The organism is Streptomyces sp. NPDC042346 (assembly GCF_055581845.1).
In genome coordinates, this window is sequence record NZ_JBVJEH010000002.1 from 962,565 (window position 1) to 1,073,788 (window position 111,224).

Here is a 111,224-nt window from a genome sequence, read left to right on the forward strand (position 1 = left end):
AGTAGGTGTGCAGGCCCGCGTCGGTGGCGAAGTGGATCAGGTCGCCGTGCGCGGCCAGGTTCTTGACCACCTTGCCGCTGGTGGTCGTCAGCGTGTACGAGGAGAGATCGGCCAGGTCCATGACGGCGAGCTTGGCGGGCTCGGTCGACCCCGAGGTGCTGACGGCGAGGCGGTCGCCGAAGACGGCGAGGTCGCGCAGGCTGGGGTCCTTCTCCATCTCCGGCGGCGTGACGTCGGCGAAGGTGCCCGCCGCCCGGTCGTACGCGTACAGCGAGGCCTTGCTCGCCCCGTCCCCGCCGGACAGGACGCTGCCGGCGCCGAAGAAGACGGTGGTGTCCGTGGCGGCGACGGCCCTGGCCAGGGTCGCCTTCGGGTCGGGGATGCCGAGCTTGGTCACCTTGCCGGTGCCCGGGTCGTACATCCACAGCGCGGGCGCCTTCCCGGGGATCCCGCCCACCGCGTACACGGTGCCGTCCGGGGCGACGGCGAGGTCGCGGATGTCGCGGTCCTCGGTCCGGCCGACGCCCACGGCGGGCTTGTCCGGGGTGGTCAGGTCCCAGCGGAAGATGTTCGGCTTACCCTCGTCGCCCTTGGTCAGGATGCCCGCGTACAGGTACCTGCCGGTGGGGTCCGCGGCGAGCGCCTGGATCGAGTGGCCCACGCCCAGGACGGTCTGGGACACCACCTTGCGGGTCGGCAGGTGGAAGGCGATCACCTGGGTCGGTTCGAGGTTGCGGGACCCGATGTAGACGGTGTCACCGACCTGGAGCGCGCTCATGAGCGCGAACTGCTCGATGCCGGGGCCGAGATCGGTGATGCTGGTGCAGGCTCCGCGGGAGGTGGCCTGCGCCGGTGCGGTGAGCAGCGGGGCCGCGGCCGCGGCGAGCCCGAGGGCACCGCCTGCCACGAGCAGCTGACGCCTGCCCATCGACGGAGAGTGCTGCATGGGGGGACTCCTTTGGTCGTTGTGCGGGGACACAGAGCGGGGAGGAGCGAGAGAGCCGTGGTGAGGAGCTCACGGCAGGGGTGGCCGGTCCCCGGATCGACGGAATCCGGGGACCGGACGTGTCAGGCCGATGTCGCGAGGGCGGCGTGGTGCACGCCGTGCGCGAACGGTTCTCCGGCGCAGTAGCGCTCGACCTCGTCGAGCGCGCTGCCGGTGATCCGGTGGAGTTCGCCGCCCAGTGAGCCGGCGATGTGCGGCGTGAGCAGGACGTTCGGCAGGTTGTAGAGCGGGGAGCCGGCGGGGAGGACCTCCGGTTCGGTGACGTCGATGACCGCGCGGATGCGTCCGGAGACGGCTTCCTCGGTGAGGGCCTCGGTGTCGACGAGGGACCCGCGTGCCGTGTTGATCAGCGTGGCTCCGTCGGGCATGAGGGACAGCCGGCGCGCGTCCAGCAGGTGGTGGGTCTCCGGCAGGGCCGGCGCGTGCAGCGAGACGACGTCCGAGCGGGCGACGAGTTCGTCGAGGTCGACGTGGCGGGCGCCCAGTTCCGCGGCCTGCGCGGCGTCGACGTGGGGGTCGGCGAGGAGCAGGTCGAGGTCGTAGGGCCGTAGCAGTTCGAGGACCTTGCGGCCCACGAGGGACGCGCCGACCAGGCCCACGGTCCGGCGGTAGTTGCCGAACCCGGGGAAGTGCCCGGACCAGTCGAGGGCGGCGCGGTGGCGGCGGTAGAGGTCGCCGATGTCCAGGACCCGCTTGTTGGCGAAGAGGATCGCGGCGACCGTGTACTCGGCGACGGGGACGGCGTTGGCCGCGGCGGCCGAGGAGACCGTCAGTCCGCGGTCCCAACAGGCCTGTGTGACGTGGTGCTTGACGCTGCCCGCCGCGTGGACGATGGCCTTGAGGGCCGGGGCCCGGGCCAGGACCTCCTCGTCGATGACGGGGCAGCCCCAGGACGTGATCAGGATCTCCGCGTGCTCCAGGGCCGGTTCCTCGGTGAGGTCCTCGGCGACGTGGTCCGGGTCGATGTCGACGTACGCCGTCAGACGCCGGATCTCGGCGGGTCCGAACAGCGCGTCCCGGTGGCGCCGGCCCATGGCGAACAGGGCGCGGGGGCGGGGGCGAGGGCTGGTAGTCGCGGGCAGGGTCGCGGTCCCGGTCCCGGTCCCGGTCTCGGTCTCGGTCTCGGTCTCGGTCAAGGTCGAGCGCATGGGGGAATTCCTCACGGTGGCGGCCTACTTGACGGCGCCGGCGGTCATGCCGGACTTCCAGAACCGCTGCAGCATCAGGAAGAGGACGATCAGCGGGACCACGGCCACCAGCGAGCCGACGACGGCCAACAGGTAGTCCTCGGGATGGCCCTGCGAGAGCGCGGACGAGTACCAGACGTACAGACCGAGGTTGACCGGGTACAGGTCCTGGTCGGACAGCATCACCAGGGGAAGGAAGAAGCTGTTCCAGATCTGGGTGAACTGGAAGAGGAAGATGGTCACGAAGCCGGGCGCGATCATCGGGAACGCGATGCGGCAGAAGGTCCGGAACTCGCCGGCCCCGTCCATCCGCGCCGCTTCCAGGACTTCGTCCGGCACGTAGGAGGCGCTGAAGACCCGCGCCAGGTAGACACCGAACGGGAAGACGAGTCCGGGGATGAACACGCCCCAGAAGGTGTTGACCAGGCCTGCTTTGGCGGCGAGCAGGTACAGCGGGATCGCCATCGCCGTGCCCGGCACCATCACGCCGAGCAGGACGAGCGAGAACAGCCGCTCCTTGCCGGGGAACGCGAGCTTGTCGAAGGCGTAGCCGGCGGCGACGCTGAACACCGATGCCAGGAGGGCCCCGACGCCGGCGTACAGCACCGTGTTGATCAGCCAGCGCACGTAGATGCCGTCGCCGGCCGTGAACAGGTGCCCGAGGTTGTCGGCGAGGTGGATGTCGTCGCCGAGGGCGAAGCCGTTCGTGCCGAACAGGTCCTCGCGGCTCTTGGTGGAGGACAGCAGCAACCAGGTCAGGGGCAGCAGGGTGTAGAGGGTGGCGAGGCCCAGCATCGCCGTGACCCCGGCCTTGGACAGCAGGGCGGACGGTGACTTCGCGGCGCCCTTGCGCCTTCGAGGTGCCGGCCGGCGGCCGGACGGCGGCGGCGTCTCGGCCGCGCGGGCCGGAGCGTCGAGTGTGGAGGACTTGGTCACGACGTGCTCCCGCGGCGTGAGATACGGGTGACGGCGAACGACAGCACGGCGGCGAACAGGGCGATCAGCAGCGAGGCCGCTGCGGCCAGGCCGAAGTCGTTGTTCTGGAAGGCGGCCGTCTGGACGTACATGTTGGGGGTCCAGCTGCTGCCGATGGCGCTGGACGCGTTGTAGATGACCTTCGGCTCGGTGAAGAGCTGGATCGACCCGATGACGGTGAACAGCACGGCGAGGGCGATCGCGGGGGCGATCATCGGGACCTTGATGGACAGGGCCGTGCGCACGGCGCCCGCGCCGTCGACCTTCGCGGCGTCCAGCGTCTCGCGGGGCACCGCCTGGAGGGCCGCGTAGAAGATGACCATGTTGTAGCCCGTCCATTCCCAGACGGCGATGTTGGCCGTGGAGAACACGGCGTTGTCGACCGACAGGAAGTTGATGTCGAAGCCGCCGGACTCCAGGAGGTCGATCACCGGGCTGAGGCCGGGCGTGTAGAGGTACACCCAGATCAGCGCGGCGATCAGTCCCGGCACCGCGTGCGGCAGGAAGAGCGCCAGCTGGAAGAAGGACCGGGCCTTGGCCAGACCCGAGTCGAGCATCAGGGCCAGGACCAGCGATCCGCCGATCATCACGGGGATGTAGATCGCGCAGTACGCGACGATGACGAGGAACCCGTCGCGGAACGCCTCGTCGGAAAGCGCGCGGGCGTAGTTGCCCAGCCCGCTGAAGACGTTCTCGGTGCCGCCGAACCCGAGGCCGGAGGTGCGGGTGGTGAAGAGGCTCAGCCAGGCCGCGTAGAGCAGCGGGGCGAGGGTGACGGCCGCGAACAGGCCGAAGAACGGTGTGAGGAGCAGTGCGGCGGTCCGGCGCTGACCTCGGGCGGATGGGCTTGCCATACCGGCCTTCCTTGGGTGGGGCGGGGAGAACGTGGTGCGAAGGGGGAGGGGAGGCGGAGCCGGGGTCGGCCCGCCGCGCGGGCGGGGCCGACTCTCCGGGCCGCGGGCTCGGGGCTCCGGGCTCCTACGGGGCGGTGACCGTCAGGCCGCGCTGCTTCATCTGCGCGACCGTGGCCTGCTCGGCGGTGGCGAGGACACCGGGCAGGGTCACCGTGCCGTCGGCGACCTTCGGAAGCTGGTCCACGATGGCCGTGTTGGTGGCGCCCATGACCGGGCCCCACGTCCAGCCGGGCCGGGTGGCGTCGTAGGACCGCGACATGAGGGAGTAGATGTCCTGGCCGCCGAAGTAGTCCGTCTTGAAGGCCGCCTTCGTGACCGGGACGAGCTTCGGGTCCGCGGGGAACATGCTGCTGGTGCCGGTCGAGACCCAGGCCTTCATGCCCTCGGGGTCCGTGGTGATCCACTTGATGAACTCGGCGGCGGCACCGCTGTTGTCGGATCCCTTCGGGATCACGAAGGTCGAGCCTCCGTACATGCCCGAGGCCGGCTTGCCGTCCCAGGTCGGGACCGGGGCCACGGCCCACTTGCCCTTCTGGTCCGGGACGGTGGCCTGGTGCGCCCCGGCGCACCAGCTGGCGCAGACGTAGGCGACGGTCCGGCCCTTCTGGACGCTCGTCCAGAACGGGTCCAGCTGGCTCAGCGAACGGACGAGGTCCTTGCGGGCGAGGTCGCCCCAGTAGGCGGCGACCTTCTTCGACGGGGCGTCGTCGAGAGTGACCTTCCAGGCGTCCTTCTCGGCCGAGAACCACTGACCGCCGGCCTGCCAGGAGAGCGCGCTCAGGAGCCCGGGGTTGTCGGTGTACAGGACGCCGCCGCGGGCGGCCGGGTCGGCCTTCTTCACCTGCTCGGTCATGTTCCGGTACGCGTCCCACGTGGTGGGGACGGCGATCTTGTGCTGGGTGAAGAAGTCCTTGCGGTACATCATCATCAGGGGCGCCGCGTCACGCGGGACGCCCCAGGTCCTGCCGCCGAGGTCGACCAGCTGCCGCGCCGCCTCGGGGAAGCGTTCCTTCACGACCGGTCCGAGCGAACCGCTCAGGTCCTCGATCTTCCCCTGGGCCGCGAACTCCGGCAGGTGCGGGTACTCGACCACCGCGACGTCCGGCACGGTGCCGGCCTTCACGGCGTTGGTGAGCTTGGAGTAGTACTCCTGGCCCGAGGGGACGGTCTCGAAGGTCACCTTGATGTCGGGGTGGCTGCGGTTGAACGCCTCGGCCACCTTGTCGGAGCCCTTGAGGAAGGACCAGAAGGTGACCTCGCCGGTCTTCTTCGTCGCGGTCGAGGAGGCACCCTGGTCCGCCTGTCCGCACGCGGTGGCGAGGAGGGCGAGGGCTGTGACGGAGCCGGCCAGGACAGCCGTGGTTCTGCGAAGCATGATGTGCACCGATCGTTCGCTGGGGCGTCGAACGGAATCATTCGCCAGTAAACATGCTTCGTCAATGCTTCGTTCTTCATTTGATGTGAAACGAAAGGAAGTGAAAGCTAGCCACGGCCGCCCCGACGGCTCCTACGCGCGCTTCCCGGGTGCCGGGGAGACCCGGCTGGAGGCCCGCACCCGCAGCTCGGGGCGGAGGAGCAACTCGGCGAGGGGTGCTTCCGGGTCGGCGAGGCGGCGCCGCATCAGATCGACCGCCCACGCCCCCACGGCCCTCTTGGGCGGCGCCACGGCGGTGAGCGGCACATCGCTCAGCTCGGCGACCTCGTCGTCGTACGTCACGATCGCCAGGTCCTCCGGGACGCGCAGCGCGCGGGCCCGGAGGAGGCCGACCAGGGTGACCGCGTCGAGGTCGTTGTGGACCAGGGCGGCCCGGACGTCACCCGCCTCGACCGCCCGCACCAGCTCTTCGAACCACTGCGGGGACGCCTGTCCGTCGGTCGAGGCGATGCTGTACTCCGGGCCCGCCGTCAGCCCGAGGGCCCGGCAGGCCGCGGCGTAACCCTCGCGGATCAGAGGGGTGTTGGGGCTGTCCGCCCTCGCGACCAGAGCGATCCGCTCGTGCCCCAGCTCCGCGAGGTGCCGGACGGCCAGGCCCGCGCCGTGGGCGTGGTCCGACGCGACCTGCTCCAGCCGCCCGGCCTCGGCACCGGGGCGGCGGTCCACGAGGACCACCGGCACGTCGAGGCCGGCGAGCCACTTCTCGGTACGGTCCACGGGTTCGAGTCCGGCGTGCAGCATCAGCATCAGACCGTCGACGCCGGCCGCGACGAGCCGTCCCACCTGCTCCTGGTTCTCCGCCAGCGTCTCACCGGACACCGCGAGCACGATGCGCGCGCCGTGCGTGCGCGCCGCGTCCTGCACCCCTCGGATGATCTCGGGGTAGTAGTAGTCCCCCGGCGGCACGACCAGCCCCAGGGCCTGCTCCTGCCGTACGGCCTGCCGGGGCGCGGCGGGGGCGGCGACGTCGGCCGCCTGCGCCGCGGTCGGCGACATGGCACCTCCGTGGACGCGGACGAGCAGCCCCCGGCCCGCCAGGTCCCGGACGTCCTGGCGGACGGTGACGGCGGAGACGCCCATCTCCTCCGCCACGTCCTTCACCTTGATCGCTCCCCGGCGCTCCACCAAGCGCAGGAGGGCCTCACGCCGCTCTTCAGCCAGCACTGACGTGCCCCCTCTCGTCGCGAGCGAAGCCATGTGCTTTCACTCGACAAACGAAAGGTATCAACCAAGACGTGACACGTGTCCGCGTCACCGCTGGGCTCTCGAACGCCAGAAGCTTGCCATCCTCAGTGTGTTTACGTAAACATACCTACCGCAGGCCCTCCCCGGCCGCGACAGCGCGCGCCCGACCACCTCCAGCACAGGAGCACCCGCACATGCCCCTTCTCCAGATCGACGACGGCGGCTTCACCCTCGACGGCGAACCGTTCCGGCTCCTGTCCGGCGGGCTCCACTACTTCCGGGTCCATCCCGAGCAGTGGGCGGACCGGCTGCGCAAGGCCCGGCTCATGGGCCTCAACACCGTCGAGACCTACGTCCCCTGGAACCTCCACCAACCGCGGCCCGGCGAGTTCAGGACCGACGGAGGACTGGACATCGCGGCGTTCCTCGACCTCGCGGCCGCCGAGGGACTGCACGTGCTGCTCCGCCCCGGCCCGTACATCTGCGCGGAATGGGAGGGCGGCGGCATCCCCTCCTGGCTGCTCGCGGAGCCGGACATACGCCTGCGCACCCGCGACCCCCGGTTCCTCGCCGCCGTCGACGACTACTTCGACCGCCTCCTGACCCCCTTGCAGCCGTACCTGGCCAGCAGGGGCGGCCCCGTCCTCGCCGTCCAGGTGGAGAACGAATACGGGGCGTACGGCGACGACACCGCCTACCTGGAGCACCTGGCGGACTCGCTGCGCCGCCACGGGGTGGACGTCCCGCTGTTCACCTGCGACCAGCCCGCCGACCTGGAACGCGGCGCGCTGCCCGGTGTCCTGGCCACGGCCAACTTCGGCAGCCGGTCCGCGCAGAGCATCGCCGAGCTGCGGGCCCTCCGGCCGAAGGGTCCGCTGATGTGCACCGAGTTCTGGATCGGCTGGTTCGACCGCTGGGGAAGCCGCCATGTCGTCCGCGACGCCGGCCACGCGGCGCAGGAGCTGGACGAGCTGCTGGCCGCCGGTGCCTCCGTCAATTTCTACATGTTCCACGGCGGCACCAACTTCGGCTTCACCAACGGCGCCAACGACAAGCACACCTACCGCCCCACCGTCACGTCGTACGACTACGACGCCCCGCTCGACGAGGCCGGCGACCCGACCGAGAAGTTCGCCGCCTTCCGCGACGTGATCGCCGCGTACGCGCCGGTCCCGGCCGGCCCCGTCCCGTCGCCGGGCCCCAAGCTCGCCCGGACGGCCGTGCCCCTCACCGAGAGCGCCGGCCTGCTGCCCTGCGCCGAGGCCCTCGGCGCCGCCGTCGCCGCACCGCGGCCGCTGACCATGGAGCAGCTCGGTCAGGACTTCGGGTTCGTCCTGTACGAGACGGTCCTGGCGTCGGCGGGGGCGGCCCTGCTGGAGGTGGAGCACGTCCGGGACCGCGCCCAGGTCTTCGTCGACGGGGTCCCGGCCGGCGTGCTGGAACGGGAGAGCCACGAGCACGCCCTGGCCTTCACCGCCCCACGGGCGGGCAGCGTCCTCGCCGTGCTGGTGGAGAACCAGGGGCGCGTCAACTACGGGCCGGGCATCCACGACCGCAAGGGTCTGCTGGGCCGGGTCCTCGTCGACGGCGACGAACCCACCGCGTGGACGAGTCGGCCGCTGCCGCTGACCGATCCGGCCGCGCTGCCGTTCGCGGCGGGTACGGCTCAGGCCGGGCCGATGTTCCACCGCGGCTCCTTCGAGGTCGACGAACCGGCGGACGCCTTCCTCCACCTCGACGGCTGGACCAAGGGCAGTGTGTGGATCAACGGGTTCGCGCTGGGCCGCTTCTGGTCGCGCGGCCCCCAGCGGTCCCTCTACGTCCCGGCGCCCGTCCTGCGCCCCGGCACCAACGAGATCGTCGTCCTGGAGCTGCACGCCTGCCACCGCGCCCGGACCGTCGAACTCCGCGAGAGCGCCGACCTCGGCCCCACCGAGGAGTAGCCCCCGGCGGCGACGCACGGGAACGGAACTCCGACACACGAGAGCGGGACGCCGACGCACGAGAGCCGGGCTCCGACCAGAGGGTCGGAGCCCGGTTCCTTCCGCGTCAGCCCAGGCGGAGCTGCTGGCTCGTACCGCCGTCGCAGGTCCGCTGTACGGCGGGGGCCCCGGCGGCGGTGGATCCGCCGCTCACGCCCAGGCACTTGGCGCTGTGCCGGGCGGTCAGCGTGACGTACCCGTCGCCCGTGCTCCGCGCCGCCCACTCCTGGTTGCGGCCGCCGTTGCACGCGTACTGGAAGACCTCCGCGCCGTCGGCCGTGGACTCCCCGCTCACGTCGAGGCACTTGCCGCTGTGGCGGGCGACGACGGTCACGTAGCCGCCGCCGGTGGGACGCAGCGACCACTGCTGGTTCGTGCCGGTGTTGCAGCCGTACTGGACGACGGCCGCGCCGTCACCGGTCGAGGCGTTGACGACGTCGAGGCACTGGGAACTGTGCCGGAGGGAGAGCGTCTTCCAGACGTCGGGTGCCGTGCCGGCGAAGGACCAGGACTGGTTGCCGCCGGTCGTGGGCTGGTAGACGCCGACGGGCGCGCCGTCGGCCGTCGAGGCGCCCGTGACGTCGAGCAGCTTCCCGGTGGCGCTGTTGATCAGGGTGCTGTGGCCGTCGCCCGTGGTCGAGCGGATCCACTGCTGGGCGGTGGACGATCCGGACGAGGCGAGGACCAGGGCGCCGCCGGAGACGGAGAGCGCCTTGCCGGACTTGACGTGGGTGAGGCGGTAGGCGGCGGTGTTCCCCCAGTCGCCGGCGGACAGCTTGGTGAAGGTCCACTCCTGGGCGGTGTCGGCCGGTGCGGGGGTCTGCTGCACGACGGTGCTCTTGCCGCCGACGGTGGCGACGGAGAGGGCCTTGCCGCTGTGGTCGTTGAGCAGCCGGCGCGGCGTGCCGGTGGGGGCGGTGGTCGCCGTGGTGTTCACGCCGTCGACCGTGGGCAGGACGAACGTGGTCACGGAGCCGGGGCCGACGGTGGCCTTGAGCGTCCGCCCGGCGACCGCCGCGTCGCCGTCCCGCTGGAGGTTCTTGCCGGCGTCGGTGGTCCAGCGTTCGACGGGGCCGTCGGCGGCCGTCTGGAAGCCGTCCAGGTTCAGGGTGAGCTCGCGCGCCTCGCCGGTGGGGTTGGTGTGGACGACGACCGTGCCCCCGCCCGGCCGGACCGCCGCCAGGGTCTGCGGGTCGTCGGTGTTCATGACGCGTGCGCCGGGGCGGACGAATCGGCTGTAGTTCGCCATCGCCCAGTACTTCTTGTTCTTGCGCAGGGGCTCGGTCGCCGCGTTCTCGGGGGTGAAGTCCGTCTGGATCAGGCCCCAGTTGGAGTTCTCGCGGGACGGCGTCATGTTCTCGTAGTCCTCGACCGCCTGCCACAGGACCCAGGCGCGCGGCTCCAGCTCGCGCACGTCGTCGTTGATGCGCTGGGCGAGGTCGAGGGCGGGGCTCATGGAGGTGAAGCTCTGCGGGACGCTGCCGCCGAGATCCACCTCGGACATCCACAGCGGTGTGGCCTCGCCCTTGGCGATGTCCCGGGCCCCGGTGCGGCCGTTCGTGCCGTACGTGTGCGTGTTGAGCCGTCCGACCGCGTCGCGGACGGCGGGGGCGTACGACTCCCAGTCGGACCGGAACTTCTCCGGGTTGGTCTCGTCCATGGCGGCGATGGGGGTCGTCACGCCCTGGGCGTCGAGCGCGGCGCGCAGCGTGCTGATCATGCGGGCCTGGGAGGCGCGGTCCCAGTGCGAGCCCTCCTGGCGTCCTCCGGCGTGCCAGTAGTCGGTGTCGGGCTCGTTGACCGGGGAGACCGAGTCGAAGGTGACGCCGGTGGCGGACTGGGCCCGCTGGAGGGAGCCGGTGAGGTAGGCGGCGAACCGGTCGTACTGGTCGGAGCGGAGGTTGTCCTGCCAGCCGTTGGCCGCGCCGGACGCCAGGCCGCTCTGGGTCATGAAGTACGGGGCGGAGTTGGAGAACGCCTCGAAGGTGGTCGCGCCGCGCGCCTTGGCGGCCGAGACCCACCACTGCTGGTTCGCGTCGGCGGTGGGGTTCCAGTGGTCGGGGCGGGCCGGGTCCCACCAGTCGGGGGCCTCGGCGCCGGGCCGGTTCCAGTAGCCGGGGACGGCGCCGCCGGGTCGCATGTAGGGGGTGGTCTCGGGGCTGTCTCCGCCGCCGATGTTGTACCGGGCGATCGTGAAGCCGAGGCCGTCGGCGCCGTAGAGGGCGTCGGCGAGGGCGTTGCGCTGGGCGTCGGGCCAGCCGCCGGTGACGTTGGCGAACCAGGCCAGTGCGGTGCCCCAGCCCTGGAAGGCCAGGTGCTGGTAGCTCGGGTCGAGGCGGACGGTCAGCGCCGCGGCCGGCGACTCCGCGGCGGCCGCCGGGGACGAGGCGGGCCCGACCGCGGTGAGGGCGGTCGTCGCGAGGGCCGTGGCCGCGCCCAGGGCGACGAGGCTCCTGGACGGGCGGGAGGAACGCGATCGGGGCAGGGGCCGGGGCGACGCCGGTCGGTGACGGATGGGGAACACGGACTGCTCCTTGAGGGCTGGGAGGGGGCGCGGCCGGACAGCGGGAAGGGGGGCGCGACCCATGGCGTACGGGCCGATGGCGTACGGGCCGGCGGCGTACGGGCCGATAGGGCGTACGGGCCGTCGGCGTTCGGCCCGTTGGCGTACGAGCCGGCGGCCTACGGGCCGACAGGGCGTACGGGCCGGCGGCTGCGGTGCCGCCGGCCCGGTCGGGTGCGCGGACGGTCAGGCCGCCGCGCGCCGCCACTTCTGGTTGTCGCCCGCGTTGCAGGTCCACTGCTCAAGGGCGGTGCCGTCGCCCGTCGACCAGTTCACGACGTCGAGGCACTTGCCGCTGTGCCGGGCGACGAGTTCGACGTAGCCGGCCGCGTCGGTCGTCCGGACCTTCCACTGCTGGGAGGTGGAGCCGTTGCAGGTCTTCTGCACCGCGAACGCGCCGTCCGCGGTCGAGGCGCCGGCGATGTCGAGGCACTTGCCGCTGTGCCGGGCCATGATCTGGACGTACCCGGTGCCCAGCTTCTTGATCCAGAAGTTCTGGTTGACGCCTCCGCCGCAGCCCCACTGGATCAGCTGCGCGCCGGCGTTCGTGTCGAAGTTCGCGACGTCGGCGCACTTGCCGCTGTGGCGGGCGGTCAGCGTCTCCCAGGCGACGTTCATCCCGGTCACGGTCCCGGCGGCGGTGTCGACGGTGATCTGCGGGGAGTACTCCATCGTCATGGAGGTGTCGGTGGGGAAGTTCAGCGGCAGCCACACGTACTGGGAGTCGTTGACGGTGCCGCCCATGGAGTTGCCCCAGCGGTCGCCCATGTAGAGGTAGCTGGTGCCCTTGGTGCCCTGGACCGGCAGGACGTAGGCGGTCTGGCTGCGGTAGGTCGTGGAGTCGCCCACGTCCTTCAGGTCGGTCCAGGAACCGGTGATGCTGCTCGCGGTGGCGTACTTCTGCTGGTTCGGGGACCAGCCGGTGGCGCCGGAGGTGAGGAGGAAGTAGACGCCGTTGCGCTTGAACATCGCGGGCGCCTCGCGCCACTGCCCCGACCACAGCTTCTGGACCTGGGACTCGATCCCGGTGTAGTCGGCGGTCAGCCGGTACACGTGCAGGTCCGCGTTCTCGTTGGCGGCCGAGATCATGTAGCCGGTGCCGTCGGTGTCGACGAACGTCGTGATGTCACGGGACATGTGGCCGAGGGGCCGGAAGCTGCCGCGCCAGGTGTAGTCGCCGTCCACGGTGGACGAGACGGCGACGGCGGCGCGCGCCTCCCCGTAGTCCGAGCCGTTCTCCTTGTGCATCCACATCACGAACTGTCCGGTGGCGCTGTTGTACACGACCTTCGGGCGCTCGATGTTGGCCCAGTCCAGCTCCGGGTCCGAGGCCTCGGTCAGGACGTGGTTGCGGAACTCCCAGGTCTTCAGATCGGTGGAGCGGTAGGCGGAGACGTACCGGAAGGTGTTGTCGGCGTTGCGGTTCTCACCGAACCAGTAGTAGTACTCGCCGACCTTGACGACGCCACCGCCGTGGGCGTGCACGGCGCTGCCGTCGGGGGCGGTGAACTGGGTCCCGTTGGCGAGGGTCACCGGGGCGGCATAGGCGGTGCCCACGGCGGCGAGAAGGGAGAGGAGGAGGGCGGAAAGGGCGGAGAGGACCGCCGCCGTTCCGGAGATCTTGAGTCGCATGTCGCGATACCTCGTGGTCTTCGTCGGACCGGGCGCTCCGCGCGGGCAGCGCGGACTCCGACCGCTGGGGGTCCGGAGCAGGGGGGCGCCCGGGAGAGATGGCCGACCGGTGGGGACGTACGGTCGGCCTCTGAGAGGGGGTGGCCGGTCGATCCGGACCGTCCCGATCACCGGATCTACGTAATGTTTTCGTAAACACGGCGTGACCGGAAGTGTGTGAGGCCTGCGGGACGCTGTCAAGGACTTGGGCGGAGACGGGCCGGGTTTTTGACCCGGCGGCGTGTTTGCGTCAACATTCAACAGCGGGAGCGCACGACGCGCGCACGCGCCAGGCCTCGGGAAAAGCGGGAAAAGGCGGTCGACTGTGGCGGAGAAGGCGGCGAGAGCACCTCGCTCGCGCACACCCCGGAAGTGGCCCTCCATGGCCGAGGTCGCGGCGAGGGCGGGTGTGTCCTCCCAGACCGTCTCCCGTGTCGCCAACAACCACGACAACGTGGACGAGACGACCCGCGCCAAGGTGCTGGAGGCCATGCAGGCCCTCGGCTACCGCCCCAACGCGGCGGCCCGGGCGCTGGTCACCGGCAAGTTCGGGGCGCTGGGCGTGGTCAGCTTCGACGTCGGCGCCCACGGCAACGCCCGGACGCTCGCGGCCATCGCCGACGCGGCCCGCGAGGCCGGCTTCTCCGTGAACTTCATGGGGATCCGCGCCCAGACCGAAGCCGCCGTCCAGCAGGCCTTCCGGCACCTCATGCTGCAGTCCGTCGACGGCATCGTGCTCATCGAGTCGCAGATGCTGGACACGCCGTCGCTGCGCCTGCCGCCCACGATGCCGGTGGTCGTCGCCGACGGCGACACCGGGCACCGCTACCCCAACGTCGACTTCGACCAGGCCCGCGGCACCGCGAGCGTCGTCGGCCACCTCCTCGACCTGGGCCACCGCACGGTGCACCACGTCAGCGGCCCGCGCGACTCCTTCGCGGCCCGGCGGCGCTCCGAGGCCTGGGAGCGCACCCTGGTCACGGCCGGCGCGCCCGTACCCCCGACGCTGTACGGCGACTGGAGCGCCGAGTCCGGCTATCTGGCCGGCCGTACGCTCGCCGAGGCCCCGGACGTCACGGCGGTGTTCGCGGCGAACGACCAGATGGCGCTGGGCGTCCTGCGCGCCATGCGCGAGGCGGGGCGGAAGGTGCCGGACGAGGTCAGCGTGGCGGGCTTCGACGACGTCCCCGAGGCCCCGTACTTCGAACCGCCGCTCACCACCGTCCACCAGGACTTCGACGTCGTGGGACGGCACTGCGTGACCCTGCTCCTGGAGCAGATCGAGCACCGCGCCAACGGCCCGCACCGCCTCGCCGTGGAACCCACCCTGGTGGTGCGGGGCAGCACGGCACCCCCGCCCGCCTGACGCCCACGCGCACGACCGCTCACCCGCCCGCCTGACGGCCCACACGCACGACCGCTCGTCCGCCCGCCCGACGCCCACGCACACCGCCGCCGCCCGCCCACGCATCCGTGGGCGGGCTTTCCCGCGTTGTCCACGACGGCGTCCCGGACCGCCCCGACCGGCCGTCGTGTCCCCGATCGTCATCTGAATCGTCTCTGTTCGCTACCGCGCTGTGCTTGACGCCCGTCTCACGGTGGTGCCACCATCAGGCCATCGATGATTACGTAAACATGGCTCATCGGATCAGTCTTCTTCCGGCCTGTCGGCCCTGAGGCTCACGCCTCCACCCCTCCGTTCCCGACCGGTCGGTCAACGACGCAAGGACCCACCATGACGCTCCTGTCGACGTCCGCACAGGCAGTCCCACCACCCCGGCCACGACGCCGCCGCCCCCTGGGTCGGTACGCCCTCACCGGATGGGGATTCGCCGGCCCGTTCGTCGCGGTCTTCGCCCTCGTCTTCCTCGCACCGATCGCGTACGCCGCCTACCTGAGCCTCTTCAGGGACCGGCTGATCGGCGGCAGGTCGTTCGTGGGCGCGGACAACTACACGCAGGCCCTGACCGACCCGCGGTTCTGGGACGGGCTGGCCCGGGTCGGCCTGTTCCTGGCGGTCCAGGTGCCGGTGATGCTGGGCATCGCGCTACTGGTCGCCCTCGCGGTCGACAGCGGCAGGCTCTACGGGAAGTCGTTCTTCCGCGTCGGCGTCTTCCTGCCCTACGCCGTCCCGGCCGTCGTCGCGAGCCTCATGTGGGGTTTCATCTACGGCACCCAGTTCGGCCTCGTCGGCAACGTCAACGAAGCGTTCGGCCTGTCGCTTCCCGACCCGCTCTCTCCCCCGTTCGTACTCGCCTCGATCGGCAACATCGTGACCTGGGAGTTCGTCGGCTACAACATGCTGATCTTCTACTCGGCCCTCAAGGTCGTGCCCCGCTCGCTCTACGAGGCCGCGGCCATCGACGGAGCCGGGGAGTGGCGGGTCATCGCCTCGATCAAGCTCCCCGCGATCCGCAGCGCCCTCGTCATCGCCACGATCTTCTCCATCATCGGCAGCTTCCAGCTCTTCAACGAGCCGAGCATCCTGCAGAAGCTCGCGCCCAACGCGATCACCAACGACTTCACTCCCAACCTGTACACGTACTCGCTGTCCTTCGCCGGCCAGCAGCACAACTACGCCGCGACCGTGGCCATCGTGATGGGCGTGATCACCGCGATCATCGCCTACACGGTCCAGCTGCGCGGCATGCGGAAGGGCTGAGCCGATGACCACGTCCCTCACCACCACGGCCTCCGACTCCGCCGCCCCCTCCTCCCCCGGCCGCCGCGTCGCCGCCGCTCCGGCCGGCACCCGCGGGTCCGGGACCGGTACGGCGAAGCGCCGGGGGCGACTCCCCCACACGCCGCTCCACCCCCGCCCCAGCGTGCCGCTCACCCTCGTGACCGGCCTGGTCCTCCTCTACACCCTGCTCCCGCTCGGCTGGCTCGTCGTCAACGCCACCAAGGACCAGAACGGGCTGTTCGACTCCTTCGGGCTCTGGTTCGCCGACGAGTCGCACTTCTGGGACAACGTCAGCCGCACGCTCACGTACGACGACGGCGTCTTCGTCCGCTGGCTGCTCAACACCCTGCTGTACGTCGCCGCCGGCGCGGGCGGCGCCACGGTCCTCGCCGTCCTCGGCGGATACGCCCTCGCCAAGTACGAGTTCCCGGGCCGCCGCGCGGTCTTCGCGGTGGTGCTCGGCGCCGTGGCCGTACCCGGCACCGCCCTCGCCGTCCCCACCTTCCTGATGTTCAGCAACATGGGGCTGACGAACACCCCGTGGGCGGTGATCATCCCGTCGCTGATCTCGCCGTTCGGGCTCTACCTGATGTGGGTCTTCGCCGCCGAGGCGGTACCCGCCGAGCTCCTGGAGGCGGCGCGCATCGACGGCTCCGGCGAGCTGCGCACCTTCTTCACGATCGCGCTGCCGCTGCTGATGCCGGGGACGGTCACCGTGCTGCTGTTCTCGATGGTCGCGACGTGGAACAACTACTTCCTGCCGCTGATCATGATCAAGGATCCCGACTGGTACCCGCTGACGCTCGGCCTGAACGCCTGGAACGCACAGGCCCAGACGGCGGGCGGCGAGGCCGTGTTCGACCTCATCATCACCGGCTCCCTGCTGACGATCGTGCCGATCGTGGCCGTCTTCCTGCTGCTCCAGCGGTACTGGCAGTCGGGCCTGGCCGCGGGCAGCGTCAAGGAATGACCCCGCCGCTCCCTTCTCCTTCTCCTTCTGCCTCCCCTCTTCCCTCTCCTTCTCCCTCCCCCCTGCCGCATCACCGACCAGGAGCACAGCCCATGAGAACGCACGCCGCCCGCAGACTCCTCGGCGCCCTCGCCGTCGCCTCCACGCTCGCGCTGACCGCGACCGCCTGCGGCTCCGACGCCGCGGACACCGACGCCGGCGGGAACTCGCCGAAGGACGTCCAGGCAGCCCTCGACAAGGGCGGAAAGGTGACCGTGTGGGCCTGGGAACCCACGCTCAAGAAGGTGGCGGAGGACTTCGAGAAGAAGTACCCCAAGGTCGACATCGAGCTGGTCAACGCCGGCACCGGCGACAAGCAGTACACCGCCCTGCAGAACGCGATGGCGGCCGGCTCCGGCGCCCCCGACGTCGCGCAGATCGAGTACTACGCCCTCGGCCAGTTCGCCATCGGCAAGTCGATAGAGGACCTCTCCCCCTACGGCGCCAAGAAGCACGGGCTGGCCTTCACGCCCGGCCCGTGGAACGCGGTCACCCAGGGAGGCGAGGCGATCCACGCCCTGCCCATGGACTCCGGCCCCATGGCCTTCTTCTACAACAAGAAGGTCTTCGACAAGCACGGCATCACGGTGCCGACCACCTGGGACGAGTACGTGGACGCGGCCCGCGCCCTCCACAAGGCCGACCCGAAGATCTTCATCACCAACGACACCGGTGACGCCGGCGCCACGACCAGCCTCATCTGGCAGGCCGGCGGCCGCCCGTACAAGACCGACGGCACGGACGTCACCGTCGACTTCGGCGACAAGGGCACCAAGAAGTACACCGCCACCTGGCAGAAGCTCCTCGACGAGAAGCTGGTCGCGCCGATCAGCTCGTGGAGCGACGCCTGGTACAAGGGCCTCGCCGACGGCTCCCTCGCCACGCTCTCCATCGGCGCCTGGATGCCGGCCAACCTCACCTCCGGCGTCGCGGCCGCCTCCGGCGACTGGCGGGTCGCGCCGCTGCCGCAGTGGACGAAGGGCGACAAGACCAGCGCGGAGAACGGCGGCAGCTCGCTCGCCGTCCCGAAGGCCTCGAAGAACAAGGAACTCGCCTACGCCTTCACGGAGTTCGCGACCACCGGCGCCGGGGCATCCAGTCGTGTCGCCGCCGGCGCCTTCCCGGCCACGCGCGCCGACCTGGAGTCCAAGGCGTTCCTCGACGCCGAGTTCCCCTACTTCGGCGGCCAGCAGGCCAACCGCGTCTTCGCCGATTCGGCGCGCAACGTCGGCGCCGACTGGTCCTACCTGCCCTACCAGGTGTACGCGAACTCGATCTTCAACGACACCGTGGGCAAGGCGTACGTCTCCCCCACGAAGCTGACCGACGGCCTGAAGGCCTGGCAGGAGGCCAGCGTCACGTACGGCAAGGACCAGGGCTTCACCGTCAACAAGTAGCCCCGCTCCCGCCCCACGACTGTTTGATTCTGTTAGACCCCCAGTGCGGCCGGGCATGCCATCGACCCCGATGACATGCCCGGCGAACTGGGGGTTTTCTGCTGCCATTTCACGATGTACACGGCCACACATCACAGACTTGTCTCGACCTGCCACACCTCTTGACGCCCTCGTCATCGCGTTGTGTTATGTAGTTAATCGTTGGAACCTGTTCGATTTCCAAGAATCCAGGGTTCCCTGCCGAGGCGCGCGCCCCACCCCGCGGCCTCTTCCTCCTCTTCTCGAACCGACCTCCGCGACGCGTCCCCGAAGCGGCGGTCGCCGTCAGCACCAAGGAGCCCCCGATGTTCCGTTCCCCCTCCCGCCGTCGCGTCGCCGCCGCCACCGGCCTGCTCCTGACCCTCGGCCTGAGCACCGCGTGCTCCTCGGGCAAGGAGGCCGCCTCCGACGACGAGGCCGGCAAGGTCGGCACGGTCGACGGCGCGATCTCGATCACGTACCTGCAGAAGCAGGGCGACCAGGAGTACTTCATCGGCGAGGCCGCGGGCGCGAAGGAGAAGGCGAAGGAGCTCGGCATCGACCTCAAGGTCGTCAACCTCGGCAACGACGCCAACAAGACCGTCAGCGAGGTGCAGTCGGCGATCGCCCAGAAGGCGAACGGCGTCATCATCGTCGTCCCCGACCCGGCCGTCGGCCCGCAGGTCGCCCAGACCGCGAAGGACGGCAAGGTCGCACTGCTGACCTCCGACGACCAGATCTGCACCACCGGCCCGGACCCGGCCGCCTGCGGCAAGGACGCCCTGGTGCCGCGGATCGGCTTCAGCGGCGCCCAGATGGGCGAGGAGGTCGGCAAGCGCGCGGCCGCCGAGTACAAGAAGGCCGGCTGGACGGCCGCCGACACCCGGGTCATCGCCGCGTGGAAGCAGGACGTCACGGTCTGCGGCGACCGGGTCGCCGGCGCGAAGAAGGCCTTCGAGGCGGCCGTCCCCGGCGTGAAGACCATCGACGTCCCCACCGACAACACGCCCACCGGCGCCCAGGACAAGATCGCCGCGACCGTCACCGCCAACTCCGGCGTCAAGAACTGGGTGATCTGGGGCTGCAACGACGAGAACGTCATGGGCGGCGTGACCGCGCTCGCCAACGCCGGCGTGAAGCCCGCCAACGTCATCGGTGTCGGGCTCGGCGCGTACCTCGCCTGCAAGGAGTGGCAGTCGGACAAGCCGACCGGCATGAAGGCCGCGCTGTTCATCAACGGCAAGGACGTCGGCGCCCTGGCCGTCCAGACCATGTACGACAAGCTCAAGAACGGCAAGGACTTCCCCGCCGAGGCCTTCGCGCCGACCACCATGGTCGACCGCGCCTCGTGGAAGAGCGCCGGAGTCACCTGCGCCTGAGTGCTCCCGGCCGGCGGCCGCCACGGACGACCGCCGGCCGGTGACCCACCCCGTACCCACCACGCCCGCACCACGCCTGCTCCACGCCTGCTCCATGCCTTCGAGGTGAACCGACCCATGAGCCCAGCGCACCACCCGGCCACCGCCCCGGGATCCCCCGGCGGCCCGCCCCCCGCGGCGTCCCACCCCCGGCCCGTCGGAGTGTCGGGCGTCACCAAGCGCTTCGGCGCGGTGCAGGCGCTCGGCGGCGTCACGCTCGACTTCCCCGCCGGGCAGGTCACCGCGCTGATGGGCGAGAACGGCGCCGGCAAGTCCACGCTCCTGAAGATCCTCACCGGTGACCACCAGCCCACCGAGGGACACGTCGTCGTGGACGGCGCACCCGTCGCACTCGACTCCCCTGCCCGCGCACGGGCCGCCGGGATCCGGATCATCCCGCAGGAACCCGAGATCATCCCGCACATCTCCGTGGCGGAGAACGTCTACGCCGGCGCCCTGCCCCGCCGCCACGGGCGGATGCTCGACCGGGCCGCGCTGAACCGGCGCGTCCGGGCCGACCTGGACCGGCTGGGCTTCGCCCAGGTCCTCGACCCGGACCTGCTTGGCTCGCAACTCACCCCGGCCCAGCGCCAGTTGGTGGAGATCATGCGCGCGATGACCGGCGGCACGCCCGCCCGGCTGATCGCGTTCGACGAGCCGACGTCCTCGCTGTCGGAGCACGAGGTCGACGCCCTGTTCGCGCTCATCAGGCGGCTGCGCGACCAGGACATCGCGATCGTGTACGTCTCGCACCGCATGCAGGAGATCTTCCGGCTCTCCGACCGGATCGCGGTGTTGCGCGACGGCAGTCTGGTCGGCGTGCAGGACGCCGACGCCACGGACGAACGCGAGCTGGTACGCCGGATGGTGGGCCGCGACCTGTCCGCCACGTTCGTACGCGAGCGCGTCTCCACCGACCGGCTGGTCCTCGACGTCCGGAACCTCACGACCGACGACGTCACCGACATCTCCCTTCAGGTGCGTGCCGGCGAAGTCGTGGGTCTCGCGGGCCTGATCGGCGCCGGCCGCTCGGAGCTCGCCCTCGCGCTCGCCGGCGACCTGCCCGTCCGCGGCGGCACCGTCACCCTCGACGGCACTCCGCTGCGCGGCGGCCGGCCGGGCGAGGCGATCGCCGCCGGACTCGGCCTCGCGCCGGAGGAGCGCAAGGCCCAGGCGCTGTTCCTCCAGCAGTCCGTCAAGGACAACACCTCGCTCGTGGTGCTGGAGCGGCTGCGGCGGTTCCGCTTCGTCCGGCGCGCGGCCGAGCGCCGGCTCGCGCAGGAGTACGCGGACCGGCTGCGGGTCCGTACCCCGTCGATCGACCACGAGGTGCGCAAGCTGTCCGGCGGCAACCAGCAGAAGGTGGTCCTGGCCCGCTGGCTGGCCCGCAAGCCGAAGATCCTCATCCTCGACGAGCCGACCCGCGGCATCGACGTCGGCGCGAAGGCGGAGATCTACCAGATCATCGCCGATCTCGCCGCCGAGGGCGTCGCGTTGCTCGTCATCTCCTCCGAACTCCCCGAGCTCCTCGGTCTCTCCGACCGTGTCGTCGTCATGCAGAACGGCCGCATCACGGGCGAGCTCGACCGCGGCGAAGCCACCGAAGAATCCGTCCTCCAACTCGCCATGGCCGACGACATCGTCGGCACCGCCCCCGGAGCCACCTCATGACCCTCACCAGCTCTTCCTCCCCTGCCGTGAAGGGATCCCCGGGCGACGGCCCCGCCGCTCGGCGGCCGAACCTCCTCGCGGGCATCGGCGGCCAGAACATCAGCCTGATCGGCGCCCTGGCCGTCGTCCTCGTCCTGTTCGGCGTCCTCAACGAGAACTACCTGAGCCTGTCGAACATGCAGGTCGTCGCCGAGGCGGCGACCATCACGGGGCTGCTCGCGATCGTGCAGACCGTGGTCATCATCTGCGGCGGCCTCGACATATCCGTCGGCTCGCAGGTCGGCGTCGCGTCGGTCGTCAGCGCCATGGTCTTCACCGCCACCGGCTCGGGCGCCTTCCTCGGCATGCTCGCCGCCGTCGGCGTCGGGGTGCTCATCGGCGCGCTGAACGGCATCGTCATCGTCTACGGCCGGGTCAACCCCACCATCGCCACGCTCGCCGGCCTCGCCGCGTACAAGGGACTCGCCCAACTCCTGTCCGACGGACGCGCCCAGGGCTACGTCCTCAACAACGACGTCTTCGTCTTCCTCGGGCGCGGCAAGCTGGCCGGTCTGCCGGTCATGGTCTGGATCCTGATCGTCGTGGCCGTCACCGTCCACCTGCTGCTGAAGTACACCGACATCGGACGCAACCTGTACGCGATCGGCGGCAACGACACCGCCGCGCGCCTCGCGGGCATCAGCATCAACAAGTACCTGATCTGCGTCTACGCGCTGATCGGCGTCGTCGCGGCCCTCGCCGGCATCCTGCTGACGGCCCGTACGGGATCGGGCCAGCCCGTGTCCGGCAGCGAGGGCCTGGAGCTCAAGGCCATCACGGCGGCGGCCCTGGGCGGCGCCGCGCTCAAGGGCGGCAAGGGAGGCATCGGCGGCACGCTGCTCGCGGTGGCCCTCCTCGGCTGCCTGGAGAACGGCCTGACCGTCGAGGGCATCAACACCTTCTGGCAGAACGTCGCCCAGGGCGCGCTCCTCGTCATCGCGGTCGTCATCCAGCAACGCCGCAGCGGCGAACGCGCCGTAGGCCTACCGCACTGACGGTCTCCGTCGGCGTCAGGGTCTCGGTCGGGCGATGTCCGGCCGATTCCCTGACCGCCCGCCCGGTCCGGCACCACAATGCGTGGATGGACAAGCACGCGAAACGACGGCTCGACAGGGCGCACGCGGGATTGGTGCAGGGAGAGGATCCCGTCGCCTGGGTCACCGAGGCCGATGCCGTCGAGGCTGCCGCGCGGTATCCACGGCTCGCCGTGCGCGGCGCGCTGTTCGGGGCGGCGGCGCGGGAACCGGGTGGCCCGTGGCGGATCGTGGTGCCGGTGCGGTCCGGCATGCCGCAGGAGACGCGGGACAGCCTGCAGTCGATGTTCTTCTTCCGGGCCAAGGACGACACCGACGACCCGGCGGTGCGGCGCGAGCTCCTCAAGGCCGTGCGCGTCCTCGAACGGGAGCCGGTCGACGAGGTCGAGGCGCTGGGCACGACGTACCGGGTCGTGCGCGCCGACGAGTTCGCGCGCTGGGGCGACGACGGTCTCGAACCGCCGCGCCCCACCGATCCGGAGCCGGTGTTCCGGGTCTGGGAGCAGCAGCCCGGTGAACGCCGCTCCGACGACACCGATGCCGTCCTCGACCCGGAGACGGTGCGCGGGGTGATGGCGGAGGCGCTGCGGATCGGGCTGCGGGAGTTCCACTACACCGGGGAGCGCTATCCCGCCGACGTCCGGGCCGACTCCCTGGAGGCGGTCACCACCCACCCGGACATCGCCATGCTGCCGGTCACCTTCGGCATCGTGGAGCGCCACGGTGACGGCTGGCAGCCGCACGGCTCGCTGGCACCGACGCCGCACGACGCACGGCGGGACCTGTACGTCGGCCTCGGCGGCCTGTGGGCCAGGGTGTACGAGTGGGACGACGAGCAACGGGAGCGGTACCGCGCGGCCGGTGAGCTCTTCAGGGCCGCCGGCCGTGCCGACGAAGCACGGGTGGACGGCCGGGAGTTCCGGATCTGCCGGGTCGAACGGATGATCCGGTTCGGCCCCGACGGCCCGGAGGGCCCGCGCCCTTCGGACATCGACCGGTACGGGCCGATGAAGATGCACCCGCGCATGGACGAGGACGGCACCGTGCACCACGACGAGGACGACGAAGGCGACGAGGACGACGCGACGGACACCCCCTAGGGGCGTTCGAAGGCCTGGAGTACGCCGCCGGCGGAGAAGCACAGCGCACCGCACAGCGTGCCCCAGTTGGCGATGTCGGTGTTGATCAGGCTCTGGGTGGAGGGCCGGGTGAAGGCGGCCAGCGCGGCGATCATGAAGAGCACCGACCCGAACTGATTCACCGCGACCACCCACCAGCCGAGGCTGCGCGAGCGGAGGCAGGGGCGGGAGCGGTGGCAGATCTCGACGAACGCGAGATGTCCCGACACCAGGAACAGCACGCACCCGACCACGTCGGGAGTCCAGATCAGCCGGTTGGTCTGCTGGACGCTGAGGCCCTGGAGGAAGGAATCCAGCAGGTTGACCCCGAACACGAGCGTCCCGGCGAACAGCACGAACGTGCTGAGCCAGTCCAGCCGCATCGGCTCGTACCCCCACCACCGCCAACGGCCCGTGGCCAGTGGGCCGCCCCCTGGAGAGTGGCGGGGCGCGTTCAGGACCTGCAAGAGCGAGGTGTAGCCCCCGAGAGTGAAGAACAGTCCGCCCGCGAAGTAGATCGAGGCGCTCTCGACCGGGTCGCCCGAGCCGAACTGGGCGACCCCGGCGCCGAGAGCGAAGAGCAGGCCGCCGAGGAAGAACGCGCCCGATGCGAGGGAGTTGAGTCGCCGAAGGCGGTCGAGGACCCGGGCATCGGCCGTCGGGGACAGGGCGACCGCGCCGCCGGGGCCGCGGACGGACAGCGCCCCACGCTTGCGTGCGAGCCGCGACTCCCAGACCACCGTCTGCCCTTCGGGGCGGTGCCAGGTGAGCCGGGTGGTGAACGGTCCCGCGCCTTCGGCGCGATGCTCAGGCGGTTCCACGACGCGGCCCTCCCCGTCAGGCGTGCGGTACGACGGCGACAGGACAGGGGGCGTGGTGGATGACCGCGTGGGTGATCGATCCGATGTGGGCGCCCCTGGCCGCCCTGCGCCGGCCGACGACCACCAGGCGCGCGTCCGACGCGGCCTCGATGAGATGCTCGGCCGCCCGTCCCGGAGCGGACACCACCGTCACCTCCGTCGCCGGGAACCTGTCCCGATAGGGCAGGACCGCGCCGGAGAGCGCCGCCTCCATGTCGTCCCTCGTGGCCGCGTCGGGGTGGTGGACGAAGGAGTGGTGCCACGTGTGCAGGATCTCCAGCGGGGCACCGTGCCGGCCGGCGAAGTCGAACGCGAAGTCCACGAGCTCGTCCTCGACGTCGTTCACGTCGAGGCCGAGGACCACCTTCCGGCGGCCGCTCCCCCCGGGCGCACCGGCCCTGTCCTTCTCGTATCCGGGGCGGACGAGAACCACGGGACGTGCTGCTGCCGCGATCACCTCCTGCCCCACCGAGCCGACGATGAACCCGCGGACGCTCCCCAGCCCGTGAGAGCCCACGACGAGCAGCTCCGCCGCGGCGGCGGCGTCGAGCAGCACGCTGACGGGCGCGTCCTCGACCTCGTCGGCGGTCAGGGCGAGCTCCGGCTGCCGCGAGCCGACATGTCGCTCGGTCGCCGCAAGCACCCCTTCCGCCTCGCCGGCGCGATCCGCGTGCGACACCTTCATCGCCCCCAGTTGATGCTCCGCCCACCGGGTGGCGTACACCAGTCGCAGGCCGTCGCCGCGCAGCGCCGCCTCGTCGGCGGCCCAGTCCACCGCCGCCACGCTTCCGTCAGAGCCGTCCACTCCCACCGCGACAGGTCGGGACATGCTGATCTCCTCGCCTCGGGCCATCGTCGACAGGCCCTCACAGGGGCGCCGATGGGCATCCTTGTGCGAGGGCACCTGGCCACGAAGCTACCGGGATGCGGGGGCGGCGACCCGTTTCGCCACGGCGGGGACGGGCCCTGTCGTCCCGTCGACGTGCGCCGGGGGACGCCGGGGGTCAGATTGGAGGTGTCCGACACTCCGAGTACTCCGCATACTCCGAAGACTCCGAATACTCCGGACGAGAGGGTACGCATGGCCCCGTCCGTGGAACCTCCGACGGCGAGCGGCATGTCGGCGCCCGATTTCCGGGTGCTCTACGAGCGGCTCCGGAACCGGGCGGCTCCGCCGGCCGTGACCGGCCGGTGCGGCGCGCTCCGTCATCTGACCCCTGAGCGGGTCGCGGCGGCCGCCGCGGAAGTCCGTGCCGGGGAGACGGTGTCGCTGGCGGCTCCGATCGAGACGGTACGGGGACCCGACGACCCCGAGCCCGCGGTGCACCGGATGAACGGGCCGATCCCGGGCGAACTCGGATCGGACGGGCTCCACTTCGCCCTGGACCGCTTCGCCATGAACGTGCACGGCGACGCGGACAGTCATCTCGACGCGCTCTGTCATGTGGTGGTCGACGGCTACCTCTACGGCGGGGTGCCCGCGAGCACCGTGACGGCCGAGGGGGCCCGTCGGCTCTCCGTCGACGTGCTGAGGAACGGCATCGTCGGCCGGGGCGTCCTGCTGGACATCCCGCGGCTGCGTGGCGTGCCGTGGCTGGAACCGGGCGACCACGTGACCTCGGGCGACCTGACGGCCGCCGAGGCCGCACAGGGGGTCCGGGTCGGACCGGGCGACCTGCTGTTCGTCAGGGTCGGGCATCGTCTTCGGCGCACCGAACTCGGCCCGTGGGACGCCGCCCGAGCACGGGCGGGCCTTCACCCGACCGCCGTGGAGTTCCTGGCCGATCGCGAGGTGACCGTTCTGGGCGGGGACGGCAACAACGACACCGCGCCCAGCCTGGCGGAGGGCGCCGCCTTCCCCGTACACGTCCTGGCCATCCACGCCATGGGGATCCACCTCATGGACTACCTGAGCTTCGAGGAGCTCGTCCCGGTCTGCGCGCGGGCCGGGCGCTGGAGCTTTCTCTGTGTGGTCGCCCCGCTGCGGCTGCCCGGGGCCACGGGGTCGCCCGTGAACCCGCTGGCGGTGCTGTGAACGGGGCCCGGCGCCAGGGACCGCCGCTCCGGTCGCCGTCCGCGAGGAGGGCCGCTAGGTTCGAGAGAGGTGGGGCCGCCGGACCCCCGCCCGCCGGGGCGCCAGGTGCCTGACACCAGGTCGGGACCGTGATTCCGAGAACCGCGATTCCAAGGACGGTGGTCGCCATGGGCGACGCCCCTCACTACGACGTGATCGTCATCGGCACCGGCGCGGGCGGAGGCACGCTCGCCCATCGGCTCGCCCCGTCCGGGAAGCGCGTCCTCCTGGTCGAACGCGGCGGCTACCTCCCGCGCGAGCGGGACAACTGGGACTCGACGGCCGTGTTCGTCAGGGGCAAGTACCGTGCGCCGGAGTTCTGGCTGGACAGGAACGGCGACGAGTTCCCGCCCGAGGTCAACTACTACGTCGGTGGCAACACCAAGTTCTACGGCGCCGCCCTGTTCCGGCTGCGGCCCGAGGACTTCGGCGAGATCCGCCATCACGGCGGTGTCTCCCCGGCCTGGCCGATCCGGTACGAGGATCTGGAGCCGTACTACACGCAGGCCGAGCACCTGTACCTCGTGCACGGACGGCACGGCGAGGATCCCGGCGAAGGCCCGGTCAGCGCGCAGTACATCCGTCCTCCCGTGGAGCACGAGTCGCGCATCCAGCAGCTGAGCGACGATCTGGAGCGGCGTGGCCTGCACCCGTTCCACCTGCCGATCGGTGTCGATCTGACCCAGGAGAACGGGGGGCGGGCCACCCACTCCAGTGTCTGCATCCGGTGCGACCGGGTCGACGGCTTCCCGTGTCTGGTGCGCGGCAAGTCCGACGCCGAGGTGATCTGTGTGGCACCGGCCCTGGAGCACCCCAACGTCGAGATGGTCACGGACACCCAGGTGGTCCGGTTGGAGACGGATGCCCGGGGACGCAGCGTCAGCGCGGTCGTCGGCCGGCTGGCGGACGGTTCCGAGGTCCGGTACACGGCGGACGTGGTGGTCGTCTCCTGCGGGGCGGTCAACTCCGCGGCGCTGCTGCTGGCCTCGGCGAACGAGCACCATCCCCGTGGCCTCGCCAACAGCTCGGACGTGGTCGGCCGGTTCTACATGCGGCACAACAACCTCGCTCTGATGGCGGTGTCGAAGGAACCCAACGACACCCGGTTCCAGAAGACCCTCGCCCTCAACGACTGGTATCTCGGCGCGGAGGACTGGGACTTCCCGCTGGGCGGCATCCAGATGCTGGGCAAGTCGGACGCCGAACAGATCCACGGCGAGGCCCCCCGGTGGGCCGGCGCGGTGACACCCGACATGCCGTTCGAGGTGCTGGCCCGTCACGCCGTCGACTTCTGGCTCTGCGGCGAGGACCTTCCCCTGCCCGACAACCGCGTCACGCTCGACGACGACGCCCGCATCCGTCTCACGCTCGACGAGAAGAACAACGTCGAAGGCCTGCGGCGGCTGCGGCACAAGCTTCAGGGCATGCTCGGCCACCTCGGCATGCACGAGCACCACCTGCTGTCCCGCAGCATCTACCTGCACAAGGGCATGCCGATCGGTGCGACGGCGCACCAGGCGGGCACCGTCCGCTTCGGCACCGACCCCGCCGCCTCCGCGCTCGACGTCGACTGCAAGGCCCACGACCTCGACAACCTGTACGTCGTCGACACGAGCTTCTTCCCGAGCATCGGCGCGGTCAACCCGTCCTTGACGGCCATCGCCAACGCCCTCCGGGTCGGGGACCACCTCCTGGCCCGGCTGGGTTGAGTGCGGCGGCCGGCCGTTGGTCCGTCCGGACGAAGATGCTGGGCCCAACGGCCCAAGGGCGGCCCGCAGGAGAGGCCGACCGCCCCGTCGGGTGGTTGCGTGAGCTGCTGCCCGGCCGCGCCGGCCCCGGGCTCAGGGCGACCGCGCAGCGAGGAGGCAGGGAATGGATTCCACTGTGGGGGCATCGTCGGCATCACCGAGTGTGATCCCGGCGCGTCTGCTGCACGGCCAGAAGGCTCTGGTCACCGGCGCCAACTCGGGCATCGGCAAGGCCACGGCCATCGGTCTGGGCCGGGCGGGCGCCGACGTGGTCGTGAACTACGTGACGGGCCGCGAGGCCGCCGAGGAAGTGGTCCGGGAGATCTCCTCGTTCGGGGTGCGCGCCGCCGCGTACGAGGCCGACGTGTCCCGGGACGACCAGGTCGTCGCCATGACGGACCGGATGGTCCGGGAGTTCGGCACCCTCGACATCCTCGTGGCCAACGCGGGGCTGCAGCGTGACGCCCCGCTCACCGAGATGACCCTCGCCCAGTGGCAGAAGGTCCTCGACGTCAATCTCACCGGCCAGTTCCTGTGTGCGCGGGAGGCGGCCAGGGAGTTCCGGCGCCGGGGCGTGGTCCCCGAGGTGTCCCGCTCCGCCGGGAAGATCATCTGCATGAGTTCGGTGCACCAGCTCATCCCCTGGGCGGGCCACGTCAACTACGCGTCCTCCAAGGGCGGGGTGCAGATGATGATGCAGACCCTGGCCCAGGAGCTGGCACCGGAGAAGATCCGGGTGAACGCGGTCGCCCCGGGGGCGATCAGGACGCCGATCAACCGGGCCGCCTGGGAGACGCCCGAAGCGCGGGAGGACCTCCTGCGGCTCATTCCGTACGACCGGATCGGCGACCCCGAGGACATCGCCAACGCCGTCGTCGCGCTCGCCTCCGACCTCATGGACTACGTGGTGGGAACCACCCTGTACGTCGACGGCGGCATGACCCTCTTCCCGGGCTTCGCCACGGGCGGCTGACCGTCTCCCGGCCCGTCACGTTCACGAACAGCGAAGGCTTGCATGTCCACCTCGCTCCACCTGCTGGCGGAGGCCCCGGCCCAACTCCTGCCGGCCCGGGAACTCATGGCCTTCACGCTGGCCTCCCACATCATCCTGGTCCCCCTCGGCGTCGCCTTCCCCTTCATCACCCTGGTCATGCACTACCGCGGGCTGCGCCGCGGGGACGCCACGGCCCTGCTCCTGGCCCGGCGCTGGTCGGCCGTCATGGCGGTGCAGTTCGCGCTCGGGATCGTCACCGGCACGGTGCTGTCGTTCGAGTTCGGTCTGCTCTGGCCCGGCCTGATGGGACGGTGGGGTGATGTCTTCGGCATCGGGTTCGGCGTCGAGGCCTGGGCCTTCTTCCTGGAGGCCGTGCTCATCGCCGTCTACCTGTACGGATGGCGGCGGCTGAAGCCGCGGACCCATTTCCTGCTCGGGCTGCCCCTGCCGTTCACCGCCCTGCTCGGGGCGTTCGGCATCCTCGCCGCCAATTCCTGGATGAACACGCCGCAGGGCTTCTCGCTCGACTCCGAGGGCAATCCGGTCGACGTGAACGTCTGGAAGGCGATCTTCACGCCGATGTTCGGACCTCAGTACTGGCACTTCGTCGTGGCGATGATCATCACCGCGGGCTTCATGGTGGCCGGGGTGTACGCCACCGGCTGGCTGCGCGGCCGCCGGGACCACTACCACCGGCTCGGCTTCGCCGTCCCCTTCACCATCGCCGCCGTCGCCACCCCGGTGCAGTTCGTCCTCGGCGACTCCATCGCCCGGTCGGTGTTCCACAAGCAGCCGGTGAAGTTCGCCGCGCTGGAGATCGTCTGGAAGACCGACACCCGGGTTCCGGAGTACCTCTTCGGGCGCCTGAACGAGGACGGCAGCGTCTCGGGCGGCATCAAGATCCCGCTGCTCGACTCGGTCCTGGCAGGGTTCAGTCCGAACACCCGGGTGGTGGGCCTGACCTCCGTCCCGGCGGACCAGCGCCCCACCGCGACACAGGCGACCATCGCCCACTGGGCCTTCGACCTCATGGTCCTGATCGGATCCGTGCTGGTGGTACTCGCCCTCTGGTACGGGTTCGTCTGGCTGCGGCACCGGCGGCTGCCCGCCTCGCCGTGGTTCTACCGCTCGGCGGCCTGCGCGGGCGTGGCCTCCGTGGTGGCCGTCGAGTGCGGCTGGATCGCCACCGAGGTGGGACGCCAGCCCTGGATCGTGTACCAGAACATGCGGGTCGCCGAGGCGGTGACGCCGACCCGCTCCGGCACCCTGTGGATCATGCTCGGCGTCGTCATGGTGGTGTACGTCCTCCTGTTCGGCACGTTCGTCCGCATCCTGCTCACGATGCGCACGCGCTGGCGGCTCGCGGACGAACAGCATGCGGCGGGTGGTGGCGGTGGTGGTGCGGCGCTGGAGCCCGAGGCCGACACCCCCTACGGGCCGCGGGCCCCGCAGGACGCCTCCGCCGCCACCGCGGGCGGAACCGCCGGCACCGGGAAAGACCGCCCATGACCGCCGACCTCATCGCCGTGGTGCTGCTCCTCGCCGTGGTCGCGTACGCCTGCGCCGGAGGCACGGACTACGGCGCCGGCTTCTGGGATCTGACCGCCGGAGGGACCGAACGCGGCCGGCGCCCCCGGTGGCTCATCGACCACGCCATGGCCCCCGTGTGGGAGGTGAACAACGTCTGGCTCATCTTCGTCCTCGTCGTCATGTGGACCGGCTTCCCCACCCTCTTCCAGACCGTGTTCTCCGCGATGTGGCTGCCGCTGGCCCTGGCGGTCGTGGGCATGGTCCTGCGGGGCGCCGGATTCGCCTTCCGCAAGCCCACCCGGCGGCTCGCCGGACGGCGCCTGTACGGTGCCGTGTTCGCCGTGGCCTCGCTCGTGACGCCGTTCTTCCTCGGAACCGCCGTCGGAGGCATCGCCTCGGGACGCGTCACGCCCGGCACCACGGCCTCGGCCGACGCCTGGACCAACCCCACCTCCCTCGTGTTCGGGCTGGTGGCGATCGCGACCACGGCCTTCCTCGGCGCGGTGTTCCTCACCGGTGACGCCCGCAGGTTCGAGGCACCCGATCTCATCGGCTACTTCAGACGGCGGGCGCTGGGCGGTCTCGGCGCGCTGACCGTCCTGGCCGTGGTCACCGGGTTCGTCACCCACGAGGACTCCCCCTACGTGTGGCACGGCCTCACCCACGGCCTGGGGCTGCTCTTCGTCGCCGCCGCCGGAGTGGCCGCACTCGCGACCGGCGCCCTGCTCCTGCGGACACCGGGCACGTGGCTGCGCGTCGCGGCGGTCGGGGTCGTCGCGTCCGCGGTCCTCGCCTGGGGCATGGCCCAGCGCCCCTATCTGCTGCCCACCTCGCTGACCGTCGCCGACGCCGCCGGCGCGCCCGCCACCCTGACGTGGCTGGCGGTCGTGACCCTCGTCGCCCTGCTGCTCGTCGTACCGGCCGTCGTCTTCCTCTACTGGCTGGACGCCCACGGCGAGCTGGAGGAGCTCACCGACGCCGAACTGGGCACAGGAAGCGGCACCGGCGGAACCCGTGGCATCCGTGGAACCGGTGACGGTGCGACACACGACGACTGAACCCCTGTCCCCGACCCCCGCCCCCGCCCCCGCCGGGCGTCCTTTCGCTCCCGCACTCCGACGGAGGAAGCCGCAGTGACCGACGACGAGATCCTCCTCGGACTCGCCCTGACGGTGGTGCTCGCCACCGGCTCGCAGATCCTGGCGAGCAAACTGCGCGTCCCGGCCCTGATCATCCTGCTGCCCGCCGGGTTCACCGCCGGCGCGCTCACGGACGTCGTTCACCCGGAGAACCTGCTGGGGCCGGACTTCTCCGCCATCGTGTCGCTGTCCGTCGCGGTGATCCTCTACGACGCCGGCCTGGGGCTCGACCTGCGCAAGCTGGCCCACCACACGCGCGGGATCGTGGGCAGGCTGCTCGTGTACGGCGTGCTGCTCACCTTCCTCGTCACCGGGACGGTGGCACCGGCGATGTTCGACATGACCCTGCGCGTGGCCGCGATGCTCGGCATGATCCTCGTCGTCTCGGGGCCCACGGTCGTGGGGCCGATCCTCGACTTCGTACGGCCGAGCGACAAGGTGCGGCGCATCCTGATCTGGGAGGGGACGCTGACCGACCCGATCGGCGCCATCCTCGGCGCCCTCACCTTCCACGCGATCGCCTCCACGCACCGGATCGACATCGGCCGGGGCTACCAGTTGGGCCAGTTCGGGTTCAGCCTCGCCGTCGGGCTGGCGGGCGGGGTCGTGGGAACCGCCCTGCTGTGGTTCACCCTGCGCACCCTGCGGCTCGGCGAGACGCTGGGAACACTGGCCCAGCTCGCCGTCGTCATCGGCATCTCGGCGGGCTGCGACATCGTGCGGGACGACACGGGGCTCATCGCGGCGATCGTGGCGGGCCTCGCCGTGTCCAACATCAAGGGCTTCGACATGCCCGCACGCCGCCCCTTCCTGGAGACCCTGGTCCAGCTGATCATCGGACTGCTGTTCGTCTCCATCTCCTCCACCGTCACCCCGGCGTCCCTGGTGCCGGTCCTCCTTCCGGCGCTCGTCCTGATCGCGATCCTCGTCCTGGTGGTCCGCCCGATCGTGGCCTTCGGCGCCGCGGCGCGCACGGACCTCACACGCGGCGAACGCGCCTTCGTCGGCTGGATGGACCCACGTGGCATCGTCGCGGCGGCGACGGCGTCGGCCTTCTCCTCCGGCCTGGTGCAACGGGGCGTGCCCGGGGCGGCGAAGCTCCTCCCCGTCACCTTCCTGGTGATCGTGGGGACCGTTCTGCTCTACGCACTGACGGCGGCGCCGGTGGCCAGACGGCTGGGGGTCGTCAAGGCGGAGGGCACCCGCGTCCTCCTCGTGGGTGGCGAGCCGTGGGTGGTCGACCTGGGCAGGGCCCTGCGGTCCGCGGGCCTCGACGTACTGATGTGGGCGGGGCTCGACGAGGAACGGGAACGGATCAAGGCGGCGGGCCTGGACCTGGCGAAGGGCGATCTGCTCGCCACGGCCATCAACCCCGGGGCCCGACTGGAGGGCGTGACGGCCGTCTTCCTGGCCACCGACGACGACGACTTCAACGCGCTCGCCTCGATCGTCATGCAGGACAACGTCGAGGGACCCGTCTACCGGGTGGGGCCGCCGCACGACAGCCACGGCGTGGTCGCTCCGTACACCGGCGGCGACATCCTCTTCGGCAGCTCCCTGGTACGCCACGTCCTCGCGGAGCGCTACGGGCAGGGCGCCCGGTTCGCCGTGCAGCCGGCCGCCGCCGCCCTGCCGCCGGAGTACGACACGCTGTTCGTGGTCCGGGCCGACCACCGGCTGGACCCCGTCACGGAGAGACAGCAGGCCGTGCCTCAGGACGGTGACACCGTCGTCCTCCTCGGGCCCGCGCCCACGACCGCACCGCGCTGAGACTCCCGCCGTCTACGCGCCGCCGCGCCGCGCGTCCCGAAGCATCGCGTCCAGGGTGATCGCGGCGTCGATCAGTGCCAGATGGGTGAAGGCCTGCGGGAAGTTCCCCAACTGCCGTCCCGTCAGGTCGATCTCCTCGGAGTACAGCCCCAGGTGGTTGGCGTAGGTGAGCATCTTCTCCAGCACGAGCCTGGCCATGTCGAGGCGCCCGGCCCGGGCCAGGGCGTCGACGTACATGAACGTGCACAGGGAGAAGGTTCCCTCGGAACCGCGCAGCCCGTCGGGGGACGCCTCGGGGTTGTAGCGGTAGACGAGGCTGTCGCTGACCAGTTCGCGCTCCATCGCGTCGAGCGTGGTCTTCCACATGGGATCGTCCGGCGTGATGAAGCCGACCGTCGGCATGCGCAGCAGCGACGAGTCGAGCACGTCGTCGCCGTAGTGCTGCACGAAGGCCCGCTTCCCCGGGTCCCAGCCGCGCTCGTACACCTGCTCGTAGATCGCGTCCCGCGCGCCGGTCCAGACGCCGCCGGCCGCGGGACGGCCGTCGTCGTAGGCGATCCGCAGGGCGCGGTCGAAGGCCACCCAGGACATGACACGGCCGTAGGTGAAGTCCTTCCGGCCCCCGCGCGTCTCCCACAGCCCTTCGCCGGGCTGATCCCAGTGCCCGGCCAGCCAGTCGAGCAGGGTGTGCAGGGCCTTCCAGCCGCCGTGGTCGAGATGCATGCCGTGCTCGTGCGCGAAGTAGATGCTGTCGAGTGCCTCGCCGTAGATGTCCAGCTGGAGCTGGTTCGCCGCTCCGTTGCCGATGCGGACCGGGGCGGAGCCGCGGTATCCCTCCCAGTGGTCGAGCGTCTCCTCGACCAGGTCGGTGGAGCCGTCGACCCGGTACATGATGTTCAGCGGCCCCGAGCCGCTCTCCTGGCCGGCCTCCTGCTTCACCCGGTCGTGCAGCCAGTCGATGAACGCCGACGCCTCTTCCTTGAATCCCAGGCCGAGCAGGGCGTACACCGAGAACGAGGCGTCACGGATCCAGGTGAACCGGTAGTCCCAGTTGCGCTCGCCGCCCAGCTGCTCGGGGAGGCCCGCCGTGGGCGCGGCGACCAGGGCGCCGGTCGGCGCGTACGTCATGAGCTTCAGCGTCACGGCCGATCGTTCCACCGCCTCCCGCCAGCGCCCGGAGTAGGTGGACTGCCCCAGCCAGGAGCGCCAGAAGTGGACCGTCTGGTCGAAGAGGCGCTCGAACTCGTCCAGGGGGATCTCCCGCGGCGGCCCGTCGGGGGCCGATTCCAGGACCAGGCCGCGCTGTTGCCCCGCCCGCAGGCTCAGGGAGAAGCGCAGGTCGTGGTGGTCTCCCAGGCGGATGTTCAGCAGGCGCTCGTCCTGCGGCTCGCGGACGGGGTGGACGGCGAAGTCCAGGTCGTCCGAGGTGAACAGCGCGCCGTGTTCGGTGGCGTGCAGTTCGTGCGGCTTGCGGCCGTAGTCGAAGCGCGGAGCGAACTCCCCTTCGAACGTGATGCTGCCGCGTACGCAGCGGAGCATCCGGACGAGACGGTGCCGGTCGGTCGCGGTGGTTCCCGTCACCGGCATGAAGTCGACGACCTCCCCCGCCCCTGCCTCGGTCATGAAGCGCGTCACCAGAACAGCCGTGTCCGGGTGGTAGAGCTGTTTGGTCGTGTACGTGTCGGCAACCGGCCGCACGGTGAAGTGACCGCCCTTGCGCCGGTCGAGCAGGGCGCCGAAGACACTGGGCGAATCGAACCGGGGGCAACAGAACCAGTCGATCGTCCCATCGGTCGTCACGAGCGCAGCGGTCTGCAGATCTCCGATCAGACCGTGGTCCTCGATCAGCGGATAGTCCTCCATCGCGGGCCCCTTTCAGCCCCGGCCGACCCCATGCCGGGCTTCTGCGCACCGGGGGCGAGGCGGCCGGAGGGCATTCCTCAGCTTAGGCCGAGGGGTGTGGCTCCGTCCTGGCGAGAGCGTGACGCGGGGTGACGGCGCCGCCGTTGCGCGCGGGTCCGGGAATCGCCCTACCGTGAGGGGGAGGCCGAGCACCTACTCCTCCCGCGAAGGGGGCGTGGCATGGGTGTCAGGATGTCCTGGGCGGCCAGGTTCCGGTTGAGGCAGTACGTCAAGGCCAGCCTGTGGATCGTGCCGATGCTCGGTCTCGTCCTCGGCGCCGCTCTCGCCGAGGCCGCCCTGGCCGCCGACAGCGCGGACTGGCCGCCGAGCGGCTGGCACTACTCCGCGACGACCGCGAGCGGTGTGCTCACCGCCATCGTGGGCGCGATGGTGGCGCTGCTCGGGTTCGTCGTCACGATCGGTGTGCTGGTGGTGCAGCAGGCCACGGGAACCCTCTCCCCCCGGTACATGCGCCTCTGGTACCGGGACCGGCTGCAGAAGGCGGTTCTGGCGACCTTCACCGGGACGTTCGCGTTCTCCTTCTCCCTGCTGCGGAGCGTCGAGACCGCGTCGGTGCCCGACCTCGGGGTCACCCTGGCCGGCGCGGCGGTGGCCGTCAGCCTGGTCCTCCTGCTCGTCTACCTCAACCGGTTCACCCACAGCCTCCGGCCCGTGGCCATCGCGGAGTTGGTCGCTCATCTGGGAGAGACCGTCTTCACCGAGGGCGCCGCGGCGATCCGGGGCGCCAGGCCTCGCGGCGAAGGATCCGTGCCGTCCGACGGTCCCGTGACGCGCATTCGTACGGTGCGCGGCGGAGCGATTCAGGCCTTCAACGTGCCCGGCCTGGTCGAGGAGGCGGCCCGCCACGACTGCGTCTTCGTCGTGACCCGGCTGATCGGAGACTTCGTACCGCCCGGCACCGTGCTCGTGGAGGTCCACGGCGGCACGTCCGGACCGGACCCGGAGCGGGTGACCGGTTTCATCGCCCTCGGCCCCGAGCGCACGATCGAACAGGATCCCGCCTTCGCGCTGAGGGTCCTCGTCGACGTCGCGATCAGGGCCCTCTCTCCCGCGGTGAACGACCCCACGACCGCGGTGCAGGTCATCAACTACATCGAGTGGTTCCTGCACACGGTGGGCGGCGTCCGGCTCCCCGGACGGTACGTCCTGGCCGATCGCGACGGGGCCGCCCGGCTCGTGCTCCCGGGCAGGGACTGGGACAGCTATCTGGAGCTCGCCGTCTGCGAGATCCGTGACTACGGGGGTTCGTCCGTGCAGATCTGCCGGAGGCTCCGGGCCATGCTGGACGGCCTGCTCGACGTCCTGCCGTCATCGCGGCACTCCGCCGTGCGCACGCAGCTGCTCCTCCTCCAGGATTCGATCGAGCGCGAGTTCACCGACCGGGCCCGCCGGGCAATCGCGGAACAGGCCGACCACCAGGGCATCGGCGGGCGGCCCCTCCCCCGCCCCCCTGCGCCGCCTTCACCGGACGGCCCCTGAGCGAGTCCGGTCAGCGCACGCGTCCCCGCGCCTTGAGGTGGGCGACGGGAACCTCCGGGGCGTCCAGGCGGTCGCCGTCGTAGCCCTTGACCTCGCCGAAGCGGTCGGTCGCCATCCACTCCTCTCGGGCCTTCCTGATCTCCTCGTCCGTGCGGCCCACGAAGTTCCACCACATAGCACGGGATTGCCGTTTCATCCCAGCTCAGAGGCCCGATCCACCATCCGAGGTCAGCAAAAGGTCAGCAAGACGCCCGGGAGTCAACCACCATGGCCACCACCTCGGCGGACCCGGGCCGGGGTGAGCCTGCTCGGTTCCAGCGGTCGGTCCCAAGGCCGGCGAATGTCCTCGGCAAGCGGCCTGGCGAGCCGCAGGTGGGCGTGCGCGACGAGTCGAAGCGTCGCAAGAACGCCCGCCAGCGCGGATCGACGCCGGCGGCGGTCATGTCGGTGGTCCGACAGGAGGCCGGAGAGCGTGCGCGGCTGCCTGTTCATCCCACCCGGGGAACCGTGGCGCAACCCCTTCATCGAGTCCTTCAACGGTCGCCTGCGCGACGAATGCCTCAGCATCCACCTGTTCTGGTCCCTGGCCCACGCCAGGGTCACCATCGGCGACTGGAAGGAGGAGTACGACCACGACCGGCCGCGCTCATCGCTGGGCCAGCGAACCCCAGGTGCCTACGCTGCGATCCGCGCTAATCGCCTCTCACGCGCCTGGTGTCGTGTGCCCACATCGCGATCTCGACGCGGTTGCGTGCGCCGAGCTTGGTCATCAACGATGCGACGTGGGTCTTGACCGTGCTCAGGCTGACGAAGAGCTGGGTGGCGATCTCGGCGTTGGTCCGGCCTCGTGCCACCAGCGCGAGCACCTCCTCCTCGCGCTCGGTGAGCGGGTTGCTCGGCTGGACGGGTACCACCGGCGTCTGGTCGGCGAAGGTCGCCAGCAGCCGGCGGGTGACGTTGGGGGCGATCAGCGCGTCCCCGTTGGCCGCCGCGTGGATGGCCTGCACGAGGAGCTCCGGCCCGGCGTTCTTGAGCAGGAAGCCGCGGGCGCCGGCGCGTAGGGCGCCGAGGACGTACTCATCGAGGTCGAAGGTGGTGATCACGACGACCGCCATCGGGTCCGTCACGCCTGGCCCGGCCAGACGCCGCGTCACCTCGACGCCGTCGAGCCCGGGCATCCGGATGTCGACGAGGAGGACATCGGGACGCAGCCGGGTCGCCAGGTCGAGCGCTGCGATCCCGTCTGCCGCCTCCCCCACGACCTCGAGGTCGGGTTGCGCGCCGAGGATCATCACCAGCCCGGTCCGGACCAAGTCCTGGTCGTCGGCTACGACAACACGGATGCTCATGCCAACGCCGCCATCGGCAGCACGGCCTCGACCACCCAGCCACCCTCGGGCCCCGGCCCCGCGGAGAGCGATCCGCCGAGGAGCTGGGCGCGTTCGGCCATGCCCAGCAGGCCGAACCCAGGCTTCGGGGCCGGCCCCGGCTCGGTCTGTCCATCGTCGATGACACGCAGCCTGACGGCGTCGCCCTCCCGGCGTACGTCGATCGCGACGCGGGTCGCGCGCCGGGCGTGGCGTACGGCGTTGGTAAGCGACTCCTGCGCGAGCCGGTAGAGCGCGGCGTCCACGGGTCGCGCCAGCCGGGCAAACGAACCGTCCAGCGAGACCTCGACGGTAGGCGTCGTGTGGGCGCGCGCCAGCGCGGGCAGGTCCGCGACACCCAGCTGCGGTGAGTAGGCGACGGCTTCCTCCTCACGCAGCACCCGAACCATGGATCTCATCTCCTCCAGGGTTCGCGACGCTTCGGACTCGATCGCGGCCAGGGCCTCGGCAGCCTTCTCAGGCTGGATGCCGGCGACCACACCACCGGCCTGCGCCTGCACCGCGATGGCCGAGACGTGGTGGGCCACGGTGTCGTGCAGCTCTCGCGCCAGCGCCACCCGCTCCTGATTGCGGATCTCGCGCTGTTGGCGATGCCAGAGGTCCGCGCGGTAGCGGAACACCACCGCGAGGGCGACGAACAACAGCAAGAGGACGCTCCCGCCGAAAACGTCGGCCCAGCCCGCGGAGGTGGCGTACATCCCCAGCGCGACAACGACTGTCACGAACGCCGTCCCCAAGACGATCTCCCGTCCCGAGCCCCACCGCACCAGGGAGTAGAGCAGGATCACGGCGGCCATCATGGAGTAGAGGCCGAGATCCCCGGCGTGCGCAGTCAGCTGGAGGACCGAGAGCAGCCCGGCGACCCCCCACCCGACCAGGACGGCCATGAGGGGGCGGCCCCGCCGCCAGAGCAGGGCAGGCATCAGCGCCAGGGCGAGCACCGTCACAAGTGGTCGCCAGGCCAAGCCCGGTCGAACGATGCCCTCGACCAAGGCGGCGGCCGTGAACACGCCCACCAGTAGCCAGTCCAGACGACCGATGGGTGGGGCGTCAGCAGGCCGCGGCTCATGCCAGACGGAGCGCCGAAAAGTGACCACGGCTCCAGCCTAGGCATCGTCGCGCCTCGGCGTATCCGCCGAAAGAACGAGAGAGAGACCATGCCATCGGCCAGGCGAACCGAAGCCCCCGGGCCGAGGCGCCCGCCGCCGGGCTCAGCGATCGTGGAACTACCGATCCTCACCGCAACAACGGAGCCCACTATGAGAACACGTCAACCCACCAGCGCCACACTGGAAGAGCAGCGGATCCCGCTGAGAGCCAAGCTCGCCGCGACGTGGACAGCCTTCATGTTCCTCTACGCCTACGTGGACATTCTCAACTTCTTCACGCCCGGCGTCATCAAAGACATCCTCGACGGCAAGGTCTTCGAGTTCGACCTCTCCCAGACCTTTTCGACCACGGCGCTGGCCCTCATGGCCGTCCCCATCTTTATGGTCGTCCTGTCGACGACGCTGCCCGCCCGGGCGAACCGCATCACGAACCTCATCGTGGCCTCGCTCTACGTTCCCGTCACGGCGTTCAACGCGGTGGGCGCGTCCTGGCTGTACTTCTACGGCCTTGGTATCGCACTGGAATTGATCCTTCTCGCCCTCATCGTGCGGTACGCCTGGACCTGGCCCCGTACCGTCGGCGACCACGGCGACCAGCCCGGACCGTGAAACCGTTCGCGCTCAGCTACAAGCGTCGAATCCCTGCCTGCAACGACAGCACCCGGAACCGTGTGTTGATCATGCGCCAGAAAAGGTCAGCAAAAGGTCGGTATCGGTCCGAGCAGGCCCTGCCGTACGCATCTGAACCTGAGAATCCACTCAACCCCTCCCGAGCCCGGCGGACCCCTGAACCACGGCCGAAAGGACGGCAGTCGATCAAGGGTTCCCGCACGGCGGCCATCAGTCGAGCGCGACCCGTCCCGTCACACGTTTCCCGAGGTCAGCGCACTCGCCCACGCGGCTTCAGCGGGGTGGCGGGGAGCTCCGGGGCGGACAGTCGGGCGCCGTCGTAGCCGTGGACCTCGCCGAACGGCGAGCCCTTCTCCCAGTCCTCGCGCGCTTGTGCGATCTCATCACCGGATCGGCCGATGAAGTTCCACCACATGACGATCTCCTCCTCGAACGGCTCTCCGCCGAGGAGCATCAGGCCCGCGTCGGACAGGGCGCGCAGGGGGAGCTCGGTGCGGCCGCAGCCGAGGTACAGCATGGAGCCGGGCAGGACCGGGACGCCGTCGACGTGGGCCTCGCCCGACATGGACAGGACCGCGTACTCGAAGTCGGGATCCAGCGGGAGGTTCGTCTCCGTGCCGGCCGCCAGGGTCAGGTCCGCGCCGACCAGGGGCGAGTACGTGGTGCCCGGCGAGACCGCGCCGTCGAGGGTGCCGAGGATCACCGTCGCCGTGAGACCGGGCGCCGTGACCCGGGGCAGGTCGGCGTGGTGCTGGAAGTGGGGCTCCACGTGGCGGTGGGCGTCGGGGAGCGCGACCCAGAGCTGCGCGCCGTGGAGGAGGCGGGCGTGCGGCCGGGGGCTCTCCTCGGAGTGGGAGATCGCCCGGCCCGAGGTCATCAGGCCCAGCTCGCGCGGCCGGATCGTCTGGAGGCTGCCGGTGGAGTCGCGGTGCAGGACCTCGCCCTCGTGGAGCCAGCTCACGGTCTGCAGGCCCATGTGCGGGTGGGGCGGGACCTGCATGCCCGGCTCGTCGGCGATGTCGTCGGGGCCGTAGTGGTCGACGAACGCCCACGCGCCGACCATCCGGCGGCCGAGGTTCGGGAGCAGCCTGCGGACCTCGGTCGACTCCCCGAGCCGGACGCGGCGCGGGCTGAGGAGCTCTCGTACGGGCTCGGCGACGACGAAGCCACGGCCACCGCACACCGTCAACGCGGCCTGACGATCAAGATTGCTCATGACGCTCAACCTACCTTAGTGGAATGTTCAACCATCCAGGCTTGTTGACCTGGTCGACCGTCACACAGAGTGGCAGATCAGGGAAGCCGGAGAGGAAGAGCAAGTGAGCGACACGTACTACGAGTTCGGAACGGCCGGGGAGCGCTGGGACCGCGCACAGCTGTTCTTCGACGCCAAGGAGTACGGGACCGCGGTCCGCATCCTGCGCGGCCTCGTCGCCGAGCACCCGGACCAGACGGCCCAGCGGCTGCTCCTCGCGCGCGCCTACTACCACTCCGCCCAGCTCTCCCGGGCCGAGACCGAGCTGCGGGCCGTCCTGGACCGCGACCCCGTCGAGCACTACGCCCGGCTGATGCTCGGGCGCACCCTGGAGCGCCAGGGACGCGCGGACGAGGCCGCTCCGCACCTGCGGATGGCCGCCGCGATGGCGGGCGAGACCCCTTCCTGACGCCGTTCTGATACCCCCGCACGGTATGGTCGGGCCAGGAGGTCCTGGTCTTGCGTACACGGCGGGCGGAACGCGGAAGCGGAGCGCGCGGAATGCGAGCAGGAGGTGCCCTGGCGCACCTTCTGCTCGTCGTCGTGCTCGCGCTCGGCGTGTTCCTCATGCACGCCGTCGGCCACCCCGAGGGCTCCGGCGGTACGACGGAGACCACCGCGGCCGCCCACCACGCCGCCGCGCCGGCCGGTGCGCACGGCGCTGACGACGGCGGTTCCGACGCGCGTCACGACCCCGGTTCGGGGATGGACATGACCACGCTGTGCGTGGCCGTCCTCGGCGCCTGGCTCCTCGCCGGGCTCGTCCGGGCCGCCCTGGCCCGACACCCCGACTGGCTGGCCCTCGTCCTCGCGCGGCTGATTCCCGTACGTGGTCCTCACGCGCCGCCGCGCCGACCTCCCGACCTCGCCCAGCTGTCGATCCTGCGGATCTAGGCCGAACCGCCACCGCGGGCGCCTCGTGCTGCCCGCGCACGCCTTCGACCTGCCCTTTTTTCGACAGCACACGAGGTATCACTCCCATGCGCACCTTCACGCGTCGCACTGCCGAGAAGTTCGCCCTGGCCGGAGCCGTCACGGCCGCCGGTCTCCTGCTCGCCGCCTGCGGGACGGACGACGGGATGAGCGGTACGGGCCACGGCGGGACGTCCGCCTCCGCTTCGGCGCCCGCTTCCGCTTCGGCTTCGGCTTCCGCTTCGGCGCCCGCCTCCGCCTCCGCCGAGGCCGCCGCGCCCGGCGCCTTCAACGACGCGGACGTCATGTTCGCCCAGATGATGATCCCCCACCACGAGCAGGCCCTGGAGATGGCGAAGCTCGCCGACGGCCGCGCCGAGGACCCCGAGGTCAAGAAGCTCGTCGCCGCGATCGAGCAGGCGCAGGACCCGGAGATCCAGAAGATGAAGGCCTGGCTCAAGGGCTGGGGCAAGCCCGAGTCGGCCGGGGCCGCTCACGGTTCCGGGGGCGGCCACGGCATGGCCGGGATGATGTCCGAGCAGGACATGAAGGACCTGTCGGCCGTCAAGGGCGAGGCCTTCGACCGGAAGTTCGCCCAGCTGATGATCGCCCACCACGACGGCGCCGTCGCCATGGCGAAGGACGAGCAGAAGGACGGGCGGAACGCCTCGGCGAAGAAGCTCGCCGACGACGTCGTCCGGACCCAGTCCACCGAGATCGCCGAGCTGCGGAAGATCCTCGACCGGCTCTGACCGGCCCGCACCCTCACTATCAGCGGCCGGCCCCTCACCGGGGCCGGCCGCGCCCCCCCGCGTACCCTCCTCTCCTCCGGCGAAAGTACGATGAAGAAGCACTTCCCCGGGCCCGCGGCCACCGCCGCCGTCACCGTCCTCACCCTCACCCTCGCCCTCACCCTGACCGCCTGCACCCAGGAGCCGCCCGCCGCCGACTCCCGCGACGGCTCCCCCGGCACTGCTCTCAGCCACATCCACGGCCTCGGCCTGCGCGGCGACACGCTCTACGTCGCCACCCACGACGGCATCCACACCCCGGACGCCACCGGCCGCCCGACTCTGGTCGGCGACCGCAGGGACGACTTCATGGGCTTCACGATCACCGCGAGCGGCACCTTCCTCGCGAGCGGGCACCCCGCCCCCGGCTCCGGCGGACCCGCCGACCTCGGCCTCGTCGAGTCGACGGACGCCGGGCGCACCTGGCACGAGAAGTCCCTCGGCGGCGAGGTGGACTTCCACTCCCTCGACACCGCGCCCGATGCCACGGTCTACGGATACGACAGCGCGAACGCCCGGCTGCGGGTCAGCCCCGACGGCGTCACCTGGGAGGACCGCGCCGCGCTGCGCGCCCTCGACATCGCCGTCTCCCCCGCCTCCGGCGAGACCGTCCTCGCCACCACCGAGACCGGGGTGGCCCGCAGCGCGGACGGCGGGAGGACCTTCGCCCCGGGCACGGGCCAGGTCCTCTCGTACGTCTCCTGGGGCGCTCCCGACGCCCTCTTCGGCGTCGACCCGAGCGGGGTCCTCTTCCGCGGTACGGATACGGGGAAGGGTGCCGCGATCCGTTGGGCCCGGGTCGCCGCCGTGCCGGGCGGGGCGCCGCAGGCGCTCACCGTCGTGGACGCCCGCCGGCTGCTCGTCGCCACTCAGGACGGGGTGTACGAGTCCCGCGACGGCGGGCGGACCTTCGAGCGCCGGGTCGCGGTGGCCTCGGGGCAGGACGGCCACTGATCCCGAGGCCTCCGCGTCTCGGGCACCTCGCACCCGACGCCTCGCCCGCCCCGCACCCCGCGCGCCCCTACCCCACGCGCCCTTACCCCGCGCGCCGCTCCACGACGACCTCGCCGCCGACCACGACCGTCTCCGCCACCGTGCCCGGGATCTCCTCGGGCGCGACGCGGAGGATGTCGCGGGACAGGACGACGAAGTCGGCGAGCTTGCCGACCGTCAGCGAACCCCGTTCGTCCTCAAGGAAGTTGGCGTAGGCCGAGCCCATCGTGTAGCCCTCGACGGCGGTCGCGACGTCGATCGTCTCGCCCGCCGTCCAGCTCTCCCCGCCGTCGAGCGGGCGGCGGGTGACGGCCGCGTGGATGCCCACCATGGGGTCCATCTCCGCGACGTTCCAGTCGCTGGAGAGCGCGAGGACCGCCCCGGCCGCGCGCAGGCTGCGCAGGGGCCAGGCCTTGTGCCAGCGGTCGGGGCCGATGTTCTCGGCCCAGTCCTGGCCGGGGCCCGCGATGTCGGGGGCGGCGTGCCGGGGCTGCATGCAGGCGACGACGCCGAGTTCCGCGAAGCGGGGGGTGTCGGCCGGGTCGAGGCACTCGACGTGGACGATCTGGTGGCGGGCGTCGCGCGGCCCGTTGGCGGCGCGGGCGCGGGCGACGGCGTCGAGGACGGTGCGGATGCCCCGGTCGCCGGTGGCGTGGACGAAGCACTGGAAGCCGCGCGCGTCGAGGCGGGTGAGCAGCTCGGCGAACTCCTCGGGCGGGTAGAAGGTGTCGCCGCGGTGGTGGGAGCAGCCCGCGTACGGCTCCAGGAGGGCGGCCGTGCGGGGTTCGACGACGTCGTCGATGTACAGCTTGAGCGGGCCGACCCGCAGCCGGTCGTCGGCGAACTCCTCCGCCGCGGCCTCGAAGGCGTCGAGGTCGGTGTCGGTCGTGCCGCGCGGGTGGAAGAGCGCGGCGACGATCCGTGAGCGCAGCCGTCCCTCCGCGCGGGCGCGCTGGAAGAGGGCGAGGTCGTCGAGGGAGTTCTGCGGCTCGACGACGGTGGTGATGCCGTAACCGATGGCGTCGTCCAGGCTCTTGGCGAGGCGGCCGTACTGCCGGTCGGGCGAGGCCCAGGGCACGCCGAGCTCGCGCAGGGCGCGGTGGCCGTCGCGGGAGAGGCCCTTGATCGCGAAGTCCTTGACGAATCCGGTGGGTTCGCCGGTGTCCGGGTCGGTGACGGCCCGGCCGAAGGGCAGGTCGGTGTGGTCGCGGTCGACGCCGAGCCGCCGGAGGGCGGCGGTGTTGAGCCAGGCGGTGTGCACGTCGTAGCTGAGGACGACGGCGGGGGTGTCGCCGGTGGCGGGGTCGAGGTCGGCGGCGGTGGGCATGCGTCCGCCGGGGACGGCCGAGTAGTCGAAGGCCTCGGCCTCGATCCACTCGGCGTCGGGGTGCGCCTCGTGCCAGGCGCGGATCCGCTCGTGGATGACGTCGAGGGTGCGGGCGCCCGCGAGCTGGACGCAGGCGTCGTCCGAGCCGAGGCGGACGTGGTTGTGGGCGTCGACGAAGCCGGGCAGGACGAGCCGTCCTGCGGCGTCGACGACGCGGGTGGCGGGCCCCGTCCAGGCGGCCGCTTCGGCGTCGGAGCCGATCCAGGCGATGCGGCCGGCGCGGACGGCGAGGGCCTGTGCCTCGGGGAGCGCGGGGTCGACGGTGTGGATGCGGGCCCCGAGGAGGACGAGGTCGGCGTGGACGGGGGTCGCGGCGGTGGTGCTGTTCATGCGGGACGGCTCCGTGACGTACGTGCGGGTGTGCTGCGGGAGGGGCGGGAATCGCCTGGTCAGGGGTGTGCCGGGGCGGCCGGGCGGCGCGCGAGGAGCGCGTACACGAGGGCGGAGACGACCGCGCCGAGGAGGGTGAGGTCCGCACCGCCGAGCGGGGCGACCAGGGGGCCGGTCCACAGTTCGGAGTCGCAGGTGAGCGCGGAGAAGAGGAGACCGGCGAGGAGCGCGGTCAGGCCGGCCGGGTGCCAGCCCGCGCGGTACCAGTAGGGGCCGCCCGCGCGGGCGTGCAGGCCGGCGGAGTCGTAGGCGCAGCGCCGGAGCACCATGTCGGCGAGGAAGACCCCGCCCCAGGGGGCGAAGACGATGATCAGGAGGGAGAGGAAGGAGAGGAGCGAGGTGGTGAAGTCGGTGAGGAAGAGGGCGCCGAGGGAGCCCGCCGCGGTCACGGCGGCGCTGATGACGATGGCCCGTGCCCGGCTCCAGGGGATGCCGAGGACCTGGAGGTTCAGGCTCGACGAGTAGAGCGTGATGATCGAGTTGGTGACCGAGCCGCCGAGGACGAGGGCGAGGAAGAGCGCCTGGAACCAGCCGGGGAGCAGGCCCTCGACGCCCGCCACCGCGTCGGTCATGTCGGCCTGCGTCGCCGCGGCCACTCCGGCGACGCCCAGGGCGACGGAGGAGAGGAAGCCGCCGAGCGCGCCGCTGAGGGTGACGGCCTTGAGGGAGGTCGTGCGGGGCAGGTAGCGGGTGTAGTCCGCGGGCATGGGGAGGTACGAGAAGGGGCCCGCGAGCATGACGACGAAGGCGAGGCTCCAGCCGGAGGCGCCGGGCGCGGCCGAGGGGGCGTTGGTGTCGGCGCCGGGCAGCACCAGGACGAGGAGCACGGCGAAGCCGACGGCGAGGACGTAGGCCATCCAGCGCTCGGCGAACTGGACGGTCGCGTGGCCCCAGAGGGCGACCACGAAGGTCAGCGCGAGGGTGACGGCGAGGGCGACGGCCCGGGAGGCGTGTCCGCCGTGCCAGCCGAGGTCCGCGAAGAAGGCTTCGAGGGCGAGGGTGCCCACCACGGTGTTGACGATGGTGTAGCCGATGCTGACGATCCAGTTGAGCAGACCGGCGGGCCAGTTGCCGCGGATGCCGAAGGCGGCCCGGGAGATCACGAGGGTCGCGGTGCCGGTGCGGACCCCGCTGAGGCCGGCCGCGCCGATGGCGACGAAGGACAGGCCGCCGAGCACGACGACGGCGGTGGCCTGCCAGAAGGAGAGCCCGAAGGCGACGGCGAGGGCGCCGTTGATGACGTAGGTGAAGGTCAGGTTCGAGCCGAACCAGAGCCAGAAGACGTCCTTGGCGCTGCCGTGCCGTTCGGCGTCGGGTATGGGGTCGATCCCGTGTTCCTCGACCTGGAACACCTCGTCCCGGCCCGTGGTCACGGGCGCCGTCTCGTGTCCGAGCACACCGCACTCCTGTCTCGCTGCCGTCTTGAATGACGTTCTAAGACTTAGAACGCCATTCAAGATGTGCGATGAGTTCAGGCCACGTCAAGACCTTCGGAGGTTGCGGTTAAGGTCGATCTCGCACATCGGTCTCGCACATTCGTCTCGCACACAGCGGGACGCGCGGAGACGCGGCACGACAGATCGGGGACGGCGGCGGTGGCAAAGGCGGCACGACGGCGGGACGGGCACGTCACCCAGGAGCGGATGCTGGAGGAGGCCATGGCGGCGATCGCCGAGGACGGCCTCGCCTCGCTCACCATGTCGGCGCTCGCGGAGCGGCTCGGCACGAGCGGCGGCCACATCCTGTACTACTTCGGCAGCAAGGACCTGCTGCTGCTCGCCGCCCTCCGGTGGAGCGAGGCCGCGCTCGCCGAGGAGCGCGCCGCGCTGCTGTCCCGGCGGGTCACCGCCGAGCGCAAACTCGACCTCTTCCTCCGCCTCTACCTGCCGCGCGGACCCCGCGACCCGCGCTGGACGCTGTGGATCGAACTCTGGGCCCGCACCCCCGGCAACGCCGCGCTGCGCGAGGCCCAGGACGCGCTGGACCGGGGCTGGCAGGAGGACCTGGAGTCCCTGCTCGCGGCGGGGGTGGCCCGGCGGCGCTTCGCACCGCTCGACGCCACCGCCCGCGCCTCCGAACTCCTCGCCCTGCTCGACGGGTTGAGCACCCGGGTCGTCCTCGGCCAGGAGTCCGGCCGCGACGCGCGGCCCGCCCTGGAGGCGGCGCGCTCGGCGGCCCGGCTCCTCGTCGCCCCGTACACACCCGACACGTCTGAAGCAGAGGCGACGTGACGACTCGTCAGTCCCGGTAGGCCTCAAGGAGGCGCAGCCACGCCTCGCTCAGGGTCGGGAAGGACGGTACGGCGTGCCAGAGCCGGGCGATCGGGACCTCGCCGACGACCGCGACCGTCGCCGAGTGGAGGAGCTCGCCGATCCCCGGGCCGACGAAGGAGGCACCGAGGACGACCTCCCGGTCGAGGTCGACGACCAACCGGGCCTGGCCCCGGTAACCCTGGGCGTAGAGCCCGGCCCCGGCGACCTGCCGCATGTCGACGTCGACGGCCCGGACCCGGTGGCCCGCCCGCTCGGCCTCGGCCAGGGTCAGGCCGACGGCGGCCGCCTCGGGGTCGCAGAACACGACCTGCGGCGCGGCGGCCCGGTCGGCGGTGGCCGCGTGCGCGCCCCAGCGCCCGTCGTCCAGCGGCCCCGTGCCCTTCGCGCGGGCCGCGATCGCGGCGCCGGCGATCCGGGCCTGGTACTTGCCCTGGTGGGTCATGAGCGCGCGGTGGTTGACGTCCCCGACCGCGTAGAGCCAGTCGGTGCCGGTGACCCGGAGGCTGTCGTCGACGTCGAGCCAGGAGCCCGGTTCCCGGCCGACCGTCTCCAGGCCGAGGTCCTCGGTGCGCGGGGCCCGGCCGGTCGCGAAGAGCACCTCGTCGCCCTCGACGTGGTCGCCGCCCTCCAGGACCACGGTCACCGGGCCGGTGCCCCCGTCGCGTACGACCGCCGTGACCCGGGTGCCGGTACGGACGTCCGCGCCGCGCGCCGCGAGGGCCGAGGCGACCAGCTCGCCGACGAACGGCTCCATCCGGGGCAGCAGGCCCCCGCCCCGTACGAGCAGGGTGACCTTCGCGCCCAGGGCCTGCCAGGCGGTGGCCATCTCCACGCCGACCACGCCCCCGCCGACCACGATCAGCCGCTCGGGCACGCGGCCGGAACTGGTCGCCTCGCGGCTGGTCCAGGGCCTGGCCCCGGGCAGGCCGGGCAGCTCGGGGAGGACGGCGCGGCTGCCGGTGCAGACGGCGACCGCGTGCCGGGCGGTCAGGACGTGCTCGTCGCCCTCCGGGCCGGTGACGGCGACCCGGCGCGGCCCGGCGAGACGGCCGTGGCCCCGGAAGAGCCGGACGCCGATCGAATCCAGCCAGTCGACCTGGCCGTCGTCCTTCCAGTCGCCGACGACGGCGTCCCGGTGCGCGAAGACCTCCAGGGCGTCGAGCGGCCCGTAGACCGACTCGCGCAGGCCGGCGACCTTGCGGGCGTCGGAACGGGCGAGCGCGGGGCGCAGGAGCGCCTTGCTGGGCATGCACGCCCAGTACGAGCACTCACCGCCGATCAGCTCGCTCTCGACGATCGCGGCGCTGAGCCCGGCCGCCCGCACCCGGTCGACGACGTTCTCGCCGACCGGACCCGCCCCGAGGACCACCACGTCGTACGTGCTCTCTTCCACCGCTCGTGTCATGATCCCAGTCTGCTGGCAGGGGTCCGGAATAGCGCGGCTCGATACGCCGTTGTGCCGGGCGAGTCCCCAGGGGACCGTGAGGACACCGCCAGGAGACCCCGAAAGGTAGGCAGGCATGAGCACCGTAGAGCTCACCAAGGACAACTTCGACGAGATCGTGAGCGGGAGCGAATTCGTCCTGATCGACTTCTGGGCTTCGTGGTGCGGTCCCTGCCGTCAGTTCGCCCCGGTCTTCGAGGCCGCGTCCGAGCGGCACCAGGACCTGGTCTTCGCGAAGGTGGACACCGAGGCGCAGCAGGAGCTCGCCGCCGCCTTCGAGATCCGCTCGATCCCGACGCTGATGATCGTCCGGGACAACGTGGCCGTGTTCGCCCAGCCCGGCGCGCTGCCGGAGGCCGCCCTGGAGGACGTCATCGGGCAGGCCCGCAAGCTGGACATGGACGAGGTGCGCAAGTCCGTCGAGGCCTCGCAGCAGCAGTGACCCGATGACGAGAGGGGTACGGGAGAGCCTCCCGTACCCCTCTCGTCGTATGTCCGGGCCACGCGTACGTGCGTCGGCTCAGCGCTCCAGGACCAGCGCGAGGCCCTGGCCCACGCCGATGCAGAGCGCCGCGAGGCCCGTGCCCGAGCCCGCCGCCGCCAGCTGGTGGGCCACGGAGCCGGCGAGCCGGGCGCCCGAGGCGCCCAGCGGGTGACCGATGGCGACCGCGCCGCCGCGCGGGTTCACGATCTCCGGGTCCAGTTCCGGCCATTCGGCGAGGCAGCCGAGCGCCTGCGCGGCGAAGGCCTCGTTGAGCTCGAAGGTCGTCAGGTCGGCGAAGGAGCGTCCGGCCTTCTCCAGGGCCCGCCGGACGGCCGCCACCGGGCCGAGGCCGAAGAGCTGGGGCTCGATGCCGGTGACCGCCGACGTACGGATGCGGGCGAGCGGCTCGCGGCCGGTCTCGCGCAGCCCCTCCTCGTCCACGAGGAGCAGGGCCGCCGCGCCGTCGTTGAGCGGCGAGGAGTTGCCCGCCGTGACGGTGCCGCCCGTGGGACGGAACGAGGGCTTGAGCTTGGCGAGCGCCTCCATGGAGGTGGTGTCGCGGATGCACTCGTCCCGGGCCAGGTCCACGCCGGGGTACGGGACGACCTCGTCGTCGTACAGCCCCTTCGCCCAGGCCTCGGCGGCCTTGCGGTGGCTGGCGAGCGCGAAGGCGTCCTGCCGGTCGCGGGTGAGGCCGTGCTTGTCGGCGACGAGCTCCGCGCCCTCGCCGAGGGCGACGGTCCACTCGGCGGGCATCCTCGGGTTGGTCATGCGCCAGCCGAGGGTCGTCGAGTGGAGCTGCTGGTGGCCGGCGGGGAAGGCCCGCTCGGGCTTCTGCAGGACCCACGGGGCGCGGGACATGGACTCGACGCCGCCGGCGATGGCGACGGACGCGTCGCCGAGCGCGACGGCGCGGGCCGCCTGGATGACGGCCTCCATGCCGGAGCCGCAGAGGCGGTTGACGGTGACGCCGGGGACGGTGACGGGCAGTTCGGCGAGCAGGACGGCCATCCTGGCCACGTCGCGGTTGTCCTCGCCGGCGCCGTTGGCGTCGCCGAAGTAGACGTCGTCGACGCGCGCCGGGTCGAGCGCGGGCGAGCGGTCGACGAGCGCCTTCACCACGTGGGCGGCCAGGTCGTCGGGGCGCACCCCGGCGAGCGCGCCGCCGAACTTCCCGATCGGTGTGCGGACGGCGTCGACGATGTAGACGTCGCGGATGCTCATCGGTTCTCTCCCACGTGACCTTCGGAACGACTCTGTTCGCCTGGTGAGGAAACTTTCGTTTCCGGTGTGCGCCGCCGAGTCTGTGCCCGTCGGCGCACGGTGTCAACGGGCCTCTTCAGGCCGGATCGGGGTCGGGCCGCAGGGGAGAGTGCCAGGTCAGCCACGGGGCACGCCGGGCGGGAGGGAGCCGGGCAGAGCGGGAGCGCCGGGCGGGAGGGAGCCGGGACGGCAGGGAGTGCCCGGCGGGAGGGAGCCGGGACGGCCGGGAGTGCCCGGCGGGAGGGAGCCGGGGCGGCCGGGAGTGCCGGGCGGGCGGAGGGTGCCCGGCAGGCCGGAGAGTGCCGGGTCAGCCGCGGGCCGCCGGGCGGACGAGGGCCGTGAGTCCGTAGTCGAGTTCGCGCCCGTCGACGAGCAGGGCCTCGACCGTCCGCGTCTCGGGGTCGATGTCGGCGACGATGCCGTGCCCCTCGTAGATCGGATAGCCGGAGGAGCCGTGCCGCCCGGTGGCCTCGACGACGGCGGAGCGGACGGCACTGTCCCCCACGGACGCGCCGCCGCGGTCCTCGACGTGCGCGGGCACCAGCAGGATCTCGTAGCGCTTCGGAACTGTGCTCATGCACCGACGCTAAGCGCTCAGCTGGACTCCCGCCGGACGACCCGCGAGTCGAGGAGACGGCGGGGGCGGGGCGGCACGTCCTCGTCCCGCACGGCCCGGTCGACGAGCTCGGCCAGCTCCCTGCCGAGGACCATGTCGATGTGGACGGTGCTGAGCCGCGGCCGCAGGAGCCGGCCGAGGAGCAGGTCGTCGGCGCCGACGACGGCGGTCTCCTCCGGTACGGAGATCCCGGCGTCCTGGAGCGCCCGCATCAGGAGCATCGCGTACTCGTCGTTGTAGGCGAAGACGGCGTCGAGCCCCAGCTCGCGCCACCGCCCGGCCAGCTCCCGTGCCGACTCCTCGTCGTACCGCAGGGGCACGGGGACGACGGTGGCGCCGGTGCCCTCGGCCGCCTGCCGCGCTCCGTCGAGGCGGGGGGCCGAGAACATCCCGAGGCCCGTCTCCTCCGGGACGACGACGCCGATCCGGCGCCGGCCGGCCTCGACGAGGTGGGCGGCGGCGACCTCGCCGATCCGCCCCTGGTCCATGACGAGGGAGTGGGTGCCCTCGACCTGCTGCGTGCCGAGCGTGATCACGGCGCGGGCCCCGGACCGCTTGAGGAGCTCGACCGCCTGCTCCGTGAGTTCGACCTCGCCGAGCGAGACCACGGCGACCGGCCGCAGCTCCGCCCAGGCACGGGCCGCCTCCTCGGGCTTCAGGCCGATGCTGCCGTACTGCACCACGGTGTAGTCGAGGCGGCGCAGCTCCCACTGGAGGTCGCTGAAGAACTGGCTGTACAGCGGGCCGACGGGGATGTGGGCGCTGGGCAGCAGCACCATCCGGCTGTGGCCGGCGCGCAGGCTGCGGGCCGCCGCGTGGGGGACGTACCCCAGCTCCTCGGCCGCCTCGCGCACGCGGCGGCGGGTGGGCTCGCTGATGCGCACGGCCGAGGTGTTGTTCAGCACGTACGAGACGGTGGCCCGGGAGACGCCCGCGAGGCGCGCGACGTCGGCACTGGTGGGGACCGCCCGCCCGGTGGGGCGGTCGGGGGACTGTTCGGTTGAGTGGCTCATCGCTCCGGCATCTTTCCAGAACAATCCGGCACAGGGTCTGGCGGATGGCCTGATTTGAGTGCTACACAGTGCTCACACGTGTCACTGACACGTGTAACTCTATCGTTCAATCCGCTCCTCGCCCCCTCATCGGGCGATCTCTCCCTGGAGGGCAACGTGGCCCTTTCCTCCCCCGGAACCGGCTCCGGCACCGACACCGCCGGCCCCGACTCCGGTACGGCCGGCCCCGACTCCCCCGCGGCCAGCCGGCCGACGCGGGGCCTGCTGCCCCTGCTCCTCGCCGGCAACACGGCGATGTACGCCCTGTACATCGGTGTCGGAGGCATGCTCCTCGCCCTCCAGGTCGAGTCCATCGACCCCGCGAACAAGGTGGCGAACTTCGGCCTCGTCGCCGGCGTGTCCGCGATCTTCGCCACCGTCTTCAACCCGGTCGCGGGCGCGCTCTCGGACCGGTCGGGACGGCGCAACCCCTGGATCCTGGGCGGCGGCCTGCTCGCCCTCCCGGTGATGCTGCTCCTCGGCAGCGTCCACACGATCCTGCTGGTCACGATCGCCTGGTGCCTCGGCCAGGCCGTCATGAACATCTACCAGGCGGCGATCACCTCGGTGGTCCCCGACCGGGTCCCGATGGCCGCGCGCGGCAAGGCCTCGGCCGCCGTCGGCCTCGGTCTGCCCATCGGCTCGACGATCGGCGCCCTCGTCGGCGCCGCCTTCTCCGACGACTACCGCACCGGCTACCTCGTCTTCGGCGCGATCGTCGCCGGCGCGGCCGTGCTGTTCAGCACCTGCGCCCGCGAGGAGCGCATGCCCGCGAAGGCGCCGCTGCCGGTCAAGGAGCAGATCGCGGCCTTCGGCAGCGCCCTCAAGGACCACGACTTCCGCTGGGCGTTCATCGGCCGGGCCCTGCTGGTCCTCGGCTACTTCGCGGTGGCCGGATTCCAGCTGTACATCCTCAAGGACCACACCGAGCTGCCCGCCGGGCTGAAGCCCGAGGAGGCCGTGGCCATCCTCATGCCGCTCAACGCGGTCGCCATGGTGGTCTCCACCGTGCTCGGCGGCTGGCTGTCCGACCGGTACGACCGCCGCAAGCTCTTCGTGGGTGCCTCCGCCGCGCTCGCCGCCGTCGCGCTCGTCATCCCGGCCGTCTCCACCAGCTGGACCGCGATGCTCGCCTTCTCCGTCGTCAACGGTCTCGGCTTCGGCTGCTACATGGCCGTCGACACCGCCCTGGTGACCATGGTCCTGCCCAAGGCCGAGGACGCGGCCCGGGACATGGGCGTCCTGAACGTCGCCAACGCGGGCCCGCAGATCGTCGCCCCGTTCGTGGCCTCGCTCATCGTCTCGCTGAGTGGCGGATACACGGCCCTGTTCATCATCGCGGCCGTACTGTCGGTGCTCGGCGCGCTCGCCGTGCGCCCCATCCGCAGCGTGCGCTGACCTGACGGTCGGCGCCCGCCCGGGGGTGTCCCGCGGATCAGGGCCTGCCGATGCCCCTGATCCGCGGGACACCCCCGTCCCCGTCGCACCACTCGGAGAGGCAGCACCGTGCGCCTGCACACCACCACGTGGGGATCCGGTGACCGGATCGCCCTGCTCGTCCACGGCATCATGGCCGACCACCGCACCTGGCGGCGGGTCGGACCTGACCTCGCCGCGCGGGGGTACCGGGTGATCGCCGTGGACCTGCGGGGCCACGGGGCGAGCGCGCGGGCGGCCGGCCCGGAGGCGTACGGGCCGGAGGACTACGCCGACGACCTCGTCGAGAACCTCCCGGCCGGGGCCGAACTGGCCGTCGGCCACTCGCTCGGCGGGCTCGCCCTGCTACGGGCCGTGGAACGGCTCGCGCCCGCCCGCGCGGTGTACTCCGATCCGGCCTGGCACCTGAGGGGCGGCCCCGCCGGGTACGTGCCGGAGCTCTTCGTGCGGGGCAAGTCCCTCTCGCGGGACCTCGTGCAGGGGTTCAACCCGCGCTGGTCGGACGAGGACGTCGACACCGAGATGGAGTCGGTACGCGTCTGGGACGAGCGGTCGGCGTACGGTCTGGTCGACGTCACCGGCACGGACATGTGGCCGGTCCGGCCCGCCGTCCCCTCCCTCGTCGCGCTCGCCGATCCGAGCCCGCTGATCTCCGCCGACGACGCCACGATGCTGGAGGGGCGCGGCTTCACCCTCCGCACCGTCGCGGGTGCCGGGCACACGATCCACCGGGACGACTTCGACGGGTTCATGTCCGCGCTGGACGGCTGGATCTGACGTACCGTTCACCCATGGACGAAGCGTCGATGGACTCCTCGATGGTGGGACTGCTGGGCCGGGTGACCGGCACGGTCGGGCCCGGCCTCGTCGGCGAGGTGATCGTCCGGATCCGGGGCGGCGCCGAGCACTTCCTCGCCTATCCGGCCTCGTCGAAGGAACGGATCGAGACCGGAACGGTCGTGATGGTCATGGAACATCTCCCTCCACGCACCGTCTATGTCACAGCCGCGTACGACAGTTGACCGAACCGTTGAGTGGCGCCCGTGACGGGCGCACACTCCCTTCACCGGATCCGCACGGCTCCGGTGAAGGGGGAACTGCCCATGGGAATCGGCATTCTGGCGGGCGTCGTCGTCGGCGCCTTCGTCCTTCTGGTCATCGTCTTCAAGATGATGTGGCGCGTCGCGGAACCCAACGAAGCTCTGATCATCTCCGGTTCCAACCACAAGAACGAGGGCCTCGGCGCGGGGATGGGGTTCCGGATCGTCACCGGTCGCGGCACCCTCGTGATGCCCGGCGTCCAGGCGGTGCGGAAGCTCTCGCTCGACCTCAACGAGACGCAGCTGTCCGTCGAGTGCGTCACCCACCAGGGCATTCCGCTCAAGGTCCGCGGTGTGGTGATCTTCAAGGTCGGTGACGACTTCGTGTCGATCGCCAACGCCGCCCGCCGCTTCCTCGACCAGCAGAAGCTGATGTCGGAGCGGGTGCACATCGTCTTCGCCGGTCATCTCCGCGCCATCGTCGGCGGGTTGACGGTGGAGGACATGATCCGTGACCGGGAGAAGCTGACCGGGCAGGCCCGTTCGGCCTGTGGCACGGAGATGGAGAAGCTCGGACTGATCGTCGACTCGCTGCAGATCCACGAGATCGAGGACCCGACCGGGTACATCAAGAACCTCGCCGCCCCGCACGCCGCCGCCGTCCAGCGGGACGCGCGGATCGCGCAGGCGGAGGCCAACCGGCGGGCGACCGAGGCCGAGCAGCAGGCCGCGGCGCGCATGTCGGAGGCGACCCGCGACAGCGAGATCCTCCAGGCGGGCTACCAGGCCGAGCGGGACCAGGCCTCGGCCAAGGCCCGGCAGGCCGGGCCGCTGGCCAACGCGGCCTCGCGCCAGGAGGTCGTCGTCCAGGAGACCCGCGTGGCCGAGCTGGAGGGCCACCGCAAGGAGCAGCAGCTCCAGGCGGAGGTCCGCAAGCCCGCCGACGCCATGGCGTACGAGACCCGGACGCTGGCCGCGGCCGAGCGCGACGCCCGGATCTCGGCGGCCGAGGCCGACGCGAAGGAGACCGAGCTGGCGAGCGCGGCCAAGGCGACGGCGACCCGGCTCACCGGTGAGGCGGAGGCGGCGGCGCAGCACGCGAAGGGGCTCGCGGTCGCCGAGGCGACCCGGGCGAAGGGTCTGGCGGAGGCCGAGTCGATCAAGGCCCGTGCGGCGGCACTCGCCGAGAACCAGGAGGCCGTCGTCGCCCAGCAGCTGGCGGAGAAGTGGCCGGAGATCGTGTCGGCCGGCGCGTCCGCCTTCGGGAACGTCGACCAGATGGTGCTGCTCAACGGCGCCGACGGGATGGCGGAAGTCTTCGCCAAGGCGCTGACCATGGGCGGGACGGGTCTCGGTCTGGCCCGGCAGCTGCTCTCCACGATGAACCCGGGGGCGCCGGAGCGCCTGGGCGGGGTGCCGGCCTCGCGGTCGGAGGAGAGCGTGGAGATCACGGTCGGCGACGGGGAGTGACCGGACAGGGCGCGTCGTGACCTGGTCGGGACACGGAGCGCCCCGGCACGACACGGAGTGACCGGACAGGACGTGTACAGAGTGACCGGACAGGACGTGTGAAGACGCTCGGGCCCGGTGCCGTCACGGCACCGGGCCCGTTCGTGCGTTCCCCTGGCCGGTCCCCTGGCCTCGGTTCCGGCGCGGCCTCAGTTGTGGCCGAACTTCCGTTCCTTGCGGTGGGACGCGTGCTCCACGAGGGGCATCTGCGGCTCTCTCGTGGGGGTCGGCGCGGTCTCCTTCGCTGCCGCCTCTGTGCGGTGCTCGTGACCGCCGGTACGGGCGCCCCGATTGGTCCGGGTCTGTTTCTTGCCCACGATCGTGCCTCCCATGAAGGGGTCTCGGACTGTGGTCCGTATGCCCTCAGCCTCGCACGGAGGAACGAAAGATGCATATCAGACGAAGAGGGGTACAGGCGGCGCACGCGGCCCCTGTGGGGCGCCCTTGCACGCGGGTCGGCGGTGGCTTTAGGTGGAAGCAGCGACTTCCGGGACCGGTCCTACAGGGCCTGTCCGGTGGATCAGGAGGTGCACGGATGGCAGCGAGCGGCACACCGCGTGGCGGCCCCCCACTCACCGAGGTGGAGGCGGAGAACCTGCTGCGTGGCATCTGTTTCAAGACGGGTCCACCCCGCACGGTGGGAGCCGAGCTGGAGTGGCTCGTCCACGATCTGCGCGACCCGCGTTCGCCCGTACGGCCGCCGAGGCTGGCCGCCGCCCTCGACACCGTACGGTCCCTGTCACTGGTCTCGTCGCTCACCTTCGAACCGGGCGGCCAGCTGGAGCTGAGCTCGCATCCGGCCGGGTCGCTCATGGAGTGCCTCGACTCGCTCGCCGCCGATCTCCGCGCGGTACGCGAGGCGCTCGGACCCCTCGGTCTCACCCTGAGCGGTTACGGGGTGGACCCCTGGCACGCGCCGCGCGGCCGGGTGCTCCACGAGCCGCGGTACGACGCCATGGAGATCGCGCTCGACCGCACGGGACCGGCCGGACGGGCGATGATGTGCGACTCGGCCTCCGTGCAGGTCTGCCTCGACGCCGGGCTCGACGAGCCGGGTCCGCTCGGCTACGACCGGCGCTGGCGGCTCGCCCACCTCCTCGGCGCGGTCCTCGTGGCCGTCTTCGCCAACTCCCCCCTGCACGGCGGCCGTCGGACCGGCTGGCGCTCCACGCGCCAGGCGCTGTGGACGGAGCTCGACCCGTGCCGGGCCCTCGCGCCCCGGCCGGACGGGAAGCCCCGGGAGGAGTGGACCGCGCACGTCCTGGACACCCCGGTGATGTGCGTGCGGGCCGCTGAGGGGCCGTGGGAGGTGCCGGAGGGGCTGACCTTCCGCGAGTGGCTGCGCACCGGAGCCCCCCGCCCCGCCGACCTGGACGATCTGCGCTACCACATGACGACGCTCTTCCCGCCGGTGCGGCCGCGCGGCCATCTGGAGCTGCGGATGATCGACGCGCAGCCCGGCCCGGACGGCTGGATGGTGCCGGTGGCCGTGACGACGGCCGTCTTCGAGGACCCGGAGGCGGCCGAGGCCGTGTACCGGGCGGTCGAGCCCCTCGCCGAGCAGGCGGGTCCGGGGCCGGCGCCGCGCAATCCGCTGTGGCTCTCGGCGGCGCACGACGGCCTCGCCGATCCCGGACTGCACGCCGCCGCCCGCGCGGTCTTCTCGGCCGCCGTCGACGCGCTGCCCCGGATCGGGGCGAGCGAGGAGGTGCGACGGGCCGTCGTCGCCTTCCAGGAGCGGTACGTGATCCCCGGGAGCTGCCCGGCCGACGAACTGACGGCGGTGACGTCATGACCGGGACCGAGCGGGGCACGGCGAGCGAGCGGGCCACGCAGAGCAAGCGGGCCACGGAGAGCGAGCAGGGCACGGAGACCCGGCGGGGCACCGGCATCGATCCCGAGGTGCTGCGCGCGCGGGCCGCGGACGCCCTGACCGTCGCACGGGAGCGCACGGCCCTCCTCACCTCCTGTGTCGACGACGAGGAACTCAACGCCCAGCACTCCCCCTTGATGTCACCACTGGTCTGGGACCTGGCGCACATCGGCAACCAGGAGGAGCAGTGGCTGTGGCGGGCCGTCGCGGGGCGCGACGCGCTGCGACCGGAGATCGACTCCCTCTACGACGCCTTCGAGCATCCGCGCGCCACCCGCCCGTCGCTGCCCCTGCTCCCGCCCGGCGAGGCCCGCGCCTACGCGGCGGACGTGCGCCTGCGGATCCTGGACGTCCTGGAGAGCGCCCCGCTGGAGGGGCGGCCGCTGCTCGACGACGGCTTCGCGTTCGGCATGATCGCCCAGCACGAGCAGCAGCACGACGAGACCATGCTGATCACCCACCAGCTGCGCAGGGGGCCCGCGGCGCTGACCGCTCCCCCGCCGCCCTCCCTGCGGTCCGGCTCCCTTCCTCCCGAAGTCCTCGTCCCCGGCGGCCCGTTCACCATGGGCACCTCGGACGAGCCGTGGGCCCTCGACAACGAACGTCCGGCCCACGCCCGGGTCGTGCCGGCCTTCTTCGTCGACACCACCCCTGTCACGAACGGCGCCTATCTGGCCTTCATGGCGGACGGCGGGTACACGGACCGCCGCTGGTGGCGGCCCGAGGGCTGGGCGCAGATCCGGGAACACGACATCGGGGCACCCCTGTTCTGGCGCCGCGACGGCGGACAGTGGCTGCGCCGCCGCTTCGGGGTGACCGAGCCCGTACCGGTGGACGAGCCGGTCCTGCACGTGAGCTGGTACGAGGCGGACGCCTACGCGCGCTGGGCCGGACGCCGGCTCCCCACCGAGGCCGAGTGGGAGAAGGCCGCCCGCCACGACCCGGTCTCGGGGCGCTCGCGCCGCTATCCGTGGGGCGACGCCGATCCCGGTCCCGAGCACGCGAACCTCGGGCAGCGGCACCTGCGGCCGGCCGCCGCGGGCAGCTACCCGGAGGGCGCTTCGCCGCTCGGGGTACGGCAGTTGATCGGTGACGTGTGGGAGTGGACGGCGAGCGACTTCCTGCCGTACCCGGGCTTCACGGCCTTCCCGTACAAGGAGTACTCGGAGGTGTTCTTCGGGCCGGAGCACAAGGTGCTGCGCGGCGGCTCGTTCGCGGTCGACCCGGTCGCCTGCCGGGGCACGTTCCGCAACTGGGACCTGCCGGTGCGGCGCCAGATCTTCTCGGGCTTCCGGACGGCGCGGACCGCGGAGTTCGACTGATGTGCCGTCACGTCGCGTACGTGGGCGGGCCGGTGGCGCTGGGAGAGCTGCTGGTCCGGCCGGAGCACGGCCTGCTGCGCCAGTCCTGGGAACCGCGTCACCAGACCAGCGGGGTCGTGAACGCCGACGGCTTCGGGGTGGGCTGGTACGCGGATGGGGATCCGGTGCCCGCGCGGTACCGGCGCGCGGCGCCGATCTGGGGCGACCTGTCCTTCGCGGACCTCGCGCGGGTGGTCCGCTCCCGGGCCCTGCTCGCGGCGGTCCGGGGCGCCACGCTGCCCGGCGCCGACGGGGAGGGCGCGGCGGCTCCGTTCACCGCCGGCCCCTGGCTCTTCAGCCACAACGGCGCGGTCAGGGGCTGGCCCGGCTCCCTGGCCGGCATCGCCGGCACGCTCCCGGCCGAGGCGCTGCTGCACCTGGAGGCGCGCACCGACTCGGCGCTGCTGTGGGCGCTCGTGCTGCACCGGCTGCGGGCCGGGGACGCGCCGGGGACGGCCCTGGCCGACACCGTGCGGGAGGTCGGCGCCGCGGCGCCGGGTTCCTCGCTCAACCTGCTGCTCACCGACGGGACCACCGTCACCGCGACGACCTGGGGGAACAGCCTCTGGTACCTGCCGGGCCCGGGCCACATGGCCGTGGCCTCCGAACCGTACGACGACGATCCGCGGTGGCGCGAGGTCCCCGAGCACACGCTCGTGACCGCCGACCGCTACGACGTCACCCTCACCCCGCTCAAGGAGCCGTCCGCGTGAGCCCGTTCCAGCTGACCCGTACCCTCGCCCCGGACACCGCGGGCGCAGATCTGCGCGCCGACGTCCGCAACGGACTGACCCGCTCCCCCAAGGCGCTGCCGCCGAAGTGGTTCTACGACGCCCGGGGCAGCGAACTCTTCGAGGAGATCACCCGGCTGCCCGAGTACTACCCGACCCGGGCGGAGCGGGAGATCCTGATGGCGCGGGCGCCGGAGATCGCCGCCGCCACCGGGGCCAGGACCCTGGTCGAGCTGGGCTCCGGCTCCTCGGAGAAGACCCGGTTCCTGATCGACGCGCTCCTTCCGGGCCTGGACAGCTACGTGCCCGTGGACGTGAGCGAGTCCGCGCTGACGGGGGCGGCGGAGTCGCTGCTCGCCGACCGGCCGGGGCTGCGGGTGCACGCGCTGGTCGCCGACTTCACCCGGGGGCTCGCGCTGCCGGGGACGCCGGGGCCGCGTCTGGTGGCGTTCCTCGGGGGCACGATCGGCAATCTCCTCCCCGCCGAGCGGCGGACCTTCCTGCGCTCGGTCCGGGCGATGCTCAGTCCCGGTGACGCGCTGCTGCTGGGCACGGATCTGGTGAAGGACGAGAAGACGCTCGTCGCCGCCTACGACGACGCGGCCGGGGTGACGGCGGCGTTCAACAAGAACGTGCTGTCGGTGATCGACCGGGAGCTCGGCGCCGACGCGGATCCGGCCGCCTTCGACCACGTGGCGCTCTGGGACCGGGACCGGGAGTGGATCGAGATGCGGCTGCGCGCCCGGCACGCGCTCACGGTGAAGATCCCGGAGCTGGACCTCGTGGTGCCCTTCGCGGCGGGCGAGGAGGTACGGACGGAGGTGTCGGCGAAGTTCCGTCAGGCGGGGGTACGGGACGAGCTGGCGGAGGCGGGGCTCGACCTTGCCCGCTGGTGGACGGACGAGCAGGACCGGTTCGCGCTGTCGCTCGCGACGGCACGCTGAGCGCCGGACCGCTGAGCGACGACGCGCGGAGGGAGGACTCGGGGAGGAACGACTCGGGGAGGGACGGCGTGCGGTGAGACGGCTGCCCCGGCCACGGCACGCTGGGCCGCGGCGGCCAGGGACCGGCGGTCCGGATGGTGCCTTCCGGGTATCGGGTCCAGGATCCGTACGTCGGCGGTGACTCCGCGCGTCGCGGCGAGCCGCCACAGGGAGGCGCCCAGCGGGTCGTCCCCCACGTAGGCGGCGGACGCGGTGGGCCGGTAGTCGATCCGTACGGGCTGGACGTCCGCCCCGCTGTCCAGCGCGGCCTGGAACGCGGCCGGCCGGAAGCGGCCCCCGGCCCGGCCGCACCAGGTCGACCCCTCCGGGAAGACGATCACCCGGCCGCCGCCGGCGAGCACCGCGGCCATCGCGCGGACGGTGCCGGGCAGCGCCCTGAGCCGGTCCCGGTCGATGAAGAGGGTCCCGCCGAGCGCGGCGAGCGTACCGAGCACCGGCCAGCGGCGGACCTCCGCCTTGGCGACCATCCGGCCGGGGAGGACGGCCGCGAGGAGCGGGATGTCCAGCCAGGAGACGTGGTTGGCGACGACGAGGAGCGGGCCCCCGGCGGCGGCCGCCCCCTCGAACCGGACGCGCACGCCGAAGGCGCGGACCACGGCCCGCACCCAGTACCGGACGAGGGCGAGCCGCGCCGGGGCCGGCAGGAGTCCGGCGGCCGGCAGGCACAGGACGCCGAGGAGGACCGCCCCGATCCCGGCGGCCAGTCGCACCGAGGCCAGGGCGGTGCCCGCCGCGAGGGCCCGGTGGCAGGGGTCCGGATCGGGGTGGGCGGCGCAGCGGCCCGGGGTGCAGGGCGCCGTGGGGAGCCACGGCGAGGGTGCCGTGGTCCCGTTCACGGGGCGGGGGCGAGCGACAGGAAGTGGTTGAGGTAGCGCGGGTTGGTGCGGCGCAGGGAGAGCAGGACGTAGAGGTCGGCGACGCCGAAGTCGGGGTCGTGGGCGGGGGCGCCGCAGACCCAGGCGCCGAGGCGGAGGTAGCCGCGCAGCAGGGGCGGGAGTTCGGTGCGTCCCTCGGGGCGGGCGACGCCCTCGGAGTTCCACAGCCTGTGCGGGGTGACCCAGTACTCCTCGGGGGCGAGGTGCTTGGCCTTGACGGTGTCCCAGGTGGCGGCGGCGAGGGCGCCGCCGTCGGCGAGCGGGATCGAACAGCAGCCGGCGAGCCAGTTGTGGCCGGTGCTGGTCATGTAGCGGGCGAGGCCGGCCCAGATGAGGGAGATGACGGCGCCGTTGCGGTGGGCGGGGTGGACGCAGGACCGGCCGACCTCCACGAGGTCGTGGCGGACGGGGGCGAGCCGGGTGAGGTCGAACTCGCTCTCGGAGTAGAGGCGTCCGGCGACGGCGGCCCGCTCGGGGGGCAGGATCCGGTAGGTGCCGACGACCTCGCCGGTGGCCTCGTCCCGTACGAGCAGGTGGTCGCAGTACGCGTCGAAGGCGTCGGAGTCGAGGCCGGGCTCGGGCCCGTCGAGGCGGGCGCCGAGTTCACCGGCGAAGACCTGGTGGCGCAGTCGCTGGGCGGCCCGTACGTCCTCCTGGTCCCGGGCGAGGCCGACGACGTACCGGGGCGCGGGTTCCTCGGCCGGGAGCCGGCTCCGGTCCTGCGGCTGGGCGGGGACGGCCCCGGTCCCGGTGGGGACGGCGAGCGTGGGCGACGGTGCGGTCATGTCGGGCTCCTCCGGCGGACGGAAGGGGAAGGGGCGGGACCGGGCCGCGTGAGCGGTGGCCCGGCTCCTTACTTCTTCCGTCACCGGCTGGATTCGACATGACCGTCCGGGGGCTCGCGGATGTGCGAACGCTGAATGCTATTCGGCGAGGGTGTCCGTGATCTCCGCCGAGGCCTTCTTGGCCGCGTGCGCCGGGTCCTCGCCCTGGAGGACGGCCGTCATGTACGGCTTGATGGGGTTGTCGCCCTCGACGTTGGCCCACTGCGGGGAGTTCGGGGTGGCCCGGCCGCGTGCGGCGGCCGCCGCCATGACGGCGGTCGCCTCCTGGCCCGAGACGACGGAGGCCAGGCCCTTCTTGTTGGGCACGTATCCCATGGTGCGGGCGAGTTCGGTCTGCCACTTCTCGCCGGCGAGCGCCTTGACGACCTCCAGGGCGGCGCCGCGCTGGGGCGCGTTCTCGGGGATGATGAGGTCCGAGCCGCCGGTGAAGACGGCGCAGGGCTGGCCGGCCTTCTTGCCGGGTATCGCGAAGTAGCCGAGCTTGTCCTTGAGGCCCGGGTTGGCCTTCAGGATCGGTGCGACGGCGCTGGTCGTGGCGATGATCTGGGCGACGTCGCCCTTGGCGAAGACGTCGGCCTGCGGCGGGTTCTGCTCGTCGGCGTTCTTGGGGCCGGTGCCGAGGGACTGGAGTTCCTTGTAGAAGGCCATGCCGCGCAGGGCGGCGGGGCTGTCGAGGGCGCCGGTCCACTCGCCGCCCTTGTCGACGGCGAGTTCGCCGCCCTCTTCCCAGATGAAGCCGGAGAGGGTGTACCAGTCCTGGCCGGCGAGGTAGATGCCCTGGGAGCCGCCGCGGTTGAGCTTCTCGGTGTCGGCGAGCCATTCGGCGCGGGTGGTCGGCGGCTTGTCGATCCCGGCGTCCCGGAAGAGGTCCTTGTTGTAGATGACGATGCGGTTGGCCGCGTACCAGGGAATGCCGTACTGGGATCCGCCGATGCTGCCGGGCTGGGCGAGACCGGGCAGCCAGTCCTCGCTGCCGAGGTCGCGGACGGACTCCAGGGTGAGGTCGTAGAGCTTCTCGGTGTCGGCGTACTGGGCGACCTGGGTGTTGCCGACCTCGATGATGTCGGGTCCGCCGGAGCCCTTGATGGCCTCGGTGACCTTCTTTCCGATGCCGGTCCAGTCCTGGATGGTGATGGTGAGGTCGACGCCGTCGTGTTCGTCCTCGTAGGCCTCGGTGAAGCGCGTGAGGAAGTCCTCGCTTGCGCTGTCCCGCATGAGCCAGATGTTGACGGTCTTGGTCTGGCCCCCGCCCGGCATCATCCCGCAGCCGGCGAGGGCGAGCGCGGTGGCGGCTGCCAAGGGACAGGCGAGGTGGCGGTTTCTCACGTAGGTCACCTTCTGCGGGTTCTGCACAGGTTCGTGCGGCATTGGGGGCTGACCCGACGTGGGGGGACCGAACGGGGTGTTCGCGCGGGTATGTGGCCTGGATTCTGGTCTGGACCAACGAAGTGGTCAAGTCCTTGACCATTCCGTTCCGGCCCCTGGACGGACGCATCGGACCCTTACCCTCGGTAATCGACCGCGTCTCGTGCGGAGTCCGTCCTGTCGCGCACCGACGCGGCCTGGGGCACGGTGGAGGGACGCACCGAGAGGAGTTCGGCCCCCATGTCGAATCACACCTACCGCGTCACCGAGATCGTCGGGACCTCCACCGAAGGCGTCGACGCGGCCATCCGCAACGGCATCAAGCGCGCCTCCCAGACCCTGCGCGCCCTCGACTGGTTCGAGGTCACGCAGGTCCGCGGCCATATCGTCGACGGCGCCATCGAGCACTACCAGGTCGGACTCAAGGTCGGCTTCCGCCTGGAGGACGAGAGCTGACACGCGGCGAGGGATCGGGGGCGGGCGGACTCAGGCCCCCGGCCCTCCTGGAGCCGGGCTCAGGTCCGGCCCACCCAGGCCGGGCTCAGATCCGCCCCCCTGGAGCCGGGCTCAGGTCCGGCCCTCCCAGGCCGGGCTCAGGTCCGGCCCTCCCAGGCCGGGCTCAGGTCCGGCCCTCCTCCTCCTGGGCGGCCGTCAGCTCCTCCGACGGGGCCGCCCAGTGGGCGCGTACGACACGGAAGCCGGCCGCCTCCGCCGCGTCGCAGACCAGCGCGTCGTCGTCGACGAGCATCCTGATCTCGCGGTCCGCGCCGAGCCGCCGCAGCACCTCCACCTTGGTCACCCGGGCCGGCCGGAAGTCCCGGTCGCCCCGCATGTGGATCCGGCCCTCCGGCAGCCCCTCCGCGGCCAGCCACGCCACCGTGGCCCGCCGGCAGCGCTCCGGCCGCCCGGTCAGATAGACCACCTCGCACTCCTCGGCCGCCTTCCGGCACAGCTCGACGCCCTCCGCGAGCGGCGGGTCGTCGGGCGCCGCCGCGAAGAAGCCGCGCCAGTCCTTGGGGCGCTGCTCCAGGAAGTGCTGCCGGTGGGCGGTCGCGGAGAGGGTGTTGTCCAGGTCGAAGACGGCCAGCGGCCGGGTGTCGCGTGTCACGGGCCCAGCGTAGGAGCCGGGGCACGCCGCCGCCCCGCCCTTTCGCGTGCCCGCCCCTTTCGCGCGCCCCGCCCTTTCTCGCCCGGCACGGCGCGCGGACGCCGGTGCGGGAATCCTGCCGCGCTCCGGGCGTTGGACCCTAGGTGAGCACCTTCCTCGACGGCATCCGCTTCTCCGTCCTCGACCGTTCCCGCACGCGGGAGGGCGAGGACGCCCCGCAGGCGCTGCGCGACACCGTGCGCCTCGCCCAGGAGGTGGAAGCCCTCGGCTACCACCGTTTCTGGGTGTCGGAGCACCACAGCGTGCCCGGCGTCGCCGGCTCCGCGCCGACGGTGCTCGCCGCCGCGGTGGCCGCCTCGACGTCCACCGTGCGCGTCGGTACGGGCGGGGTGATGCTGCCCAACCACCAGCCGCTGGTCGTGGCCGAGCAGTTCGGCGTCCTGGAGTCCCTCTTCCCCGGCCGGATCGACATGGGCGTCGGCCGCTCGGTCGGCTTCACCGACGGCATCCGGCGGGCCCTCGGGCGGGACAAGGAGGATGCCGACCGGTTCGGCGAGCAGCTGGCCGAGCTCCTCGGCTGGTTCACCGACGAGCAGACGGCCCATCCGCAGGTGCACGCCCGGCCCGCGGAGGGCCTGCGGGTCCCGCCCTTCGTCCTCGCGACGGGCGAGGGCGCGGCGATCGCCGCGGCGGCCGGCCTTCCGCTGGTCATCGGCGACCTGCGGGGCCGGGACCGGGTGCTCGCCGCCGTCGACACGTACCGTTCCGCGTTCCGCCCCTCCCCGTGGGCCGTCGAGCCGTACGTGGTCGTGGCGGGGACGGTCGTGGTGGCGGCGAGCGAGGAGGAGGCCCGCCGGCTGCTGATGCCGGAGGCCTGGTCCCTCGCGTACTCGCGCACCCGCGGCGTGTTCCCGCCGCTCGCCGCGCCCGAGCGGATCGAGGAGCTGGCGGCGACGGGCGGGATGACGGAGAAGCAGCGCGGCTTCTACGAGGGCGGTCTCGCCGGTCATGTGCACGGCACGGAGGAGCAGGTGGCCGAGGCGCTGGAGCGGGCCGTGCGGGAGACCGGCGCGCAGGAGGTGCTGGTGACGACGAGCACGTACGACCGGGCGGCGCTGAGCGACTCGTACCGCGGCCTGGCGCGCGCCGTCGGCCTGACCGCCCCGGTCACCACCCGCCCGACCGGGGCAAACGGGAAGCAGTAGCTAATATCGACGCATGCCTGACAGCCCCCACGATCCGTACGTCCGCGTCCGCGGCGCCCGCGAGCACAATCTCGCGGGGGTCGACGTCGACATCCCGCGCGACGCCCTCGTCGCCTTCACCGGCGTCTCCGGCTCGGGCAAGTCGTCCCTCGCGTTCGGGACGATCTACGCGGAGGCTCAGCGGCGCTATTTCGAATCGGTCGCGCCGTACGCGCGGCGGCTGATCCACCAGGTGGGGGCGCCGGCGGTCGGCGAGATCAGCGGGCTGCCCCCGGCGGTCTCCCTGGAGCAGCGCCGGTCCTCGCCGAACGCCCGCTCCTCGGTCGGCACGGTGACGACGCTCTCCAACTCGCTGCGGATGCTGTTCTCGCGGGCCGGCCGCTATCCGGAGGGCGCGTCGCGTCTCGACTCCGACGCCTTCTCCCCCAACACGGCCGCGGGCGCGTGCCCTTCCTGTCACGGCATCGGCCGGATCCACGAGACGAGCGAGGAACTCCTCGTCCCCGACCGGGGGTTGTCGATCCGCGAGGGGGCGATCGCCGCCTGGCCGGGTGCCTGGCAGGGGAAGAACCTGCGGGACGTCCTGGACACCCTCGGGTACGACGTCGACCGGCCGTGGCGCGAGCTGGCCGCGAAGGACCGGGAGTGGATCCTCTTCACCGAGGAGCAGCCGGTGGTCACGGTGCACCCGGTGCGGGAGGCGGGGCGGATCCAACGTCCGTACCAGGGCACGTACATGAGCGCGCGGCGGTACGTCCTGCGGACGTTCGCGGACTCGAAGAGCACGACGCTGCGGGCGAAGGCGGAGCGGTTCCTGGCGAGTGCGCCCTGCCCGGTGTGCGGCGGCAGCCGGCTGCGCCCGGAGGCGCTCGCGGTGACCTTCGCGGGGCGGACGATCGCCGAGCTGGCCGCGCTTCCGCTGACGGTCCTGTCCGGGCTCCTGTCGGCGACGCCGACGGACGGCGAGGAGACGGCGCGCGTCCTCACCGAGGATCTCGTCGCCCGGATCGCCACGGTCACCGAGCTCGGGCTCGGCTATCTGAGCCTGGACCGCGCCACCCCCACCCTCTCCAACGGCGAGCTCCAGCGGCTGCGGCTCGCCACCCAGCTGCGCTCGGGGCTCTTCGGTGTCGTGTACGTACTGGACGAGCCGTCCGCCGGTCTGCACCCGGCCGACACGGAGGCCCTGCTCGTGGTCCTCGACCGGCTGAAGGCGGCCGGCAACTCGGTCTTCGTCGTCGAGCACCACCTCGACGTCGTCCGGCACGCCGACTGGCTCGTCGACGTCGGGCCGCGCGCCGGGGTGCACGGCGGGCGCGTCCTGCACAGCGGTCCGCCGGAGGGCCTCGCGGCCGTCGAGGCGTCCGCGACCCGGCGGTTCCTCTTCGACCGGGAACCACCGCCCGCGCGGACGGTGCGCGCCCCGGCGGGCTGGCTGCGTACGGGGCCGGTGACCCGGCACAATCTGCGGGCGGTCGACGCGGCCTTCCCGGTCGGTGTCCTCACCGCGGTGACGGGGGTGTCGGGCTCGGGGAAGTCGACCCTCGTCGGCGCGCTGACCGAGGAACTCGCGGGAGTGGGGCGTCTGGTGACGGTCGACCAGCGTCCGATCGGGCGGACCCCGCGCTCCAACCTCGCCACGTACACGGGCCTGTTCGACGTCGTGCGGAAGCTGTTCACCGAGACGGCGGAGGCGAGGGCGCGCGGCTACAAGGCGGGCCGGTTCTCCTTCAACGTCCCCGGCGGGCGCTGCGAGACCTGCCAGGGCGAGGGCTTCGTCTCGGTCGAGCTCCTCTTCCTGCCGAGCACGTACGCGCCGTGCCCCGACTGCCACGGCGCCCGGTACAACCCCGAGACGCTCCAGGTGCGGCTGCGCGGGCTCACCATCGCCGAGGTCCTCGACCTCACCGTCGAGTCGGCGGCGGAGTTCTTCGACGACACCCCGGCCGCCGCCCGGAGCCTGCGGACCCTGCTGGACGTGGGCCTCGGCTATCTGCGGCTCGGGCAGCCGGCGACGGAGCTGTCGGGCGGCGAGGCGCAGCGCATCAAGCTCGCCTCCGAACTCCAGCGCCCGCGCCGCTCCGCCACGCTGTACGTGCTCGACGAGCCGACGACGGGTCTGCACCCGGCGGACGTCGAGGTCCTGATGCGCCAGCTCCACGGCCTCGTGGACGCGGGACACTCCGTGATCGTCGTGGAGCACGACATGGACGTGGTCGCCACCGCCGACTGGGTCCTGGACCTGGGCCCGGGCGGCGGCGACGAGGGCGGCCGGGTGGTGGCGGCGGGTCCGCCGGCCGAGGTGGCCGTTTCCCCCGCGAGCCGGACGGCTCCGTATCTGGCCCGGGCGCTCGCCGGCTGACCCGTATCCGGCCGAACGCGCCGGCCGGCGCCCCTCCTACCCCTTCACCTTCCTCCGCGCCCGCAGCCACTCCCTGTTCATCGCCGCGATCGACGGCAGCGGGATCCCCTTCGGGCACGCGGTCGCGCACTCGCCCGTCAGGGTGCAGCCGCCGAAGCCCTCCGCGTCCATCTGGGCCACCATGTCGAGGACCCTGGTCTCGCGTTCCGGGGAGCCCTGCGGGAGGACGTTCAGGTGGTTGATCTTCGCCGAGGTGAAGAGCATCGCCGAGCCGTTGGGGCAGGCCGCCACGCAGGCGCCGCAGCCGATGCACTCCGCGTGCTCGAAGGCGGTGTCCGCGTCGGCCTTCGGGACGGGGGTCGCGTGGGCCTCGGGGGCCGAGCCCGTGGGGGCGCTGATGTAGCCGCCGGACTGGATGACGCGGTCGAAGGCGGAGCGGTCGACGACGAGGTCCTTGACGACGGGGAAGGCCGCCGCGCGCCAGGGCTCGATGTCGATGGTGTCGCCGTCGCGGAAGGAGCGCATGTGGAGCTGGCAGGTGGTGGTGCGCTCGGGGCCGTGCGCGTCGCCGTTGATGACGAGGCTGCACGCCCCGCAGATGCCCTCGCGGCAGTCGTGGTCGAAGGCGACGGGGTCCTCGCCGCGCAGGATGAGGTCCTCGTTGAGGGTGTCGAGCATCTCCAGGAACGACATGTCGGCGGAGATGCCGTCGACGTCGTAGGTGGACATGGCGCCGGGTGCGCCGGCGTTCCGCTGGCGCCAGACGCGCAGGGTGAGCCTCATGCGTAGCTCCGCTGGGTGGGGTGGACGTACTCGAAGGTGAGGTCCTCCTTGTGGAGGACGGGTGCGGTGTCGCCGCCGGTGAACTCCCAGGCCGCCGCGTACGCGAACTCCTCGTCGCGGCGCGCCGCTTCGCCGTCCGGGGTCTGGGACTCGTCGCGGAAGTGGCCGCCGCAGGACTCGGCGCGGTGGAGCGCGTCGAGGCACATGAGCTCGGCGAGCTCCAGGTAGTCGACGATGCGGTTGGCCTTCTCCAGGGACTGGTTGAACTCCTCGCCCGTTCCCGGGACCTTGAGGCGGCGCCAGAACTCCTCGCGGATCTGCGGGATGCGGGCGAGGGCCTTGCGCAGGCCCGTCTCCGTGCGGGCCATGCCGCAGAACTCCCACATGAGTTCGCCGAGTTCGCGGTGGAAGGAGTCGGGGGTGCGGTCGCCGTCGACGGCGAGGAGGAGGTGGATCCGGTCCTCGGTCTCGGCGAGGACCTCCCGCACCGCCGGGTGGGCGTCGGTGACGGGCTCCGCGTGCGGGTGGCGGGCGAGGTAGTCGTTGATGGTGGCCGGGAGGACGAAGTAGCCGTCGGCGAGGCCCTGCATGAGGGCGGAGGCGCCGAGCCGGTTGGCGCCGTGGTCGGAGAAGTTGGCCTCGCCGATCGCGAAGAGGCCGGGGACGGTGGTCTGGAGGTCGTAGTCGACCCAGAGTCCGCCCATCGTGTAGTGCACGGCGGGGTAGATCCGCATGGGGACCTCGTACGGGTTCTCGGCGGTGATCCGCTCGTACATGTCGAAGAGGTTGCCGTACTTCTCCTCGACCGCCTTGCGGCCCAGGCGCCGGATCGCGTCGCCGAAGTCGAGGTAGACGCCCTGGCCGCCGGGGCCGACGCCGCGGCCCTCGTCGCAGACGTTCTTCGCGGCGCGCGAGGCGATGTCCCGGGGGACGAGGTTGCCGAAGGAGGGGTAGATCCGCTCCAGGTAGTAGTCGCGCTCGTCCTCGGGGATGTCGGCGGCGGGGCGGGTGTCGCCCTTCGCCTTCGGGACCCAGATGCGGCCGTCGTTGCGCAGGGACTCGCTCATCAGGGTCAGCTTCGACTGGTGGTCGCCGGTGCGCGGGATGCAGGTGGGGTGGATCTGGGTGAAGCAGGGGTTGGCGAAGTACGCGCCGCGCCGGTGGGCCCGCCAGACGGCCGTGGCGTTGGAGTTCATGGCGTTGGTGGAGAGGTAGAAGACGTTGCCGTAGCCGCCGCTGGCGAGGACGACGGCGTCCGCGTAGTGGGTGGAGATCTCGCCCGTGATGAGGTCGCGGGCGACGATGCCGCGGGCCCGCCCGTCGACGACGATCAGGTCGAGCATCTCCGTACGGGCGTGCATCTCGACGTTTCCGGCGGCGATCTGCCGGGACAGCGCCTGGTAGGCGCCGAGGAGGAGCTGCTGGCCGGTCTGGCCGCGGGCGTAGAAGGTGCGGGAGACCTGGACGCCGCCGAAGGAGCGGGTGTCGAGGAGGCCGCCGTACTCGCGGGCGAAGGGCACGCCCTGGGCGACGCACTGGTCGATGATCTCGACGGAGATCTGGGCGAGGCGGTGGACGTTGGACTCGCGGGCCCGGAAGTCGCCGCCCTTGACGGTGTCGTAGAAGAGGCGGTGGATCGAGTCGCCGTCGTTGCGGTAGTTCTTGGCGGCGTTGATGCCGCCCTGCGCGGCGATGGAGTGGGCGCGGCGCGGGGAGTCCTGGAAGCAGAACTGGACGACGTGGTAGCCCTGCTCGGCGAGGGTGGCGCCGGCGGAGCCGCCGGCGAGGCCGGTGCCGACGACGATGATCCGGTGCTTGCGGCGGTTGGCGGGATTGACCAGCTTCGCCTCGAAGCGGCGGGTGTCCCAGCGTTCGGCGATGGGCCCCGTCGGGGCGGTGGTGTCGGCGATCGGCTCGCCCACGGGGAAGTCGACGAAGGTCATTCAGCTCACCACTCCGGTCATGACGGCAACGGGTACGGAGACGAAGCCCGCGGTCAGGACGAGCGCGAGGGTGTTGGCGATCGCCCTGAGGAGGCGCTCGCGGCGGGCGTTGCCGACGCCGAGGGTCTGGGCGGCGCTCCAGAAGCCGTGGCGGACGTGGAGGCCGACGGCGAGCATGGCGACGATGTAGATGACGTTGCCGTACCAGGTGGAGAAGGTGTCGACGACGTTCTGGTAGGGCTTGCCCTCCTCGAAGCCGCCGGGGTGGACGGTGCCGGTGGTGAGGTCGAGGATGTGCCAGACGATGAAGAGGGCGAGGATGATCCCGCCCCAGCGCATGGTGCGGGTGGCGTACGAGGCGCGCCTGCGGCGGTGGACGTACGCGGTGGGGCGGGCCTTCACGTCGCGCCTGCTGAGCTGGTACGCGGAGACGGCGTGGGCGCCGACGGCGGCGAGGAGCGCGATCCGGACGAGCCAGAGGGCCCACTCGTGGTGCAGGACGGGTGCGCCCATGACCCGCAGCCAGCGGCCGTAGGCGTTGAACTCCTCCGGGCCGAAGAAGACCTTCAGGTTTCCGGCGACATGGGCGACGAGATAGCCGAGCATGAGCAGCCCGCTGACGGCCATGACCGTCTTCTTGCCGAGGGTCGATGACAGGAATCCGCGTGACGGTGTGGGGGACGGCGGGCGGCCCGTCGTCCGGTCCCTCGTGGGTGCCAGAGCCATGTTCACGACGCTAGGGCCGAAGGACCCGAGAGGTCCAAGACATGGTCTGGCTGATCTCGATAGGCGTCACCTATTCATGTCCCCTACGCTGGGGTCATGCAGTTCCAGCAGCTCCTCTACTTCGTCGCCGTGGCCGAGACCCGTCACTTCACCCGGGCCGCCGAGCGCGTCCATGTCTCGCAGCCCTCGCTCTCCCAGCAGATCAAGGCCCTGGAAGGGGAGTTGGGCGCGGAGCTGTTCAGCCGGGCCCGGGGGAACATCACCCTCACCGACGCGGGCGAGGCGCTGCTGCCGCTCGCCCGCCGGATCCTCGCCGACACCGAGACGGCCCGCCTCGAAGTGCAGGAACTGGCGCAGCTCAAGCGGGGCCGGGTGCGCCTCGGCGCGACCCCGAGCCTGTGCACCGGGCTGCTGCCGGACGTGCTCCGGGCCTTCCACGACCTGCATCCGGGCATCGAGCTCCTCATCGAGGAGGGCGGCTCGCACGATCTCGTACGGGAGCTGGCGCGCGGGGCGCTCGACCTGGCGCTCGTGGTGCTGCCGCTGCCGTCCCCGTCACCGGCCCTGACGACCGTCGAGCTGCTCCGGGAGGACCTGGTGGTCGTCTCCTCGGCCGCGGCTCCGGCGCCGGGCCGGCCGGTGCGGATCAAGGACCTGCGGGACCAGCCGCTCGTGATGTTCCGGCACGGCTACGACCTGCGGGAACTGACCGTGGCGGCCTGCCGGGCGGAGGGTTTCGAGCCCACGTTCACGGTGGAGGGCGGGGAGCTGGACGCGGTGCTCGGTTTCGTCCGCGCGGGGCTCGGGCTCGCGGTCGTCCCGGCGATGGTCGCGGCGCGGGCGGGCCGCGACCTGCGGGTGACGGCGCTCGCCCGGCCGGGCCTGCGCCGCACCATCGCCCTGGCCCACCGCAGCGACGTGGCGCCGCCGAGGGCGGCGCGGGAGCTCCAGCGGGTCCTGCTCGCCTCCCGCAAGGGGAGTCCGGTGCGCGACTGAGCCCGGGCGTACGTCACGGAGAGCCGGAGCGTACGTCACCGCGTCACGGAGAGCCGGGGCGTACGTCCACCGCGTCGCGGAGAGCCGGGGCGGTCGGCCGCCCCGGCAGGGGCCGTACGGCGGGCGGGAGCGTCAGACCGCGTCCGCCAGGAGCAGCGAGTGGATGCGGTCCGGGGCGCCCGGGCGGGCGTAGTACCAGCCCTGGGCGGTGTCGCAGCCGAGGTCGCGGAGCTGGCGCGCCTGGGCGCCGGTCTCGACGCCCTCGACCGTGACGGCGAGCTCCAGGCTGTGCGCCAGGGAGACGATCCCCTCGACGATCTTGAGGTCGACCGGGTCCACCGGGTGCTGCTGCATGCCCCGGGTGAAGGACCGGTCGAGCTTCAGGACGCTCACCGGCAGGCGGCGCAGGTTGGCCAGGTTCGAGTAGCCGGTGCCGAAGTCGTCGAGCGCGATGTCCACGCCCATCTCGGCGAGCTGCCGGAGCGGCTTCAGCAGGTCCTCGTCGGCGCCGATCAGCGCCGACTCGGTCACCTCCAGGCAGAGCGCGCCCGGTTCGAGCCCCGACCGCTCCAGGACGTCGACGGTGTCGGCGACCAGGCGCGGGTGGTGCAGCTGGGTCGGGGACAGGTTGACGTTGATCCGCAGCGGACCGCCGTCGGCGTGCCGGGCCTGCCAGAAGCGGGCCTGGCGCACGGCCTCCTGGAGCACCCAGCGGCCGAGCGGCACGATGAGGCCGGTGTCCTCGGCGAGCGGGATGAACCGGTCGGGTCCGAGCACCCCGTGCTGCGGGTGGCACCAGCGGACCAGCGCCTCCGCGCCGTGCACGCTGCCGTCGCCGAGGTGGACGAGCGGCTGGTACTCGATGAAGAACTCGCCGCGCTCCAGGGCCGCGGGCAGCGCCGTCGTCAGGCCGTGCCGGGTGATGGCGCGGGCGTCGGCCTCGGGGTCGGCGAGCTCGAAGCGGTTGCCGCCCGCGGACTTGGCCCGGTACATGGTGATGTCGGCGCTGCGCAGCACCTCGGCCGGGGTCCGCTCCCCCGCCGGTCCCTCGACGACACCGAGGCTGCCGCGGACGGTCAGTTCGCGGCCGTCGATGCGCAGGGGGGTGGCGAGGGCGCCGAGGATGCGGTCGGCGAGCTCGGTGACGTCCTGCTGGCCGCCGCACCCGGTGGTGAGGGCGACGAACTCGTCCCCGCCGAGCCGGGCCACCATCTCGCCCGAGCCGGTGACGCAGCTCTGCAGCCGGTCGGCGACCTCGACGAGCAGCCGGTCGCCGGTGGAGTGGCCGAGGCTGTCGTTGATGACCTTGAAGCCGTCGAGGTCGAGGTAGCAGAGGCCGAAGCGGGAGTTCTCGCCGGGGGCGAGCGCCTTCTCCAGCCGTTCGAAGAACAGCGTCCGGTTCGGCAGCCCGGTGAGCGCGTCATGGGTGGCCTCGTACCGCAGGCGCAGGTGGAGGAGCCGCCGTTCGGTGGTGTCCTCCATGAGGGCGAGCTGGTACTGGGGCCGGCCCTCGGCGTCGCGGAGGAGCGAGACGGTGAGGTTGGTCCACAGAACCGTTCCGTCGCCGCGGTAGTACGGCTTCTCGACCCGGTAGGACTCCCGCTCGCCGCGGACGAGTTCGTCGTACAGCTTCCAGACGTGCGGGCCGTCCTCCGGGTGGACCCACTCGCTGACGTTACGGCTGCGCACCTGGCCCTCCATCCCGCCGAACATGCGGGTGAGGGTCTCGTTGATCTCCAGGACGTTGCCGTCGAGGTCGGCGATGCCGATGCCTATGGCCGCCCCGTCGAAGACCGCGCGGAAGCGGCTCTCGGTGGCGTGCAGGGCGATCTCGGCGGCGCTGCGGGCGGCGAGCGCGGAGCGGGCGATCGCCTCCTGCTCGGCGCGGGTCCGCTCGCGCAGGGCCTGGGCGTAGCCGGCGGCCATGGCGTGCTGGAGGCGGGCGCAGCGGGCCCGGAGCTCCTCGGCCGGGACGTCGGACTCCGTACCGCAGTAGAGGACCAGGTACGAATCGACGACGCCGAGGCTGCGCCCGAGCGCGTCGGGGTCGGTGCAGTGGGCGGCGACGAGGGCCGCGCCGGCGCGCTGGGCGGGGGCCGTGTCGAAGGGCCGGGCGTGCAGCGCGTCGCACAGGGTGCGGGCCAGCGGCAGCAGGTGCCCCTCGAACTCGGCGCGGGTCAGCGAGGTGGCCGTCACCGGGAAGATCGCGCGGCTCCAGATGGTGACGAACCGCCTGAGTCTGTCCTCCGGACCGTCCGCCTCGGCGACGGAACCGGTGGGCTGCGACGGGACCTTCACGCCTTGCGCCCCACCCCTGCGAAACCGGAGAAGGCGTAAGGATCCTCCTCCTCGACCGGACTCTCCGGTCGCCAGGCCGGCATCGGGACGAGGCCGGGCTCGACCATCTCCGTGCCGTCGAAGAAGCGATTGATCTCGGCGCCCGACCGCATCACCAGGGGGTTGCGGATGTTCCGGTAGACGCCGACGGTGCCGCCCGCCTGCTCCTGGGTGAGCGGGATGCCCTCGTAGGAGGCGTGGGTGATGACGAGGAGGCTGCCGGGCGCGAGGGCGTCGACCAGTTCGGCGACGGCTTCGTACGGACGGTCCTCGTCCTCCAGGAAGTGGAGGACGGCGACGAGGAGCAGCGCCACCGGCCGGTCCAGGTCGAGGAGTCGGGACACCTCGGCGCTGCGGAGCACGTCGGCCGGCTTGCGCAGGTCGGCGGCGACGACGGCGGCGGCCTCGTCCCCCTCCAGGACGGCGCGGCTGTGGGCGACGGCGACCGGGTCGTGGTCGACGTAGACGACGCGTGCGGCGGGGTCGGCGGCCCGGGCGACCTCGTGCACGTTGCCGAAGGTGGGTATGCCGGAGCCGATGTCCAGGAACTGGGTGACGTCGTTGTCAACGGCGTGGCGGACGGCGCGCCGCATGAAGGCACGGTTCGCCTGCATGACCTTGGGGAGGCCAGGCATGAACTCCATGGCCTTGCGCGCCGCTTCCCGGTCCACTTCGAAATTGTGCGAGCCGCCCAGATAGAAGTCGTACATACGGGACACGCTCGGCACCGAAATGTCGATACCCGGCGGAGCCCAGGCGGGACGCTCCATCAATGTCTCCAACAAGTCGCCATGGGGGATGCGGCCATGTGTTCGCGGCCGGTGTTCGAGGTGAGGCTACTGATCGCCCGCCGGGAGAGCGAGTAGAAACGGAAATTAGCGGTCCGTTCTTGGTCACACGTCATTGGCACATGCTCGTGAAGCGCAGAGTTCACGCCTTCAGCTCGTGCAAATTCACGTGCATATGAGTGTGCGTCGACTTCCCGACCGGCCTTCGCCGCACCTTACGGGGGCCAGGGCCCTTGGCGCACCTCGGTCGTTGCCCCGGCCGGGGAGCCGTCGCCGGTGCCGGACGCCCTGTCGGCCGCCGCCCACGACAGGGCGACAACCGGACAGTTCTTCCCCCGGAGCCCTGACGGAGTGCTGCGGAGTGCAGGTGGAGTCCCGGCGGGACCATGACTAAGTCAGGTCGGAGACCGGCCGAACCCGCGCGGAGTCCGCCGCGGAGTCCGCGTTGAGTCCGCGTTGAGTCCGCGTTGAGTCCGCGCGCGGAATCGCACGGCTCGGCGATACCCGGGCATTGCGCCGAATCCGCCTCCGGAGCGGCGAAACGTCAAACCACGCGTCGGGAGAACCCCACCATCCGGCGAATCCCCGCCGTTTCCGCCCCGGTTCGCCGTGTCTGTGATCAAGCTCGACGGCGTGTCTCTGTACGGATCACTCCTCGCGCGGTCGCTGGCGGCCCTCGGACTCGTGTGGCTGCTCGCCACACCCGTCCCCGCCGCCGCCGACTCCTGCGCCTACGCCACGACCGGCCCCGGCGGTTCGCACACCTCGGTGGCGGTCATCGGGCCGGGCGCGTGCTCGCCCACCCCCGCACCACCGCCGCCGCCCCCGCCCACGACACCCGCGCCCCGGCCCACGACGCCGAAGCCGCCGCCCCCGACCGTCCCGGCGCCACCCCCGCCTCCCGTACGGACGACGACGCCGCCGCCCCCCGCGGTGACCACTCCGGCACCTCGCCCGGAGCCCGCCTCCCCCGCACCGGCCACCCCGGTCCCACCGGAGCGCACTCCGGCGCCCGCGCCCCCGGCGTCACCTCCCGCCCCCGCGCCCGCGCCCACCCCCACGCCCGCACCCACGACGCGACCCCGGCCGCCGGCCCACGGCCCCGTCGCGCTCCCCCACTACCGCCGCGCCACGCGGCCCCAGCCGAAGGGCCGCACGTCCGTCGTCACGATGACGCTGGTGATCATCGCCCCCGCAGTGCTCGCGACCGCGATCCTGCGCCCCCGCTCCCGCTGAGCTCCGCCGGAGGTAGAACCATGTCCGAATGGCTCGTACTCACCCTCGCGATGGCCGCCGCCGTCGCCGTCGTCCTGACCATCGTCGTCATCAACCACCGCCGGATCCCGGAGGACGACGACCCCAGCGAGACCCCCGACGTCATCGAGTACATGACGATGATGATCGGCGTGATCTACGCGATCGTCCTCGGTCTCGCCATCGCCGGCGTCTGGGAGGCCCGGGGCGCCGCACAGGAGACCGTGCGGCAGGAGGCCCAGGCGATGCACGAGATCTCGGCCCGCGCCGAGGTCTACCCCCTGGACGTCCGCACCAGGATCCGCGCCGATGTCGACGCGTACGTCGCGTACGTGGTCGACAAGGAGTGGACGCACATGTCCGAGGAGGGCGAGCTGAGCCCGGAGGGCACCGCCCTCATGGACCAGGTGCGCCGGAGCGTCACCGACTACCAGCCCGCCAACGACTTCGAGGGGCAGGCCTACCAGCCGCTGGTCGACCAGGTGGCCGTCGCCGACGACGCCCGGAACGCGCGCGGGCAGAGCGCGGGGGCGACCATGCCGGGGGTGGTCTGGTTCGGCCTGATCATCGGCGCCCTGGTCACCGTCGGCCTCATCTTCACGCTCCAGATCCGCAGGACGGGACGGGAGTTGCTGCTCGCCGGACTCTTCAGCGTGCTGATCGCGTTCCTGCTGTTCCTCATCTGGGACTTCGACGCGCCGTTCGGCCGGGGCATCTCGGCCACCGCCACGCCGTTCACCGATCTGTTCCCGCAGGTCACGGGGTGACTCACGGCCTCCGAGTGGGCCGCACGGGGGACATGAGTGCCCCATTCGCACGTCTGGGATCGCGGCTGTGGTAGTGCGCTCCTAGCGTGTCGGGCATCGAGGTGCTCGCAGGCCCTTCGCGGAAATCCCGTTTCGCGGCTGCCCCTCGGGACCCGGAGGATTCACCATGCGCGCGATACGTGCCGCGTCCACTGCCCTGCTGGGGGCGGCCGCCCTCGCCCTGGCCGCCCCCGCCACCGTCGCCCTCGCGGCGGAGGGTGCCCCCGCCACCAATCCGCGGGCACCGGGAGCGAAGGCACCGGGCGATTTCGTCGTGTCGCCCTCGCTCGTCGCCCCGGGCGGCCGGGTGACGCTGAGCGCCCCCGGGTGCGCCAGTACGGCCACGGCCTCGGCCGGCATCTTCGACACCGTCGCCATCGCGCCGAACTCGGCGGCGACCGCCACCGTGGACGCCGACGCCCGGCGCGGTGCGGTGTACACGGTGTCGTTCAACTGCACGGGCGGCGTGCAGGACACCGTCGCTCTGACGATCAGCGGGCTGCCCACGGCCACCCCGACCATCAGTTCCACGCTGCTCACGCCCCCGCGCGGTGTCCAGGGCGGTCTGGGCGGCTCGGTGGACGAGGTGGGCGCGGGAACGCTCGCGGCCGGTGCGGCCCTGGTCGCGGCCGCCGCCACCGGCGTCGTGTTCGTGGTCCGCCGCCGCTCCGGCGACTCCCGCCGCCATTGACCCCGCACGGCGACGGGCGACGCGGGACGCCCGTCGCCCCCGGGTCCTGGCAGGGACTCGGGGGCGACGGGCACAGCGGGCCGACCGGGAGGTTCGGCCGGTCAGGCTCCGGCGCCGGTCATACGGCGACGGCGGGCGATGAACAGTCCGCCACCGAGCGCGGCGGCGGCGACCAGGCTGCCGCCGACGGCCATCTCGGTGGAGGTGGGAGCCAGCGAACCGCCGAGACCGCCCTGCGCACCACGGCCCGGGAGGACCCGGAACGGGGCAGTGACGACAGCCGAGTTGTCACTGCACTTGACGGCCAGGTTGTAGCTGCCGGGAGTGGCGTTGTTGTGGACACGGGCGATGGCGCTGGAGAGCCCGTTGGAGTTGACGGAGAGGTTGGTCTCCGGGAACGCGTTGGACGTGACCGTGCCGCCGTGGCCGCAACCCCTGGCGGTGATCGTGAGCGTCGACCCCGCGTGGACTTCGAACGGGTTGACCTGGACGTTGCTCGGCCCGTTGGTGGCCGCGGCGAGCGGGGCAGCGAGCCCGACCGCCGCGAACGCGGTGGCGGCCACCGCCAGAGTGCGTGCAGCACGCATGGTTGAACCTCCAGTGGAAAGACGCCCCAAAGCGGTGCTCCGGGAAATTCGACGAGTACGCCTTCCATGACGAACCATCACAAGTCGGGGCGAGCCGTGCACGTCGGCACTGGTCCACCCCGGTGAGGCGACACGCCCGGAAATGACCCCGCGCACGGGACGGAACCGCAGGTCACAGCGGTCCAGGGTGCTTATCTGACGAATACTCGGATGGTCCAGCCCCGCGTCACCCGGCTGTCCCCACGGGGACCCCCTCGGGTCCTCGGAGTGCGCCCGCGGCACCGTGTCAGACCGCTTCTCCGGCCTTCCTCCCGCGCCCCGGCACCCGTCCGGCGGCGGCCCCCACCCGTTCGCCGCGTCCGGGGCGACGGCCCACCCCGCCGCCCTTACCGTTCTGACGACGCCACGAAGGGAGAACCATGCCCCCGAAGGACTTCCGCGTCTTCGACCGCAGGAGACGCCAACCCTGGGGCGTCCTGGCCCTCGCCATGCTGTCCGGCCTCGCCATGATGCGCAACGGGGTCGACGTCGCCCTGGGACCGCCCCAACCCGCCGCGGCCGCCCGGCCCGTGGCGCGGCCGGTCGTCCCGCCGCCGGCGGAGGCGACCGCCGGCCTGGAGCCGCTGCCCTTCGCCCCGGCCTCGCGGATCAGGATCCCCGCGATCCGGGTCGCCGCCCCCGTCATGGACGTGGGCCTGGACGCGGACGGCTGGGTGGCGGCCCCGCCCCCGCAGGACGCCAACCTCGCCGGCTGGTACCAGAACGGCATCTCCCCCGGCCAGCGCGGCACTTCGGTCGTCGTCGGCCATGTCGACAACGCCCAGGGCCCGGCGGTCTTCTACGGCCTGGGATCGCTGGAGAAGGGTCAGCACATCGAGGTCGAGCGGTACGACGGCCGGGTCGCGGTCTTCGAGATCTACGGGGTCGAGGTCTACTCCAAGAACGACTTCCCCGGCGTGCAGGTCTACGCGGACACCGGACAGCCCGAGCTCCGGGTGATCACCTGCGGCGGCGGCTACACGCGGGCGGGCGGCTACGACGGGAACGTCGTCGTGTACGGCCGCCTGGTCGGCTCCCGCTGACGGTCGCGGTACGCGAAGGGCCCCGGCACTCCCAGGTGCCGGGGCCCTTCGCCTGCGCCCGGCCGGGCGCCGGGTCCCTCAGCGCCGGGGCACGGTGATGTGGTAGCCGGCGTCGAGGAGTTCGGGCAGATAGCGGCGGAGCGCGGCCACGCTCTGGGAGCGGTCGCCGCCCGCGTCGTGGGAGAGGACGACGGTGCCGGGGGCGGCGCCGTCGAGCACGCGGCGGACGATCGTGCCCGTGCCCGGCTCCTTCCAGTCCAGGGTGTCGACGGTCCAGGCGAGCGGCTCCATGCCCAGCTCGGCGCCGATCTCGAAGGAGTGCCGGTTCCAGGCGCCGTAGGGGGCGCGGTACCAGAGCGGCGCGCCGCCCAGCGTGCGCTCGACGACCTCGCTGGTGGAGCCCAGCTCGTCGCGGATCCGGGAGGGCCGGAGCTTGGGGATGAGGGGGTGGGACCACGAGTGGTTGCCGACGACGTGCCCGTCGTCGGCCATCTCCCGCAGCAGGTCCGGGTTCTCCACGGCCATCTCGCCGCAGACGAAGAACATCGCCCGGCACTCGTACCGGCGCAGCGTCTCCAGGATGCCCGGGGTGTAGCGGGGGTCGGGGCCGTCGTCGAAGGACAGCACCATCGAGCGGCCGACCCCGGACATGCTGAGGAAGGGCCGCTGCCGCACCGGCGGCACCGCGCGCCGGAAGGCCGGGGGCGCGTACGCGGTCATCGGCTGGAGCCGGTACGAGGACGGGCGCAGCCGGGCCGCCCGAGCGGCCTGCGGACCGGCGGCCGGCCCGGCTCCGGACCCCGCGCCCGACCCCGCTCCCGGTGGGCCGTGGGGCGCCGGTGCGGCGCCCGGGGGCGGCTCGGGCGAGGCGAACCGGTCCGCCGCGAGGTATCCGACGGTGGCCGTGGCGCCGAGCGCGGCGGCGAGGCGCAGCACCGCCCGGCGCCCGTTGGGCATCTGATCCTTTTTCATGACCAATGGTTCGTCCGGGCGAGGGCCCACCCGGCTCATCGACACCGGCCCCCTGTCCGAAAACACCCGATGAGCCGATAGCCTCGCGGGGTGACCGCACAGCAGCCCACCCGGTTCGAACGGGGCACCGACGGCCCGAAGGTGATCATGGCCGGAGTCGACGGCTCCGACTCCTCCCTGCGCGCGGCGGCGTACGCGGCCGGGCTCGCCCGGCGGCAGAACGCCCTGCTCGCGCTCGTGTACGTGCAGCCGGTGTACCCGGCGGGCGCCGCGCTCGGCGCGCCCGTGTCGGGGACGACCGAGGAGATCGCCGAGGAACTGGTCGCGGAGATCCGCGCCTCGACGGAGCGGGTGCGGGACCTCTGGCAGGTGCGCTGGGAGTTCCACACGTTCAAGGGCGACGCCTACGCGGGCCTGGTCCGGGCGGCGGAGGAGCTGACGGCGGACGCGGTGGTGGTGGGCGTCTCGGAGTCGGCGGGCCACCGCTTCGTCGGCTCGGTGGCCGTGCGTCTGGTGAAGGCGGGGCGCTGGCCGGTCACCGTCGTGCCGTGACCGGCCCGCGTACCGAAGGCCCTACTTCCCCATGGTCAGGCCGTCCTTCTCGGCGCCCCTGCCGAGCACGACCTGGCGGATCGTCTCGCGGATCGAGGCGTGGCGCGGGTCGCCGTCGCCCGCGGCGCCGAGGTTCACGACCCGGCCCCGGCCGGTGTCGAACCACTGCGGGACGAACTCCGCCTTGGTGACCTCCCACCGCGCTCCCGGCGCCGTGGGCGGGGCGAAGGTGAAGCGGCCGATGGTGCCCTGGTTGCCCCGGGGGTCGAAGGAACCCTCGTGGTTGATCATGTCCCCGGCGATCTGGTCGCCCATCCCGTAGACGACCCAGGTGCCGTTGACCTTCTCGTACGCCTGCGGGACGTGGGCGTGGGTGCCGATGATCAGGTCGATGTCGGGGCGGCCGCCGCTCGTGGAGGCGGTGAGCGCGCGGCCGAGGGAGAGCTGCCGCTCGTCGGCGTCGGTCTGCCACTCCGTGCCCCAGTGGACGCTCACCACGACGACGTCGGCGCCGGCCGCGCGGGCGGCGCGCGCGTCGGCGATCACCGTCTGCTCGTCGAGGAGCCGGACCGCCCAGGGCTGCCCGTCGGGCAGGGGGTAGCCGTTGGTGTCGTAGGTGTAGGCGAGCTGGGCGACCGTGGCGCCGCCGGCCTTGAGCAGCGTGGGCTTCGCCGCCTCCTCGGCGGTACGGGCGGAGCCGGCGTGCCGGATCCCGGCCCTGTCCAGGGCGTCGAGGGTGCGGCGGAGGCCGGCGGCGCCGTCGTCGAGGGTGTGGTTGGAGGCGGTGGAACAGGAGTCGTACCCGGTGGCCTTGAGGGCGGCGGCGACCTCGGGCGGCGACTTGAAGGCGGGGTAGCCGGTATAGGGGCCGCCCTCCTCCCCGTACACGGTCTCCATGTGGCAGATGGCCAGGTCGGCGGGGGCGACGACGCTCTTGGCCCCGGAGAGCATGGGGCCGAAGTCGTAGCCGTCGCCGCCGGCGTCCTGGGCCGCGCGCCGGATGATCGAGTCGTGCGGGAGGACGTCACCGGAGGCGACCAGGGTGAATCCGGCGGGTGCGGAGGCGCCGCCCGGGGCAGCGGACGGCGGGGCGGTCCGCCCGGTGGCGGGCTGCCCGGCCGAGGTCCCGGGGGCGGGGCTCGTGGCACCGCCCGAGCCGCCGCCCGGGGTGCTGCCCACGGTGCAGCCCGTGGCCGCCGCGAGGAGGAGGGCGGCGACCGTCACCGCCGCCGGTCTGGTGCGTGAGGTCATCTGCGGCACTCCGCTCAGCTCTTGCTATGAACACCTGTTCTGACGAATTGATCCCGCGGGAAAGCCGCAGTCAAGGGTCAAGGCCGCACAAGCACACGAACCCCGCTGAAACGGACGCAATAACTCCGCCTGACCGTTCGCCGTACCATTCGCCGCTCGGTGCGACCGTTCGTCGCAGACCGATGTCCCTTCCCTGTCCCTTGTCTTCCGGATGCGTTCGGATACCGCCGGGACGACGAGCCGAGGGAGAGGCGGGGAGCATGACGACGGCGACGACCGACGAACGGAACCTGGAGCAGCTGCAGCGGGACCACGGCCCCGCGCTGCTCTCGTTCCTGCTCGGGCTGACGTACGGGGACCGGCAGCGCGCCGAGGACCTCGCCCAGGAGACCCTCGTACGCGCCTGGCTCCACCCCGAGGCCTTCGAGGGCCCCTACGAGTCGATGCGGCCCTGGCTCTTCACCGTGGCCCGCCGACTGGCCATCGACGCCCGCCGCTCACGCCTCGCCCGGCCCGCCGAGATCGGCGACGGCGTCCTCGCGGTGACGCCCGACCCCGCCGACGCCACCGCCACCGCCGAGGCCGCCCTCGACGTACGGGCCGCCGTCCGCGAACTGAGCCCCGAGCACCGGGCGGTGCTCGTCCGGCTGTACTTCCACGGCCTGACCGTCAACGAGGCCGCCGTGGACCTCGGCATCCCCGCCGGGACCGTCAAGTCCCGCTCGCACTACGCCCTGCGGCAGCTCGGCCGGTCGCTGCCCGGCTACCGTCCGCACCGCGCGGGCGTTGCCCGGCCGCGCGCCGCGGCTTCACAATGACGCCGTGACGCAGACTCCCGCCGCCGTGGCGCTGACCACCGCCGCCGCCGAGAAGATCCTCGCCGACAACTTCGCCCCCTGGGTGCTCGACCTGGGGCTCTCGGTCGACTCCGTCGACGCCGCCGGGGCCGTGCTCCGGCTCCCCTGGTCCGACCGGCTCGCCCGGGAGGGCGGCGGGCTCTCCGGCCAGGCCCTGATGGCCGCGGCCGACACGGCGACGGTCATCGCGGTCGCCGCGGCCCGCGGCGGCTTCGTGCCGATGACCACCGTCCAGCAGTCGATCTCCTTCCAGCGGGCGGTCGTCGGCAGCGACGTCCTGGTGCGGGCCCGGCTGACCAAGACGGGCAAGCGGATGGCCTTCGCCGACATCACGATGACCGCCGACGGCACGCAGGAGACCGCCGCGCACGCCACCGCCGTGTACGCGCTGCTCGGCTGAACCGGCCACGGCGCCCCGCCGCTCCCGCCCCGCACGCCACACATGGCGACACTCGCCCCACCGGCACCGATCCGGCCGGGAAACGTATCCGAATCCACACCGGCGAGTTGAGCAAAGCGGGACCCGCGGGGGCCCTTCACGGTGGAGGCTCTCCCCCGGGCCCCCGACATCCGGGGCCCCGACATCCGGGTCCCGTCGTACGGGTCCCTGACGTACGCGTCCCCATGTCCGGGAGAAGAAGGTGGGAGCGTTGCTGCCCGAGAGCACGAACGGCACCGGCGGCACGAGTGGCGGCGGACTCGCCGTCCCGATGGCCTGGCTGTGCGCCGAGTACCTGGCCGACGAGGTACTGCGGGCCGCCGAGCTCGTGGCGCCCGGCTCACTGGAGTACCGGGCCGGCCTCCAGGCCCTGGCCCTCACCGTCCATCTGTCGGAGGACCCGCACCCCGCGCCGGTCGAGGCCCTGCTGCGCCGCACGGCCTACGACCGGCCCTGGCCGTCCTGGGTCGAGGAGCGGCTCGCCGCCCGCCTCGCGGCGGAGGGGGACGGGCCCGACCTGGCCCTCGCCCACACCGCCTGGCGCGGTCTGCGCGACACCTGGGTGCGCGCCGCCGACGTGGACGACCCGGCGGACGGCGATCCCGGGTCGCCGGTGGACGAGAAGGCCCAGGTCTGGCTGCCCGCCTGGAAGCTGGGCCTGCCACTCGCCCACCTGTCGCTCTACCTACGCTGAACGGTGCACGCCCGGGCGGTACTTGGGGATGCGCACCGTCACCTTCATGCCCGCGCCGACGCCGGTCTCGATGACGAGACCGTGCTCCGCCCCGTACACCTGGCGCAGCCGCTCGTCCACATTGGACAGTCCGATGCCGGAGCCCGCCGGGTGCTCCCCGCGCAGGACGGCCCGCAGCAGCTCCGGGTCCATGCCGACGCCGTCGTCCTCGACGGTCACCACGGCCTCGGCGCCCGCGTCCCGGGCGGCGATCGTCACCCGGCAGCCCCGTTCCCGCTCCTGGAGACCGTGCTTGACGGCGTTCTCCACCAGGGGCTGGAGGCAGAGGAAGGGCAGGGTCACCGGCAGCACCTCGGGGGCGATCTGCAGCGTCACCTTCAACCGCTTCCCGAAACGCGCCCCCGCCAGGGCCAAGTACTGCTCGATGGAACGCAGTTCGTCGGCCAGCTGGGTGAAGTCGCCGTGCCGGCGGAAGGAGTACCGGGTGAAGTCGGCGAACTCCAGGAGGAGTTCCCTGGCCCGCTCGGGGTCCGTGCGGACGAACGAAGCGATGGCGGCGAGGGAGTTGAAGATGAAGTGCGGGGAGATCTGGGCCCGCAGGGCCCTGATCTCGGCCTCCACGATCCGGGTCCGCGAGCGGTCGAGCTCGGCCAGCTCCAGCTGGACGGAGACCCAGCGGGCCACCTCCGTCGCGGCCCGTACCAGGACCGCCGACTCCCGTGAGCCGTAGGCGACGAGCGCGCCGAGCACCCCGTCCTCGCCGGTGAGCGGGGCGATCACCGCCCAGCGCAGGGGGCACGCCGGGTCGTCGCAGCCGGTGTGCGCGGACCGGCTGCGGCCCGTGTCGAGGGTGTCGGCGGCCAGCGCGGGGACGTGCGCCCGGTGGTGGTCCCCGCCCGGCCCGTCCCAGGCGAGGACCGAGGCCCGGTCCGTGAGACAGAGCGCCTCGGTGCCGAGCAGCGAGCGGAGGGTGCTCGCCGCCTTGCGTGCGGTCTCCTCGGTGAGCCCGGCGCGCAGCGGCGGCGCGGCGAGCGAGGCGGTGTGCAGGGTGTGGAAGGTGGCCCGTTCGACGGGGGTGCCGAGGTCGGGGTCGGCGGTGCGGCCCCCGCGACGGGCGGCGAACCGGCCGAGCACGAAGCCCGCCGCGAGCAGCACGGCCCCGGCGGCGGCCGCGGCGGCGAGGGCGATGCCGGTCATGGACGCACCTCCGGGGCAGGGTCGGTGCCGGTCATCGGCGTACCCCCTGGGAAGGGACGGTGCCGGTCATCGGCGTACCTCCTGGGAGGGGACGGAGCCGGTGAACTCCTCCGGCAGGTGGAGGCGGGCGAGGAGTGCCGGGGTGCCGGGCGGGACCCGGCCCGGGGTGGCGAGCGAGACGAGGACCATCGTCAGGAAGCCGAGCGGGACCGACCAGACGGCCGGCCAGGCCATCAGGGTGTGGGGCCAGCCCTCGGGGGCGAGCCCGGCCCGGGTCGCCATCACGGCCGCGAGGGCCGAGCCGCCGCCGAGCAGGAGCCCGGCCATGGCGCCGGGCGGGGTGAGCCGCCGCCACCAGATGCCCAGGACGAGCAGCGGGCAGAAGGAGGAGGCGGAGACCGCGAAGGCGAGGCCGACGGCGTCGGCGACCGGCACCTTGGAGGCGACCACGCCGACGCCCAGGGGGACGGCGGTCGCCAGCAGGGTCGCGAGGCGGAAGTGGCGCACGCCCCGGGAGGGCAGCACGTCCTGGGTGAGGACACCGGCCACGGACATGGTGAGCCCGGAGGCGGTGGAGAGGAAGGCGGCGAAGGCCCCGCCCGCCAGGAGCGCGCCGAGGAGGTCGCCGGCGGATCCGCCGAGGATCCGCTCGGGCAGGACGAGCACGGCGGCGTCGGCGGAGCCCGTGAGGGCGAGCTCGGGGGCGTAGATCCGCCCGAGGAATCCGTAGAGCGGCGGCAGCAGGTAGAAGGCGCCGACGAGGCCGAGCACGACGAGCGTGGTCCGGCGGGCCGCGCGGCCGTGCGGACTCGTGTAGAAGCGGACGGCGACGTGGGGCAGGCCCATGGTGCCGAGGAAGGTCGCCAGGATCAGCCCGTACGTGGCGTACAGCTGGTGTCCGTCGTGCCCCCCGGCCAGCGGCTGCGACCAGCCGAGGGGGTCGGTGCCGCTGGCGGCCCTCCCCCGGCCTTCGGCCGGGGGGACCCCCATCTCGCTTCGCTCGGGCAGCACCGCGCCGGGCGCGAAGGCGAGTTCGGTGGAGGCGAGGACGTGGTGGGTGCCGGGGGCGAGGGTGACGGTCCGGTGGTCGTACGGGACGCCGTCGACGCTGCCGGTGACGGTGAGGGTGATCGGGGCGTCGAGGCCGATCCGTACGGTGTCGGCGACCCGGACGACGGTGTGCTCGCGGAGGACGGCGGGGGCGTCGAAGCGGGCCCGGGGCGCGCCGTCCCCGTACCAGGCGGCGAGGAGGAAGAGGGCGGGGACGAGCAGGGCGGTGAGTTTCAGCCAGTACTGGAAGGCCTGGACGAAGGTGATGCTGCGCATGCCGCCGGCGGCGACGGTGCCGGTGACGACGAGGGCGACGAGCAGCCCGCCGACCCAGTCGGGGGCGCCGGTGAGGATCTCCAGGGTGAGCCCCGCGCCCTGGAGCTGCGGCAGCAGGTAGAGCCAGCCGATGCCGACGACGAAGAGGCTGGCGAGGCGGCGGGCCTGCGGGGATTCGAGGCGGGCCTCGGCGAAGTCGGAGAGGGTGTACGCGCCGGAGCGGCGCAGCGGGGCGGCGACGAGCACGAGCAGGACGAGGTATCCGGCGGTGTAGCCGACGGGGTACCAGAGCATCGCGGGGCCCTGGACGAGGACGAGTCCGGCGATGCCGAGGAAGGAGGCGGCGGAGAGGTACTCACCGCTGATGGCGGCGGCGTTGAGGCCGGGCCGGACGGTCCGGGAGGCGACGTAGAAGTCGGAGGTGGTGCGGGAGATCCGCAGGCCGAGGGCGCCGATCAGGACGGTCGCGAGGACGACGGCGGTGACGGCCGCGACGGCGTAGGTCTGGTTCACGCGGGGAGCTTCACCGTCCCGCTCAGCGTCCCGCTCACCGTTCCACTCGCCGTTCCGCTCACGGTTCCACTCACCGTTCGACGAGGCCGGTGAAGTCGCGCTCGTTGCGCTCGGCGCGGCGGACGTACCAGTGGGCTATGCCCCAGACGACGGGGTACACCCCGGCGCCGAGCGCCGCCCAGACCAGGGCCTCGGGCGCGGGCAGCGCGAGCAGCAGGGGCAGCGAGCCGACGAGCAGGGCGAGCGCGCCGAGGGCGGTGAGGGCGGCGCGCAGCTGGCTGCGCATCAGGGAGCGGACGTAGGTGTGCCCGAGGGTGGTCTGCTCGTCGATCTCGGAGCGGGCGGGCGCGTGCGCGGGCGGCCGCAGGGCGGGTCCCGGGACGGCGCCCCCGCCGTGGGCGGAGGCGTACGTGACGGTCTCGCGCCGGGGTCTGCGGGGCGGCGGCTGGTGCTCGGACATCGGCGTCCGCTCCGGCATCTCTCGGCGGCTGCCCGGTCGGGCAGGCGGGCCGTGGGGCCCGGGACGCGTGGAGTCTACGCAGCGCTCCCCGGCCACGACAGACCCCTGGGCGATCAGCCCCCGGCCCGGCGCATCAGCAGGTCACGCAGGTGGCGGGCGTGGCGGCGGCTGACGGCGAGGTCGGTGTCGCCGAGCCGTACCGAGGTGCTCCCGCCGTCGAGCCGGAGTTCGTCGATCCGGTCGAGGGCCACGAGATGGCTGCGGTGGATGCGGACGAATCCCCGGGCGGCCCACCGCTCTTCGAGAGTGGAGAGCGGGATGCGGACGAGGTGACTGCCGTGGTCGGTGTGGAGGCGGGCGTAGTCGCCGTGGGCCTCCACGTACGCGATGTCGTCGACGGCGACGAACCGGGTGACCCCGCCGAGTTCGACGGGGATCTGCTCGGGGGTGGCGGGTCCCGCCGCCGGTACGGCGGGGGCGGTGGCGTGGACCAGGTCGTGGACGCGGCGGACGGCCTCGGCGAGGCGTTCGCGGCGGACGGGCTTGAGGACGTAGTCGACGGCCTTGAGGTCGAAGGCCTGGAGGGCGAAGCCCTCGTGGGCGGTGACGAAGACGACGAGGGGCGGGCGGGCGAAGCCGGCGAGCAGCCGGGCCACGTCGAGTCCGGTGAGGCCGGGCATGTGGATGTCGAGGAAGACGACGTCGATGCCGTCGTCGCCGTCGGGCCCGGTCTCCAGGGCGCGGCCGATCCTGCGCAGGGCCGCGGTCGCGTCGCCCGCGCCTTCGGCGGTGCGGACGCGTGGGTCGGCGCGGAGCAGGTAGAGCAGCTCGCCGAGGGCGGGCTCCTCGTCGTCGACGGCCAGTACGCGCAGCATGCGCGGGAGTCTAGGGGAGGAGCGCGGGAGGCCGTCCGTGAGGAGCGCGGGAGGCCTTGTGCGAGGAGCACGAGAGGCCCTTCGCGAGGAGCGCGGGAGGCTATTTGAGGAGTTTCGACAGGCGGCGGTCGGCGAGCGGCTTGCCGCCGGTCTGGCAGGTGGGGCAGTACTGGAGGGAGGAGTCGCTGAAGGAGACCTCGCGGATGGTGTCCCCGCAGACGGGGCAGGGTTCGCCGGTCCGGCCGTGGACGCGCAGGCCGCTCTTCTTCTCGGCCTTGAGCTTGCCTGCGGCGAGGCCGTGGGAGCGTTCGACGGCCTCGCGGAGGGTGGTCCGCATCGCCGTCCAGAGGGCGGTGGTCTCCTCCGGGGTGAGGTTCCGGGTGGGCTTGAACGGCGACATCCTCGCCGCGTGGAGGATCTCGTCGCTGTAGGCGTTGCCGATGCCCGCGATGAGGCTCTGGTCGCGAAGGGCGCCCTTGATCTGCCGCTGTTCGCCCGCGAGGAGGGCGGCGAAGGCCTCGGGGCCGAAGTCCTCGGCGAGCGGGTCGGGGCCGAGCCGTGCGACGCCGGGCACGTCGGCCGGGTCGTGGACGAGGTGGACGGCGAGCCGTTTCGTGGTGCCGGCCTCGGTGAGGTCGAAGCCGTCGCCTCCGGTGAGGGCGGTACGCAGGGCCAGCGGGTTCCGGCCGGGCTTCGGCGGCCCGGAGGGCAGCGGGTCCTGCCAGCGGAGCCAGCCCGCGCGGGCCAGGTGGATCAGGAGGTGGAGCTCGCCCGCCGCGCCGGTGGTGGTGAGGTCGAGGAACTTCCCGTGCCGGCCGACCGCGGTGACCTCGGCGCCCTCGACGGCGGTGAGGGGAGGGTCGTACGTCTTGAGGACGCTGATCGCGACGGGCAGGACGCGGGCGATCTCCTTGCCCACCAGATGCGCGTCGAGGAACTCGCGGAGCGCTTCCACCTCGGGCAGTTCGGGCATGGCTCCACCCTGCCGCAGGGGCGGCGGGGCCGCGCGCCGGACACGTCTCGGACACCCTCTAGGGGGTGTCTTGTCGATCAGGCCGGATCAGGGAGCGGCGTCTGGTGCCGTGGATCGCAAGGCGGAGGAGGGAGTCATGGCGGAGCCATGGCGAGTGACGACAACGCGGCGAGGCGCGGTGCCAGGCGTCGCGAGCCCGGCCTGATCGGCAAGACACCCCCTAGGGTGGGTGACGTGCGCGTACTGCTCGTCGAGGACGACGAAGACCTCCGGTTCGGGGTGGCCGCCGCTCTGCGGGCCGCCGGGCTCGCCGTCGACGAGGCGGCCGACCTGCCGCGGGCCGACGAGGCGCTGTTCGTCACCGCGTACGACTGCGCGGTCTTCGACCGGATGCTGCCCTCGGGGGACGCCGCCGCCTACGTCGAGGGGCTGCGGCGCGGCGGTCGCGACGTGCCCGTGCTGTTCCTCACGGCGCGCGACACCGTCGCGGACCGGGTGGAGGGCTTCGCGAGCGGCGGCGACGACTATCTCGTCAAGCCGTTCGCCGTGCCCGAGCTGGTCGCCCGGGTGCGCAGCCTGTGCCGCCGCTCCGCCGTGGTGCGCCCGCCGGTGCACCGTGTCGGCGATCTGGAGATCGACACCGCCCGCCGGCACGTCCGCCGGGCCGGGGTCCTGCTCTCCCTCACCACCAGGGAGTTCGCCGTCCTTGAGGTCCTCGCCGCCCGCGCGGACCAGGCGGTCCCCCGCGCCGAGCTGATCGAGAGCTGCTGGGACGAGATGGCCGAGCCGCAGTCGAACGTCCTGGAGGTGCTCGTCTCCCAGCTTCGCCGCAAGCTCGGGTCGCCGCCGCTGATCCACACCGTGCGCGGGGTCGGCTACCGGCTCGCGCCCGACGACGTGCGGTGAGGCCCGCGCTCCCCCGCCGGACGCGGACGCTCACGCCGACCGCACGGGTGCTGCGGCTCCGCCGGCGGATCAGCCTCCTCTTCGCGCTGACCAGCGCCGTGGGGCTGATCGCGATGGCCGTGCTCGCCGTACGGAGCGACAGCGCCCGCTGGCGGGAGCAGCTCGACCACGCGATGGACGCGGACAGCAGCTGGGCCCTCGGTCTCCTGGAGACCGACGAGAACGGGCGGCTGGCCACGGACGTCCTGGCGGACACGGTGAACACCGGCTGCCCGCCGCTGACCGTCCTCCTCGTGACGGACGACGAGCGGGGCGGTCGTCCGGGCGACGCGAGCGATCCGGGCGGCCTGACCGTCCAGCACGCGCCGGCCGCGCCCTGCCTGGCGGTGAGTCCCGGGGTGGTTCTGGAGGCCGGGCGGGCGGCGGCGCGGACCGGGGAGGCGCGGGGCTTCGACCGGCGTACGACGGGCGGCGCGCCGGTACGGGTGTTCGCGCTGCCCTTCTACGCGCCGGAGGCGGCGGAGGACGAGGGCCCGCAGGGCGTCCTGGTGACGATGGCCGACGCGGCGGCCCAGCGGGACGACCACCGGCGGCTCGTGTGGGTGGTGACGGGCGGCTGCGCGGTGCTCGTGCTGCTGTCCGCGGCCGTCGGGCACGTGCTGTCGGGCCGGGCGGTCCGGCCCGCGCTCTCCGCGCTCGGCCAACAGGAGGCGTTCCTCGCGGACGCGGCGCACGATCTGCGGACCCCGGCCGCCTCCCTCCGGATTCTCGCGGAGACGGCGCTGCGCGGCGAGACCGACAGCACGGACGTGCACCGGCGCACGCTGCGCCTGGCGGAGGGCATGGGCCGGCTGGTCGACGGGCTGCTCACCCGGGCGCGGCTCATGTCCGGTACGGCGACGGTGGCGCGCCAGCCCCTGCGTCTGGACCAGTTGGCGGAGGCGGTCGCCGAGGAAGCCGCCGAGGGTCCCGCGGAGGGCCACCGCGTCCGGGTCGAGGCCGAGGAGACGGTCGTGGTCGCCGATCCCGATCTCGTACGCCGGGCCGTCGGCAATCTGCTGGGCAACGCGCTCGCGCACGGCCACGCGCCGGGCCTTCCGGCGGACGTGCTGATCACCGTGGTCCGGGACGGCACGCTGACGGTCGAGGACGCCGGTCCGGGGCTGCCGCCGGAGGTCGCGGACGCCCTGTTCGAGCGTTTCCGCAGCGGTTCCGGGTCGACGGGCCTCGGCCTGTCCATCGCCTCCTGGGTCGCCCACGCCCACGGCGGCACGCTCACGGCGGGGCCCGGGGAACACGGCGGGGCCAGGTTCGTGCTGCGGCTGCCCACGACGGACTGAACGGGCGGGGGCCCGCCCTCAGCGAATCCTCAGCATCCGCGCGTGATCCTTCCCTGGACCGACCACCCACGGGAGTACTTCGTGATCACCGCCCCACGCCGCCGTCAGGCCCTCGTCCTCGCCCTCGCCGTCCTCGGCGCCACCTCCCTGGCGGCCTGCACGGCCGGCACCGGCTCGGACGGAGACCGGCCGAGGACCTCGGCCGCCCCCGCCGACCCCGCCTCCCGCCCCGACCTGCGGCGCTTCTACGGCCAGAAGCTCGACTGGCGGCCCTGCGGCGACCACCGGTGCGCCTCGCTCACCGTCCCGATGGACTACTCCCGCCCCGGCGACGGCAAGACCTTCGTCCTGCCGGTGGCGAAGGCCGTCACCGCGGTCCCGGGGAAGCGCGTCGGCTCGCTCGTCCTCAACCCCGGAGGCCCGGGCGAGCGCGGGGTGCGGCTCGTCCGGGACGGCGTCGCCGACGACATCGGCCCGGGCGTGCGGGAGCGGTTCGACATCGTGTCGTTCGACCCGCGCGGAGTCGGCGGCAGCGAGCCCGCCCTGACCTGCACCCCCGAGGAGCCCGCCGGGCAGGGCGGGGCGGAGTCCCCGGACAGCGCCGCCGCCGCGCCCCTCCACCCCCGGACCGCGTCCGAGCGCGCCGACGTCCTCGCGAGCGCCCGGGCGACGGCCGCCGACTGCCGGGCGGCCGGCGGCCCGCTGCTCCCGCACGTCGGGACGGACGACGCCGCCCGCGACCTCGACGTGCTGCGGGCGGCCCTCGGCGAACGGCGGCTGACGTACGTCGGCTGGTCGTACGGCACGAGCCTGGGCACCTCGTACGCCGAGCAGTTCCCGCGCCGCGTACGGGCGATGGTCCTGGACGGGGCCGTCGACCCGTCGCTCGACTGGCGGCAGCGCATGCTCGGCCAGTCCACCGGGTTCAGGAAGGCGGTGGAGGAGTACGCCGACACCTGCGCCGACACGGTCGGCGACGGCTGTCCCGGCGCGACGCCCGAGGAGATACGCGCGCTGATCGACCGGCTCCTCGAACGGACCGCGCGCGAGCCGCTGCCCGTCGACGACTCCGCGTACGGTCTCGACGCGCCGACCCTGGTCTCGGCACTCAGCCTGTCCATGTACACACCGGAGGCGCAGTGGCAGGCCCTGTCCGAGGCGCTGGTCGCGGCGGACGGAGGGGACGGGACGCGGCTGGCGGCCCTGGCGGCGGGGGACGAGCAGCCGCAGGACCCCGACGCGGAAGCCTCCGAGGGACCCGCGGACGACGACGCCTCCGAGGGACCTACGGAGGACGGGTCTGCGGGCGACCGGCCCGAGGACGACGTTCCCGAGGACAACGCCGAGGCCGCCCTGATCGCGATCAACTGTCTCGACGTCCCCCACCCGCGCGACGCCCAGGCCTACTGGGACGCGCTCGGCCCCGCCGACAAGGCCGCGGGGGTCTACGGCACGACCGGCGTGGCGAACGAGCTGGTCTGCAAGGACCTGCCGGCCGGTGCCCAGCGCCCGCACCGGGTGCGGGCCGCGGGCGTTCCGCCGGTGCTCGTCGTGGGGACGGCGGGCGACCCGGCCACGCCGTACGCGGAGGCCGTGAGCCTGGCGCGCCAGTTCCCCGGCGGGATGCTGCTGTCGCTCGACGCCCCCGGGCACACCGGATACGGCCGCAGCGCCTGCGTCGACCGGAAGGTCGAGGCGTACCTGATCGCCCTGACGAAGGTCGGCCCCGGCACGACGTGCACGGCATGACAGGACACCCCCTAGGGGGTGTCCGGCGGGTCCAGCAGGTCGAGTTCGGCGGTGAACGCGGCGGCGAGCGCGTCGAGGTCGGGGACCGCCTCGCCGTCGGCGACGAGACCGATGTGGACCCGTCCCCCGTAGGGGGACATGGCGACGGCCAGGGACTGGCCCCGGGCGAGCGGTGCCATCGGGAAGAGGGCGCGCAGCGGGGCGCCGCCGAGGGAGAGCGCGGAGCGGGGCAGCGGGACCTGGGTGACGAGGAGGTCGAAGAGGAGTCGGGCGGCGCCGGCGGCGAACGGGGCGCCGAAGCGGTGGGCGAGCGGAGGGAGCTGGTCGGCGAGGAGGGCGACGGCACCCGCGCCCTTGGAGGGACCGGCGGCCTTGTTCCGGTCCATGGCGTGTCGTACGGCGGCGAGCCGGGCCGCCGGGTCGGGTTCGGTGACCGGCAGGTCGAGGAGGTAGCCGGAGAGGCTGTTGCCGGGGCCGGGCGCCGCGCCTGGGCGGCGGCGGGAGACGGGGACGAGGGCCCGGAGGTCGGTGCCGGGGAGCGGCAGGCCGCGCCCGTCGAACCAGCGGCGCAGGGCTCCGGCGGCGACGGCGAGCAGGACGTCGTTGGCGGTGCCGCCCGTGGCGCGGCGGATCCGGTGGACGCGGTCGAGGGGCAGGGTCGCGGTGGCGAGCCGGCGCGTACCGCTGGATTCGGCGGCGAGGGCGGCGGCCGGGCGCCCGTCGAGGCGGCCGGCGCGGACGACGGAGGCGCCGACGACCGAGGCGCTGACCTCGACGGCCCGTCCGAGGTCGCCGAGCCGGTCCCGGGCGAGGTCGAGGAGGCGGCCGGGGCCGGGGAGCCAGGAGCGCGGGGGTACGGGTCGGGGGCGGCGCGCTGGGCGGCGGCCGGCGGCGATCTCGTCGAAGATCCCGGCGCCGATGGCGACGGCGCGCATGCCGTCGGCGAGGGCGTGGTGGAGCTTGACGAGGACGGCGAAGGAGCCGTCGGGGGCGCCGGTGAACAGGTACATCTCCCAGGGCGGCAGGCCGCGCTCGACGGGGCGTTCCATGAGTTCGGCGGCGAGCCTGGTGGTCTCGGCGGGGAAGTCCGCGCCGGGGAGGGCGATCTCCCGGACGTGCCGGCGTACGTCGAAGTCCGGGTCGGCGCTCCAGGCGGCGCCGCCGACGGGGATCAGGACGTCGCGGACGCGCATCCGGAGTCGGGGGACGGCCGCGGCGCGGCGGGCGAGCAGTTCCAGGACGTCCGGCGGTGGCTCGTGGTCCGGGTGGTCCGGGGCCGTGGGGACGGGCCCGAAGTGGGCGAGGGCCCCGAGGTGCAGGGGGTGGGTGGGGGATTCCAGGTGCCAGAAGGCCAGGTCCAGGGGTGCCAGGAGCTCGGGTGCCGGTAGCTCGGGTTCCTGTGGCTCAGGTGCCTGTTGCTCGGGTGCCTGTTGCTCGGGTGCCAGTAGCTCGCTGCTGCTGCTCACGGGTGTCCTCACGTCCAGCGCTGAGGGGTAGGAACTCGAAGTCAATCGCGTACCGACAGTTACGGTCAAGTACGATCAGTTCACGCTCAGTTAACAGACACGGACGACATCAGTTCGGCACGGTGAATTCACACCACACACACTTGCCGCCGCCCCGCGACTCGACGCCCCAGGAATCGGAGATCTGCTCGACCAGGAGCAGTCCCCGGCCGGAGACCCCGGCCTCCCCCGCCTCACGGCGCCGGGGCAGTGCGCTGGACCGGTCCTCGACCTCCACGCGCAGCCGCCGCTCGGGCCCGCTCAGGACCCGCAGGGTCACGATCGCGCCGCCGTCGGTGTGCATCAGCGCGTTGGTCATCAGTTCGTCGGCGACCAGCTCTATCTCGTCCGCGCGCTCCCCTCCGCCCCAGGCCCGGACCGCGGCCCTGATCATGTGCCGGGCCGAGCTCAGCGCCTCCGGGTCGCTCTGGGCCACGTGCTGCTGGAGCCGGCCGGCTCCGTGGGGCGCGAAGGCGGCCTGGCGGCGCAGGAGCAGGATCGCCACGTCGTCCTCGCCGCCCCGGTCGGCGACCACGTCGCAGAGGTGGTCGGCGAGCTGCTGGAGGTCGGCGGGTCCGCGCCGGACGAGGGAGGTGAGCCACTGGAACCCCTCGTCGAGGTCGGCGCCCGGCTTCTCCACCAGACCGTCGGTGTACAGCATCAGGGTCTGCCCGGAGTCGAGCTCCAGGGCGGTCACGGGGTAGTCGAGGCGGCCGAACTCGGCGGAGAGCCCGAGCGGCAGCCCACCCTCCACCGGGAGCCTGCGGCAGCTCCCGTCGGTCTCCCTGACGAGCGGGTCGACATGGCCGGCGCGGACGATCTGGACGACGCCGGTGCCGAGGTCCACCTCCGCGTAGGTGCAGGTGGCGAAGCGTTCGGTGTCGAGCTCGTGCAGGAAGACGGAGGCCCTGGCCATGACGGTCGCCGGGGGATGTCCCTCGGCGGCGTAGGCGCGCAGCACGATCCGCAGCTGGCCCATGACCGCCGCCGCGTGGGTGTCATGGCCCTGGACGTCGCCGATGACGGCGCCGACCCGCCCCCCGGGGAGCGGGATGATGTCGTACCAGTCGCCGCCGATGTCCTGGCCGAGGCGGGCCGAGCGGTAGCGGACGGCCGTCTGCGCGCCGGGCACCTCGGGGATGCGGCGCGGCAGCATCGCCTGCTGGAGCCCCTCGGCGAGGTCGTGCTCCTGCTCGTACAGCACGGCCCGCTGGAGACTCTGGGCGATGCTGCTGCCGAGCGCGACGAGCAGCGTCCGCTCGTCCTCGCTGAAGCCGTTCTTGTCGCTGTAGAGCAGGCCGAGCGCGCCGATGGGCCGGGCCTGGGCGATGAGCGGCAGATAGGCGGCGGCGGTGATGCCGAGTCCGCTGATGTGCGGCCAGAGCACCGGGAAGGACTCGGCGAAGTCCCGGGGCGAGTCGATGAACCGGGGCCGCAGGGTCCGGATCACCTCGCTCATCGGGTACGGCTCGTCCACCCGGGTGAAGCGGGTGCCCGGCACGAAGGCGCCGTCGGGCCCTTCGGCGACCAGGTGGATGCGGCCGGCTTCGAGGAGGCCCATGACGAGGCTGGCGGCGCCGAAGTGTTCGAGGGCGTGCGAGTCGTTGAGCAGGTCGATGACGTCCTGGACGGTACGGGCGTAGGCGAGGGCGGCCGTCGTGCCCTCGACGACACCGGCGCGCCGGCGGCGCCCCTCGTCGAGTCCGAGCCGGGCGGCCGACTCGCTCAGCTCGTGGGTGGCGTCGCGGAGGATGCCCACGATGCGCACGGGACGGCCCGTGTCGTCGCGCTCGACCAGGCCCTGGGTGTGGGTCCACTGGTGGCTGCCGTCGCGGCGGCGGATGCGGAAGTACGCGCCGTACTGGTCGCTGCCCTCCTTGAGGGCCTGCGCCACCAGGGTGTCGAGGCGGCGCCCCTCGTCGGGCAGGACACGGGGGCCGAGGCTCTCGGGACGGCCGTCGTACTCCGCGCGGTCCATGTCGAAGACGTCGAGGGCGGTGTCGTCCATGATCATCGTCCCGGTGACCAGGTCCCAGTCGAATCCGCCCATACGGAAGGCCGAGCCGTAGTCGTGGAGGATCCGGGCCACGGCACCCGGCGCCTGCGAGGCCCGAGGTGCGCCCGAGGCCCGCGGCGCCTCCGAGACCTGTGGTTCCTCCGAGGCCCGCGATTCGACCGCGGCCCGTGGTCGATCCGAGGCCCGTGGTCGATCCGAGGCCCGCGATTCGTCCGAGCCCCGCGACTCGTCCGAGCCTCGCGATTCGTCCGAGCCTCGCGATTCGTCCGGCACCCGGGGTGCGTCCGGCGCCTCCGGCTCCCCCGGCCCACGGCGAAGCCGCTCGGCCGCCTCCCCGCCCCCTCTGCCCGCGCTCATGGGGCCACGCTAGGCGCAGCTCCGCCCCTGCGCACCACGAAGATCCCTTTCACCCCTGCGCCCTCTCAGCCTTCGAAGGTCTCGGGCTGCTGCTGCCCCGGGTCGGGCGGGAAGAGCTCCTCGGGCGGCATCTCCCCCTCCGGGGCGTCGGGCGGGTAGACGGGAGGCTCGGCGTACGGGTCGGCGTACGGATCCGCATAGGGGTCCGTGTACGGGTCCGAGGGCTGCTGCCCGGGAGGTTCGGCGAACGGATCCGCGTTCGGGTCGGGGTACGGCTCCGAGGTCGGGTCCTGGTACGGGTCGGGGTGCGCGGGCGTCGGGTCGGTCCCCGTGCCGCCGCTCCCGGACGGGTCCGGGGTCGCGGGCGCGGGACCCGTCGGATCCGGCACGGCCGGCGTGGCCGCTTCCGGGCGGGAGGCGTCGGGACGCGCGGGTTCGGGCCGCGCGGGGTCGGGGGTCACGGGGTCGGGGCTCGCTGGCTCCGGTGTGACGGTCCCGGTCAGGTGGCACGTGTCCGGGTCGCAGGCCGGCTCCACGGCGGGCTTCCGGTCCTCGGCCCCGTCGCTGCCGGTCCGCCGCTCGATCCAGCTGCTGTCGGCGGCGTTCACGATGACGAGGCTGGTGACGACGGTGCTGGTCGGCCGGACGACGATCACGTGCTCGGGGTCGAAGCCGTCCCAGGGCTCGCCCTGGTGGACGCCGCCCCGGGCCTGGACCGGGCTGCGGAGCGGGTTGCCGCAGGCGCAGCGGACGCGCGGGGAGCCGTACTGGTCGACGAGGACCGCCGTACCGGACTGGAGGACGGACTGGAAGGCGGTGCCGTGGCCGCCCCGGTAGCCGTGGTTGGTGACCCGGGTGTCGGCGCGCAGGACGACGGGGGTCAGCCCGCGCAGCCAGCCGGGGACGTTCGCCTCGGGGATGCCGGCGGCCTCGGCGAAGGCGCGCGTCCTGCCCTGGTCGGCGGAGAGGAAGGTGACCTGCTGCTCGACGTCGCAGCTGGCCTCCGACCGGGTGCCGCCGTAGAGGCCGGGGGTGGAGCCGGTGATCTCGCGGCCCTGCTGGACGGAGGCGGCCTCCGGGTCCCGCTCCGGGGCGACCGTCCGGCCGGTGATCCGGGCGGTGGACGCGGTGAAGGGGTCGGGGCCCCGAGCGCCGACCGGCTGGAGGTGGATCTCCTGGACGGCGGCCTCGGGCTGCTCGCCGTGGTTGCCGCCCTGTCCGCCGGAGGAGCAGCCGGCGACGAAGAGAGCGGAGGCGAGCGTCGCCGTGATCGCGGTGGGGGTTCGCCGCGTCCGGCGCGGTGGTGTGCGCACCTGGTTCTCCCGCTTTCTCTCTCCGGGGCCCGGCGCCCGGTTCCTTCCGGCCAGTCCCCCATGTCTGTCGCAGCGCACCGGCCCCCGCAAGCGGAGGAAGGCCGACCGGGTCGGCCGACACCCGGCCGGCCGAACGCCCGAGAGCACCCCACTTGAACGCGTTCAAGAAAAGCCCTACGCTCGGCTCGTCAGTTGAACGCGTTCAAGTTCGTTCGCATCGGGGGGTGTCTCGTGACCGCGCTGCCGCTACTGGTGAACCCGGTCGTGATGATCGGCATGTTCTGGGTCGTACCGACGGGGCTCGCGCTCCTGGACGGGCCCAGGCCACCGGGCCTGGTGCCGCTCCGGCGGGCCTGGCCGCTGCTCGCCGCTCCCGGGGCACTGGCCCTGTGGCTGCCCCGCTCCGGCCTCGCGGCGGCGCTCGCCGCCGTCTACGCCCTCGCCACGCTGGCGCTCGCGCTCCAGGCCCCGGCCCGCCTCGCCCTCACCCGGTCCCTGCGACCCCGGGAGATCGCCGTCCTCACCGCGCTGGCCGCGCCTTCCGTGGCAGGACTCGCGCTCGTCGCCGAGCGGGCCTCGTACCCGCTCTTCGGCTTCGACCTGGACCTGCTCGCGCTGACCGTCCCCCACTTCCACTTCGCGGGCTTCGCCGCCGCCCTGGTCGCCGGTCTCGTCTGCCGCGCCGACGACGGCCCCACGGCCCGCTTCGCCGCGCTCAGCGTCCCGGCGGGCACGCTGCTGGTCCTGGCCGGCTACTTCGTCGACGACTGGGCCGAGCTCGCCGGGGCGGTCGTCCTGACCGCCGGCATGGCGGCGGTCGCGGTCCTGACGCTGCGCGAGCGCCGCGAACTCGCGGCCGGCCGGCTCACGCGCGCGCTGCTCGCCGTCTCGGCCCTGGTCCTCGTCGTCACCATGGTGCTCGCGCTGAGCTGGGCACTCGGCGAGGCCACCGGCCTGCCTCATCTCAGCCTGACGTGGACGGCCGCGACGCACGGCCTGGGCAACGCCCTCGGCTTCGCCGTCTGCGCCCTGCTCGCCCGACGCCGCCTCCGGACGGACCGGGCGGCATCGCCGCCGCAGCCGTCCCTTCCCCTCACCACCCCGGCTCACCAGCGAACGGAGCTCCCGGCATGACCCGCCTCACGACCAGCCTCTCCCACCCCGCCCGTCCCCGCCCGAGCCTCACCTACCGCGAGATCGGCGCCACCCGCTCCCCGCAGGAGCTCCCCGCGGACTACCACCACCTGCGGCACAGCACGGTCGTCGGCCACGGCCGCGCCGCCTTCGAGACCGCCGGCACCGCCGTCACCACCTGGCGCATGCACCGCGCCTCCGGGGCGACCGTCCGCAGCGAGGCCGTCCGCGCCGAGCCCGGTGTCCGCCTGGAGGTGTCGGTGGGGGTCGGCCAGGTCAGGCTCGGCGCTCCCTGCGCGGTGGTCTGGACGGCGTACGAGGAGTGCCGGACCGGCTTCGCCTACGGCACCGTGACCGGGCACCCGGAGTGCGGCGAGGAGTCCTTCGTCGTCGAGCTGGCGCCCGACGGCACGGTCCGGTTCACGGTCACCGCGTTCAGCCGGCCCGCCGCCTGGTACACCCGGCTCGCCGGCCCGCTGATCCCCGTGCTCCAGAAGGCGTACGCCCGCCGTCTGGGCCGGACCCTCCGGCGTCTCGTCAGGGCGTGATCCCGGGCCGATACTGGAAGCGATGGAGTGGTTCACCGCGCCCGACCTCTGGCTGAGCCGGATCGCGTTCCAGCGGGGCCTCGCCGGGCTGTACTGCGTGGCCTTCCTGTCGGCCGCCCTCCAGTTCCGGGCGCTGATCGGCGAGCGCGGCATGCTCCCGGTACCGGAGTACGTACGCGGGACCCGGCCCCGCCGCACCCCCTCGCTCTTCCACTGGCGGTACTCCGACCGGCTGTTCGCGACCGTCGCGTGGACCGGGGCCGCGATCGCCCTGGCGCTCGTGGCGGGCGCCGGCGACGCGGTGCCGCTCCCGGTGTCGATGCTCCTGTGGCTCGTGCTCTGGGGCCTGTACCTGTCGATCGTGAACGTGGGGCAGACCTGGTACGCCTTCGGCTGGGAGTCGCTGCTCCTGGAGACCGGCTTCCTCGCGGTCTTCCTCGGCAACGACGACACGGGACCACCCGTCCTCGTCCTCTTCCTGCTGCGCTGGCTGCTCTTCCGGGTCGAGTTCGGCGCCGGTCTCATCAAGATCCGGGGCGACCGCTGCTGGCGGAACCTCACCTGCCTCTACCACCACCACGAGACGCAGCCCATGCCCGGCCCGCTGAGCTGGTTCTTCCACCACCTCCCGCGCCCGCTGCACCGGGTCGAGGCTGCGGCCAACCACGTCGTCCAGCTGTTCGTGCCGTTCCTCCTCTTCACCCCGCAGCCGGTCGCCACGGTCGCCGCCTGCCTCATGATCGCGACGCAGCTTTGGCTGGTGCTCTCCGGGAACTTCGCCTGGCTGAACTGGCTCACCGTCGTGCTCGCCGTGTCGGTCGTGGACGCCTCCGCGCTCACCGGGGACCACCCGCGGCCGGATCCGCCGCTCTGGTACGTGGCCGTGGTCGTCGCGGTGACGGCCTTCGTCCTGTTCCGGAGCTACCGGCCGGTGCGCAATCTGCTCTCCCGCGACCAGGCGATGAACCGCTCGTACGACCCGTACCACCTGGTCAACACGTACGGCGCGTTCGGCACCGTCGGCCGGGTGCGGGACGAGATCGTCGTCGAGGGCACCGACGACCCGGCCCCGCACGCGGGCACGGTGTGGCGGGAGTACGGCTTCCGGGGCAAGCCGGGCGATCCGCGGCGGCTGCCGCGCCAGTTCGCCCCGTACCACCTCCGCCTCGACTGGCTGATGTGGTTCGCCGCGCTCTCCCCCGGGTACGCGCGCGACTGGTTCGGGCCCTTCGTGGAGCGGCTGCTCGACGGCGACCGCGACACGCTGCGGCTGCTCGCCCACAACCCGTTCCCCGACGCGCCGCCGACGCACGTCCGCGCCCGGCTGTACCGCTACCGGTACACGACCTGGCGCGAGCTGCGCGAGACCGGGGCCTGGTGGCACCGCACGCTGCTGCGGGAGTACCTGCCGCCGATCCGGCTCCGGTGAGGGACACGCCCCGGTGGGGGACGTACACCAGTGGAGGACGTGCCCCGGCGTAGGGGACATGCCGCTGCCCCCGGCCGGAAGGCGGACGGGGGCAGCGGCGTGCGGCAAGGGTTAGCTCAGGGCACCGGTTCGGTCGATGGCTGGGCCGACGACCCGGTCGACGGCCGGGCCGGTCACTCGGTCGACGACTCAGTCGATGCCGGGCAGGATGTGGGGCTCCGCGAGGTCGTCCTCGTAGCCCGCCAGCCGGATCGGGGCCGCATGGGCCCACACTTCCAGGCTTCCCAGCTCGCCGTTCCGGCGGGGCCGGTCGTGGGATTCGGCCGGCTTCGGTTCCTGCTTCGTCAGTTCGGGTGTCACCGCGCACTCCTTTGTGTCGCGTACCAATGGGGCCTTGGTGCCGTCGGTCGCGGTGGCGCCGTTCATCGGGCGGGACCGCGGCCTTGGTGGCAGGCCAGTCCCCGGACCGGCCGTGAGGATGGTGTGTCTCCTCGGTGGCCGACCGTGGACATCAGAGTAACCAAATGAGCGCGCCTGCGCTCTACCGGGCTCAGAAGTGTGATGCGATCGAGTGAATGAAGCCGAAAAGGGCGCCCTACCAGCAGGTAGAGCGCCCTTTTCCGGCCGTGGATCCGCCGCCTACCAGTTGGCGGGGGCGTAGTCCTTCAGGAAGCAGCCGTACAGGTCCTCGCCGGCCTCGCCGCGCACGACGGGGTCGTACACGCGGGCCGCGCCGTCGACCAGGTCGAGCGGGGCGTGGAAGCCCTCCTCGGCGAGGCGCAGCTTGTCGAAGTGCGGACGCTCGTCGGTGATCCAGCCGGTGTCGACCGAGGTCATGAGGATGCCGTCGGTCTCGAACATCTCCTGGCCGCTGGTCCGCGTCACCATGTTCATCGCGGCCTTCGCGGCGTTGGTGTTCGGGTGCCCCGCGCCCTTGTAGCCGCGGCTGAAGACGCCCTCCATCGCCGAGACGTTGACGACGTAGGCGCGCCCGCTGGCCGCCTTCTTCGCCGCGTCGGCCATCGCCGGGCGCAACTTGCTGATCAGGATGAACGGCGCCGTGTAGTTGCACAGCTGGGTTTCGAGGAGCTCCACCGGGGAGATCTGCTCGATGCTCTGCACCCAGGTGTTGGACTCGACGACGTCCGGCACCAGGCCGCCCGCGTCGATGGCGGTGCCGTCGAGGTGCCGGGCGATGCTGGCGTTGCCGGCGACCAGGGCGAGGTCGGCGACCTGCTGTGCCTCCAGGCCGCTCGCCCCGACGGGCAGCGCGGCGGCCGTCCCGAGCTCGCCGACCGCGCCGGAGTTGAACGCGCCGATGACGTGGTGTGCCGGGAGCTCTCCGGCGGGCAGCGGGGCTGCCTCGCCGTCGACCAGGGCGGCGTAGGCGGAGGGCAGGCGGCGCACGGTCTGCGTCGCGTTGTTGATGAGGATGTCCAGCGGCCCGGCCTCGGCCATCTGGTCGGCGAGGGCCACGGCCTGGGCCGGGTCGCGCAGGTCGATGCCGACGACCTCCAGGCGGTGCATCCAGTCCGCGGAGTCGTCCATCGCCTTGAAGCGGCGGATGGCGTCCTTGGGGAAGCGCGTGGTGATCGTCGTGTGGGCGCCGTCGCGGAGCAGCCGCAGCGCGATGTACATGCCGATCTTGGCCCGGCCGCCGGTGAGCAGCGCACGCTTGCCGGAGAGGTCGGCGCTCGCGTCCCGCTTGGTCCGGTTCAGCGCCGCGCAGGGCTGGCAGAGCTGGTGGTAGAAGTAGTCGACCTCGACGAAGCGCGTCTTGCAGACGTAGCAGGAGCGCGGACGCTGGAGTATCCCCGCGATCCGCCCTTCCTCCGTCACCGAGGAGGGCAGGATGCCCTCGGTCTCGTCGTCGATGCGCTGCGCGGATCCGGTGGCCGTGGCCTCGGTGACCGCCTTGTCGTTGGCGGTCTTGGCGGCCCGGCGCTCCTGGCGGCGGCGCTGCTTCACGGTCCGGTAGATCCCGGCGGTGGCGCGCCGGACGACGATCGCGTCCGGGTGGTCGACGTCCAGCTCGTCGAGCTCGTCGAGGACGCTCAGGCAGACGGCCAGGCGCTCGGGGTCGACGCCCGGCCCGTAGTCCTGGTTTTCTTCGGTCACCGTCATGGCCTTCGGGTTCCTCGTTCGCTCGTCCGTCGTCGCCGCCGCTTGCGGGCTCTCGAAGAAGCAACTTTACGGAGCGGGGGGCCGCCCCTCCAAACCCGTTCGGGGGGCGTGGTCGAAGACACAGTCCCCGCACAGGCCGCCGCCGGGACAGCGGTAGTAGAGGCAGCAGCTGGCGCGGCGCAGCCGGGGGCCGCGGACCGTACCGGCGAGGTCCGGGTGGTCGAGGAGCCCGGAGACGAGGGCGGCGGCCCGCTCGGCGACCTCCGGCCGGTCCCGCGCGCGGGCCCAGCGGGTGAGCTCGCGCAGGGCTCCGGCGAGGGCGGAGCCGGCATTGCCCCAGAGCAGCCGGGGCGAGATCCGGCCGTCGCGGCGCAGCGCCGCGTGCAGCGGGACGAGGTGGGCCTCCTGGACGGCCGCGCGGAGGGCCTCCACGGTGGCCGGACGGGTCGCGGAGCCGGCCCACCACAGGTCGTCGGGGGAGGTCAGCGCCCCGTCCCAGTACAGCTCGCCGGGGGCGAGGTCGGGGAAGCGCCCGTACAGCGCGGCCGGTCCGAGCGCGGTCGACCAGAGCCTGGCCGCGAGCCCGAGGTGGGCGACGGAGGCCCCGACCCGGCGCTCGGGAGCGCGGAGCCGGGCGGCGACCCGGTCCACGCGCGCGGTGAGGGGGCCGTCCTCCCCCGCGTACAGCAGGGCGAGGGGGCGGTGGGCCCCTCCGGCCTCCGGCGCGGTGGTCCGCAGCGCGAAGAATCCGCCCACCGATCCGCTCTCGACGAGATCCAGGTCCGGTCCCACGCGTCGACCCCCACTTTCCCCGTTGCCGTGGCGAGGCCTCCCGGCCCGCGCTTCATGATTCTTCCGCGATTCCTTCCGCGCCGGGACCGGGCGCCGGAAAGATCCCGTTCCACCCGTTCCGACCTGCGAGGGTGTACATCTCCGGTCGTACGCGCGAGCCGTGTACTGCGACGGCGGTACCCGGCAAGACCTTCCCTGGTACGACGCCGAAATCGCCCGGAAGAGAGATCGTGGAGGGTATGAGCCCCCTCCTGCTGTCCGTGCTCCTGTCCCTGGTCTCGGCGGTCGCCTACGCGGCCGCGGCGATCGTGCAGGAGCGGGTCGCGGCCTCCGCCGCCGGTCCCCGCTACGCGCCGCTGCGCAGCCCGGCCTGGTGGGGGTCCGTCCTGCTCAACGGTCTCGGGGCGACCCTGCACGTGGTCGCCCTCGCGCTCGGTCCGCTCAGCCTGGTCCAGCCGCTGGGCGCCCTCACGATCGTGTTCGCGCTGCCCATGGCGGCCCTCTTCGTCGGCCGCAAGGCCGGGCGGCGGGCCTGGCGCGGCGCCCTCATGGCCACGGTCGGCCTCGCCGGCCTGCTGAGCCTCACCAACGGCACGGACGCGCAGTCGCTCGCCGACGGGGAGCGGTGGCTGCTCGCGGCGGGCACCTCCGCCGTGGTGGCCGTCCTGTTCACGGTGGCGCACCTGGTGGGCCGGTCCGTGCTGCGCAGCGTGATCCTGGCCGCGGCGGCCGGCGTCTCCTTCGGCATGGCCTCGGTCTTCACGAAGTCCGTGGCCGAGGAGTGGACCTCCGGCGCCCCGCTCGCCGAGTGGACGGGACTGCTCGTGCTCTCGGCGCTCGCCGTGACGGGGCTGCTCCTCTCGCAGGCCTCGTACCGGGGTGCCGGTCTTGCCGCCCCGCTCGCCACGGTCACGGTGGTGAACCCGGTGGTCGCGGCGGCCGTGGGCCTCACGCTCTTCGGTGAGAGCTTCCGTTACGGCACGGCGGGCACCGTCGCCGCGCTGATCTGCGGCGCGGTCGCGGCGGGCGGGCTCGTCCAGCTCACCCTGGACCGCATGTCGGCCCCGCCGGAGGCCCTGTCGGTGTCAGATCCGGCCGGGAAGGCCCGGCCGGACCGCACGTCGGGGCCTGCGGGGTCTACGGGGTCGTCGGCGCCGTCGGCGTCAGATGGAGACGCCCCGTGCCCTGAGGTAGGCCAGCGGGTCGATGTCGGAGCCGTACCCGGGACCCGTCCGCACCTCGAAGTGGAGATGCGGTCCCGAGCTGTTGCCGGTCGATCCTGAGCGCCCGATGCGCTGACCGCTCTGGACCCGCTGGCCCTCACGGACGGTGAGCGCGGACAGGTGCGCGTACTGGCTGTAGCGGCCGTCCTCGTGGCGCAGGACGACCTGGTAGCCGTACGCCCCGCCCCACCCGGCGGAGACGACCCGGGCGTCGGCGACGGCCTTGACGGAGGTGCCGGTGGGGACGGGGAAGTCGACCCCGGTGTGGTAGCCGCTGGACCAGGAGGATCCGCGGGTGCCGTAGCGGGTGCCGATGTCGGCGGAGACGGGGGCGGAGAAGCGGTCCTCGTCCGGCGCGGCGGCGGGACGGGGCTTGGGCGCGGGCCGAGGGACGGGCTTCGCCTGCGTGTGCGTCTTCGGCTTCGGCTTGGGCTTGGGCTTGGGCTGCGCGGATGGCTTGGCCGCGGGCTTGGTGGCCGGCTTGGCCGCGGGAGTGGTCCGAGGAACCGGCGCCTTGGTGGCGGGGGCCTTGGTGGCGGGGGCCTTCGCCGCAGGTGTCTTCGGCGCGGGCGCCTTCGTGGCCGGGTGCTTCGACGGGGCGGCCTTCACCGGGAGGGCGGCCTTCATGGGAGGCGCTGCCTTCGCCGGCGGGGGCGTCACGACCCGCGGAGGAGCCGTCTGCGCCGCCTCGGCCGCCTTCTTCGGCTTCTTCGGTGCGGCGATGCGCAGGGTCAGCCGCTGGCCGGGGTGGATCAGGTCGGGGTCGTCGCCGACGACGGGCCGGTTCGACTCGTACAGCCGCTTCCAGCCGCCCTGGACCCGCTCGTCGCGGGCGATCTTCGAGAGGGAGTCGCCGGGCGTCACCGTGTACATCTCGCGGACCGTGGGCACGGTGGTCGGACCGGCGGCGCGCGGGGTGACCCGCTCGGGTAAGACGCGCTGCCCCGGCAGGGATGCGGTCGTCGGCGCGTTCCCCCCGGCGGACGGGGACTCGCCGCCCCGGGCGAGGCCCGCGCTCGGGCCGCACGCCGGCCAGGCTCCGGGCCCCTGGCCCTTGAGGACGCGCTCGGCGATCGCGATCTGCTGGTCCTTGGAGGCGAGGTCGGCGCGCGGCGCGTAGTGCGTGCCGCCGTAGCTCTCCCAGGTGGACTGGCTGAACTGGAGGCCGCCGAAGTAGCCGTTCCCGGTGTTGATGCGCCAGTTGGAGGAGGACTCGCAGGACGCGACCTTCTCCCAGACGTCCAGCGAGGCGGCCTGTACGGCTCCCGCGCCGATCAGCGGCAGCGCCATTCCGGCGCTTCCCGCGGTGACGGTGAGCGAGGCACGGTTGATCCTGCTCGGCTGGTGCCGGCGGTGACGTCCGCGTACGGCCATGGGCCCCCCTTGAACACAGCAACAGCCGTCCAAGTTAGGGGTGGCGCACGCTCCGTGACAAGGGCCTACGCGGAACCTCAACCGCTGTTCGTCACCTTCCCGTTGACGGCCGGCAGTGCCCGGCGGGGCCAGGCTGGGGCTGAGGCTCGGGTTCCGGTACGGGTCCGCCGGGCTCGGGCACCGGGCTGGGCACGGGATCCGGCGGCGTCGGTACGGGGTTGGGCGGGGGTACCGGCGGCGGGGAGGGCACCGGGGGCGGGACGGTCGGGGGCAGCGGATCGGGGAACGGGTGCGTCATCACGGACCTCTCGGTCGTCGGGATCCTCGCTCCCCAGGGTGACCCGGCGGACCGGCTCGCGCCCGCCGGATCCCGCCCTTCGGGGGGCCTGTCCTGCCCCCCGCCCGGGATCACCAGAGGCCGGGGGTGGCCTTGAGCTGGAGCTTCGCCGCGCGGACGACGTCCGCCGGAGGGACAGGGGCCTCGTCCGGGTGACGCTCGGCCCACTTGGCGGCGTACGGGCAGAGCGGCACGACGGGCACGCCCTCGCCGGCGGCGATCGTGTAGAACTCGCGAACGAGCGCTCCGGCGATCCCCTTCCCCTCGTGCCCGTCCTCGACGACGGTGTGGACCGCCACGAGGGCGTGGGGTTCGGCGTCGAGGACGAAGTAGACGACGACACCGACGAAGGTGTCCTCCTCGAACGCCTCAAGGCGTCCGTTCGTCCGGTCGTCGCGGATCTTCAGCTCGGCCATGCGGTGGCTCTCCCTCGGCTCAGATCTGGGCGGGTACGGCGTGCGGGGCACGGACCGTGTCGCTCCCGGGAACGGGAGCGGAGGCGTCCTCCCCGAGCTCCACGATGCGGTTGTCCGCGTCGACGTGCACGACACGCGGCCGGAACGCGCGCGCCTCGGCGTCCTCGACCTGCGCGTAGCTGATGAGGATGACGAGGTCGCCGGGGTGCACGAGGTGCGCGGCGGCGCCGTTGATCCCGATGACACCGGAGCCGCGCTCGCCCTCGATGACGTAGGTCTCCAGCCGGGCGCCGTTGTCGATGTCGACGATGTGCACGAGCTCGCCGGGCAGCAGATCGGCCGCCTCCATCAGCTCCGCGTCGACGGTGACCGACCCGACGTAGTGCAGATCGGCCTGGGTCACGGTCGCCCGGTGGATCTTGGACTTGAACAGAGTGCGCAGCACTGTGAACTCCTCTGAGACGGCTCCCTGCCTGCTTTGTGCAGGTCAAGGGCGGTCTCGACTGTACACCGGCACGCGCCGGACGATGTTTGTGAGGAACATCGCTCCGGCCTGGCTGGACGGCTTCCCGCCTGGGGTTTCCCTTCGCACCGGCCCCTGTTGGGGCGACCGTCCCGGAACGCGCGGGGACTCATGCTGACCGGATGCTGACTTACCTGATGATCTATCAGGTAAGCGAGAGACCGCTCTGCACACACGGACGACGTACGCACGCACACCACCGCCCTGTCGAGCACGGCATCGCTCCGGTTCACGGAACACGGCTCCTTCGGCCATCAGCCGGTCGACGCTCGGCCGCCTCGAAAGCCAGCTCGCTGCCTGCCACCCGCCCGAGGCCCCTCGGCAGCGCGGAACTCGCGAGCGAGGCGGGTCCAAGGCGCCCACGCCAGCCCGCCCAGCACGAAGCCAAAGCCACACGCCCCTGCGCACTCGCGTGCGCCGCTCCTCCCTTCCGTACGGTCTAGCCCGATGGCGAACCGCCCGCGCACACCGTGAAGGAGAGCTGTTGAAGCCGACCGAGGAAGTGCTCCAG

97 protein-coding genes and 2 pseudogenes (1 of these 99 only partly in view) are annotated in these 111,224 nt (G+C 72.6%); 51 read left to right on the top strand and 48 right to left on the bottom strand.

The window, feature by feature from the left end; translation table 11 throughout:
• From ACZ6K0_RS12885 to ACZ6K0_RS12910, 6 genes are all read right to left on the bottom strand, one after another.
• Window positions 1–946, bottom strand: partial view of an outer membrane protein assembly factor BamB family protein gene (locus ACZ6K0_RS12885; RefSeq protein WP_469232030.1) — the 5' end (the start) only. The gene continues 1,073 nt to the left of window position 1, outside the view; the window shows 946 of its 2,019 coding nt (coding positions 1–946); its start codon is at window positions 944–946; its stop codon lies off the left edge, out of view.
• Between the two features lie 122 nt (window positions 947–1,068).
• The gene (locus ACZ6K0_RS12890; protein ID WP_376399536.1) at window positions 1,069–2,040 is read right to left on the bottom strand and encodes a hydroxyacid dehydrogenase; all 972 of its coding nucleotides are present in this window, start codon (window positions 2,038–2,040) and stop codon (window positions 1,069–1,071) included.
• 138 nt (window positions 2,041–2,178) lie between these two features.
• The gene (locus ACZ6K0_RS12895; protein WP_469232031.1) at window positions 2,179–3,129 is read right to left on the bottom strand and encodes a carbohydrate ABC transporter permease; all 951 of its coding nucleotides are present in this window, start codon (window positions 3,127–3,129) and stop codon (window positions 2,179–2,181) included.
• A complete protein-coding gene (locus tag ACZ6K0_RS12900; RefSeq protein ID WP_376399298.1) occupies window positions 3,126–4,022 on the bottom strand; it encodes a carbohydrate ABC transporter permease in 897 nt (298 codons plus the stop codon). Before ACZ6K0_RS12900 ends, ACZ6K0_RS12895 begins: the two co-directional genes overlap by 4 nt.
• Before the next feature lie 124 nt (window positions 4,023–4,146).
• Window positions 4,147–5,457, bottom strand: coding sequence for an ABC transporter substrate-binding protein (locus tag ACZ6K0_RS12905; RefSeq protein WP_376399302.1), 1,311 nt, complete (start codon window positions 5,455–5,457; stop codon window positions 4,147–4,149).
• A gap of 132 nt (window positions 5,458–5,589) precedes the next feature.
• Window positions 5,590–6,681 carry a LacI family DNA-binding transcriptional regulator gene (locus tag ACZ6K0_RS12910; protein WP_469232033.1) on the bottom strand — a complete coding sequence of 364 codons (1,092 nt, stop codon included), beginning with the start codon at window positions 6,679–6,681 and terminating at the stop codon, window positions 5,590–5,592.
• 215 nt (window positions 6,682–6,896) lie between these two features.
• Here ACZ6K0_RS12910 and ACZ6K0_RS12915 point away from each other — a divergent pair, with 215 nt between their 5' ends.
• A complete protein-coding gene (locus tag ACZ6K0_RS12915) occupies window positions 6,897–8,645 on the top strand; it encodes a glycoside hydrolase family 35 protein (protein WP_469232034.1) in 1,749 nt (582 codons plus the stop codon).
• Window positions 8,646–8,751: 106 nt separating this feature from the next.
• Here ACZ6K0_RS12915 and ACZ6K0_RS12920 read toward each other — a convergent pair whose 3' ends face one another.
• Window positions 8,752–11,208 (bottom strand): RICIN domain-containing protein, encoded by a 2,457-nt coding sequence (locus ACZ6K0_RS12920; protein WP_469232036.1) that lies wholly within the window; start codon window positions 11,206–11,208, stop codon window positions 8,752–8,754.
• 225 nt (window positions 11,209–11,433) lie between these two features.
• Window positions 11,434–12,879: an RICIN domain-containing protein gene (locus ACZ6K0_RS12925; RefSeq protein ID WP_469232038.1), complete on the bottom strand. Its 1,446-nt coding sequence runs from the start codon at window positions 12,877–12,879 to the stop codon at window positions 11,434–11,436.
• A 421-nt stretch (window positions 12,880–13,300) separates the two neighbouring features.
• Between ACZ6K0_RS12925 and ACZ6K0_RS12930 the strand changes: the two genes are divergently transcribed.
• The 8 genes from ACZ6K0_RS12930 (at window position 13,301) to ACZ6K0_RS12965 (ending at window position 23,287) form a co-directional block, all read left to right on the top strand.
• Window positions 13,301–14,284 (top strand): LacI family DNA-binding transcriptional regulator, encoded by a 984-nt coding sequence (locus ACZ6K0_RS12930; RefSeq protein WP_376399314.1) that lies wholly within the window; start codon window positions 13,301–13,303, stop codon window positions 14,282–14,284.
• Window positions 14,285–14,653: 369 nt separating this feature from the next.
• Window positions 14,654–15,580, top strand: coding sequence for a carbohydrate ABC transporter permease (locus ACZ6K0_RS12935; RefSeq protein WP_376399317.1), 927 nt, complete (start codon window positions 14,654–14,656; stop codon window positions 15,578–15,580).
• A gap of 4 nt (window positions 15,581–15,584) precedes the next feature.
• Window positions 15,585–16,571 carry a carbohydrate ABC transporter permease gene (locus tag ACZ6K0_RS12940; RefSeq protein WP_469232039.1) on the top strand — a complete coding sequence of 329 codons (987 nt, stop codon included), beginning with the start codon at window positions 15,585–15,587 and terminating at the stop codon, window positions 16,569–16,571.
• A gap of 92 nt (window positions 16,572–16,663) precedes the next feature.
• A complete protein-coding gene (locus tag ACZ6K0_RS12945) occupies window positions 16,664–18,007 on the top strand; it encodes an ABC transporter substrate-binding protein (protein ID WP_376399322.1) in 1,344 nt (447 codons plus the stop codon).
• Window positions 18,008–18,351: 344 nt separating this feature from the next.
• Window positions 18,352–19,404 (top strand): substrate-binding domain-containing protein, encoded by a 1,053-nt coding sequence (locus ACZ6K0_RS12950; RefSeq protein ID WP_469232041.1) that lies wholly within the window; start codon window positions 18,352–18,354, stop codon window positions 19,402–19,404.
• Between the two features lie 117 nt (window positions 19,405–19,521).
• Window positions 19,522–21,114: a sugar ABC transporter ATP-binding protein gene (locus ACZ6K0_RS12955; RefSeq protein WP_376399328.1), complete on the top strand. Its 1,593-nt coding sequence runs from the start codon at window positions 19,522–19,524 to the stop codon at window positions 21,112–21,114.
• Window positions 21,111–22,148 carry an ABC transporter permease gene (locus tag ACZ6K0_RS12960; protein WP_376399331.1) on the top strand — a complete coding sequence of 346 codons (1,038 nt, stop codon included), beginning with the start codon at window positions 21,111–21,113 and terminating at the stop codon, window positions 22,146–22,148. Before ACZ6K0_RS12955 ends, ACZ6K0_RS12960 begins: the two co-directional genes overlap by 4 nt.
• An 86-nt stretch (window positions 22,149–22,234) precedes the next feature.
• Window positions 22,235–23,287, top strand: a complete 1,053-nt coding sequence (locus ACZ6K0_RS12965) for a DUF5954 family protein (RefSeq protein ID WP_469232043.1) — start codon at window positions 22,235–22,237, stop codon at window positions 23,285–23,287.
• Here ACZ6K0_RS12965 and ACZ6K0_RS12970 read toward each other — a convergent pair.
• Window positions 23,284–24,126, bottom strand: a complete 843-nt coding sequence (locus ACZ6K0_RS12970) for a hypothetical protein (protein ID WP_376399337.1) — start codon at window positions 24,124–24,126, stop codon at window positions 23,284–23,286. The genes ACZ6K0_RS12965 and ACZ6K0_RS12970 overlap by 4 nt on opposite strands.
• Window positions 24,127–24,142: 16 nt before the next feature.
• Window positions 24,143–24,994, bottom strand: a complete 852-nt coding sequence (locus tag ACZ6K0_RS12975; protein WP_469232045.1) for a universal stress protein — start codon at window positions 24,992–24,994, stop codon at window positions 24,143–24,145.
• 288 nt (window positions 24,995–25,282) lie between these two features.
• Here ACZ6K0_RS12975 and ACZ6K0_RS12980 point away from each other — a divergent pair, with 288 nt between their 5' ends.
• From ACZ6K0_RS12980 to ACZ6K0_RS13005, 6 genes are all read left to right on the top strand, one after another.
• Window positions 25,283–26,200 carry a cyclase family protein gene (locus ACZ6K0_RS12980; RefSeq protein WP_376399343.1) on the top strand — a complete coding sequence of 306 codons (918 nt, stop codon included), beginning with the start codon at window positions 25,283–25,285 and terminating at the stop codon, window positions 26,198–26,200.
• A 167-nt stretch (window positions 26,201–26,367) separates the two neighbouring features.
• Window positions 26,368–27,948 carry a GMC oxidoreductase gene (locus ACZ6K0_RS12985; protein WP_469232047.1) on the top strand — a complete coding sequence of 527 codons (1,581 nt, stop codon included), beginning with the start codon at window positions 26,368–26,370 and terminating at the stop codon, window positions 27,946–27,948.
• Between the two features lie 163 nt (window positions 27,949–28,111).
• Window positions 28,112–28,960, top strand: a complete 849-nt coding sequence (locus ACZ6K0_RS12990; RefSeq protein WP_469232049.1) for an SDR family oxidoreductase — start codon at window positions 28,112–28,114, stop codon at window positions 28,958–28,960.
• A 42-nt stretch (window positions 28,961–29,002) separates the two neighbouring features.
• Window positions 29,003–30,490, top strand: coding sequence for a cytochrome ubiquinol oxidase subunit I (locus tag ACZ6K0_RS12995; protein ID WP_469232051.1), 1,488 nt, complete (start codon window positions 29,003–29,005; stop codon window positions 30,488–30,490).
• Window positions 30,487–31,569, top strand: a complete 1,083-nt coding sequence (locus tag ACZ6K0_RS13000) for a cytochrome d ubiquinol oxidase subunit II (RefSeq protein ID WP_469232052.1) — start codon at window positions 30,487–30,489, stop codon at window positions 31,567–31,569. The genes ACZ6K0_RS12995 and ACZ6K0_RS13000 overlap by 4 nt, the downstream gene beginning before the upstream one ends.
• Window positions 31,570–31,644: 75 nt before the next feature.
• The gene (locus ACZ6K0_RS13005; RefSeq protein ID WP_469232054.1) at window positions 31,645–33,420 is read left to right on the top strand and encodes a cation:proton antiporter; all 1,776 of its coding nucleotides are present in this window, start codon (window positions 31,645–31,647) and stop codon (window positions 33,418–33,420) included.
• A gap of 12 nt (window positions 33,421–33,432) precedes the next feature.
• Here the strand turns inward: ACZ6K0_RS13005 and ACZ6K0_RS13010 are convergent, their stop codons facing one another.
• Window positions 33,433–35,283 (bottom strand): glycoside hydrolase family 15 protein, encoded by a 1,851-nt coding sequence (locus ACZ6K0_RS13010; RefSeq protein WP_469232056.1) that lies wholly within the window; start codon window positions 35,281–35,283, stop codon window positions 33,433–33,435.
• Window positions 35,284–35,502: 219 nt separating this feature from the next.
• Here ACZ6K0_RS13010 and ACZ6K0_RS13015 point away from each other — a divergent pair, with 219 nt between their 5' ends.
• Window positions 35,503–36,822, top strand: coding sequence for a DUF2254 domain-containing protein (locus ACZ6K0_RS13015; protein ID WP_469232057.1), 1,320 nt, complete (start codon window positions 35,503–35,505; stop codon window positions 36,820–36,822).
• 10 nt (window positions 36,823–36,832) lie between these two features.
• Here the strand turns inward: ACZ6K0_RS13015 and ACZ6K0_RS13020 are convergent.
• Window positions 36,833–36,997, bottom strand: a pseudogene (locus ACZ6K0_RS13020) (pirin family protein); the annotation flags it as partial.
• A gap of 303 nt (window positions 36,998–37,300) precedes the next feature.
• On the opposite strand from ACZ6K0_RS13020, the pseudogene ACZ6K0_RS13025 reads away from it, so the two are divergent.
• Window positions 37,301–37,615: pseudogene (locus ACZ6K0_RS13025) on the top strand (integrase core domain-containing protein); the annotation flags it as partial.
• Here the strand turns inward: ACZ6K0_RS13025 and ACZ6K0_RS13030 are convergent.
• Together ACZ6K0_RS13030 and ACZ6K0_RS13035 are read right to left on the bottom strand one after the other, a co-directional pair.
• Complete coding sequence (locus tag ACZ6K0_RS13030) at window positions 37,515–38,171, bottom strand: response regulator (RefSeq protein WP_469232059.1); 657 nt, start codon at window positions 38,169–38,171, stop codon at window positions 37,515–37,517. The pseudogene ACZ6K0_RS13025 and the gene ACZ6K0_RS13030 sit on opposite strands and share 101 nt — an antisense overlap.
• A complete protein-coding gene (locus ACZ6K0_RS13035; RefSeq protein ID WP_469575928.1) occupies window positions 38,168–39,226 on the bottom strand; it encodes a sensor histidine kinase in 1,059 nt (352 codons plus the stop codon). The genes ACZ6K0_RS13030 and ACZ6K0_RS13035 overlap by 4 nt, the downstream gene beginning before the upstream one ends.
• Before the next feature lie 243 nt (window positions 39,227–39,469).
• Here ACZ6K0_RS13035 and ACZ6K0_RS13040 point away from each other — a divergent pair, with 243 nt between their 5' ends.
• Window positions 39,470–39,928 (top strand): DUF6326 family protein, encoded by a 459-nt coding sequence (locus ACZ6K0_RS13040; protein WP_469232061.1) that lies wholly within the window; start codon window positions 39,470–39,472, stop codon window positions 39,926–39,928.
• A 271-nt stretch (window positions 39,929–40,199) separates the two neighbouring features.
• Here ACZ6K0_RS13040 and ACZ6K0_RS13045 read toward each other — a convergent pair whose 3' ends face one another.
• Complete coding sequence (locus tag ACZ6K0_RS13045) at window positions 40,200–41,165, bottom strand: pirin family protein (RefSeq protein WP_469232063.1); 966 nt, start codon at window positions 41,163–41,165, stop codon at window positions 40,200–40,202.
• 103 nt (window positions 41,166–41,268) lie between these two features.
• Here ACZ6K0_RS13045 and ACZ6K0_RS13050 point away from each other — a divergent pair, with 103 nt between their 5' ends.
• The 4 genes from ACZ6K0_RS13050 to ACZ6K0_RS13065 all read left to right on the top strand — a co-directional run bounded on the left by ACZ6K0_RS13050 (window position 41,269) and on the right by ACZ6K0_RS13065 (window position 43,861).
• A complete protein-coding gene (locus ACZ6K0_RS13050; protein ID WP_469232065.1) occupies window positions 41,269–41,613 on the top strand; it encodes a tetratricopeptide repeat protein in 345 nt (114 codons plus the stop codon).
• 92 nt (window positions 41,614–41,705) lie between these two features.
• Window positions 41,706–42,098, top strand: coding sequence for a DUF6153 family protein (locus ACZ6K0_RS13055; protein WP_376399380.1), 393 nt, complete (start codon window positions 41,706–41,708; stop codon window positions 42,096–42,098).
• Window positions 42,099–42,184: 86 nt separating this feature from the next.
• Window positions 42,185–42,868 carry a DUF305 domain-containing protein gene (locus ACZ6K0_RS13060; RefSeq protein WP_469232067.1) on the top strand — a complete coding sequence of 228 codons (684 nt, stop codon included), beginning with the start codon at window positions 42,185–42,187 and terminating at the stop codon, window positions 42,866–42,868.
• A 90-nt stretch (window positions 42,869–42,958) separates the two neighbouring features.
• Window positions 42,959–43,861 (top strand): F510_1955 family glycosylhydrolase, encoded by a 903-nt coding sequence (locus tag ACZ6K0_RS13065; protein ID WP_469232069.1) that lies wholly within the window; start codon window positions 42,959–42,961, stop codon window positions 43,859–43,861.
• Window positions 43,862–43,943: 82 nt separating this feature from the next.
• Here the strand turns inward: ACZ6K0_RS13065 and ACZ6K0_RS13070 are convergent, their stop codons facing one another.
• Window positions 43,944–45,617 carry an amidohydrolase gene (locus ACZ6K0_RS13070; RefSeq protein WP_469232071.1) on the bottom strand — a complete coding sequence of 558 codons (1,674 nt, stop codon included), beginning with the start codon at window positions 45,615–45,617 and terminating at the stop codon, window positions 43,944–43,946.
• Between the two features lie 59 nt (window positions 45,618–45,676).
• Entirely contained in the window at window positions 45,677–47,074 is a 1,398-nt protein-coding gene (locus tag ACZ6K0_RS13075) for a purine-cytosine permease family protein (protein WP_376399391.1), read from the bottom strand.
• A 198-nt stretch (window positions 47,075–47,272) separates the two neighbouring features.
• Between ACZ6K0_RS13075 and ACZ6K0_RS13080 the strand changes: the two genes are divergently transcribed.
• Window positions 47,273–47,908: a TetR/AcrR family transcriptional regulator gene (locus ACZ6K0_RS13080; RefSeq protein ID WP_376399394.1), complete on the top strand. Its 636-nt coding sequence runs from the start codon at window positions 47,273–47,275 to the stop codon at window positions 47,906–47,908.
• 7 nt (window positions 47,909–47,915) lie between these two features.
• Here the strand turns inward: ACZ6K0_RS13080 and ACZ6K0_RS13085 are convergent, their stop codons facing one another.
• A complete protein-coding gene (locus ACZ6K0_RS13085) occupies window positions 47,916–49,355 on the bottom strand; it encodes a dihydrolipoyl dehydrogenase family protein (RefSeq protein WP_469232074.1) in 1,440 nt (479 codons plus the stop codon).
• Between the two features lie 115 nt (window positions 49,356–49,470).
• Here ACZ6K0_RS13085 and trxA point away from each other — a divergent pair, with 115 nt between their 5' ends.
• Window positions 49,471–49,836: a thioredoxin gene (trxA, locus tag ACZ6K0_RS13090; RefSeq protein ID WP_469232076.1), complete on the top strand. Its 366-nt coding sequence runs from the start codon at window positions 49,471–49,473 to the stop codon at window positions 49,834–49,836.
• Window positions 49,837–49,914: 78 nt separating this feature from the next.
• On the opposite strand, the gene ACZ6K0_RS13095 is transcribed toward trxA, so the two are convergent.
• The 3 genes from ACZ6K0_RS13095 to ACZ6K0_RS13105 form a co-directional block, all read right to left on the bottom strand.
• The gene (locus tag ACZ6K0_RS13095; RefSeq protein WP_469232078.1) at window positions 49,915–51,102 is read right to left on the bottom strand and encodes a thiolase family protein; all 1,188 of its coding nucleotides are present in this window, start codon (window positions 51,100–51,102) and stop codon (window positions 49,915–49,917) included.
• A 346-nt stretch (window positions 51,103–51,448) separates the two neighbouring features.
• Window positions 51,449–51,718, bottom strand: coding sequence for a hypothetical protein (locus ACZ6K0_RS13100; RefSeq protein ID WP_376399406.1), 270 nt, complete (start codon window positions 51,716–51,718; stop codon window positions 51,449–51,451).
• A 17-nt stretch (window positions 51,719–51,735) separates the two neighbouring features.
• Window positions 51,736–52,770 carry a LacI family DNA-binding transcriptional regulator gene (locus tag ACZ6K0_RS13105; RefSeq protein WP_376399409.1) on the bottom strand — a complete coding sequence of 345 codons (1,035 nt, stop codon included), beginning with the start codon at window positions 52,768–52,770 and terminating at the stop codon, window positions 51,736–51,738.
• Between the two features lie 156 nt (window positions 52,771–52,926).
• Here ACZ6K0_RS13105 and ACZ6K0_RS13110 point away from each other — a divergent pair, with 156 nt between their 5' ends.
• The 4 genes from ACZ6K0_RS13110 (at window position 52,927) to ACZ6K0_RS13125 (ending at window position 56,756) form a co-directional block, all read left to right on the top strand.
• On the top strand, window positions 52,927–54,207 hold the full coding sequence (locus tag ACZ6K0_RS13110; protein WP_376399539.1) for an MFS transporter: 1,281 nt from the start codon (window positions 52,927–52,929) through the stop codon (window positions 54,205–54,207).
• Between the two features lie 108 nt (window positions 54,208–54,315).
• Window positions 54,316–55,023 carry an alpha/beta fold hydrolase gene (locus tag ACZ6K0_RS13115; protein WP_376399411.1) on the top strand — a complete coding sequence of 236 codons (708 nt, stop codon included), beginning with the start codon at window positions 54,316–54,318 and terminating at the stop codon, window positions 55,021–55,023.
• Window positions 55,024–55,037: 14 nt separating this feature from the next.
• Window positions 55,038–55,268 carry a hypothetical protein gene (locus tag ACZ6K0_RS13120; RefSeq protein WP_469232080.1) on the top strand — a complete coding sequence of 77 codons (231 nt, stop codon included), beginning with the start codon at window positions 55,038–55,040 and terminating at the stop codon, window positions 55,266–55,268.
• 81 nt (window positions 55,269–55,349) lie between these two features.
• Window positions 55,350–56,756: a flotillin family protein gene (locus ACZ6K0_RS13125; RefSeq protein ID WP_376399417.1), complete on the top strand. Its 1,407-nt coding sequence runs from the start codon at window positions 55,350–55,352 to the stop codon at window positions 56,754–56,756.
• Between the two features lie 188 nt (window positions 56,757–56,944).
• Here ACZ6K0_RS13125 and ACZ6K0_RS13130 read toward each other — a convergent pair whose 3' ends face one another.
• A complete protein-coding gene (locus ACZ6K0_RS13130) occupies window positions 56,945–57,127 on the bottom strand; it encodes a hypothetical protein (protein WP_469232082.1) in 183 nt (60 codons plus the stop codon).
• 203 nt (window positions 57,128–57,330) lie between these two features.
• Between ACZ6K0_RS13130 and egtA the strand changes: the two genes are divergently transcribed.
• The 4 genes from egtA to egtD are packed head-to-tail and all read left to right on the top strand — an operon-like array spanning window position 57,331 to window position 61,704.
• The gene (egtA, locus tag ACZ6K0_RS13135; RefSeq protein WP_469232084.1) at window positions 57,331–58,590 is read left to right on the top strand and encodes an ergothioneine biosynthesis glutamate--cysteine ligase EgtA; all 1,260 of its coding nucleotides are present in this window, start codon (window positions 57,331–57,333) and stop codon (window positions 58,588–58,590) included.
• Complete coding sequence (egtB, locus tag ACZ6K0_RS13140; protein WP_469232086.1) at window positions 58,587–59,990, top strand: ergothioneine biosynthesis protein EgtB; 1,404 nt, start codon at window positions 58,587–58,589, stop codon at window positions 59,988–59,990. Before egtA ends, egtB begins: the two co-directional genes overlap by 4 nt.
• Entirely contained in the window at window positions 59,990–60,742 is a 753-nt protein-coding gene (gene egtC, locus ACZ6K0_RS13145; RefSeq protein ID WP_469232088.1) for an ergothioneine biosynthesis protein EgtC, read from the top strand. The genes egtB and egtC overlap by 1 nt, the downstream gene beginning before the upstream one ends.
• Window positions 60,739–61,704 carry an L-histidine N(alpha)-methyltransferase gene (gene egtD, locus ACZ6K0_RS13150; RefSeq protein ID WP_376399431.1) on the top strand — a complete coding sequence of 322 codons (966 nt, stop codon included), beginning with the start codon at window positions 60,739–60,741 and terminating at the stop codon, window positions 61,702–61,704. The genes egtC and egtD overlap by 4 nt, the downstream gene beginning before the upstream one ends.
• On the opposite strand, the gene ACZ6K0_RS13155 is transcribed toward egtD, so the two are convergent.
• The 3 genes from ACZ6K0_RS13155 to ACZ6K0_RS13165 form a co-directional block, all read right to left on the bottom strand.
• The gene (locus ACZ6K0_RS13155; RefSeq protein ID WP_469232090.1) at window positions 61,599–62,600 is read right to left on the bottom strand and encodes a lysophospholipid acyltransferase family protein; all 1,002 of its coding nucleotides are present in this window, start codon (window positions 62,598–62,600) and stop codon (window positions 61,599–61,601) included. The genes egtD and ACZ6K0_RS13155 overlap by 106 nt on opposite strands.
• Window positions 62,597–63,424 (bottom strand): GNAT family N-acetyltransferase, encoded by an 828-nt coding sequence (locus ACZ6K0_RS13160; protein ID WP_376399437.1) that lies wholly within the window; start codon window positions 63,422–63,424, stop codon window positions 62,597–62,599. Before ACZ6K0_RS13160 ends, ACZ6K0_RS13155 begins: the two co-directional genes overlap by 4 nt.
• Before the next feature lie 138 nt (window positions 63,425–63,562).
• Complete coding sequence (locus ACZ6K0_RS13165; protein WP_469232092.1) at window positions 63,563–64,810, bottom strand: extracellular solute-binding protein; 1,248 nt, start codon at window positions 64,808–64,810, stop codon at window positions 63,563–63,565.
• A 279-nt stretch (window positions 64,811–65,089) separates the two neighbouring features.
• Between ACZ6K0_RS13165 and ACZ6K0_RS13170 the strand changes: the two genes are divergently transcribed.
• On the top strand, window positions 65,090–65,305 hold the full coding sequence (locus ACZ6K0_RS13170; RefSeq protein ID WP_376399444.1) for a dodecin: 216 nt from the start codon (window positions 65,090–65,092) through the stop codon (window positions 65,303–65,305).
• Between the two features lie 163 nt (window positions 65,306–65,468).
• Here the strand turns inward: ACZ6K0_RS13170 and ACZ6K0_RS13175 are convergent, their stop codons facing one another.
• On the bottom strand, window positions 65,469–65,957 hold the full coding sequence (locus tag ACZ6K0_RS13175; protein WP_469232094.1) for a phosphatase domain-containing protein: 489 nt from the start codon (window positions 65,955–65,957) through the stop codon (window positions 65,469–65,471).
• Between the two features lie 143 nt (window positions 65,958–66,100).
• On the opposite strand from ACZ6K0_RS13175, the gene ACZ6K0_RS13180 reads away from it, so the two are divergent.
• The gene (locus tag ACZ6K0_RS13180; RefSeq protein ID WP_469232096.1) at window positions 66,101–67,162 is read left to right on the top strand and encodes an MsnO8 family LLM class oxidoreductase; all 1,062 of its coding nucleotides are present in this window, start codon (window positions 66,101–66,103) and stop codon (window positions 67,160–67,162) included.
• 13 nt (window positions 67,163–67,175) lie between these two features.
• Window positions 67,176–69,524, top strand: a complete 2,349-nt coding sequence (locus tag ACZ6K0_RS13185; protein ID WP_469232098.1) for an ATP-binding cassette domain-containing protein — start codon at window positions 67,176–67,178, stop codon at window positions 69,522–69,524.
• Window positions 69,525–69,560: 36 nt separating this feature from the next.
• Here ACZ6K0_RS13185 and ACZ6K0_RS13190 read toward each other — a convergent pair whose 3' ends face one another.
• Genes ACZ6K0_RS13190 through ACZ6K0_RS13200 form a run of 3 tightly spaced genes read right to left on the bottom strand, consistent with a single transcriptional unit; the run spans window position 69,561 to window position 72,877 of the window.
• Entirely contained in the window at window positions 69,561–70,307 is a 747-nt protein-coding gene (locus tag ACZ6K0_RS13190) for a succinate dehydrogenase/fumarate reductase iron-sulfur subunit (protein ID WP_376399456.1), read from the bottom strand.
• Window positions 70,304–72,250 carry a fumarate reductase/succinate dehydrogenase flavoprotein subunit gene (locus ACZ6K0_RS13195; RefSeq protein ID WP_469232100.1) on the bottom strand — a complete coding sequence of 649 codons (1,947 nt, stop codon included), beginning with the start codon at window positions 72,248–72,250 and terminating at the stop codon, window positions 70,304–70,306. The genes ACZ6K0_RS13190 and ACZ6K0_RS13195 overlap by 4 nt, the downstream gene beginning before the upstream one ends.
• Window positions 72,251–72,877 (bottom strand): succinate dehydrogenase, encoded by a 627-nt coding sequence (locus tag ACZ6K0_RS13200; RefSeq protein ID WP_469232219.1) that lies wholly within the window; start codon window positions 72,875–72,877, stop codon window positions 72,251–72,253. It lies immediately after the preceding gene.
• Between the two features lie 195 nt (window positions 72,878–73,072).
• Between ACZ6K0_RS13200 and ACZ6K0_RS13205 the strand changes: the two genes are divergently transcribed.
• Window positions 73,073–73,972, top strand: a complete 900-nt coding sequence (locus ACZ6K0_RS13205; protein WP_469232102.1) for a LysR family transcriptional regulator — start codon at window positions 73,073–73,075, stop codon at window positions 73,970–73,972.
• A 132-nt stretch (window positions 73,973–74,104) separates the two neighbouring features.
• Here the strand turns inward: ACZ6K0_RS13205 and ACZ6K0_RS13210 are convergent, their stop codons facing one another.
• Window positions 74,105–76,270 (bottom strand): putative bifunctional diguanylate cyclase/phosphodiesterase, encoded by a 2,166-nt coding sequence (locus ACZ6K0_RS13210; protein WP_376399465.1) that lies wholly within the window; start codon window positions 76,268–76,270, stop codon window positions 74,105–74,107.
• On the bottom strand, window positions 76,267–77,079 hold the full coding sequence (locus ACZ6K0_RS13215; protein ID WP_469232103.1) for an SAM-dependent methyltransferase: 813 nt from the start codon (window positions 77,077–77,079) through the stop codon (window positions 76,267–76,269). Before ACZ6K0_RS13215 ends, ACZ6K0_RS13210 begins: the two co-directional genes overlap by 4 nt.
• Window positions 77,080–77,730: 651 nt before the next feature.
• On the opposite strand from ACZ6K0_RS13215, the gene ACZ6K0_RS13220 reads away from it, so the two are divergent.
• The 3 genes from ACZ6K0_RS13220 to ACZ6K0_RS13230 all read left to right on the top strand — a co-directional run bounded on the left by ACZ6K0_RS13220 (window position 77,731) and on the right by ACZ6K0_RS13230 (window position 79,848).
• A complete protein-coding gene (locus ACZ6K0_RS13220) occupies window positions 77,731–78,333 on the top strand; it encodes a hypothetical protein (protein WP_469232105.1) in 603 nt (200 codons plus the stop codon).
• A gap of 20 nt (window positions 78,334–78,353) precedes the next feature.
• Window positions 78,354–79,118 carry a bestrophin-like domain gene (locus ACZ6K0_RS13225; protein ID WP_376399473.1) on the top strand — a complete coding sequence of 255 codons (765 nt, stop codon included), beginning with the start codon at window positions 78,354–78,356 and terminating at the stop codon, window positions 79,116–79,118.
• A gap of 166 nt (window positions 79,119–79,284) precedes the next feature.
• Window positions 79,285–79,848, top strand: coding sequence for a hypothetical protein (locus ACZ6K0_RS13230; RefSeq protein ID WP_376399475.1), 564 nt, complete (start codon window positions 79,285–79,287; stop codon window positions 79,846–79,848).
• A 101-nt stretch (window positions 79,849–79,949) separates the two neighbouring features.
• On the opposite strand, the gene ACZ6K0_RS13235 is transcribed toward ACZ6K0_RS13230, so the two are convergent.
• Entirely contained in the window at window positions 79,950–80,435 is a 486-nt protein-coding gene (locus ACZ6K0_RS13235; protein ID WP_376399478.1) for a hypothetical protein, read from the bottom strand.
• Window positions 80,436–80,854: 419 nt separating this feature from the next.
• On the opposite strand from ACZ6K0_RS13235, the gene ACZ6K0_RS13240 reads away from it, so the two are divergent.
• Window positions 80,855–81,517, top strand: a complete 663-nt coding sequence (locus tag ACZ6K0_RS13240; protein WP_376399481.1) for a class F sortase — start codon at window positions 80,855–80,857, stop codon at window positions 81,515–81,517.
• Between the two features lie 78 nt (window positions 81,518–81,595).
• On the opposite strand, the gene ACZ6K0_RS13245 is transcribed toward ACZ6K0_RS13240, so the two are convergent.
• Window positions 81,596–82,489 carry a polysaccharide deacetylase family protein gene (locus tag ACZ6K0_RS13245; RefSeq protein ID WP_469232107.1) on the bottom strand — a complete coding sequence of 298 codons (894 nt, stop codon included), beginning with the start codon at window positions 82,487–82,489 and terminating at the stop codon, window positions 81,596–81,598.
• Window positions 82,490–82,579: 90 nt separating this feature from the next.
• Between ACZ6K0_RS13245 and ACZ6K0_RS13250 the strand changes: the two genes are divergently transcribed.
• Window positions 82,580–83,041, top strand: a complete 462-nt coding sequence (locus ACZ6K0_RS13250; protein ID WP_376399487.1) for a universal stress protein — start codon at window positions 82,580–82,582, stop codon at window positions 83,039–83,041.
• A 21-nt stretch (window positions 83,042–83,062) separates the two neighbouring features.
• Here the strand turns inward: ACZ6K0_RS13250 and ACZ6K0_RS13255 are convergent, their stop codons facing one another.
• Window positions 83,063–84,292 (bottom strand): CapA family protein, encoded by a 1,230-nt coding sequence (locus ACZ6K0_RS13255; protein ID WP_469232109.1) that lies wholly within the window; start codon window positions 84,290–84,292, stop codon window positions 83,063–83,065.
• 260 nt (window positions 84,293–84,552) lie between these two features.
• Between ACZ6K0_RS13255 and ACZ6K0_RS13260 the strand changes: the two genes are divergently transcribed.
• The 3 genes from ACZ6K0_RS13260 (at window position 84,553) to ACZ6K0_RS13270 (ending at window position 86,282) form a co-directional block, all read left to right on the top strand.
• The gene (locus ACZ6K0_RS13260) at window positions 84,553–85,110 is read left to right on the top strand and encodes a sigma-70 family RNA polymerase sigma factor (RefSeq protein ID WP_376399493.1); all 558 of its coding nucleotides are present in this window, start codon (window positions 84,553–84,555) and stop codon (window positions 85,108–85,110) included.
• Window positions 85,111–85,135: 25 nt separating this feature from the next.
• The gene (locus ACZ6K0_RS13265; protein WP_469232220.1) at window positions 85,136–85,549 is read left to right on the top strand and encodes a PaaI family thioesterase; all 414 of its coding nucleotides are present in this window, start codon (window positions 85,136–85,138) and stop codon (window positions 85,547–85,549) included.
• Between the two features lie 250 nt (window positions 85,550–85,799).
• Window positions 85,800–86,282, top strand: coding sequence for a hypothetical protein (locus tag ACZ6K0_RS13270; RefSeq protein WP_376399495.1), 483 nt, complete (start codon window positions 85,800–85,802; stop codon window positions 86,280–86,282).
• On the opposite strand, the gene ACZ6K0_RS13275 is transcribed toward ACZ6K0_RS13270, so the two are convergent.
• The 5 genes from ACZ6K0_RS13275 to ACZ6K0_RS13295 form a co-directional block, all read right to left on the bottom strand.
• Complete coding sequence (locus ACZ6K0_RS13275; protein ID WP_469232111.1) at window positions 86,274–87,479, bottom strand: sensor histidine kinase; 1,206 nt, start codon at window positions 87,477–87,479, stop codon at window positions 86,274–86,276. The two genes, ACZ6K0_RS13270 and ACZ6K0_RS13275, sit on opposite strands and share 9 nt — an antisense overlap.
• 66 nt (window positions 87,480–87,545) lie before the next feature.
• A complete protein-coding gene (locus tag ACZ6K0_RS13280) occupies window positions 87,546–89,318 on the bottom strand; it encodes a sodium/solute symporter (RefSeq protein WP_376399501.1) in 1,773 nt (590 codons plus the stop codon).
• Window positions 89,319–89,388: 70 nt separating this feature from the next.
• Complete coding sequence (locus tag ACZ6K0_RS13285; RefSeq protein WP_376399504.1) at window positions 89,389–89,778, bottom strand: DUF485 domain-containing protein; 390 nt, start codon at window positions 89,776–89,778, stop codon at window positions 89,389–89,391.
• Between the two features lie 113 nt (window positions 89,779–89,891).
• Window positions 89,892–90,653: a LytR/AlgR family response regulator transcription factor gene (locus ACZ6K0_RS13290; protein ID WP_376399507.1), complete on the bottom strand. Its 762-nt coding sequence runs from the start codon at window positions 90,651–90,653 to the stop codon at window positions 89,892–89,894.
• A 100-nt stretch (window positions 90,654–90,753) separates the two neighbouring features.
• Window positions 90,754–91,626 (bottom strand): Fpg/Nei family DNA glycosylase, encoded by an 873-nt coding sequence (locus tag ACZ6K0_RS13295; protein ID WP_376399510.1) that lies wholly within the window; start codon window positions 91,624–91,626, stop codon window positions 90,754–90,756.
• Window positions 91,627–91,860: 234 nt separating this feature from the next.
• Between ACZ6K0_RS13295 and ACZ6K0_RS13300 the strand changes: the two genes are divergently transcribed.
• The 3 genes from ACZ6K0_RS13300 to ACZ6K0_RS13310 are packed head-to-tail and all read left to right on the top strand — an operon-like array spanning window position 91,861 to window position 95,621.
• Window positions 91,861–92,532: a response regulator transcription factor gene (locus ACZ6K0_RS13300; protein WP_376409828.1), complete on the top strand. Its 672-nt coding sequence runs from the start codon at window positions 91,861–91,863 to the stop codon at window positions 92,530–92,532.
• Complete coding sequence (locus tag ACZ6K0_RS13305) at window positions 92,529–93,872, top strand: sensor histidine kinase (protein WP_376409831.1); 1,344 nt, start codon at window positions 92,529–92,531, stop codon at window positions 93,870–93,872. The genes ACZ6K0_RS13300 and ACZ6K0_RS13305 overlap by 4 nt, the downstream gene beginning before the upstream one ends.
• A 42-nt stretch (window positions 93,873–93,914) precedes the next feature.
• Window positions 93,915–95,621, top strand: coding sequence for an alpha/beta fold hydrolase (locus ACZ6K0_RS13310; RefSeq protein ID WP_469232114.1), 1,707 nt, complete (start codon window positions 93,915–93,917; stop codon window positions 95,619–95,621).
• Window positions 95,622–95,632: 11 nt separating this feature from the next.
• Here the strand turns inward: ACZ6K0_RS13310 and ACZ6K0_RS13315 are convergent, their stop codons facing one another.
• The 3 genes from ACZ6K0_RS13315 to ACZ6K0_RS13325 all read right to left on the bottom strand — a co-directional run bounded on the left by ACZ6K0_RS13315 (window position 95,633) and on the right by ACZ6K0_RS13325 (window position 100,813).
• Window positions 95,633–96,991 carry a wax ester/triacylglycerol synthase family O-acyltransferase gene (locus ACZ6K0_RS13315; RefSeq protein WP_469232222.1) on the bottom strand — a complete coding sequence of 453 codons (1,359 nt, stop codon included), beginning with the start codon at window positions 96,989–96,991 and terminating at the stop codon, window positions 95,633–95,635.
• 205 nt (window positions 96,992–97,196) lie between these two features.
• Window positions 97,197–99,176 (bottom strand): SpoIIE family protein phosphatase, encoded by a 1,980-nt coding sequence (locus tag ACZ6K0_RS13320; protein WP_376410204.1) that lies wholly within the window; start codon window positions 99,174–99,176, stop codon window positions 97,197–97,199.
• Between the two features lie 389 nt (window positions 99,177–99,565).
• Window positions 99,566–100,813, bottom strand: coding sequence for a DUF6777 domain-containing protein (locus ACZ6K0_RS13325; RefSeq protein WP_469232116.1), 1,248 nt, complete (start codon window positions 100,811–100,813; stop codon window positions 99,566–99,568).
• A 240-nt stretch (window positions 100,814–101,053) separates the two neighbouring features.
• Between ACZ6K0_RS13325 and ACZ6K0_RS13330 the strand changes: the two genes are divergently transcribed.
• From ACZ6K0_RS13330 to ACZ6K0_RS13340, 3 genes are read left to right on the top strand one after another with little or no spacing between them, the layout of a single operon-like run.
• Window positions 101,054–101,947: a YndJ family protein gene (locus ACZ6K0_RS13330; protein ID WP_469232224.1), complete on the top strand. Its 894-nt coding sequence runs from the start codon at window positions 101,054–101,056 to the stop codon at window positions 101,945–101,947.
• Window positions 101,944–102,495, top strand: coding sequence for a DUF1990 family protein (locus ACZ6K0_RS13335; protein WP_376409838.1), 552 nt, complete (start codon window positions 101,944–101,946; stop codon window positions 102,493–102,495). Before ACZ6K0_RS13330 ends, ACZ6K0_RS13335 begins: the two co-directional genes overlap by 4 nt.
• A 22-nt stretch (window positions 102,496–102,517) precedes the next feature.
• Window positions 102,518–103,924: a lipase maturation factor family protein gene (locus ACZ6K0_RS13340; protein WP_376409840.1), complete on the top strand. Its 1,407-nt coding sequence runs from the start codon at window positions 102,518–102,520 to the stop codon at window positions 103,922–103,924.
• A gap of 189 nt (window positions 103,925–104,113) precedes the next feature.
• On the opposite strand, the gene ACZ6K0_RS13345 is transcribed toward ACZ6K0_RS13340, so the two are convergent.
• The 3 genes from ACZ6K0_RS13345 to ACZ6K0_RS13355 form a co-directional block, all read right to left on the bottom strand.
• A complete protein-coding gene (locus ACZ6K0_RS13345) occupies window positions 104,114–104,284 on the bottom strand; it encodes a hypothetical protein (protein ID WP_376409843.1) in 171 nt (56 codons plus the stop codon).
• A 279-nt stretch (window positions 104,285–104,563) separates the two neighbouring features.
• On the bottom strand, window positions 104,564–106,048 hold the full coding sequence (locus tag ACZ6K0_RS13350) for an SDR family NAD(P)-dependent oxidoreductase (protein WP_376409845.1): 1,485 nt from the start codon (window positions 106,046–106,048) through the stop codon (window positions 104,564–104,566).
• Window positions 106,049–106,114: 66 nt separating this feature from the next.
• On the bottom strand, window positions 106,115–106,828 hold the full coding sequence (locus tag ACZ6K0_RS13355) for a (2Fe-2S)-binding protein (RefSeq protein ID WP_376410210.1): 714 nt from the start codon (window positions 106,826–106,828) through the stop codon (window positions 106,115–106,117).
• A gap of 251 nt (window positions 106,829–107,079) precedes the next feature.
• Between ACZ6K0_RS13355 and ACZ6K0_RS13360 the strand changes: the two genes are divergently transcribed.
• Window positions 107,080–108,123 carry a DMT family transporter gene (locus ACZ6K0_RS13360; protein WP_376409848.1) on the top strand — a complete coding sequence of 348 codons (1,044 nt, stop codon included), beginning with the start codon at window positions 107,080–107,082 and terminating at the stop codon, window positions 108,121–108,123.
• On the opposite strand, the gene ACZ6K0_RS13365 is transcribed toward ACZ6K0_RS13360, so the two are convergent.
• The 3 genes from ACZ6K0_RS13365 to panD form a co-directional block, all read right to left on the bottom strand.
• Window positions 108,004–109,437 carry a transglycosylase family protein gene (locus ACZ6K0_RS13365; RefSeq protein ID WP_469232119.1) on the bottom strand — a complete coding sequence of 478 codons (1,434 nt, stop codon included), beginning with the start codon at window positions 109,435–109,437 and terminating at the stop codon, window positions 108,004–108,006. The genes ACZ6K0_RS13360 and ACZ6K0_RS13365 overlap by 120 nt on opposite strands.
• A 408-nt stretch (window positions 109,438–109,845) precedes the next feature.
• Window positions 109,846–110,190 (bottom strand): GNAT family N-acetyltransferase, encoded by a 345-nt coding sequence (locus ACZ6K0_RS13370; protein WP_361971774.1) that lies wholly within the window; start codon window positions 110,188–110,190, stop codon window positions 109,846–109,848.
• 19 nt (window positions 110,191–110,209) lie between these two features.
• Complete coding sequence (gene panD / locus ACZ6K0_RS13375) at window positions 110,210–110,635, bottom strand: aspartate 1-decarboxylase (RefSeq protein WP_314614239.1); 426 nt, start codon at window positions 110,633–110,635, stop codon at window positions 110,210–110,212.
• Window positions 110,636–111,224: the final 589 nt, after the last annotated feature.

What these genes read in the sequence shown, in the direction of transcription:
- ACZ6K0_RS12890 (WP_376399536.1), bottom strand. Translation starts at nt 2,040, where the DNA reads ATGGGCCGGCGCCACCGGGACGCGCTGTTCGGACCCGCCGAGATCCGG.
- ACZ6K0_RS12900 (WP_376399298.1), bottom strand. Translation starts at nt 4,022, where the DNA reads ATGGCAAGCCCATCCGCCCGAGGTCAGCGCCGGACCGCCGCACTGCTC.
- ACZ6K0_RS12905 (WP_376399302.1), bottom strand. Translation starts at nt 5,457, where the DNA reads ATGCTTCGCAGAACCACGGCTGTCCTGGCCGGCTCCGTCACAGCCCTC.
- ACZ6K0_RS12915 (WP_469232034.1), top strand. Translation starts at nt 6,897, where the DNA reads ATGCCCCTTCTCCAGATCGACGACGGCGGCTTCACCCTCGACGGCGAA.
- ACZ6K0_RS12925 (WP_469232038.1), bottom strand. Translation starts at nt 12,879, where the DNA reads ATGCGACTCAAGATCTCCGGAACGGCGGCGGTCCTCTCCGCCCTTTCC.
- ACZ6K0_RS12930 (WP_376399314.1), top strand. Translation starts at nt 13,301, where the DNA reads ATGGCCGAGGTCGCGGCGAGGGCGGGTGTGTCCTCCCAGACCGTCTCC.
- ACZ6K0_RS12935 (WP_376399317.1), top strand. Translation starts at nt 14,654, where the DNA reads ATGACGCTCCTGTCGACGTCCGCACAGGCAGTCCCACCACCCCGGCCA.
- ACZ6K0_RS12940 (WP_469232039.1), top strand. Translation starts at nt 15,585, where the DNA reads ATGACCACGTCCCTCACCACCACGGCCTCCGACTCCGCCGCCCCCTCC.
- ACZ6K0_RS12945 (WP_376399322.1), top strand. Translation starts at nt 16,664, where the DNA reads ATGAGAACGCACGCCGCCCGCAGACTCCTCGGCGCCCTCGCCGTCGCC.
- ACZ6K0_RS12950 (WP_469232041.1), top strand. Translation starts at nt 18,352, where the DNA reads ATGTTCCGTTCCCCCTCCCGCCGTCGCGTCGCCGCCGCCACCGGCCTG.
- ACZ6K0_RS12955 (WP_376399328.1), top strand. Translation starts at nt 19,522, where the DNA reads ATGAGCCCAGCGCACCACCCGGCCACCGCCCCGGGATCCCCCGGCGGC.
- ACZ6K0_RS12960 (WP_376399331.1), top strand. Translation starts at nt 21,111, where the DNA reads ATGACCCTCACCAGCTCTTCCTCCCCTGCCGTGAAGGGATCCCCGGGC.
- ACZ6K0_RS12965 (WP_469232043.1), top strand. Translation starts at nt 22,235, where the DNA reads ATGGACAAGCACGCGAAACGACGGCTCGACAGGGCGCACGCGGGATTG.
- ACZ6K0_RS12975 (WP_469232045.1), bottom strand. Translation starts at nt 24,994, where the DNA reads ATGTCCCGACCTGTCGCGGTGGGAGTGGACGGCTCTGACGGAAGCGTG.
- ACZ6K0_RS12980 (WP_376399343.1), top strand. Translation starts at nt 25,283, where the DNA reads ATGTCGGCGCCCGATTTCCGGGTGCTCTACGAGCGGCTCCGGAACCGG.
- ACZ6K0_RS12985 (WP_469232047.1), top strand. Translation starts at nt 26,368, where the DNA reads ATGGGCGACGCCCCTCACTACGACGTGATCGTCATCGGCACCGGCGCG.
- ACZ6K0_RS12990 (WP_469232049.1), top strand. Translation starts at nt 28,112, where the DNA reads ATGGATTCCACTGTGGGGGCATCGTCGGCATCACCGAGTGTGATCCCG.
- ACZ6K0_RS12995 (WP_469232051.1), top strand. Translation starts at nt 29,003, where the DNA reads ATGTCCACCTCGCTCCACCTGCTGGCGGAGGCCCCGGCCCAACTCCTG.
- ACZ6K0_RS13000 (WP_469232052.1), top strand. Translation starts at nt 30,487, where the DNA reads ATGACCGCCGACCTCATCGCCGTGGTGCTGCTCCTCGCCGTGGTCGCG.
- ACZ6K0_RS13010 (WP_469232056.1), bottom strand. Translation starts at nt 35,283, where the DNA reads ATGGAGGACTATCCGCTGATCGAGGACCACGGTCTGATCGGAGATCTG.
- ACZ6K0_RS13015 (WP_469232057.1), top strand. Translation starts at nt 35,503, where the DNA reads ATGGGTGTCAGGATGTCCTGGGCGGCCAGGTTCCGGTTGAGGCAGTAC.
- ACZ6K0_RS13030 (WP_469232059.1), bottom strand. Translation starts at nt 38,171, where the DNA reads ATGAGCATCCGTGTTGTCGTAGCCGACGACCAGGACTTGGTCCGGACC.
- ACZ6K0_RS13040 (WP_469232061.1), top strand. Translation starts at nt 39,470, where the DNA reads ATGAGAACACGTCAACCCACCAGCGCCACACTGGAAGAGCAGCGGATC.
- ACZ6K0_RS13045 (WP_469232063.1), bottom strand. Translation starts at nt 41,165, where the DNA reads ATGAGCAATCTTGATCGTCAGGCCGCGTTGACGGTGTGCGGTGGCCGT.
- ACZ6K0_RS13055 (WP_376399380.1), top strand. Translation starts at nt 41,706, where the DNA reads ATGCGAGCAGGAGGTGCCCTGGCGCACCTTCTGCTCGTCGTCGTGCTC.
- ACZ6K0_RS13060 (WP_469232067.1), top strand. Translation starts at nt 42,185, where the DNA reads ATGCGCACCTTCACGCGTCGCACTGCCGAGAAGTTCGCCCTGGCCGGA.
- ACZ6K0_RS13065 (WP_469232069.1), top strand. Translation starts at nt 42,959, where the DNA reads ATGAAGAAGCACTTCCCCGGGCCCGCGGCCACCGCCGCCGTCACCGTC.
- ACZ6K0_RS13070 (WP_469232071.1), bottom strand. Translation starts at nt 45,617, where the DNA reads ATGAACAGCACCACCGCCGCGACCCCCGTCCACGCCGACCTCGTCCTC.
- ACZ6K0_RS13085 (WP_469232074.1), bottom strand. Translation starts at nt 49,355, where the DNA reads ATGACACGAGCGGTGGAAGAGAGCACGTACGACGTGGTGGTCCTCGGG.
- trxA (WP_469232076.1), top strand. Translation starts at nt 49,471, where the DNA reads ATGAGCACCGTAGAGCTCACCAAGGACAACTTCGACGAGATCGTGAGC.
- ACZ6K0_RS13095 (WP_469232078.1), bottom strand. Translation starts at nt 51,102, where the DNA reads ATGAGCATCCGCGACGTCTACATCGTCGACGCCGTCCGCACACCGATC.
- ACZ6K0_RS13100 (WP_376399406.1), bottom strand. Translation starts at nt 51,718, where the DNA reads ATGAGCACAGTTCCGAAGCGCTACGAGATCCTGCTGGTGCCCGCGCAC.
- ACZ6K0_RS13105 (WP_376399409.1), bottom strand. Translation starts at nt 52,770, where the DNA reads ATGAGCCACTCAACCGAACAGTCCCCCGACCGCCCCACCGGGCGGGCG.
- ACZ6K0_RS13120 (WP_469232080.1), top strand. Translation starts at nt 55,038, where the DNA reads ATGGACGAAGCGTCGATGGACTCCTCGATGGTGGGACTGCTGGGCCGG.
- ACZ6K0_RS13125 (WP_376399417.1), top strand. Translation starts at nt 55,350, where the DNA reads ATGGGAATCGGCATTCTGGCGGGCGTCGTCGTCGGCGCCTTCGTCCTT.
- ACZ6K0_RS13130 (WP_469232082.1), bottom strand. Translation starts at nt 57,127, where the DNA reads ATGGGAGGCACGATCGTGGGCAAGAAACAGACCCGGACCAATCGGGGC.
- egtA (WP_469232084.1), top strand. Translation starts at nt 57,331, where the DNA reads ATGGCAGCGAGCGGCACACCGCGTGGCGGCCCCCCACTCACCGAGGTG.
- egtB (WP_469232086.1), top strand. Translation starts at nt 58,587, where the DNA reads ATGACCGGGACCGAGCGGGGCACGGCGAGCGAGCGGGCCACGCAGAGC.
- egtC (WP_469232088.1), top strand. Translation starts at nt 59,990, where the DNA reads ATGTGCCGTCACGTCGCGTACGTGGGCGGGCCGGTGGCGCTGGGAGAG.
- ACZ6K0_RS13160 (WP_376399437.1), bottom strand. Translation starts at nt 63,424, where the DNA reads ATGACCGCACCGTCGCCCACGCTCGCCGTCCCCACCGGGACCGGGGCC.
- ACZ6K0_RS13170 (WP_376399444.1), top strand. Translation starts at nt 65,090, where the DNA reads ATGTCGAATCACACCTACCGCGTCACCGAGATCGTCGGGACCTCCACC.
- ACZ6K0_RS13185 (WP_469232098.1), top strand. Translation starts at nt 67,176, where the DNA reads ATGCCTGACAGCCCCCACGATCCGTACGTCCGCGTCCGCGGCGCCCGC.
- ACZ6K0_RS13190 (WP_376399456.1), bottom strand. Translation starts at nt 70,307, where the DNA reads ATGAGGCTCACCCTGCGCGTCTGGCGCCAGCGGAACGCCGGCGCACCC.
- ACZ6K0_RS13195 (WP_469232100.1), bottom strand. Translation starts at nt 72,250, where the DNA reads ATGACCTTCGTCGACTTCCCCGTGGGCGAGCCGATCGCCGACACCACC.
- ACZ6K0_RS13200 (WP_469232219.1), bottom strand. Translation starts at nt 72,877, where the DNA reads ATGGCCGTCAGCGGGCTGCTCATGCTCGGCTATCTCGTCGCCCATGTC.
- ACZ6K0_RS13205 (WP_469232102.1), top strand. Translation starts at nt 73,073, where the DNA reads ATGCAGTTCCAGCAGCTCCTCTACTTCGTCGCCGTGGCCGAGACCCGT.
- ACZ6K0_RS13215 (WP_469232103.1), bottom strand. Translation starts at nt 77,079, where the DNA reads ATGGAGCGTCCCGCCTGGGCTCCGCCGGGTATCGACATTTCGGTGCCG.
- ACZ6K0_RS13225 (WP_376399473.1), top strand. Translation starts at nt 78,354, where the DNA reads ATGTCCGAATGGCTCGTACTCACCCTCGCGATGGCCGCCGCCGTCGCC.
- ACZ6K0_RS13230 (WP_376399475.1), top strand. Translation starts at nt 79,285, where the DNA reads ATGCGCGCGATACGTGCCGCGTCCACTGCCCTGCTGGGGGCGGCCGCC.
- ACZ6K0_RS13235 (WP_376399478.1), bottom strand. Translation starts at nt 80,435, where the DNA reads ATGCGTGCTGCACGCACTCTGGCGGTGGCCGCCACCGCGTTCGCGGCG.
- ACZ6K0_RS13240 (WP_376399481.1), top strand. Translation starts at nt 80,855, where the DNA reads ATGCCCCCGAAGGACTTCCGCGTCTTCGACCGCAGGAGACGCCAACCC.
- ACZ6K0_RS13245 (WP_469232107.1), bottom strand. Translation starts at nt 82,489, where the DNA reads ATGAAAAAGGATCAGATGCCCAACGGGCGCCGGGCGGTGCTGCGCCTC.
- ACZ6K0_RS13255 (WP_469232109.1), bottom strand. Translation starts at nt 84,292, where the DNA reads ATGACCTCACGCACCAGACCGGCGGCGGTGACGGTCGCCGCCCTCCTC.
- ACZ6K0_RS13260 (WP_376399493.1), top strand. Translation starts at nt 84,553, where the DNA reads ATGACGACGGCGACGACCGACGAACGGAACCTGGAGCAGCTGCAGCGG.
- ACZ6K0_RS13275 (WP_469232111.1), bottom strand. Translation starts at nt 87,479, where the DNA reads ATGACCGGCATCGCCCTCGCCGCCGCGGCCGCCGCCGGGGCCGTGCTG.
- ACZ6K0_RS13285 (WP_376399504.1), bottom strand. Translation starts at nt 89,778, where the DNA reads ATGTCCGAGCACCAGCCGCCGCCCCGCAGACCCCGGCGCGAGACCGTC.
- ACZ6K0_RS13290 (WP_376399507.1), bottom strand. Translation starts at nt 90,653, where the DNA reads ATGCTGCGCGTACTGGCCGTCGACGACGAGGAGCCCGCCCTCGGCGAG.
- ACZ6K0_RS13295 (WP_376399510.1), bottom strand. Translation starts at nt 91,626, where the DNA reads ATGCCCGAACTGCCCGAGGTGGAAGCGCTCCGCGAGTTCCTCGACGCG.
- ACZ6K0_RS13320 (WP_376410204.1), bottom strand. Translation starts at nt 99,176, where the DNA reads ATGGGCGGATTCGACTGGGACCTGGTCACCGGGACGATGATCATGGAC.
- ACZ6K0_RS13335 (WP_376409838.1), top strand. Translation starts at nt 101,944, where the DNA reads ATGACCCGCCTCACGACCAGCCTCTCCCACCCCGCCCGTCCCCGCCCG.
- ACZ6K0_RS13340 (WP_376409840.1), top strand. Translation starts at nt 102,518, where the DNA reads ATGGAGTGGTTCACCGCGCCCGACCTCTGGCTGAGCCGGATCGCGTTC.
- ACZ6K0_RS13350 (WP_376409845.1), bottom strand. Translation starts at nt 106,048, where the DNA reads ATGACGGTGACCGAAGAAAACCAGGACTACGGGCCGGGCGTCGACCCC.
- ACZ6K0_RS13360 (WP_376409848.1), top strand. Translation starts at nt 107,080, where the DNA reads ATGAGCCCCCTCCTGCTGTCCGTGCTCCTGTCCCTGGTCTCGGCGGTC.
- ACZ6K0_RS13365 (WP_469232119.1), bottom strand. Translation starts at nt 109,437, where the DNA reads ATGGCCGTACGCGGACGTCACCGCCGGCACCAGCCGAGCAGGATCAAC.
- ACZ6K0_RS13370 (WP_361971774.1), bottom strand. Translation starts at nt 110,190, where the DNA reads ATGGCCGAGCTGAAGATCCGCGACGACCGGACGAACGGACGCCTTGAG.